This is a genomic window from Aureibaculum flavum (assembly GCF_016406085.1).
In the GTDB taxonomy this organism is placed as follows: Bacteria; Bacteroidota; Bacteroidia; order Flavobacteriales; family Flavobacteriaceae; genus Aureibaculum; species Aureibaculum flavum.
Window position 1 is genome coordinate 346,030 of record NZ_JAEHFJ010000001.1, and the last position, 115,343, is coordinate 461,372.

Annotated in this window: 106 protein-coding genes and 1 riboswitch (2 of these 107 only partly in view); of the genes, 56 read left to right on the top strand and 50 right to left on the bottom strand. The window is 31.5% G+C overall.

Annotated elements, in window-relative coordinates; all coding sequences use genetic code 11:
• A protein-coding gene (locus tag JBL43_RS01430) for a glycosyltransferase family 10 domain-containing protein (protein WP_198839705.1) crosses the window boundary here: on the top strand, positions 1-815 show its 3' portion. 187 nt of this gene lie to the left of the window's left edge; 815 of the gene's 1,002 nt are visible here — the last part of the coding sequence; the start codon falls outside the window, past its left edge; it ends in the stop codon at positions 813-815.
• Between the two features lie 74 nt (positions 816-889).
• Here the strand turns inward: JBL43_RS01430 and rpsA are convergent, their stop codons facing one another.
• Positions 890-3,163 (bottom strand): 30S ribosomal protein S1, encoded by a 2,274-nt coding sequence (rpsA, locus tag JBL43_RS01435; RefSeq protein ID WP_198839706.1) that lies wholly within the window; start codon positions 3,161-3,163, stop codon positions 890-892.
• A 316-nt stretch (positions 3,164-3,479) separates the two neighbouring features.
• Between rpsA and JBL43_RS01440 the strand changes: the two genes are divergently transcribed.
• From JBL43_RS01440 to JBL43_RS01460, 5 genes are all read left to right on the top strand, one after another.
• Positions 3,480-4,337 carry a universal stress protein gene (locus JBL43_RS01440; RefSeq protein WP_198839707.1) on the top strand — a complete coding sequence of 286 codons (858 nt, stop codon included), beginning with the start codon at positions 3,480-3,482 and terminating at the stop codon, positions 4,335-4,337.
• 77 nt (positions 4,338-4,414) lie between these two features.
• The gene (locus tag JBL43_RS01445; RefSeq protein WP_198839708.1) at positions 4,415-5,260 is read left to right on the top strand and encodes a universal stress protein; all 846 of its coding nucleotides are present in this window, start codon (positions 4,415-4,417) and stop codon (positions 5,258-5,260) included.
• A 10-nt stretch (positions 5,261-5,270) separates the two neighbouring features.
• A complete protein-coding gene (locus JBL43_RS01450; RefSeq protein ID WP_198839709.1) occupies positions 5,271-6,101 on the top strand; it encodes a universal stress protein in 831 nt (276 codons plus the stop codon).
• 68 nt (positions 6,102-6,169) lie between these two features.
• Positions 6,170-7,012, top strand: a complete 843-nt coding sequence (locus JBL43_RS01455; RefSeq protein WP_198839710.1) for a universal stress protein — start codon at positions 6,170-6,172, stop codon at positions 7,010-7,012.
• A gap of 125 nt (positions 7,013-7,137) precedes the next feature.
• Positions 7,138-7,767: a hypothetical protein gene (locus JBL43_RS01460; RefSeq protein ID WP_198839711.1), complete on the top strand. Its 630-nt coding sequence runs from the start codon at positions 7,138-7,140 to the stop codon at positions 7,765-7,767.
• Between the two features lie 93 nt (positions 7,768-7,860).
• Here the strand turns inward: JBL43_RS01460 and JBL43_RS01465 are convergent, their stop codons facing one another.
• The 6 genes from JBL43_RS01465 to JBL43_RS01490 form a co-directional block, all read right to left on the bottom strand.
• Positions 7,861-8,847: an MlaD family protein gene (locus JBL43_RS01465; RefSeq protein ID WP_198839712.1), complete on the bottom strand. Its 987-nt coding sequence runs from the start codon at positions 8,845-8,847 to the stop codon at positions 7,861-7,863.
• 7 nt (positions 8,848-8,854) lie between these two features.
• Positions 8,855-9,595, bottom strand: a complete 741-nt coding sequence (locus JBL43_RS01470) for an ABC transporter ATP-binding protein (protein ID WP_198839713.1) — start codon at positions 9,593-9,595, stop codon at positions 8,855-8,857.
• A gap of 2 nt (positions 9,596-9,597) precedes the next feature.
• Positions 9,598-10,383, bottom strand: coding sequence for an MlaE family ABC transporter permease (locus JBL43_RS01475; RefSeq protein WP_198839714.1), 786 nt, complete (start codon positions 10,381-10,383; stop codon positions 9,598-9,600).
• A gap of 111 nt (positions 10,384-10,494) precedes the next feature.
• Complete coding sequence (locus JBL43_RS01480; RefSeq protein ID WP_198839715.1) at positions 10,495-11,196, bottom strand: hypothetical protein; 702 nt, start codon at positions 11,194-11,196, stop codon at positions 10,495-10,497.
• 69 nt (positions 11,197-11,265) lie between these two features.
• Positions 11,266-11,721, bottom strand: a complete 456-nt coding sequence (locus JBL43_RS01485; protein ID WP_198839716.1) for a pyridoxamine 5'-phosphate oxidase family protein — start codon at positions 11,719-11,721, stop codon at positions 11,266-11,268.
• A 74-nt stretch (positions 11,722-11,795) separates the two neighbouring features.
• The gene (locus tag JBL43_RS01490; protein WP_198839717.1) at positions 11,796-12,710 is read right to left on the bottom strand and encodes a mechanosensitive ion channel family protein; all 915 of its coding nucleotides are present in this window, start codon (positions 12,708-12,710) and stop codon (positions 11,796-11,798) included.
• 173 nt (positions 12,711-12,883) lie between these two features.
• Here JBL43_RS01490 and JBL43_RS20200 point away from each other — a divergent pair, with 173 nt between their 5' ends.
• Genes JBL43_RS20200 through JBL43_RS01510 form a run of 4 tightly spaced genes read left to right on the top strand, consistent with a single transcriptional unit; the run spans position 12,884 to position 17,145 of the window.
• A complete protein-coding gene (locus tag JBL43_RS20200; protein ID WP_198839718.1) occupies positions 12,884-14,764 on the top strand; it encodes a sensor histidine kinase in 1,881 nt (626 codons plus the stop codon).
• On the top strand, positions 14,761-15,816 hold the full coding sequence (locus tag JBL43_RS01500) for a response regulator (protein WP_198839719.1): 1,056 nt from the start codon (positions 14,761-14,763) through the stop codon (positions 15,814-15,816). The genes JBL43_RS20200 and JBL43_RS01500 overlap by 4 nt, the downstream gene beginning before the upstream one ends.
• A 27-nt stretch (positions 15,817-15,843) precedes the next feature.
• Positions 15,844-16,740 (top strand): universal stress protein, encoded by an 897-nt coding sequence (locus JBL43_RS01505; RefSeq protein WP_233098656.1) that lies wholly within the window; start codon positions 15,844-15,846, stop codon positions 16,738-16,740.
• Positions 16,741-16,755: 15 nt separating this feature from the next.
• On the top strand, positions 16,756-17,145 hold the full coding sequence (locus JBL43_RS01510) for a hypothetical protein (protein ID WP_198839720.1): 390 nt from the start codon (positions 16,756-16,758) through the stop codon (positions 17,143-17,145).
• 84 nt (positions 17,146-17,229) lie between these two features.
• On the opposite strand, the gene JBL43_RS01515 is transcribed toward JBL43_RS01510, so the two are convergent.
• On the bottom strand, positions 17,230-17,844 hold the full coding sequence (locus tag JBL43_RS01515) for a WG repeat-containing protein (protein WP_198839721.1): 615 nt from the start codon (positions 17,842-17,844) through the stop codon (positions 17,230-17,232).
• 358 nt (positions 17,845-18,202) lie between these two features.
• Between JBL43_RS01515 and JBL43_RS01520 the strand changes: the two genes are divergently transcribed.
• A complete protein-coding gene (locus JBL43_RS01520) occupies positions 18,203-18,640 on the top strand; it encodes a hypothetical protein (RefSeq protein ID WP_198839722.1) in 438 nt (145 codons plus the stop codon).
• 148 nt (positions 18,641-18,788) lie between these two features.
• On the opposite strand, the gene JBL43_RS01525 is transcribed toward JBL43_RS01520, so the two are convergent.
• Positions 18,789-19,613: a universal stress protein gene (locus JBL43_RS01525; RefSeq protein WP_198839723.1), complete on the bottom strand. Its 825-nt coding sequence runs from the start codon at positions 19,611-19,613 to the stop codon at positions 18,789-18,791.
• A gap of 117 nt (positions 19,614-19,730) precedes the next feature.
• Here JBL43_RS01525 and hemN point away from each other — a divergent pair, with 117 nt between their 5' ends.
• Entirely contained in the window at positions 19,731-21,098 is a 1,368-nt protein-coding gene (hemN, locus tag JBL43_RS01530) for an oxygen-independent coproporphyrinogen III oxidase (protein WP_198839724.1), read from the top strand.
• Positions 21,099-21,199: 101 nt separating this feature from the next.
• Here hemN and JBL43_RS01535 read toward each other — a convergent pair whose 3' ends face one another.
• Positions 21,200-21,628: an RrF2 family transcriptional regulator gene (locus tag JBL43_RS01535; RefSeq protein ID WP_198839725.1), complete on the bottom strand. Its 429-nt coding sequence runs from the start codon at positions 21,626-21,628 to the stop codon at positions 21,200-21,202.
• Between the two features lie 121 nt (positions 21,629-21,749).
• On the opposite strand from JBL43_RS01535, the gene JBL43_RS01540 reads away from it, so the two are divergent.
• From JBL43_RS01540 to JBL43_RS01585, 10 genes are all read left to right on the top strand, one after another.
• Positions 21,750-22,337 carry a fasciclin domain-containing protein gene (locus JBL43_RS01540; protein ID WP_198839726.1) on the top strand — a complete coding sequence of 196 codons (588 nt, stop codon included), beginning with the start codon at positions 21,750-21,752 and terminating at the stop codon, positions 22,335-22,337.
• A 41-nt stretch (positions 22,338-22,378) separates the two neighbouring features.
• Complete coding sequence (locus JBL43_RS01545; protein ID WP_198839727.1) at positions 22,379-22,846, top strand: c-type cytochrome; 468 nt, start codon at positions 22,379-22,381, stop codon at positions 22,844-22,846.
• Between the two features lie 27 nt (positions 22,847-22,873).
• The gene (gene nosZ, locus JBL43_RS01550) at positions 22,874-24,841 is read left to right on the top strand and encodes a Sec-dependent nitrous-oxide reductase (RefSeq protein ID WP_198839728.1); all 1,968 of its coding nucleotides are present in this window, start codon (positions 22,874-22,876) and stop codon (positions 24,839-24,841) included.
• Between the two features lie 140 nt (positions 24,842-24,981).
• On the top strand, positions 24,982-25,593 hold the full coding sequence (locus JBL43_RS01555; protein WP_198839729.1) for a hypothetical protein: 612 nt from the start codon (positions 24,982-24,984) through the stop codon (positions 25,591-25,593).
• A 79-nt stretch (positions 25,594-25,672) separates the two neighbouring features.
• The gene (locus JBL43_RS01560) at positions 25,673-26,119 is read left to right on the top strand and encodes a nitrous oxide reductase accessory protein NosL (protein WP_198839730.1); all 447 of its coding nucleotides are present in this window, start codon (positions 25,673-25,675) and stop codon (positions 26,117-26,119) included.
• A gap of 68 nt (positions 26,120-26,187) precedes the next feature.
• Entirely contained in the window at positions 26,188-26,475 is a 288-nt protein-coding gene (locus tag JBL43_RS01565; RefSeq protein WP_138950258.1) for a cupin domain-containing protein, read from the top strand.
• Between the two features lie 4 nt (positions 26,476-26,479).
• On the top strand, positions 26,480-27,715 hold the full coding sequence (locus JBL43_RS01570) for a nitrous oxide reductase family maturation protein NosD (RefSeq protein WP_198839731.1): 1,236 nt from the start codon (positions 26,480-26,482) through the stop codon (positions 27,713-27,715).
• A complete protein-coding gene (locus JBL43_RS01575) occupies positions 27,712-28,440 on the top strand; it encodes an ABC transporter ATP-binding protein (protein WP_198839732.1) in 729 nt (242 codons plus the stop codon). The genes JBL43_RS01570 and JBL43_RS01575 overlap by 4 nt, the downstream gene beginning before the upstream one ends.
• 144 nt (positions 28,441-28,584) lie before the next feature.
• Positions 28,585-29,367: an ABC transporter permease gene (locus JBL43_RS01580; RefSeq protein WP_138950261.1), complete on the top strand. Its 783-nt coding sequence runs from the start codon at positions 28,585-28,587 to the stop codon at positions 29,365-29,367.
• 139 nt (positions 29,368-29,506) lie between these two features.
• Complete coding sequence (locus JBL43_RS01585; protein WP_198839733.1) at positions 29,507-31,315, top strand: hypothetical protein; 1,809 nt, start codon at positions 29,507-29,509, stop codon at positions 31,313-31,315.
• Positions 31,316-31,367: 52 nt separating this feature from the next.
• On the opposite strand, the gene nadB is transcribed toward JBL43_RS01585, so the two are convergent.
• Both nadB and nadA read right to left on the bottom strand, forming a co-directional pair.
• Positions 31,368-32,957, bottom strand: a complete 1,590-nt coding sequence (gene nadB, locus JBL43_RS01590; protein ID WP_233098657.1) for an L-aspartate oxidase — start codon at positions 32,955-32,957, stop codon at positions 31,368-31,370.
• 6 nt (positions 32,958-32,963) lie between these two features.
• A complete protein-coding gene (nadA, locus tag JBL43_RS01595) occupies positions 32,964-33,959 on the bottom strand; it encodes a quinolinate synthase NadA (protein ID WP_198839734.1) in 996 nt (331 codons plus the stop codon).
• A 225-nt stretch (positions 33,960-34,184) separates the two neighbouring features.
• Here nadA and JBL43_RS01600 point away from each other — a divergent pair, with 225 nt between their 5' ends.
• The 14 genes from JBL43_RS01600 to JBL43_RS01665 all read left to right on the top strand — a co-directional run bounded on the left by JBL43_RS01600 (position 34,185) and on the right by JBL43_RS01665 (position 49,927).
• A complete protein-coding gene (locus JBL43_RS01600) occupies positions 34,185-35,642 on the top strand; it encodes a pyridoxal phosphate-dependent decarboxylase family protein (RefSeq protein ID WP_198839735.1) in 1,458 nt (485 codons plus the stop codon).
• The gene (locus JBL43_RS01605; protein ID WP_198839736.1) at positions 35,629-36,291 is read left to right on the top strand and encodes a hypothetical protein; all 663 of its coding nucleotides are present in this window, start codon (positions 35,629-35,631) and stop codon (positions 36,289-36,291) included. Before JBL43_RS01600 ends, JBL43_RS01605 begins: the two co-directional genes overlap by 14 nt.
• A 184-nt stretch (positions 36,292-36,475) precedes the next feature.
• Positions 36,476-36,685: a type II toxin-antitoxin system Y4mF family antitoxin gene (locus JBL43_RS01610; RefSeq protein WP_117883152.1), complete on the top strand. Its 210-nt coding sequence runs from the start codon at positions 36,476-36,478 to the stop codon at positions 36,683-36,685.
• Entirely contained in the window at positions 36,682-37,020 is a 339-nt protein-coding gene (locus JBL43_RS01615; protein WP_198839737.1) for a HipA N-terminal domain-containing protein, read from the top strand. The genes JBL43_RS01610 and JBL43_RS01615 overlap by 4 nt, the downstream gene beginning before the upstream one ends.
• Positions 37,021-37,132: 112 nt before the next feature.
• Positions 37,133-37,957 carry a HipA domain-containing protein gene (locus JBL43_RS01620; RefSeq protein ID WP_262896256.1) on the top strand — a complete coding sequence of 275 codons (825 nt, stop codon included), beginning with the start codon at positions 37,133-37,135 and terminating at the stop codon, positions 37,955-37,957.
• 181 nt (positions 37,958-38,138) lie between these two features.
• Positions 38,139-39,200, top strand: coding sequence for an ankyrin repeat domain-containing protein (locus JBL43_RS01625; protein ID WP_198839739.1), 1,062 nt, complete (start codon positions 38,139-38,141; stop codon positions 39,198-39,200).
• Between the two features lie 154 nt (positions 39,201-39,354).
• A complete protein-coding gene (locus JBL43_RS01630) occupies positions 39,355-40,032 on the top strand; it encodes a hypothetical protein (RefSeq protein ID WP_198839740.1) in 678 nt (225 codons plus the stop codon).
• A 303-nt stretch (positions 40,033-40,335) separates the two neighbouring features.
• Positions 40,336-40,758 carry a hypothetical protein gene (locus JBL43_RS01635; RefSeq protein WP_198839741.1) on the top strand — a complete coding sequence of 141 codons (423 nt, stop codon included), beginning with the start codon at positions 40,336-40,338 and terminating at the stop codon, positions 40,756-40,758.
• Positions 40,759-41,226: 468 nt separating this feature from the next.
• Complete coding sequence (locus tag JBL43_RS01640; protein ID WP_198839742.1) at positions 41,227-41,733, top strand: hypothetical protein; 507 nt, start codon at positions 41,227-41,229, stop codon at positions 41,731-41,733.
• Positions 41,726-42,157, top strand: a complete 432-nt coding sequence (locus JBL43_RS01645) for a helix-turn-helix domain-containing protein (RefSeq protein WP_198839743.1) — start codon at positions 41,726-41,728, stop codon at positions 42,155-42,157. The genes JBL43_RS01640 and JBL43_RS01645 overlap by 8 nt, the downstream gene beginning before the upstream one ends.
• Before the next feature lie 2 nt (positions 42,158-42,159).
• Positions 42,160-42,588, top strand: a complete 429-nt coding sequence (locus tag JBL43_RS01650) for a hypothetical protein (protein ID WP_198839744.1) — start codon at positions 42,160-42,162, stop codon at positions 42,586-42,588.
• 691 nt (positions 42,589-43,279) lie between these two features.
• Positions 43,280-44,524: a glycosyltransferase gene (locus tag JBL43_RS01655; protein WP_198839745.1), complete on the top strand. Its 1,245-nt coding sequence runs from the start codon at positions 43,280-43,282 to the stop codon at positions 44,522-44,524.
• 9 nt (positions 44,525-44,533) lie between these two features.
• The gene (locus tag JBL43_RS01660; protein WP_198839746.1) at positions 44,534-48,727 is read left to right on the top strand and encodes a phosphodiester glycosidase family protein; all 4,194 of its coding nucleotides are present in this window, start codon (positions 44,534-44,536) and stop codon (positions 48,725-48,727) included.
• Between the two features lie 234 nt (positions 48,728-48,961).
• Complete coding sequence (locus JBL43_RS01665) at positions 48,962-49,927, top strand: tRNA dihydrouridine synthase (protein ID WP_198839747.1); 966 nt, start codon at positions 48,962-48,964, stop codon at positions 49,925-49,927.
• Here the strand turns inward: JBL43_RS01665 and JBL43_RS01670 are convergent.
• The 10 genes from JBL43_RS01670 to JBL43_RS01715 all read right to left on the bottom strand — a co-directional run bounded on the left by JBL43_RS01670 (position 49,911) and on the right by JBL43_RS01715 (position 62,460).
• A complete protein-coding gene (locus tag JBL43_RS01670) occupies positions 49,911-51,281 on the bottom strand; it encodes an aldehyde dehydrogenase (RefSeq protein WP_198839748.1) in 1,371 nt (456 codons plus the stop codon). The genes JBL43_RS01665 and JBL43_RS01670 overlap by 17 nt on opposite strands.
• Positions 51,282-51,364: 83 nt before the next feature.
• Entirely contained in the window at positions 51,365-53,938 is a 2,574-nt protein-coding gene (locus JBL43_RS01675) for a glycoside hydrolase family 3 C-terminal domain-containing protein (protein WP_198839749.1), read from the bottom strand.
• A 77-nt stretch (positions 53,939-54,015) separates the two neighbouring features.
• The gene (locus JBL43_RS01680; protein WP_198840078.1) at positions 54,016-54,720 is read right to left on the bottom strand and encodes a sulfite exporter TauE/SafE family protein; all 705 of its coding nucleotides are present in this window, start codon (positions 54,718-54,720) and stop codon (positions 54,016-54,018) included.
• 57 nt (positions 54,721-54,777) lie between these two features.
• The gene (locus tag JBL43_RS01685; protein WP_198839750.1) at positions 54,778-55,230 is read right to left on the bottom strand and encodes a FixH family protein; all 453 of its coding nucleotides are present in this window, start codon (positions 55,228-55,230) and stop codon (positions 54,778-54,780) included.
• 11 nt (positions 55,231-55,241) lie between these two features.
• On the bottom strand, positions 55,242-56,666 hold the full coding sequence (gene ccoG, locus JBL43_RS01690; protein WP_198839751.1) for a cytochrome c oxidase accessory protein CcoG: 1,425 nt from the start codon (positions 56,664-56,666) through the stop codon (positions 55,242-55,244).
• Positions 56,667-56,802: 136 nt separating this feature from the next.
• Positions 56,803-57,447: a cbb3-type cytochrome c oxidase N-terminal domain-containing protein gene (locus JBL43_RS01695; RefSeq protein WP_198839752.1), complete on the bottom strand. Its 645-nt coding sequence runs from the start codon at positions 57,445-57,447 to the stop codon at positions 56,803-56,805.
• The gene (locus tag JBL43_RS01700; protein WP_198839753.1) at positions 57,434-57,631 is read right to left on the bottom strand and encodes a CcoQ/FixQ family Cbb3-type cytochrome c oxidase assembly chaperone; all 198 of its coding nucleotides are present in this window, start codon (positions 57,629-57,631) and stop codon (positions 57,434-57,436) included. Before JBL43_RS01700 ends, JBL43_RS01695 begins: the two co-directional genes overlap by 14 nt.
• 5 nt (positions 57,632-57,636) lie before the next feature.
• On the bottom strand, positions 57,637-59,787 hold the full coding sequence (ccoN, locus tag JBL43_RS01705; RefSeq protein ID WP_198839754.1) for a cytochrome-c oxidase, cbb3-type subunit I: 2,151 nt from the start codon (positions 59,785-59,787) through the stop codon (positions 57,637-57,639).
• A 7-nt stretch (positions 59,788-59,794) separates the two neighbouring features.
• Positions 59,795-59,995: a cbb3-type cytochrome oxidase assembly protein CcoS gene (gene ccoS, locus JBL43_RS01710; protein WP_198839755.1), complete on the bottom strand. Its 201-nt coding sequence runs from the start codon at positions 59,993-59,995 to the stop codon at positions 59,795-59,797.
• A gap of 98 nt (positions 59,996-60,093) precedes the next feature.
• Positions 60,094-62,460, bottom strand: coding sequence for a heavy metal translocating P-type ATPase (locus tag JBL43_RS01715; RefSeq protein WP_198839756.1), 2,367 nt, complete (start codon positions 62,458-62,460; stop codon positions 60,094-60,096).
• Between the two features lie 178 nt (positions 62,461-62,638).
• Here JBL43_RS01715 and JBL43_RS01720 point away from each other — a divergent pair, with 178 nt between their 5' ends.
• Entirely contained in the window at positions 62,639-63,250 is a 612-nt protein-coding gene (locus tag JBL43_RS01720) for a Crp/Fnr family transcriptional regulator (protein ID WP_317193431.1), read from the top strand.
• A gap of 78 nt (positions 63,251-63,328) precedes the next feature.
• Here the strand turns inward: JBL43_RS01720 and JBL43_RS01725 are convergent, their stop codons facing one another.
• On the bottom strand, positions 63,329-64,009 hold the full coding sequence (locus JBL43_RS01725) for a TrmH family RNA methyltransferase (RefSeq protein ID WP_198839758.1): 681 nt from the start codon (positions 64,007-64,009) through the stop codon (positions 63,329-63,331).
• A 138-nt stretch (positions 64,010-64,147) separates the two neighbouring features.
• Here JBL43_RS01725 and JBL43_RS01730 point away from each other — a divergent pair, with 138 nt between their 5' ends.
• Entirely contained in the window at positions 64,148-64,828 is a 681-nt protein-coding gene (locus tag JBL43_RS01730; protein WP_198839759.1) for an SIR2 family NAD-dependent protein deacylase, read from the top strand.
• A complete protein-coding gene (locus JBL43_RS01735) occupies positions 64,829-65,398 on the top strand; it encodes an adenylosuccinate lyase (protein ID WP_198839760.1) in 570 nt (189 codons plus the stop codon).
• Between the two features lie 321 nt (positions 65,399-65,719).
• Here JBL43_RS01735 and JBL43_RS01740 read toward each other — a convergent pair whose 3' ends face one another.
• From JBL43_RS01740 to rpsF, 6 genes are all read right to left on the bottom strand, one after another.
• Positions 65,720-66,184, bottom strand: coding sequence for a heme-binding domain-containing protein (locus JBL43_RS01740; RefSeq protein WP_198839761.1), 465 nt, complete (start codon positions 66,182-66,184; stop codon positions 65,720-65,722).
• Positions 66,185-66,201: 17 nt separating this feature from the next.
• Positions 66,202-66,672 carry a DUF6495 family protein gene (locus JBL43_RS01745; protein WP_198839762.1) on the bottom strand — a complete coding sequence of 157 codons (471 nt, stop codon included), beginning with the start codon at positions 66,670-66,672 and terminating at the stop codon, positions 66,202-66,204.
• A 76-nt stretch (positions 66,673-66,748) separates the two neighbouring features.
• A complete protein-coding gene (locus JBL43_RS01750) occupies positions 66,749-69,898 on the bottom strand; it encodes a TonB-dependent receptor (protein WP_438839430.1) in 3,150 nt (1,049 codons plus the stop codon).
• A gap of 114 nt (positions 69,899-70,012) precedes the next feature.
• Positions 70,013-70,465 (bottom strand): 50S ribosomal protein L9, encoded by a 453-nt coding sequence (gene rplI, locus JBL43_RS01755; protein WP_138950297.1) that lies wholly within the window; start codon positions 70,463-70,465, stop codon positions 70,013-70,015.
• 19 nt (positions 70,466-70,484) lie between these two features.
• Entirely contained in the window at positions 70,485-70,784 is a 300-nt protein-coding gene (rpsR, locus tag JBL43_RS01760) for a 30S ribosomal protein S18 (protein WP_117883210.1), read from the bottom strand.
• Positions 70,785-70,787: 3 nt separating this feature from the next.
• The gene (gene rpsF, locus JBL43_RS01765; RefSeq protein ID WP_117883212.1) at positions 70,788-71,129 is read right to left on the bottom strand and encodes a 30S ribosomal protein S6; all 342 of its coding nucleotides are present in this window, start codon (positions 71,127-71,129) and stop codon (positions 70,788-70,790) included.
• A 191-nt stretch (positions 71,130-71,320) separates the two neighbouring features.
• Between rpsF and JBL43_RS01770 the strand changes: the two genes are divergently transcribed.
• The 5 genes from JBL43_RS01770 (at position 71,321) to JBL43_RS01790 (ending at position 77,768) form a co-directional block, all read left to right on the top strand.
• Complete coding sequence (locus JBL43_RS01770) at positions 71,321-72,214, top strand: sterol desaturase family protein (protein WP_233098660.1); 894 nt, start codon at positions 71,321-71,323, stop codon at positions 72,212-72,214.
• Positions 72,215-72,286: 72 nt separating this feature from the next.
• A complete protein-coding gene (locus JBL43_RS01775) occupies positions 72,287-74,362 on the top strand; it encodes a TonB-dependent receptor (protein ID WP_198839764.1) in 2,076 nt (691 codons plus the stop codon).
• A 247-nt stretch (positions 74,363-74,609) separates the two neighbouring features.
• On the top strand, positions 74,610-75,284 hold the full coding sequence (locus JBL43_RS01780; RefSeq protein ID WP_198839765.1) for a hypothetical protein: 675 nt from the start codon (positions 74,610-74,612) through the stop codon (positions 75,282-75,284).
• Positions 75,285-75,412: 128 nt separating this feature from the next.
• Entirely contained in the window at positions 75,413-76,678 is a 1,266-nt protein-coding gene (locus tag JBL43_RS01785) for a serine hydrolase domain-containing protein (RefSeq protein ID WP_198839766.1), read from the top strand.
• Positions 76,679-76,937: 259 nt separating this feature from the next.
• Complete coding sequence (locus tag JBL43_RS01790; RefSeq protein WP_198839767.1) at positions 76,938-77,768, top strand: cupin domain-containing protein; 831 nt, start codon at positions 76,938-76,940, stop codon at positions 77,766-77,768.
• Between the two features lie 120 nt (positions 77,769-77,888).
• Here the strand turns inward: JBL43_RS01790 and JBL43_RS01795 are convergent, their stop codons facing one another.
• The 3 genes from JBL43_RS01795 to JBL43_RS01805 form a co-directional block, all read right to left on the bottom strand.
• Entirely contained in the window at positions 77,889-78,959 is a 1,071-nt protein-coding gene (locus tag JBL43_RS01795; RefSeq protein WP_198839768.1) for a DUF5074 domain-containing protein, read from the bottom strand.
• Between the two features lie 118 nt (positions 78,960-79,077).
• Positions 79,078-79,294, bottom strand: a riboswitch (cobalamin riboswitch).
• A 240-nt stretch (positions 79,295-79,534) separates the two neighbouring features.
• Positions 79,535-83,014: a PPi-type phosphoenolpyruvate carboxykinase family protein gene (locus tag JBL43_RS01800; RefSeq protein WP_233098661.1), complete on the bottom strand. Its 3,480-nt coding sequence runs from the start codon at positions 83,012-83,014 to the stop codon at positions 79,535-79,537.
• Between the two features lie 261 nt (positions 83,015-83,275).
• Positions 83,276-83,950, bottom strand: a complete 675-nt coding sequence (locus tag JBL43_RS01805) for a TetR/AcrR family transcriptional regulator (RefSeq protein ID WP_198839769.1) — start codon at positions 83,948-83,950, stop codon at positions 83,276-83,278.
• Positions 83,951-84,111: 161 nt separating this feature from the next.
• Between JBL43_RS01805 and JBL43_RS01810 the strand changes: the two genes are divergently transcribed.
• From JBL43_RS01810 to JBL43_RS01820, 3 genes are read left to right on the top strand one after another with little or no spacing between them, the layout of a single operon-like run.
• Positions 84,112-85,704, top strand: coding sequence for a SulP family inorganic anion transporter (locus tag JBL43_RS01810; protein ID WP_198839770.1), 1,593 nt, complete (start codon positions 84,112-84,114; stop codon positions 85,702-85,704).
• Positions 85,705-85,735: 31 nt separating this feature from the next.
• The gene (locus JBL43_RS01815) at positions 85,736-86,365 is read left to right on the top strand and encodes a carbonic anhydrase family protein (protein WP_198839771.1); all 630 of its coding nucleotides are present in this window, start codon (positions 85,736-85,738) and stop codon (positions 86,363-86,365) included.
• 26 nt (positions 86,366-86,391) lie between these two features.
• A complete protein-coding gene (locus JBL43_RS01820; protein ID WP_198839772.1) occupies positions 86,392-87,063 on the top strand; it encodes a DUF2490 domain-containing protein in 672 nt (223 codons plus the stop codon).
• A 15-nt stretch (positions 87,064-87,078) separates the two neighbouring features.
• On the opposite strand, the gene priA is transcribed toward JBL43_RS01820, so the two are convergent.
• Positions 87,079-89,526, bottom strand: a complete 2,448-nt coding sequence (gene priA, locus JBL43_RS01825; protein WP_198839773.1) for a replication restart helicase PriA — start codon at positions 89,524-89,526, stop codon at positions 87,079-87,081.
• A 309-nt stretch (positions 89,527-89,835) separates the two neighbouring features.
• On the opposite strand from priA, the gene JBL43_RS01830 reads away from it, so the two are divergent.
• Positions 89,836-90,723 (top strand): dienelactone hydrolase family protein, encoded by an 888-nt coding sequence (locus JBL43_RS01830; protein WP_198839774.1) that lies wholly within the window; start codon positions 89,836-89,838, stop codon positions 90,721-90,723.
• Positions 90,724-90,956: 233 nt separating this feature from the next.
• Entirely contained in the window at positions 90,957-92,156 is a 1,200-nt protein-coding gene (locus JBL43_RS01835) for a hypothetical protein (RefSeq protein WP_198839775.1), read from the top strand.
• 71 nt (positions 92,157-92,227) lie between these two features.
• Here JBL43_RS01835 and JBL43_RS01840 read toward each other — a convergent pair whose 3' ends face one another.
• The 6 genes from JBL43_RS01840 to JBL43_RS01865 all read right to left on the bottom strand — a co-directional run bounded on the left by JBL43_RS01840 (position 92,228) and on the right by JBL43_RS01865 (position 97,369).
• Positions 92,228-92,644, bottom strand: a complete 417-nt coding sequence (locus tag JBL43_RS01840) for a VOC family protein (protein WP_198839776.1) — start codon at positions 92,642-92,644, stop codon at positions 92,228-92,230.
• A 74-nt stretch (positions 92,645-92,718) separates the two neighbouring features.
• Positions 92,719-93,093 carry a hypothetical protein gene (locus tag JBL43_RS01845; protein WP_198839777.1) on the bottom strand — a complete coding sequence of 125 codons (375 nt, stop codon included), beginning with the start codon at positions 93,091-93,093 and terminating at the stop codon, positions 92,719-92,721.
• 40 nt (positions 93,094-93,133) lie between these two features.
• A complete protein-coding gene (locus JBL43_RS01850) occupies positions 93,134-94,105 on the bottom strand; it encodes a deoxyhypusine synthase family protein (protein ID WP_198840081.1) in 972 nt (323 codons plus the stop codon).
• On the bottom strand, positions 94,098-95,036 hold the full coding sequence (gene speB / locus JBL43_RS01855; RefSeq protein ID WP_198839778.1) for an agmatinase: 939 nt from the start codon (positions 95,034-95,036) through the stop codon (positions 94,098-94,100). The genes JBL43_RS01850 and speB overlap by 8 nt, the downstream gene beginning before the upstream one ends.
• The gene (locus tag JBL43_RS01860; RefSeq protein WP_198839779.1) at positions 95,029-96,426 is read right to left on the bottom strand and encodes a type III PLP-dependent enzyme domain-containing protein; all 1,398 of its coding nucleotides are present in this window, start codon (positions 96,424-96,426) and stop codon (positions 95,029-95,031) included. The genes speB and JBL43_RS01860 overlap by 8 nt, the downstream gene beginning before the upstream one ends.
• A gap of 295 nt (positions 96,427-96,721) precedes the next feature.
• Positions 96,722-97,369, bottom strand: coding sequence for a rhomboid family intramembrane serine protease (locus JBL43_RS01865; protein ID WP_138950312.1), 648 nt, complete (start codon positions 97,367-97,369; stop codon positions 96,722-96,724).
• Between the two features lie 171 nt (positions 97,370-97,540).
• On the opposite strand from JBL43_RS01865, the gene JBL43_RS01870 reads away from it, so the two are divergent.
• Entirely contained in the window at positions 97,541-98,434 is an 894-nt protein-coding gene (locus JBL43_RS01870; RefSeq protein WP_198839780.1) for a lysophospholipid acyltransferase family protein, read from the top strand.
• 148 nt (positions 98,435-98,582) lie between these two features.
• Here the strand turns inward: JBL43_RS01870 and JBL43_RS01875 are convergent, their stop codons facing one another.
• The 6 genes from JBL43_RS01875 to ychF all read right to left on the bottom strand — a co-directional run bounded on the left by JBL43_RS01875 (position 98,583) and on the right by ychF (position 106,241).
• The gene (locus tag JBL43_RS01875; RefSeq protein WP_198839781.1) at positions 98,583-100,061 is read right to left on the bottom strand and encodes an aminotransferase class V-fold PLP-dependent enzyme; all 1,479 of its coding nucleotides are present in this window, start codon (positions 100,059-100,061) and stop codon (positions 98,583-98,585) included.
• A gap of 142 nt (positions 100,062-100,203) precedes the next feature.
• The gene (gene glmM / locus JBL43_RS01880) at positions 100,204-101,595 is read right to left on the bottom strand and encodes a phosphoglucosamine mutase (RefSeq protein ID WP_198839782.1); all 1,392 of its coding nucleotides are present in this window, start codon (positions 101,593-101,595) and stop codon (positions 100,204-100,206) included.
• 147 nt (positions 101,596-101,742) lie between these two features.
• Positions 101,743-102,642, bottom strand: a complete 900-nt coding sequence (locus JBL43_RS01885; protein WP_198839783.1) for a DMT family transporter — start codon at positions 102,640-102,642, stop codon at positions 101,743-101,745.
• On the bottom strand, positions 102,642-103,727 hold the full coding sequence (locus JBL43_RS01890) for an LptF/LptG family permease (RefSeq protein WP_198839784.1): 1,086 nt from the start codon (positions 103,725-103,727) through the stop codon (positions 102,642-102,644). Before JBL43_RS01890 ends, JBL43_RS01885 begins: the two co-directional genes overlap by 1 nt.
• Before the next feature lie 156 nt (positions 103,728-103,883).
• Positions 103,884-105,014, bottom strand: a complete 1,131-nt coding sequence (gene tgt / locus JBL43_RS01895; RefSeq protein WP_198839785.1) for a tRNA guanosine(34) transglycosylase Tgt — start codon at positions 105,012-105,014, stop codon at positions 103,884-103,886.
• Positions 105,015-105,146: 132 nt separating this feature from the next.
• Complete coding sequence (gene ychF, locus JBL43_RS01900) at positions 105,147-106,241, bottom strand: redox-regulated ATPase YchF (protein WP_198839786.1); 1,095 nt, start codon at positions 106,239-106,241, stop codon at positions 105,147-105,149.
• Between the two features lie 181 nt (positions 106,242-106,422).
• On the opposite strand from ychF, the gene JBL43_RS01905 reads away from it, so the two are divergent.
• Positions 106,423-106,953, top strand: a complete 531-nt coding sequence (locus JBL43_RS01905; protein WP_198839787.1) for a rhodanese-like domain-containing protein — start codon at positions 106,423-106,425, stop codon at positions 106,951-106,953.
• A gap of 77 nt (positions 106,954-107,030) precedes the next feature.
• Here JBL43_RS01905 and JBL43_RS01910 read toward each other — a convergent pair whose 3' ends face one another.
• Positions 107,031-107,381: a 4Fe-4S dicluster domain-containing protein gene (locus JBL43_RS01910; protein WP_198839788.1), complete on the bottom strand. Its 351-nt coding sequence runs from the start codon at positions 107,379-107,381 to the stop codon at positions 107,031-107,033.
• Positions 107,382-107,604: 223 nt separating this feature from the next.
• Between JBL43_RS01910 and JBL43_RS01915 the strand changes: the two genes are divergently transcribed.
• The gene (locus tag JBL43_RS01915) at positions 107,605-108,663 is read left to right on the top strand and encodes an acyl-CoA reductase (RefSeq protein ID WP_198839789.1); all 1,059 of its coding nucleotides are present in this window, start codon (positions 107,605-107,607) and stop codon (positions 108,661-108,663) included.
• 99 nt (positions 108,664-108,762) lie between these two features.
• Here the strand turns inward: JBL43_RS01915 and folE are convergent, their stop codons facing one another.
• From folE to JBL43_RS01935, 4 genes are all read right to left on the bottom strand, one after another.
• Positions 108,763-109,458, bottom strand: a complete 696-nt coding sequence (folE, locus tag JBL43_RS01920) for a GTP cyclohydrolase I FolE (protein ID WP_198839790.1) — start codon at positions 109,456-109,458, stop codon at positions 108,763-108,765.
• Positions 109,459-109,631: 173 nt separating this feature from the next.
• Positions 109,632-111,005, bottom strand: a complete 1,374-nt coding sequence (gene hisS, locus JBL43_RS01925; protein ID WP_198839791.1) for a histidine--tRNA ligase — start codon at positions 111,003-111,005, stop codon at positions 109,632-109,634.
• A 173-nt stretch (positions 111,006-111,178) separates the two neighbouring features.
• On the bottom strand, positions 111,179-111,649 hold the full coding sequence (locus JBL43_RS01930; protein ID WP_198839792.1) for a hypothetical protein: 471 nt from the start codon (positions 111,647-111,649) through the stop codon (positions 111,179-111,181).
• A complete protein-coding gene (locus JBL43_RS01935) occupies positions 111,642-112,214 on the bottom strand; it encodes a DUF4126 domain-containing protein (RefSeq protein ID WP_198839793.1) in 573 nt (190 codons plus the stop codon). The genes JBL43_RS01930 and JBL43_RS01935 overlap by 8 nt, the downstream gene beginning before the upstream one ends.
• A 155-nt stretch (positions 112,215-112,369) precedes the next feature.
• Between JBL43_RS01935 and JBL43_RS01940 the strand changes: the two genes are divergently transcribed.
• The 4 genes from JBL43_RS01940 to secA all read left to right on the top strand — a co-directional run.
• The gene (locus JBL43_RS01940; RefSeq protein WP_198839794.1) at positions 112,370-112,522 is read left to right on the top strand and encodes a hypothetical protein; all 153 of its coding nucleotides are present in this window, start codon (positions 112,370-112,372) and stop codon (positions 112,520-112,522) included.
• A 195-nt stretch (positions 112,523-112,717) separates the two neighbouring features.
• Positions 112,718-113,290 carry a cob(I)yrinic acid a,c-diamide adenosyltransferase gene (locus tag JBL43_RS01945; RefSeq protein ID WP_198839795.1) on the top strand — a complete coding sequence of 191 codons (573 nt, stop codon included), beginning with the start codon at positions 112,718-112,720 and terminating at the stop codon, positions 113,288-113,290.
• Positions 113,291-113,486: 196 nt separating this feature from the next.
• Positions 113,487-113,708: a DUF2795 domain-containing protein gene (locus JBL43_RS01950; RefSeq protein ID WP_117883287.1), complete on the top strand. Its 222-nt coding sequence runs from the start codon at positions 113,487-113,489 to the stop codon at positions 113,706-113,708.
• 339 nt (positions 113,709-114,047) lie between these two features.
• Positions 114,048-115,343: the beginning of a preprotein translocase subunit SecA gene (gene secA, locus JBL43_RS01955; protein WP_198839796.1), read on the top strand. It continues 2,043 nt past the right edge of the window; only the first 1,296 of its 3,339 coding nucleotides appear in the window; it begins with the start codon at positions 114,048-114,050; its stop codon lies beyond the right edge, outside the window.

Sequence of the window (115,343 nt, forward strand, 5' to 3'; positions counted from 1 at the left end):
TCTATCCAAAAGGGTATATAAAACAATTTGGCACCATATGCTCCTGTCAAGAACAAACTAAACATAAGAATTTAATTTTAGGTCCTGCGATACTTCCTTGGTTTGTTGGTTTTAAAAAATTAAAAGATAATACACTTTCATATTCATTGACCTATAACAACTTATTAAAGAATAAGTCGGTAAAGAAGACAAAACTTATTTCTGTAATAACAAGTAATAAGGCGTTTACAAAAGGTCATCTGCAAAGAATTGAGTTTGTTGAGAAGTTAAAAGCATATTATGGAGATCAGATTGATGTATTTGGACATGGATTTAACGATTTTGATGATAAATGGGATGTTTTAGCTCCTTATAAATATCATATCGCTATAGAAAATTCATCAGAAAATTATTATTGGACTGAGAAAATCTCCGATTGTTTTTTAGCGGAAACATTCCCCATCTATTATGGTTGTAAAAATCTTTCTGACTATTTTGACAAAGAAGCTTATCAAGCCATTGATATTCATGATTTTGAGGCTTCAATTGCCATTATTGATAAAATAATTAAGGAAGATACTTTTGAGCAAAAACAAGCCTACCTTAAAGACGCTAAAATTAAAGCAGTAACAAAGTATAACATGTTCGATTATGTAGCATCTTTATGCGATCAGATGAATGCTGAACTTCCAAAAGAAATGGTAACCATAAACAAATGTAATTCATCAGAAGATTATCATAATTTATACAACTACTTGATTAAGCATTCGCTCTTTAAATTGAAACAAAAAATTAAAGAAGTATTTAAAGGCAAGTCTGTATTATATAAAAAGTAACAAATCATTTTACTACATAAAAAAGCCGTCTCAATTGATTGAGACGGCTTTTAAAATTTATTAAGATCTAATGATTACTTTTTATCAGCATCCATTTTATCTTTTAAAGCTGCTAAAGCAGAAATATCTCCTAATGTAGATTTCTCTATATTATCGTCCATTTTCTTTTTAGTTGCTCTAACTGTTTTCTCTTCTTGCTCTCTAAAGTTAGCGGTATGAGAAACTACTAGTCTTCTATATTCTTTATTGAATTCTAAAACTTTAAAGTCAACTTTATCTCCTTTAACGATTTTAGATCCATCTTCTTTTTCCATGTGGCGTTGTGGCACAAATGCTTCAACATCATCATCTCCAAAAGAAACTAAAGCTCCTTTATCAGTTACAGAAGTTACTTCACCAGCATGAACAGAATCAATTGAGAACTTATCTTCATAAGCATCCCAAGGATTTTCAGTAGTTTGTTTATGACCTAAATTTAATTTACGTCCTTCTACATCTAATTCTAATACTTCAACTTCTAATTTATCACCAACTTTTACAAAATCAGATGGGTGTTTTACTTTAGTTGTCCAAGATAAATCAGAAATATAAACTAAACCGTCAATACCTTCTTCTAATTCAACAAACACACCAAAATTAGTGTAATTTCTTACCGTACCAGTATGTTTGGAACCTACAGGATATTTAGTAGTTACATCTGTCCAAGGATCAGGATGTAATTGTTTCATACCAAGAGACATTTTACGCTCTTCTCTATCTAGCGTTAAGATTACTGCTTCAACCTCATCACCTACTTTTACGAAATCTTGTGCAGAACGTAAATGTGTAGACCATGACATTTCAGAAACGTGAATTAATCCTTCAACACCTTGACTTACTTCGATAAACGCACCGTAATCAGCAATAATAGCAACTTTACCTTTTACTTTATCACCAACTTTAAGTTCATTATCTAACGCTTCCCAAGGATGTTTCTGTAATTGTTTTAATCCTAATTGAATTCTAGATTTATTATCATCAAAATCAAGGATTACTACATTTATTTTCTCATCTAATTCAAGTACTTCACTTGGGTGATTAATTCTACTCCAAGATAAATCTGTAATATGAACTAAACCATCAACACCACCTAAATCAACAAATACACCATAAGAAGTAATATTTTTAACAATACCTTCTAGTACTTGTCCTTTTTCTAATTGGCCAATGATTTCTTTTTTCTGTTCAGCTAAATCAGCTTCAATTAATGCTTTGTGAGACACTACAACGTTTTTAAATTCGTGATTTACTTTAACCACTTTAAATTCCATTGTTTTATCAACATATTGATCGTAATCTCTAATTGGCTTAACATCAATTTGAGAACCTGGTAAGAATGCTTCGATTCCAAAAACATCTACAATCATACCACCTTTAGTTCTACATTTGATATAACCATTAACCACTTCTTGAGTTTCATGTGCTGTATTAACACGTTCCCAAGCCTTGATTACTCTTGCTTTTTTGTGTGACAATACTAATTGACCAGTACTATCTTCACGCTTATCTACCAATACCTCAACAGTATCACCTACTGCTAAATTTGGATTATATCTAAATTCGTTTAAAGAAATTACACCTTCTGATTTAGAATTGATATCAATAATTGCTTCTCTATCAGTCAATCTAATAACTTCTCCATCGATAACTTGACGCTCCTCAACAAAACCTACCGTTCCTTTAAGTGCTTTATCAAATTCTTCTAATTTTGATTCATCAACTGCTTCAATACCTTCTTCGTATTTATGCCAGTTAAAGTTATCTAAAAATTCTTGAGTGTTTGTTGGTTCCGGAGCAGGAGCTTCTGCTTTAACTTCTTCAGTTTTAGCAACAACTTCTTTTTCTTCTTTCTTTGGAGCCTCTTCCTTTACTTCTTCAACAACAGCTGCTTTCTCCTCTTGTTTAGGAGCCTCTGCTGCTACTTCTTCTTTCTTTTCTTCTTTCGGAGCTTCAACTTCTTCTTTTGCATCTTCAGCATATACCGCTTGTGCTCCAAATTCTTCAACTAAAATAGTATAGAAAATAGCTCTGTACTTATTTCTGTTTGAAGATCCTATTGTTTCAATAGCCTTTTGGATAGCTTCATCTAATTTTGGAGTATCTTCTAATCCTAATTTTTTGATTAAAAAATTCTTCTTTACAGTATCTAATTCTTTTGTATCAGAACTTGATACTTTTTCAGCATCAACTTTGTAGATTGAAGGACCTAATCCTTTGGTTACACTTGCTAATAAATTAGTATCTAATTTTAAACCTAATTTGTTAACTTCTTCTGTGTATTGATCTATTTTTTCTTGTAGTTTAGACATATGGTCTAATAAATTTTGTATTTTATTGAAATTCAGATTTTTAACGACAACCTCAATAAAAGAGTTTATATTAATTTTTGTTTTCTAATTCCTTTCTAAATCTGTACTCGTAAAAAGGAGTGCAAAAGTATTGATTTTTTCTCAATCTAACAATAAGAATATCAAATAAATGCAAAGAAAAAACAGAGAATATTTTGTTTAGAGATTACCTATTGCAATTACCCTAAATATTGATGTTATTTTTATCATGATAAATATCATTTTTTTTACAGGTTTTAACTTCTAAATTTACCTTACAATTTTTAAAGTAGATACCATGAAAAATATACTTTACGCTACTGACTATTCAAAGTATTCTGTTACCGCGTTACAATATGCATATCAGTTAAGTACAAAAATGAATATCCAATTAAAGGTAATTCATGTATTTCACTATCCATCCACATTATTAAATATTGTTGGAGATACTGAACCTGACTTTGGTGTAAACTATTTTGAAAAACATGCCTCCAAATTAGAACAATTTTGTATCGATAATTTAGGTTATGATTTAACAAATATAACTGTTGAAGCTGTTGAAAATAAATCCGTTTTAAACGGAATTATCGAAAAAGCTCAAGAATTAGATTCAACATTTGTAGTTGTTGGTACCAAAGGTAATGGCACTATTAAGGATTTTATAATGGGTAATACCACTAAAAACTTAATAGAAAAAAGTTTATTTCCAATACTATCTATTCCTTATCAAAAAAGAATCTCAAAAATAAAAACGATAGTATATGCTACTGCCTTTGAAGAAGATGACATACATGCTATTTGTAAATTAACTGAAATTGCAGAACCTTTAAAATCAGAAATAAAAGTGGTCCATGCATCTTTAAAAGATGAATATCCTGGTGAGGTTCAAATGGCTTGGTTTAAAGAAATGATTGCCAATAAAATAAAATATGACAAAATTAGCTTTGAAGTAATTTCTTCAGATGACGTTTTTAATTCATTGCGATTATACGCTGAAAAAAACGATGCAGATTTAATTGCTATGCTAGACCGCAAGAAAGGTGGATTTTTAAAAAAATTATTAAATAAAGATACGGTATTGCTAATGAATGATTATGGCAAATATCCACTGATTAGTTTTAATGTTAGTAATTGTTTGAAACTAAACTTTTCCTAATATCGGAATACCAAGACTGATACAGGTCATTTTATTTAGGTTACAATTTTTGTTTTTTTATATAAAAATTAATCATCATGAAAAATATACTTTTACCTACAGACTTTTCTGAAAATTCTAAAAACGCTATTAATTACGCATTAGAGTTATTTAATAATGAACGGTGTAAATTTTATATTTTAAACACCTATACGCCTATAATCTATAACTATGATTATCAAATGAGTAGTGGTGCTTATATGGGCAATGTAGTTGATGTTATCAGGAATAACTCATTAGAAGCACTAAATGATCTTGAAAAATATGTAATTGAAAAATATAACAATCCCAATCACGAATTCGAATTAATCTCTTCATTTAGCACACTTACCGACGAAATTGATTTGCTAGTAGCTCAAAAGAATTTGGATTTAATAATTATGGGTACCAAAGGAGCTTCTGGTGTTGAAGAAGTACTTTTTGGTACAAACACCATTCATACCATAAAAAAAGTCAAATGCCCCGTGTTGGCTATACCTGATGGTTTTTTCTTTGAAAAACCAAAAGATATTCTTTTTCCTACGGACTATAAAATTGATTACTCGGCTAAACATTTAGATATTTTAGAAACAATTAGCAGTATATACAACTCTAAAGTGCATATACTGCATGTTTCTTCAAATAGAGATTTAAATGATGAAGAAAATACCCATAAAAATAAATTAGACAAATTGTTAAGTACTCTAAATAAAGAATTTTATTCTGTAAAAGATCAAGAAATTCCACAAGCAATAAATGAGTTTCAAAAAACCACCTATGTTCATATGTTAATGATGATTAAAAATAAACATACATTCTTAGAAAATTTATTCTTTAAAAAAGTTATCAATCAAATTGGATTTCATTTAACCGTTCCATTCTTGGTTGTTCCTTCTAATTTTTAAATTAAGTAAAATGAAAAATATATTAATACCGATCGACTTTTCTAAAAATTCTAAAAGTGCCGTTGAATATGCATTAAAGCTATATGAAAATGAGGTTTGTACTTTTTATTTTTTACATTCTACTAATTTCATTAACTCTACTTCAAGAACATATATAACACCGCATTATGTTGAAGAATCACATAAAAAAGGGTTGAAAAAAATGCAAGAATTAGAATTAAAAACGAAACGGGAAAATGCACATGCAAAACATGATTATAAGCATATTATAAGCAATGACAAATTACATACCGCCATTGATAAAGCCATTAAACAGAATGATATTGAGCTTATAATTATGGGCACTAAAGGATGTACTGCAGCTGTTGAATTCTTTGCGGGCAGTAATACCGTCGAAGTCATTAATAAGGTTAAAAATTGTCCTATTTTAGTTATTCCAGAAGAATATAGTTTTATTGCTCCAAAACAAATTGGTTTTCCAACAGATTATAACCGTAAATATACGGATAGAGAACTAGAGACACTTAAAAACATGACCACGTTATATAATTCTGAAATAAGAATTGTACATATCAATGTCGAAAAAAGTTTAACGCTTTCTCAAAAAAAGAATATAGAAAGATTAGAGAACTATTTAGCCGACCAGAAATACAATTTTCATTACATTGATGACAATTCAAAAAAATCAGAAAACATAATTATGTTTATCAAAGATTATAAGATTGACATGCTTGCCATGGTAAATTATGAACATGGTCCAATTGAGAATGTACTAAAGGAACCTGTGATAAAAAAATTAGCTTTTCATCCTAAAATTCCACTTTTAGTAATACCTGAATAATATATTCAAAAACAACGTATTATTCGTTAAAATACTGATTACAATTTGTTCAATTAAAATTAGTACTAATGAAAAATATTTTAATTCCTACCGACTTTTCTGATAATGCTTGGGATGCATTACTCTATGCCATAAGATTGTACGATACTGTTCCTGCTCATTTTTATATTTTACATACCTACCAAGCTGGTACTTCTAGAACTAGTAACCGAATGTCTAAGTATAGAGATACGCATCTTCATAGGGTATTAAAAGATGAATCAGAAAAAGGACTGAAAAAAATTCAACGTTATTTAGATGAAAATTTATTAAATGACGATCACAAATACCAAACAATATCTCAGGCTGGTGATTTAGTTTTTCAGATTAAACAAGTTGTTGCAAATTATAATATAGATATTATCGTAATGGGCACTACTGGTGCTACTGGTGCTAAGGAGATTTTTATGGGAAGTAATGCTGTTAGCGTAATTAACCATATAGAACTTTGCCCCGTATTAACAGTACCAAAAGATTATGAATTTACAGAATTAAAAAACATCATGTTTGCCACCGATTTAAAGAAAAAATTTAGTTCCATTGAACTCGATTGTTTACTTGAATTACAAACAATTCATGATAGTAAAATTAATTTGCTATATGTTAAGGAATATTATGGTTTAAATGAAAACCAACTTTATAATTTAATAGAAATAAAAGCATTATTCAAAGATAATCCGGCGACATTTTTAGAAACAGAATTAAAAGATAAGGTTGCAAAAACAATCATTAATTATTGTGAGAAAAATGAAGTTGATTTGGTCTGCTTAGTTAACTCTGAAAAGAAATTTCTAAAAAAATTAATGGAGGAAAATGTTATAAAAAAGATGAGTTTTCATAGTGCCATACCTTTATTAATTATCCCTATTTAGTATTAATTGATATAAGTAAAACTTAAAACCTTTCACGCCATTTTTTTTCTGATTATCAACTGATTAATATCATTTCATTCTTTAATTTATAGAAGTACATTTAAAGAACTAAATGTAGCACTATTATGAAAAATATAATCAGTATACTACTTGGGTTTATGCTTGTAAGCTGTTCTTCAGCTGAATTGGTTAACAATTGGAAAAATCCAGATATCGACTCTTTCGCTCCTGCCAAAATATTAATAATAGGAATGACTTCTAATGACGAGGCTAGACAAAAATTTGAAGAAAAACTAAAACAGAAATATCAATCTAGAGGTGTTGAAGCGGTGACAAGTTACGAGCTATTTGAGGAATCTCTTATGAGCTATAGAAGATCTGAAGATGACTTAGTTATGCTAGAAGATAGCCTAATAAAAGATGGATTTGACAGTGTTTTGTTAACTAAAGTTGCTGGTGTAGAAGACCGTACGGCATTTTTCAATAAATTTGATAAAGATACAAACTATGGGTTTAAATATGATTATTACAATAATCAAGAAATATATTTTAATAGAAATTATTACGATGAATATAAAGTATATCATGTAGAAACCTCATTGTATTGTATTTGTAAAACAGAAGAAAGAACGCTCATTTGGAAAGGTTATATTGATATTATTGACCCTAATTCCATAAATGAAACGGTAAAAGATTATATTAATTTAGTATTGTTTGTATTAGAAGAACAAAACTTAATACAAAAAAATGAATAACTAGATTTAAGACGATTAGTCTCTGTAGTTCACCTATGATATTTTAAATTGTAATTCTACTACCAACCTAATAATTTATCGCTGTAGTATTTTCTAATTGTCTTTATTATTCACTTTCAGTTTCTTCTTTTCCAATTTTTTGAAATAACCTCTGAATAAAAAATTATGCTTTAACGCTTCTAAATTTTCATTTAAAAGGGTACTTCCGTCCTTTAAGTTCATCATAGTGCTGTCTATATTCTTAACAAAAACGGTATCATTAATCATATAATTGAGTGCACCATCACCTGATTTTATTCCTAAAACCACATTATTTATATTATTAAGCACTGAATCTATTTTACTACTAGAGTAATCAAGGTTTTGAATGATAGATTTCATTTTTTTTGCTGAAATAGAATCACTCAATAAGACAGCCGCCACACTCTCATTATAATTTACTGAATTCATAATTTTATTTAGTTTATCTATAGTCTCTGAAGCACTTATACTGGCGGATTTTAAAGTTAAAAAAGTCTCTTTAATATTTAACGCTAAGTTTTCATCATTGATTAGCATTCCAAGCGTTCCTTTACCTTGATTTACTTCAGTGGTTATTTTTAGTAAATCTGATGTCAGTAGTGCTGCATTTTCATTGGTTGTATTTAAAGTCGACATCATATCGCTGGTTGAAATTTTACTAAATGATTTAATCGTATCTCCAGACATTAATGCTTCGGAACTTTCTTTTACGGGAACAATGTTAATAATCATACTCCCCACCAAACCGTCAGAACTAATCGCCGCTAATGCATTCTTTTTTAAATGTTGTAAAATTTTATCTTCAACAATCATGTCTACACAAATTGTAGTGTCATTAATCATTTCTATACTTTTTACGGTTCCGACATTAATACCCGAATATCTAACATTATTACCTAATTGTAAACCGTTCACATTATTAAACACGGCACTTATCCTAAAGGTTTTACCAAAAATATTTTGTTTATTCCCAATAAAATAAAGAGCAATAATTAATAATAGTGTACTCACAATTATAAATAAACCCAATTTAAATTTCTGTGTTTTCGTTTGTTGCATAGCTTCATTATTTAAAAAATGCTTTAATATTTTTATCAGTTGATAATGCCAATTCTGCAAAACTACCTTCAGCATAATTTACACCATCAATTAGCAGAATCATTCTGTTCGCAATTACTCGAGCACAATCAACGTCGTGCGTTATTATTAACGATGAAGCTCCATATTTTTCTTGAATATCTCTCATCAACTGAATAATTTCTTTTGACGTTATCGGATCTAATCCCGTAGTAGGTTCATCATAAATTATGATTTTAGGTTTTAAAATAATAGCTCTTGCTAAAGCAACCCTACGTTTCATACCTCCTGAAAGTTCATCTGGCATTAAATCTATTACTTGTGGTAAACCCACACTCTCTAATGCCTCTATAACTAATGCCTCTTTTTGTTTATATTTTTCTTTGTTTTTACGCAACGGAAACTCTAAGTTTTCTCGTACGGTCATAGAATCATAAAGTGCACTACCCTGAAAAAGGAACCCTATTTGCGTTCTTAATTCGTTTAATTGACTCAGTGTAAGTTTAGAAAGATCTTGACCCATAATTTCAATAAGACCACTATCATGATCTAATAAGCCCATTAAACATTTAATCATTACGGACTTACCAGAACCTGATTTTCCCATAATCACTAAACTTTCACCTTTGTATAATTCTAAAGAAAATCCATTAAGCACATGGTTATCTCCGAAACTTTTTTTCAAGTCTACTATTTTTAAAACGGGTTCTCTGTTGTTTGTTTTTTCCATATTTAAACTTCAAAAAATATATCAACAATAAAAACAGCTATAAAATCTATTACAAAAAGAAGCATAGAGGTATAAACTACAGCAGCATTAGAAGCTTCGCCAACACCAACAGTACCTTTTTTACAATAATAACCTTTAAATGTACCTACCAAACCAATGGCAAAACCGAAGAAAAATGATTTTACCGTGGCCGGAATTATATCAGAATATTCTAATGCATCAATGACTTTGTTAAAATAGAGTAAAAATGAAACTTCGCCCTTTAGATTCTCTATAATTGCCGAGCCTATTAATGCAACAGCATCACCAAAAATAATAAGTAAAGGAAGCATTAATGTAGCGGCCAAAATACGCGTTACTACTAAATACTTAAAGGGATTTGTTCCTGAAACCTCCATAGCATCTATTTGTTCTGTCACTCTCATAGAGCCTAGTTCAGCACCAATACCAGAGCCAATTCTTCCTGCACAAATCAATGCAATAATAACAGGTCCAATTTCTCTCACAATAGAAATACTGACCATGGAGGGCATCCAAGATTCAGCTCCAAATTCCATTAAAGTGGGTCGCGATTGCAGTGTAAAAACCAAACCTAATATAAATCCAGTTACCCCCACCAATAACAACGAACGGTTACCCATATTATAACATTGGCGTAACAATTCTTTAAATTCAAAAGGTCTCGTGAAAACTTCTTTAAAAAAGCGACCTGCAAAATATGCCAGTTCACCTATTTCTTCAAAAAAGGATTTAAATTTAGTCGCTAATTGTGTTGATTTGGATTTCATATCAATACAAATTTACCACTGATATTTATGTAATAAAATGATTTAGATCATTTATAATCATTGAAGTTATTAGTCCTTTTTAAATAAAATATTCAACAAGACAGAGCTTATTTAAAGGATCAGGCTAAACTTTTCTTTTACTTTATTCACCACTTCCATAACCATCATTTCTTCTATAATCAAAATTTCAGAAATCTCACTCACACTTTGATTTGCAAAAACATACAACTCAATAATGGCTTTGCTTCTTGGTGGCATCTTAAAAAATAGGCTTCCTAATAATTTTCGTTTTTTAGCAGATTGTAAAGTCAAATCTTCTAAATTCAGTTTACTGGTAATTAGTTTTTCTATGGATTGATCTAAGATAATATGTTTAGGCTTAAAATCGTTTTGATGGTAAGAAATATCATCTAATTCCTCATACAATATAAAGTCACCATCGCCATCTACAGTATACCTTTCATCCATGGTTTGCAATTCCTCTTTTATGATATCACCAATATTGATATTATTTTCAAATTGGTGACCTAATATGGTTATTTCATCAATTTTTTCAACACTTTTTTCAAAAAGCATTCTTCTTAAATCCTTTTTCGCAATTTTATTATTGAAATTTTCAAATACGTTCAGGTACACCTCATCCAAAATATCATTAGGATTAAAAAAATTCTTATCTATTACCCCTAAATCCTCCGCAATATTTAGCTTTCTTGCTATAAAATCTTTAAGACTAGGTATAAAGCTTGAAACTTTTACATAAAAATGTTTAAAATTATTCTCTAATCTTAATTGTTGTAATTCTTTAGTAATCATGATTCGGAAATTTAGATAGTTAGAATTATATATATTAAAGCATGTACGTAAAATATATCAGAATTGACTTTAATTCTTTCTTTTCCTTCCTGTCATTTCATTAATTTTAATATGAAAGACAATGGGCTCGCCATCATCATAAATTTTGCTTGAAAATTCACTAATAAAATGAAGGTCTTTCAGTTCTTTTTTTCTAATTATATCCTTAATACATATAGAAAAATCATGTAGATAATATTTAGCATCGACACCTGATAATTCTTCATATACACCATGTACAAGCACAGATCTCCAATTACTAGGCGATTGAATTTCTGCAACTTCCAATGAAACAAAATTGTTTTTTCGCATCGCCATTGTTTTTTGACCACCTTCTGTATACCCTATTATACAATTATTCTCTTTACAATAATAGTAGGTTATAGGTACAACAAATGGCCTATTCTGAAATATATACCCTAGGTAACCAATATAATTGGAACTGAGTATTTGAATTAACTCTTTATCTTTAACTACCTGTATCATCCTTTCATATTTTTATTAAAAATAATAAGAAATTAGCTGTTTTAAAATGACCAATATCAGTTGAACAAAATGTATTAGTTCGTTTTATTTATAGCTACTTCTAGTTTAGGTATTTTTATCAATTCTAATGTGGTAGATGCTAACATTACCTTTCCATTAGTCAAATAAATTTCTTTTCTAATTTCATCATTCAATACATCTTTTGTGCCACGGCGTTTCTTATAATCAACAATATATCTAAGATTGAATTGAATCCAATTATCATTTAAGGTTATCGCTAAAGTTGGATCTACCTCTGCATTTTCTATATAATATTTATTTACAATATCATTCCATTTAGCCTTTGAGTTTAAGGTATAATCTGATAATACTTTACGAGCTATTTTAATAACAATACGTTTTGCTAATTCAATGTCTGATCCATATTTAATAGGTAAGTTAAACTCATCCCAGATAAAGGGAAAATCTTGAGAATAATTATAAATGGGGCCTTTAAACACAAAGGCGTTACTTAGTTTTACAATTCTACCACTGTAATTATCACTACTTACCCATTGGCCAATTTCCATCATGGTGGTATAAATACTATCCACATCAATAACATCTCCTTTAATACCATTGATTTCAATTCTATCTCCAGGTTTGTATACTTTAACTAAAAAAATATAAACGGATCCTGCCAAGCTCAAAATCAATTCTTGTAATGTAAAAGCAATCCCTGCCGTAAAAACACCAATAGCAATAGTGAAATTTTTTATGGAACCAGAAAAATAAAAAAGAGATACAAGAATTAATAGTATATAGCCCAATATTTCAATACCTTTTTGAGATTTATAACGTGCATTTGTGTTCGTAATTCTTTTCCTTAAAATTCTCCTCGTTAATTTTATTACAATAATAATGAGAAACACCCATAACAAGTATTTTACGATACTCACTATAGAAGGATTTTCAGTAATCCAATTTTTAATAATCTCAACTATATTCATTGCTTTTAAGAATTAATTATTTATTTCTAATAAAGTTAATAAATAGTCTAGCCTTTAAAAATGATACATATCATCTAAAAAACAACGACCATAGTTTAATCGTTTATAATTATTATGCTGATGGAATTTTTGTAACTTTACTATACGTATCATCTTATAAAAAATCTTGTAAAATGTTTCAACAAAATCAAGATATATTTAGCATTCTATCTGAAGCAATTTCTGAATGTATTATCATTATTGATAATGATCAAAAAATTGTTTCTACAAATTCGTCTACCAATAAAGTTTTTGGTTATACCTCTGCCGAATTAATAGGAAAATCTTTAGAAAAACTTATTCCAAAAAAATATCATAAAATTCAAAAGGTTCTCTTCAAAAAGTTTGTTAAAAAAGGTGAGAAAAGACAAATTTCAGATAGTATAGAACTTTATGGATTACGAAAAAATGGTGCAATTTTCCCTACAGAAATTGGTTTAAATCCTTTTACCGTTTATGGTAAAACCTATAACATGGTTTTATTGATTGATATTACCGAAAGAAAAGAAAATGAAAAAAATTTACTCATAAAAAGTGAAGCTCTGCAGTCTGCAGCCAATGGTATTGTTATAACTGACGCCTTACAATTTGACAACCCCATCATTTATTGCAATTCCGCCTTTATTAGACTCACGGGGTATTCAGAATCAGAAATCATAAATAAAAATTGCAGGTTCTTACAAACTGATGATAGAGATCAAGAAAGCATAGAGCAAATTCGATTGGCTATAAAAGAAGGAAAAAGTTGCAAGACAATACTACGTAATTATAAAAAAGACGGTACTTTATTTTGGAATGACTTGTCTGTAACGCCTATAAAAAATAATGAGGGTGTTGTTACTCATTTTATCGGTATTCAAAATGATATTACAAAGCGAATGTACGCTGAGCAAGAACTTAAGCACTGGGCTTCCATTTTTGATGAATCATTAAATGAAATATTTATATTCGATAAAGTATCATTAAAATTTTTAAATGCCAATAGAGGAGCTCAAAAAAATATAGGTTATACGCTAGAAGAACTTAAAGAATTGACGCCTTTTGATATAAAACCTGAAATTATCGAAAGTGATTTTAGAGCATTGATCGCTCCTCTAATTCATAAGGACAAAGAAAAAATTGAATTTGAAGCCATCCATCAAAGAAAAGATGGTACCACGTACCCTGTTGAAGTCCACTTACAACTATCTTCATCTGAAGATCATGAATTACTCGTCGCTATAATCTTAGATATTACTGAACGAAAAAATTATACAGAAAAGTTAGAAAACACTGTCGAAAAACGGACCCAACAATTGAAAATTGCCTTGACTAAAGAAAAAGAGCTAAACGAGCTTAAAACAAAGTTTCTGTCTTTAGTATCACATGAATTTAAAACACCTTTAAGTGGTATATTAACATCAACTATTTTACTAGAAAAATACAAGCTCACTGAACAACAAGAAAAAAGAGATAAACACTTAAATATAATTACAAGTAAAGTTCATTACCTCAACAATATTTTAAATGATTTTTTATCCATTGAACGTTTAGAATTAGGAAAAGTAACCTATAAATTCACTGATTTTAATTTAAGTAAAGTTGTAAACGAAGTGGTTTACAATGCAAATATGTTATTAAAAGGTGGACAAAAAATTAATATCTCTCCAAATAGTGATGAATTTAACTTACATCAAGATGAGCGAATTTTAGAATTAATTTTGTCAAATTTAATTTATAATTCCATAAAATATTCACCTGAAAATACAGATATTAATCTTGAAGTTTCAGAATGTGAAAAGAATTTAATTTTAAGGGTTATTGATTACGGTATAGGAATACCAATAAATGATCAAAAACATATATTTAATCGTTACTTTAGAGCTGAAAATGTATTGAATAATCATGGTACAGGAATCGGCCTAAATATAATTAAAGCACATTTGGAAAATTTAGGTGGAACAATAAACTTCAAAAGTGAAGAAAATAACGGGTCTACATTTACAGTTGAACTTCCTAAAATAATTGAAAAATGAAAAAAATTTTATTAATAGAAGATGACGTTGTTGTCAGAGAAAACACAGCAGAGCTATTAGAGTTATCTAATTATGAGGTTTTTACAGCTCCAGATGGTAAAAGTGGTATTACAAAAGCTATCACAGAATTACCAGATGTAATTATATGTGATATCATGATGCCAGAAGTAAATGGCTATGAAGTATTAAATGTACTTTCTAAGACAATTGCTACACAGCATATTCCTTTTATTTTTTTATCCGCTAAAACTGAATATAGCGATATCCGAAAAGGAATGGATATGGGAGCTGACGATTATTTAACCAAACCTTTTAATGAAGCCGAGCTTATTAGTGCTATTGAAAGTAGAATTGCCAAAGTAGCACTTCTAAATGAGAATTCAGAATTAAAAAGCCTTATACAATCATACCAAAGTGATGATAATCTTAAAACAATTGATCAGTTAAAAAACTATTTTTCTGATAATGCAGAAGAAGTTTCTTATAACCTTGATCAAACTATATATAGAGAAGGAGATCATTCAAATTACATTTATTTAATATATAAAGGGGTTGTAAAAACATCAAAAACTGATGAACAAGGCAAGGAATTAATTACCGCTTTACACAAAGGAGATGATTTTTTTGGACTAACGTCTTTATCTCATAATAGACCTTATAATGAATCTGCAATAGCACTCGAAAAAACGCAAGTTTTTAGATTAGTGAAAAATGATTTTAAAGATCTTTTATTAAAAAATCATGCCTTAACATTAGAATTGCTGGACTATTCTACAAAAAATGTAACCGAAATTAAAGATCAATTATTACAAATGGCATATAGTTCGGTTAGAAAAAAAACCGCAAATACTATTTTACAGTTTGCTGAAAAAATTAAAAAACATCCAAAAGATGGTATTCGCATCTCAAGAAGTGACTTGGCTAGTGTAGCTGGTATTGCCACCGAGACTTTTATAAGAACCTTAACCCGTTTAAAAAAGGATGGTATCATTGATATTGAAGGAAGAAATATAAAGGTAATTGATATTGAGTTGTTAAGACAAGTTTATTGAAAATTGATTTTAAATTGATATATATCATTGTATAAAATCTATAACACGTCTAATTTAGATGGAAATTATAGAACGAATATAATGATGACTAATATTTTAATCCCCACAGACTTTTCAGAAAATTCATGGAATGCAATCGCATATTCCATAAAGTATTTTGAAAAATCAACATGTAATTTTTATTTACTACATGTTACTCCGATAATTAATTATGCAAGTGGTGAAACTCCACCACTCCCCTTTAGTGGCTCTGTAGAAAAAGAACTATTACAGCAATCGAAATCTGATTTGCAAGACCTATTAAATAGGATTAAGAAAATAGATCTAAATACTAAGCATACTTTTATAACCATACCTAGTTACGATTATTTTATTGATTCCATAAGAGGGCAAATTGAAGAAAAAAAGATTGACCTTGTGATTATGGCTACTAAAGGTGCCTCTGGTATTAAAAAAATAGTAATTGGAAGTAATACTGGCGATTTAATTACAAAGGTAAAAATACCTGTAATGGTTATTCCTGAAAAAGCAACATTTAAAGTCCCTAAAGAAATAGCTTTTCCGACTGACTATAACATATTTTATCATACCAAAATTATAAGTGATATGTTAGAATTTTCTAAAAATCATGATACTATTATTAGAGTAGTACATGTTGCTAAAAAAAATGAGGAATTAACACAATTCCAATTAGAAAATAAAGAATATTTAGAGGAAGTTTTAAGTACTATTACCCATAGTTTTCATAGAATAAGTAATAAAAAAATTGAAGCAGGTATTGAATGTTTTGTAGAAAGTAGAGATATTGATATGATATTTATGGTTGCAAAAAATTTAACTCTTTTTCAACAAGTTATGTTCAAGCCAACTGTTGAAGAAATAAGTTATCGTACCAAGATTCCCTTTATCGTATTACATGAATAAAAAACATAAATAATTATGGAAAATATATCTATTTTTTTAGCAAAATTTTGGGGATGGTATTTAATTATTTTCTTTTTAATATTAAGTCTAAACCCTAAAAGAATCAAACAAATCTTTGAAGATTTGAAAGATCAAAAATTTCTTATTATTACGGCTTTCATAGCGATTATAATAGGCTTACTAAATATTTTATTTCACAATATATGGGAAGATAGTTGGACGATTGTAATTACACTTATTGGATATATATCACTTCTTATTGGTTTGTCATTATTTGTTTTTCCTGACCGGACCATCAATTGGATAAATATTATAAATGTTAAATTTTTACAGTTATTATATATGCTATTGTTTTTAATAGGTGTTTTCCTTTTAAATATGGCGTACGGTATTGTACCATTTTAGAAATTAGTTTACGCCAATAGTTTATGAAGTCGATACTTAAAAAAAAACAGGTGCGTTAATACGCACCTGTTTTTTAATTTAACACTACCAGGAATATAGATTCCATTTTTCATTTTTAGTTTTTAAAGCAATCAATCTTGGAGCAATAATCTTGGAGTGAAAACTTGGTGGTAAACTAGTAGAATTCATAGCGTCATTATAGCCCCTTCCATTATCTAAATACTTAATTATCTTACCTGAACCATCAATAACATACTCTTCTAAATTATAGGAAACAACATTTTTACTTAAGATTTTGTTTTTACCCATAGTCGTAGTGTCTATTTTTATAATAATAGCAATGCCCTCTTTAAAATTGGTAACATTTAAAAATTGAGGTTCTATTATCGTATTCCCCTCTTTGTCCATGTAGCCATAATAAAAGGTATTGTCAATCCGCTTTTTAATGATGCATTTACCTTCTTTAAATATGGGATACTTTATTGATGGTTCTTCACTATTAATTTCAGTGGCTACGACACCATCTCTAAAATCGATTACTTTTTCTCCTTTTTTATTTATAAAGGCCCATTGGTCATTTTTTTGCACAGCTGCCAAATCCTCATTAAAAGGTGAAACAAAATCAATATCCTTTAAATTCTGAGAAAACAAAATCTGATTGACAGAAAAGCACAGCAGTAAAACTATTAATTTTTTCATGATTGTATCTATTTAGAATTCAATCAAAATTACTACCCCTAGTATTTTTACGAAATGATCAAGATCATTTTTTATGAAATCCAATTAAATTAGTTTTAATAAAACAAAAATTTACCTCTTGACATTTAATAAGGTAACTGATATATATCATTTCAAATTAGAATCAATATAAATACCTTAGTGTACATGATTCGAGAACTTATCATTATGTTAATAATTAAATTTGATTTATTGCTAGAGGAAGAAGCTAAAGCATCATCAAAAAAAAATTGATAGAAGTATGATACTAATCCTTTAATAGAGGCAAACAAATACTTCTGTTTCATTCTAATTTTTATAACGCTATAAATAACTTAAAATGGAAACTAAAATTAAAAAAGATTGGTTGGGCAGAGTTAAAAGCATGGAAGAATTGCATGATGACTCAAAACTTTGGATGTCTGAAGTAAGTTTTATTAATGATGAGTTACATTTTTTTAATGATTTGTTAAGTACCTATTATATAGACATTATAGATGCTGGTTTATCTGAAGAAATTAAAAATATAATAAAGAAAATAACTCAAGAAAAAGAATCATATAGTTCATTTATTAAGTTGATTCAATATCATGAAAAATTATTATCTAAATTAATATATACTGGTAGTGTAACCAGCAATCCAAATTATTTAAAAATGCATCAAGATTTAGAATTTAAAGTTGATGCCTACATTAAAAATTCTAAATTATTAAAAAAACAAATATTCAGCATTGTAGAAGCTCAAATGAGAAAGAAAGAGCAAAAAAAATTACTATGAAAAGGACTTATTTCTATGAAAAGGACTTAAAAGATAGTATCGGTTGTAACCTTTTAGATTAAAAACCTTTACTATCTTTTATTGCTAACACGAACTTTATAAATCTTTTTCTTGTAGAATTCTCCTTGAAAAAAACATTTGAAAAAACTTACAAAAACAATAAAGGTATTTTACTAGCATACGTTATTTCTGTCTTACTAGCCTTTGAAAAAATTCTTTTAAAAAAAGATTCGACATGTATAATTTTAGCAACTAAACGCACTTCTTTTGATGCTATAAAATGCTCAACGGCATTTTCAATAGACCTATTTTCATCCGTATAAAAGTGTAATGTGTTGTCTTTAAAAAATGAATTTAAGGCCTCTTTTTGAAGGTTATATTTATCTCTTTCATTCTGATTAACGATTGTTAATACATTCAGATGTGAATTAAATTTCGATAGAATACCACGTAATGGTTTTACAATATTCTTTTCTAAACTTATTTCCGTTTCATTGATAAATAAAACTTGCGATGGTTTACAGAACTTGTAATTTTTAGGAATAACCAAAATAGGTAAATCAACTTTTTCAATAACCTGAATTGTATTCGAACCGAAAACAGCTTCTTTTATACTTGAGGCTCCATTTGTTCCCATAACAATCATATCCACATGTTCAATTTCTACTAGTTGTTTTATGGCACTGACAAAACTATCATAATCACAAACTCCTTCAAAAGTATAGGCTTCATTAGCGTATTCTTTCTTTAAATCATTTACTAAAATCTCTAATGTTTTTTTAGGATTTTTTATGACGGAATCGTAAATAGATTTTTTGGGAGATGCTATTAAATCACTTGTAATATATTTGGAAACTTTCTGCACATTGAGCACATAAAACGTAATGGTGTCTCCACTAAAAAACTGCATTGCATAGGCTATAGCATTGCCAGCATTCTTTGAAAAATCAGTTAATAAAAGTATCCGTTTCATAATTATATTTTTTCTCTTATAAAAATACAAATTACAACGTATTGTAAATATGACATTTATCATTGTATCTACTTCATAACAACATTAATTTTGACAACAAGAAAATAAGTTAATCCTATGCCAAATTCAACATTAATTCAAAAGTATAATGTACCTGGTCCAAGATATACTAGTTACCCTACAGTTCCTTATTGGAATGAAGATAGCATAGATGAAAATAGCTGGAAGCAATCCATTAAAAAGTCTTTTGATGAAAGTAATTCTTCAAAGGGAATTAGTTTATATCTACACCTTCCTTTTTGCGAAAGTCTATGTACTTTTTGTGCTTGCCATAAATACATTACAAAGCGACATGAATTAGAAACACCGTATATTGAAACGTTGTTAGCAGAGTGGCAACTGTACTTGCAACAATTTGATAAAAAACCGGTGTTAAAAGAGTTACATTTAGGTGGCGGAACTCCTACCTTTTTTGAGGTGGAAAATTTAGAACTGTTAATAAAAACAATTCTAAAAACAGTGGATTTACATAGAGATTTTGAATTTAGTTTTGAAGGTCATCCCAACAATACGACCAAAGAACATTTACAAACCTTATATAATTTAGGTTTTACTCGAGTGAGTTATGGTGTACAAGATTATTCAGAAAAAATTCAAAAAGCGATCAATAGAAAGCAGTCTTTTGAAGATGTAAAAAATGTAACGCAATGGGCTAGAGATATTGGCTATACTTCTATTAGTCACGACCTTATTTTCGGATTACCATTTCAGACCATTAACGACATTATAGATACCATAAAAAAAACGAAAGAATTAAAACCTGAACGTATTTCGTTTTACAGTTATGCTCATGTACCATGGATTAAAGGTGTTGGCCAAAGAGGTTTTAAAGATTCAGATATACCCAATGGTGATGAAAAACGAAAACTATATGAAATGGGTAAACATATGTTATTGAACCTAGGATATATTGAAACGGGCATGGATCATTTTGCTTTACCAACAGATTCCCTCTCTAGAGCTTTTAAAGATGCTAATATGCACAGGAATTTTATGGGATACACTACGAATCCAACACAATTAATGATAGGATTGGGTATGTCTGCCATTAGCGATTCTTGGTATAGTTTTTCACAAAATGAGAAAACGTTAAAAGCGTATCAAGATCAAATTCAAAAAGGAGTACTCCCTCTTTTAAAAGGTCATTTATTATCTGAAGAAGATTTAATAATCAGAAAACACATACTAAACATTATGTGTCATTTTAAAACTTCTTGGAAAAATGACAACATGAAGTTTGACGAGCTCTCTGAAACATTAGGTCGTTTAAAGGAATTAGAAAAAGATGGCTTAGTTGTTATTTTAGATGATGAACTCATTATTCCTGAAAATGCAAGGGCATTTGTAAGAAATATATGTATGGCATTTGATTTACGAATGGTTCGTAACAAACCAAATACCAAATTATTTTCATTGACAGTATGATATTAAGATGCGAAAATTTAGACCAAGAATAAGGTAAAAATGATAGCTTAAAAATTAATTTTAAGGATTATAAACTAAAGTTAAGCCTATTGGAAAGAAGATTAAAAAACATGTGTGTGTCCGTCTTTTATTTCCTTGGTAAAATTGGCAATAGTTTTATTTGTTAGCTCCTCTACTAATTTATTCCGTAAGGGTGCTACTAAATGATGAATTGGACAAGGGTTTTCACTATCACAAACAGGTAAACCTAAAGAACATCCTTGAAATTTTTCTAACCCATCTATGGCAGCTACTATAGAGATCATTGTATTTTGTTTATCAGCATTCGTAAGGTAAAAACCTCCGTTCCTACCCTTTCTTGAAGAAATTATATTTCTTTTGGTAAGTTCTTGCAAGGTTTTAGCTAAAAAAGGAGCCGGTATATCAATTATTTCAGCAATTGATTTTGGATTGAATTTTTTTTCATCATCAGAGTTTAACGATAAAAACAGCACTGCTCTAATGGCATAAGTGCTTGATTTTGAAAGCATATTTTATAATTTTATTAAGATAACAAAGTAAAAAGATAATAATATCTTTTTATATGACAAATGTCATATTTTCATTTAAGCACTACTTATATATTTGTACAAAATTAACAAACCTTATATTATGAAACTAAAAATTCTAATTCCAATTTTAATTATCACCATGATGATTTCTTGTAAAAATGAAAAACAAGAAAGCACAGAAACAACGCCAGTTGCTACTGAACAAGCTTCACCAGAAGCATCAGAAAATCAAGGTCAAGCTTCTGTTACAGATAAAGTGTCTGATGCAAACGCATTACAAGTAGCGCAATCATTACCTGATTTTTCAACATTAGTAACGGCTATTGAAGCTGCTGGTTTAGAAAACTCAGTTGTAAATGCGGGTCCTTTAACCATTTTTGCTCCTACCAACGAAGCATTTGGTAAATTACCAGAAGGTACTGTTGAAACATTAGTAAAGCCTGAAAACAAAGAAAAATTAGCCTTTATTTTAAAAAACCACGTTGCTCCAGCAAATTATCCAGACACACAATTAGAAAAAGATGCTAAGAAGGGTCGTAAGTTATATATGGCTTCTGGAGAATATTTAGAAATCGTTAAAAAGGAAGATGGAATTTATGTAGGTGGAACTAAGATATTAAAAACCGTAAAAGTTAGCAACGGTTGGATCCACGTAATAGGAGATGTGATCGTACCTAAAGATAAATAAGTGTTTCAATTCAATAAATAATAAAACTAAAAACTAAAATAATGAAAAAAGTAATTTTAAGCGTATTTGTACTCTCACTTGCTGTATTGGTAAGTTGTGGTGACAAAACAAAAAAGGATAGTACTGAGGCTCCAAAAGAAGAAGAAGTAGTAAAAGAAGAGGTTGTAGAAGTTGATCCAATGCAAAATAAAGGAATTGGACCTATTACAAGTGTAACCTTAGCTGCTGAAGTAGATCAAGAATTAGCAAAAAAAGGTGCCGAAGTTTATAAACAAATGTGTTCTGCATGTCATAAAGCGGAAAAAAGGTTTGTGGGTCCTGCTCCAAAAGGAATATTAGAAAGAAGAAGTCCAGAATGGGTTATGAACATGATTTTAAATCCAGAGGTTATGGTAAAGGAAGATCCTATTGCCAAAGCATTATTAGCTGAATATTTGTCTCCAATGTCAAATCAGAATTTAACGGAAGACCAAGCAAGAGCTGTCTTAGAATATTTTAGAACTTTATAAATAAATCAAACTTTAAATTAACTTTATATGAAATCAATACTTAAAATAATGACGCTGTTATTTTCGGCTTCTGTTTTACTCAGCAGTTGTGGTAATAATAATGGTAAATCTTCGGGTAACAATAGTGCTTTAAATAGCAGTAACGCCGAAAAAGTGTATGTTGCACCAGGTGAATATGACGAATTTTATGCGTTTATGTCTGGAGGTTATAGTGGTAATCTAACAGTTTATGGTTTACCATCTGGTAGAATGTTTAAGGAAATTCCAGTTTTCTCACAGTTTCCAACCACAGGTTATGGTTACTCTGAAGAAACTAAACCAATGCTAAATACATCATTTGGCATGGTACCTTGGGACGATTCTCACCACCCTGATATTTCTCAAACCAATGGAGTATTAGATGGACGTTGGGTATTTATAAATGGTAACAATACACCACGTATTGCTAGAATTAGTTTGAAGACTTTTGAAACTGAAGAAATTATTGAAGTACCTAATAGTGCAGGTAACCATAGTTCTTCATTTATAACTGAAAACACAGAATATGTAGTTGCAGGTACACGTTTTTCTGTTCCTGTTCCTCAAGCTGATTTACCAATTAATGAATATAAAGGTAAATTTAAAGGAGCTTTATCTTTTATTAGTGTAGATAAAGAAACGGGTAGAATGGGTATTAAATTTCAAATATTAATGCCAGGTTTTAACTATGATCTTTCTCACCCTGGTAGAGATAAATCTCATGGTTGGTTCTTCTTTACTACTTACAATACCGAAGAAGCAAATTCATTATTAGAAGTAAATGCTTCTCAAAATGACAAAGATTTTATAGCTGCTATCAATTGGAAAAAAATTGAAGAATATGTAAATAATGGTGGTGGTACTAAAATGCCAGCAAATTATGCACACAACGTTTATGATGAGCATACCCATACGGCTACTTCTACTATGGAAAAAGAAGTATTGACTGTAAATCCAGCAGATGTACCTGGTGCTATTTATTTCTTACCTACTCCAAAATCACCTCATGGTTGTGATGTAACTCCAACTGGTGAGTATATTATTGGTAATGGTAAATTATCTGCAGACTTAACAGTACATTCATTTTCAAAAATGTTAGATGCTATTGAAAATAAAAAATTCGACGGCGATGCTTATGGAATCCCAATTTTAAAATATGAAGATATTTTAGCTGGTGTTGTAAAATCTGGTGGTTTAGGCCCCTTACATACGGAATTTGATGATAAAGGGAATGCGTATACAACGTTCTTTATTTCTTCTGAAGTAGTAAAATGGAAAATAGGGACTTGGGAAGTAATTGATAGAAAACCTACCTATTATTCAGTAGGTCACTTAATGATTCCTGGTGGAAATTCTAGAAAACCTTTCGGTAAATATGTGGTTGCCATGAATAAAATTACTAAGGACCGTTATTTACCAACTGGACCTGAGTTAGAGCATTCAGCACAACTATATGATATTTCAGGTGAAAAAATGGAATTAATTTACGATTTCCCAACACATGGTGAACCTCACTATGCTGCAGGTATTCCAGCTGATTTAATCAAAGGAAATTCACAAAAAATATACAGATTAGATGAGAACAAACATCCATATGCCATAACTTCTCCAGATCAAGCCAAAGTGACTAGAAATGGAAACGAAGTACATATATCTATGGCAATGATTAGATCTCATTTTACACCAGACAATATTGAAGGTGTTAAAGTTGGTGATAAAGTATATTTCCATATCACAAACCACGAACAAGATTTTGATGTACCTCATGGATTTGCTATGATCGGTGCAAACAATTCTGAATTGCTAATTATGCCAGGACAAACAAAAACCCTTACATGGGAACCTAAACAAGTAGGTGTTTGGCCTTTCTATTGTACAGATTTCTGTAGTGCATTACATCAAGAAATGCAGGGATATGTTAGAGTATCTCCAGCAAATTCAGATATAGAGCTATCATGGTCTTTAGACGGTGAATAAACAATTATTTTAGTTTGAAAAGGCTGTATTGAAAATTTCAATCCTTTAGTTTCGTACAGCCTTTTTGTTTTTATCCTCACCCAGAATTCCTAAAAAGGAATTCTGACCTCTCCAAAGGAGAGGAAAATAATTACAAAAAGATGAAAAAAGCAGGTATTATAATGATTATCGGCTCTTTATTACTAATGGGCCTATTCAAATTTCCTTTATGGAATATTATGTTAGGAGCACCTCAATATCCTGAACCGTTAGGGATGGATATTTATATTGATGGTATCAAGGGGGTTTCCGAATTTGATTTACAAAATATAGATGGTCTTAACCATTATATTGGTATGAAAGTAATACCTAAACCGGAAGAAATGTGGGAATTCTCCGCATTTCCTAAAGTTATTGGAGGTATGGTGGCATTAGGAGTTCTTATAGGAATTTTAGGTTTTATAGGTAAAGTTTCTTATAAATGGTTTATCGGTTGGTTTATATTGATGTCCATTTTAGGGGTATTAGGTATGTATGATTTTAACCAATGGTTAACTGCTTATGGTGGAGATTTAGATCCACATGCTATTATAAAAGTAATAAACCCTGATGGAACACCTATGACCTACAAACCACCGTTATTAGGATATCAAAAAATGTTAAATTTTGATGTTACCTCATTACCACACACAGGTGCTTACATGATGTTTGTAGGAATGACGCTTACAATAGTTGCATTTTTTGTAGGAAAAAAAGAGCATAAAAAGGCATAAAACAATGTCTGTTCGAGTGTCACGCTTTTGCGTGATGTATCAAGAGCGGTATAATTGAAATAGTTAAATCTAGACAAAAATGAAAAAATTATATTTATTACTTTCATTATCTCTGATATTGGTTTCATGTACTATTGAACCCTCAAAAATTGAATATGGTAAAGATGCCTGTAATTTTTGTAAAATGACAATTGTAGATAAAACACACGCTGCTCAAATTGTTACTAAAAAAGGGAAGTCTTATAAATATGATGCTATTGAATGCATGTTAAATGACATGAAGGATAAAGATAAAAGTAAAATGGAATTATTTTTGGTTACAGACTATCTAAATCCGACAACATTAATAGATGCCAATTCCGCAACATTTTTAATAAGTCCTGCAATAAAAAGTCCTATGGGAGCTAACTTATCTGCTTTTAAAAATAAAGAAGATGTAGCAAAGCTTATCAAATCTGATGTAGATAAAAGCTATAACTGGCAAGAGCTACAAGCACGTTATCAGTCAGGTTCTCAAGGTAAATAAATACTAACTCAAATTAGCTAAAGCTGTCTTAAAAATTAAATTTAGGGCAGCTTTTTTAAATCTAAAAAATGAATAAAAATAGTATTACAGACATCCCTATTAAAGGTTTAAACGTTACTAAAATCTTTACAACAGATAGTACTGAAACGTTGTTAATAAGCTTAGAAAAAGGTGAAACTTTTCCAACACATACATCACCCAAAACTACACTTCTTGTTGTTTTAGAGGGAAAAATCGATTTCCATATTGAAAATAAAATTGTTACTTTAGCTAAACATCAGTGTTATAGTTTTGAAAAAAACATTGAGCATTACGTTACGGCTCATAAAAATTCTAGATTTTTGATAATTAGATAGTAAAATGCTAAAGACAACACTACCCCTATTATTATTCCTTTTTATAATTTCAAATAGTTATGCTCAATCTATAGAGGTATGTGCTACTTGTGATGTTAACTCACTTACAGATGCTATCGCTAAATCTAAACCACATGATAAAATAACGATAAAAAAGGGTACTTACTTAGAAAGTAATATCATAATTGACAAGCCTTTACAAATAATTGGTGAGGATAATCCCATAATTGATGGAGAAAAAAAAGGATATGTACTTATTGTAAAATCTGACAGTGTTTCTGTTACGGGATTGGTAATTAAAAACCCAGGAAAAAGTTATACTAAAGATTATGCAGCCGTTTATATTTCTCAGAGTAACCATTTCACTTTTGAAAACAATACTTTAGAGAGTGTCTTTTTTGGTTTTCTAATTGAAAAATCTCATCATGGAAAAATCGTTAAAAATCATGTTTCGAGTCAAGCGATAGATCAATCGGCTTCTGGGAATGGCATTCATTTATGGAATTGCTCAAATATGCTTATTGATGAAAATGAAGCTCATAACCTAAGAGATGGTATTTATTTAGAATTTACCAAAGAAACTAAGGTTACAAATAACCAAAGCTATGATAATATGCGTTATGGTTTACATTTTATGTTTTCAAACAATAACGAATATCATAACAATACTTTTACAAATAATGGTGCCGGCGTTGCTGTTATGTTTTCCAAATTTATTAAAATGACTGGCAACACCTTTACCAAAAATTGGGGAACCGCATCTTACGGATTACTTTTAAAAGAAATATATGATGCTGAAATTATAAACAATACGTTTCAAGAAAATACCATTGGTATTAACGTTGAAGGATCAACCAGAATAAATTATCTCAAAAATAATTTTATAAGCAACGGTTGGTCTGTAAAAATTGCTGGAGCTTGTTATGCCAATATATTTAAGGAAAATAATTTTTTAAACAATTCTTTTGACATTTCATATAACAGCAATATGAACGATAATAAATTTGACAGTAATTATTGGAGTTCATATACAGGATACGATTTAGATAAAAATGGTATTGGAGACATCCCCTATCGTCCTGTGAAGCTATTCTCTTACATCGTAAATAAAACCCCAGAAACAATTATATTATTACGAAGTTTATTTGTTGATATTATCAATTTTTCAGAAAAAGTGTCACCAGTGTTCACACCTGATGAATTGGTAGACAGTTCACCACTAATGACTCCTATTAAATGATAGAAATAAAAAATTTATATAAAAAATTCGGAAAGGTTGAAGTCTTAAAAGGGCTAGACTTGACTATAAACCCAAATACTTCTGAAGGTGGCATTTTTGCTGTTTTAGGTCCTAACGGCTCGGGTAAAACGACATTAATTAAAAGTATTTTGGGTATGGTTATTCCCAATAAAGGGGATATAGAAATTCAAGGGAAAAGTGTCTTAAAAAAACATCAATATAGAAATAACATCAATTATTTACCACAGATTGCCAATTTTCCAAGCAATTTAAGTGTAAACGAATTGATTAAAATGGTTAAAAACCTAAGACCAAAACCTGCAGCTGATCAAGAATTTATTGATTTGCTTCGTTTAGAACCTTTTCTAGATAAAAAACTAGGCAACTTATCAGGTGGTACGAAGCAAAAAGTAAACATCCTTTTGACTTTTATGTTTGATAGTGAACTTATTATCTTAGATGAGCCCACAACAGGCTTAGACCCCATTTCTTTGCTCAATCTTAAAAAAATAATAGTAGCTGAAAAGGAAAAAGGTAAATTGATATTAATTACTTCTCACATTATGAGTTTTGTGGAAGAAATGGCTGATGAAATTGTGTTTCTATTAGATGGTAAAATCTATTTTAAAGGAACATTAGCTGCCATAAAAGAGCAGACCAAACAAAACGATTTAGAACATGCTATTGCAGCAATTTTAACTCATAACAATTCAACATTAAAATGATACCTATAAAAGTTTTCCTTTTCGCTTATTCTTCATTTAAAAATAGAACCATAGCTACCGCTATGCTTAAATTTTTAATGTTGACTAAACAAAAAATAACTCCATTTACTAATGCACCATTTCAAAATTCAATTGATATAAAAAATGTTTAAAATATTAAAATATAGTTTTTACGATTTAATGCGTAGCAGTTGGAGTTACGTATACTTTTTATTCTATTTAGGCTTAGGTTCTGTATTACTATTTTTAAATAATGACGTGTCAAAAGCGGTTATTACTTTAATGAATATTATTGTGGTACTTACACCATTAATAGGAACCATTTTTGGGGTTATGTATTATTATAACTCCCGCGAGTTTACGGAGTTATTATTAGCTCAACCCTTAAAAAGATCAACCATTTTTATTGGTCAATATTTAGGCGTAGCCATTTCGCTCTCTTTAAGTTTAGTGATTGGTTTAGGTATCCCATTTTTAGCATATGGACTGCTACAGTCATCAGAAATTTTTAATTTTTTATCTCTTATAGTCGTTGGAGCATTTTTGACTTTTATCTTTGTGGCCTTGGCATTTAATATTGCTCTTTCTAACGAAAATAAAATAAAAGGTTTTGGTTATGCTATTTTAATGTGGCTGTTTTTAGCTGTAATTTATGATGGGCTATTTTTGATTTCTCTAGTGATGCTTCAAGAATATCCATTAGATAAATTCTCTTTAGTAGCAACCATGTTTAACCCTATAGATTTATCGAGAATTTTAATACTTTTAAAATTAGACATCTCCGCCCTACTCGGCTATACAGGTGCTGTTTTTCAAAAATTCTTCGGTACAAATTTCGGTATGGTCATTTCTTTTAGTGTACTTTCTCTTTGGGTTGTATTTCCGATATTAAGAATACTATTTAAATCAAAAAGAAAAGATTTTTAATTATGTAATAACCCTTAACTTCATAATTGAATGTTAAATCATTCTTAATTCATAATTACATGATAATCATCATGTTTTTGCTTATTTGTTAATCCTATTTTTGACTTTGCTAGGTTTATACAAATTTTAATCATAAAACATGACAAAAGCACACACTTTTCATATACCAGTAATGGGTATTGGGTATACCATTGATACACCTTATAAAGTTGCTCATTTAGGCATCGATTCTGTAATTTCTTTGGTGGATGATATTCTACTTGAAAAGCTCAGGAAAATGTACAGTGAAAAACTAGAAATTCCATACACTGCAATTACTGATAAAATTAATGATTTCAGAGCCAAACGAGTTACGTCTTATTTAAATATGATGAATAATTTGGTCGACAAAAAATTTGAAGAATTAAAGAATTCAGCCGCTGATGTAAAAGATTATTTTAATCGGTTACCAGATAGCTCATCCATAAAAAAAGAGTTTAAAAAAATCACAGCGAATCATTTTAACTTGGATGATATAAGAACATGGATTGACACTACGATTACCAAAGGTAGTATAGACGTTAATATCATGACCAAGGTTGACAAAGACAATTATATTGGTGACGAAAAATTACCTATTGAATTTAATGATGCTCATGCTGCCTTAAGAGGTTTTGCCGAAAGCGATTTAAATGCCTCTGTAATTCTTTCTGCTGGTATGAACCCTAGACTTTATGCTTATCTTGAAAATTTTGACGCATTCTTCCCAAATGAAAAAGGTGAAGTTGACAAAAAGGTTGTTTTAAAAGTTAGCGATTATCGTTCTGCATTAATCCAGGGTAAATTTTTAGCAAAAAAAGGAATTTGGGTTTCAGAATATCGCGTTGAGTCCGGTTTAAATTGTGGTGGACATGCATTTGCAACTGATGGTAATTTATTAGGCCCAATATTGGCAGAATTTAGAGACCATAAACAAGAAATTACGCAAACAGTTCATGAACTCTTAATAAAGGCGTTAGCGGATAAAAACAAAACCGTCCCAAAAGAACCGTTAGCTTTAAAAATAACAGCACAAGGTGGTGTTGGCACCTCTGAAGAGCATGACTTTTTATTAGATCATTACAAAGTTGATTCTGTAGGATGGGGTACGCCATTTTTACTAGTTCCAGAAGCGACAACAGTCGATGTTGATACCTTAGAAAAATTAGAAGACGCAAAAGAAAAAGATTTATACTTAAGTAATATCTCTCCTTTAGGGGTTCCTTTTAATAACCTGAGAGGAAATACAAAAGATGAACAAAAGTTTAAAAATATCGCAAAAAATAGACCTGGAAGTGCATGCCCAAAAAAATACGTTGCCTTAAACTATGAGTTTGATGAAAAAGGCTTGTGTACAGCATCAAGACAATATCAGCATTTAAAACTAAAGAGCTTAGAAGAGCAGAATTTATCAGAAAATGAACATGAAAAAGAATATACTAAAATTATAGAAAAATCTTGTGTTTGTGTTGGGTTAGGAACCTCTTCTTTGTTAAGCCATGGTGTAGAAACAAAAAAAGAAGGCACTGGTGTTTCTATTTGTCCTGGTCCCAATTTGGCGTATTTCTCTGATAAAATGAGTCTAAAAAACATAACTGACCATATTTATGGAAGAGCAAATATGATTTCTAGATCTGATAGACCTAATATGTTTATTAAAGAACTGAATATATATATTGAATATCTTAAAAATAAATTGGAAGAAACGGCAACTTCTATGGATGCCAAACAAGAAAAGTATTTTAAAAAATTTAGTAATAACCTAAATGAAGGAATTACCTATTATCACAATTTATTTAACTCAGTTACCGCAAACTTTAGAGATGCAAAAGTTTCTATTTTCAATGAACTTGAAACGAGTAAACGTAACTTGAAACAAATTGTAACTGATATAGACCAAATAAAAGAAAGTATGCTGGAAAAAGCATAATTATAATAAAATTATCAATCCCCTTTTGTATACTTTACAGTAGGGGATTTTTTTAGTTATCAATCAAATCTAAATTATAAAAACCTCCACAATTGGATTTTCTATTCTTTGAAAATTGGGTAATTAAGTAAGCCGTTGTTATTAGGTTTCTTAATTCGCAAAGGTCTATAGATAACTCGGAATGATCATACAATCTTTTATTGTCTTCGTACAAGCCTTTTAGCCTTCGTTCTGCTCTTAACAATCTTTCATCAGATCGTACGATACCTACATAATTACTCATTATTGTTTTAACTTCTGCCCTATCGTGCGTAATTAATATGTTTTCCATATTCTTAACAACACCACTATCATTCCAAACGGGAATATTATCTGGCATGTTCACCTTTACATACTTTTTAGATACATTTAAAAAAGCTCGGTGTGAATATACAAGAGCTTCTAATAATGAGTTTGATGCTAGTCTGTTTGCACCATGTAAACCTGTTCTCGAAACCTCTCCACAGGCGTATAAATTTTTGATTGATGTTTTTGCTTTCTTATTTACATTTACGCCTCCACATATATAATGAGAAGCAGGTACTACAGGTATAAAATCGTTACGAATATCAATACCTAAAGAGGCACATTTCTCTGTAATATTTGGAAAATGGGCTTGAAATTTTTCAAAATCTAAATGCGTACAATCTAAATATACATGGGCCGCACCACTCCTTTTCAATTCATTGTCAATAGCTCTAGCCACAATATCTCTAGAAGCTAATTCTTCACGATCGTCATAGCGATGCATAAATTTTTGCTTCTTAAAATCTCTTAATTTGGCACCAAAACCTCTCACAGCTTCAGAAATTAAAAATGCTGGATATTCACCTGGGTTATACAAGGCGGTTGGATGAAACTGAATGAACTCAACTTCAGATATTTCAGCTTTTGCCCTATAGGCTAATCCTAATCCGTCTCCTGTTGCTACTTCCGGATTTGTAGTCGTAGTATAAACCTGCCCACTTCCTCCTGTTGCTAACAAGGTAAATTTAGACACAAATGTTTTTACAACATTGGCTTTAGCATCCAAAACATAAGCTCCAAAACATGATAATTTAGAATTTCTTTTCGTTTTTTTCTTTTGAGCTTGATGCTCTGTAATTAAATCAATGGCATAGTGATAGGTCAAGTAATTGATATTATCAGCTTCTTTTACTTGTTTAATCAAAGCCCGTTCTATTTCGCCACCCGTAATATCTTTATAATGTAAAACTCTATTTTGTGAATGACCACCTTCTTTACCTAAATCAAAAGTTCCTTTCTTATTAGTATCAAATCTCGTACCCCAATCAATCAATTCTTGTATTCTGGTCGGAGCATCTTTTATAACCATACGCACCACCTTTTCGTCACACAAGCCATCTCCTGCAACCAACGTATCTTCAATATGTTGCTCAAAAGTATCTACTGATTGATTATAAACAGAAGCTATTCCGCCTTGAGCATATTTGGTGTTAGATTCATCTATCTCATTTTTTGTAATAATAGTAACGGTGGCATCTTTATATTTTTCAGCTATTTTTAAAGCAAAACTTAATCCTGAAATACCAGAACCCAATACCAAAAAATCCGTTTTATACAATTCTGTATTACTTTTCATTTGAAATTACTTAGATAATTCTAACATTCTATTAATTGAAACTATGGCTTTTTTACTTAGGTCTTTGTCAACTTCAATAGCTGGTAATTCATACTGCATACATAAATATAATTTCTTCATGCTATTCATTTTCATATACATACATTCGCTACAGGCACAGGTATTATCTTCTTTAGCCGGAGCTGGTATAATCTCTTTATCAGGATTATCTAACATCATTTGATATAAAATACCCGCCTCTGTGGCTACAATAAATGTTTTTTTATCGCTATTCTTTACATGGTTTAACAAACCTGATGTAGAACCAATATAAGAGGCTGTTTTTAAAATATGAGCTTGAGATTCTGGATGAGCAATAATTTCAGCCGTTGGATGCTTTTGATAGAGTGTAATTAATTTTTCAACAGAAAATGCTTCATGAACCATACAAGCACCATCCCAAAGTAACATTTCTCTACCAGTTTCCTTATTTAAATAAGCACCTAAATTTCTATCTGGTGCAAAAATAATGGGTTGGTCCAAAGGAATAGAATCAACTATCTTTTTCGCATTAGAAGAGGTACAAACAATATCACTTAAGGCCTTAATTTCTGCCGAACAGTTTATATAAGTAACCACAATATGATTTGGATGCTCTTTTTTGAATGCTGCAAATTCTTTTGGCGGACAACTATCTGCCAATGAGCAACCCGCTTTTAAATCGGGTAATACCACTTTTTTGGTTGGATTTAAAATTTTAGCGGTTTCCGCCATAAAATGTACCCCAGCAAAAACAATCATATCTGCATCAGTTTCAGCGGCCTTTTGAGCTAAATACAAGCTATCACCAACAAAATCTGCTATGGCCTGAATTTCATCAATTTGATAATAATGAGCTAGGATTACGGCATTCTTTTCTTTTTTTAATCTTTTTATTTCATCTACATAATCAATATTTGGTGTATTTATTTCTAAAAACCCCTTATTCTCTAAGTTTCTCTTTGCGTGTTCTAAAATCTCCATAGTTCAATTTTATCGTAATTTTTTTGATGCTCCACAAAGATAGTTTTTGTTTATAAGGTTGACAATTTATTTACTTTAGAAAAAAAACTTACATAATTTATAGCAATCTCATTTCATAAATTAGTTAGGGATATTAATGTCTATTTCACCACTATGTTCTTCCCTTTTTTGTAAATTTACACCTCACAAATTTGATTATTTTATATACTAATTGAAGTAGATTTTATGCTCGAAAAAACACATGCCCCTCTTACATTAACCAAAGAGGAAATGCAACAATATGGTTATAAAGTTGTAGATTTAATTGTTTCACATTTTGGAGACTTAAGCTCAGCAAAAATAGTTAGTCTTGCTGATAGAAAACAGATGGATGAACTCCTTCAACAACCTATCCCCAATAAACCCAGCTCACCAGAGAAAGTACTACAAGATGTTGTCGATAATGTTTTAACCAATGTAGACTTTTTAACACATCCTAAGTTTTACTCGTTTGTTCCTAGTCCAAGTAATTTTATTAGTGCCATGGCAGACGCTATTGCTTCCGGGTTTAACATTTTTTCTGGTGGGTGGTCAAATTCTCCAGCAGCAGCAGAATTAGAAATTGTTGTGATCAACTGGTTTTTAGAAATGTTTCATTTTCCTGTTGTAGAAGGCGGCGGTATTTTAACCAGTGGTGGCTCAATGGCAAATTTAACAGCCTTAACTACTGCAAGGCGTATAAAATGTAAAAACGATTATTCAAAAGCCACCATATATCTATCTGATCAGGCCCATTCTTCGAACATTAAAGCAATTAGGGTATTAGGTTTTAAGGAACAACAAGTACGGATAATTCCTACAGACATGGAATTCAAAATGTCTTTAAATAAACTTAAAAACGCCATTGCTAAAGATAAAATAGAAGGTAATAAGCCCTTTTGTATCATAGCTTCAGCGGGCACAACAAATACAGGTACGGTTGATCCCTTAGAAGAAATAGCCGATATCTGTGCCAAAGAAAATTTATGGATGCATGTGGATGGTGCGTATGGTGGAGCTGCAATTTTAGCTGACAAAGGAAAAACCTATTTAAGGGGCATTGAAAGAGCAGATTCTCTTACGGTAGATCCTCATAAATGGTTTTTTCAACCTTATGAAATTGGATGTCTTTTGGTGAAAAATCACAAATGGTTAAGTAAAACGTTTAGCGAGAAACCCGTTTATTTACGAGATATTGAAGGCAATGAATCTGAAATAAATTTTTATGATCATGGTATTCAATTAACACGTGGTTTTAGAGCGTTAAAACTCTATATGTCTATAAAAACGTTTGGGTTAGACCAATTTAAAGAAGCCATACAGTCAGGTATTTCACTTACCGAAAATGTAGAAGATTTCTTACGAAAAAGTTCAAAATGGGAAGTAGTTTCACCTGCAACATTAGCTATTATTAACTTTAGGTGTAATCCGATTGAACAAAACTTAACTGAAAAAGAATTAGATGCGTTAAATCAGTATATCTCCAAAGAAATATTAAATTCTCACAGTGCTGTTTTGGTGACTACTATTTTACAAGACCAAGTGGTATTGAGAATGTGTCTTATTAACCCGAGAACTACACTTGACGATATAAAAGACACGCTTAATTCTTGCGAAAAATTTGCGACAACATTTATAAAAAATATGACCCATGAATCTATATAAATATTTATTCTTTTTAACATTAATTGCAATAGTTGGCTGTACAAAAAAGTCTATAAAAATTCCTGTACTAAATGTTGCGGGTATACAAGATACTATTTATGACAATTCTCAAATTTGGATTTTTGCAGAAGAAAAAGATGGTGATACCATTGCCACATTAAATAGAAAAAATAGTATTGCTACGACGAGTTGGATCTATAATATTGACAAAAGCTTACCCATGTCTTTGGTGGTGCCTTATTTACAGAAGCTTACAGAAAAAAGAGAAAAGCCTGCTTTACATGAAAAAGATGAAGACGATTTTAATTACTTCTCTTATGTAGATTCCGATGCGAACCTCTTATCAATGGTTAAGTTTGATGTTATTTATTATAATACTAGTAAAACGATGGATACCAATAAATTTGTAAAAGATAATTTAAATAAACATGTTGTAATAGATTATAATCAAAATGGTTTGGCTATAAATGACAGCGTAATTTCAATAAACAATTTGAACAACTATTTTATTAACCTATCACCAGAAAAGGAAATAAATGTCCACTTAACTTTTGATAAAGATATAAAATATAATGACTATTTACTTTTAAAAGCTCGCTTGCAAAACAGCAACAACATTAAGCTTGACACCATTGAATTTGTAAATTAAATTCTAATTATATTTACGGATAGTTCATTTACGTTTGTATAATTGTTGTATGTCATTTAAAAAATCTTGATTAGAATATTATATTTATATGCTAAAACATATAAATTAATGTTTTAGCATCAAATTATATCTAATTGCATATAATTTATATATATTTGTTTAATATTATATTTAAAAGCATATAATGAAGCAATTAGCAGAGTTTGTCAAAGAACGGAGAAAAGAAGTTAATCTGACTCAGAAAGAATTCGCTGAACGAGCAGGAGTAGCACTAACTGTAGTACGTAAAATCGAACAGGGTAAAACGAATCTAAATATGGATAAGGTAAATCTAGTTCTTAATATGTTTGGACATGAATTAGCTCCTGTTAATAGTAAAAAACGGGCTGAATGAGAAAGGGAAAGGTATTTTATAAAAACCATTTGGCTGGCATTATTACGGAGACGAATGAGGGCGAATATGAATTTCAATATAACAATCAATACGCCAAAGATCATCCAAATGACTTCATTACGTTCACTATGCCAGTTAGAGAGAAGCCATATAAAGAGAAGCGACTCTTTCCTTTTTTTGAAGGATTGATACCTGAAGGGTGGTTGTTAGATATAGCTTCCAAAAACTGGAAAATCAATAAAAATGATCGTATGGGATTACTTCTGACCTGCTGTCAGAATTGTATCGGTGCAGTAAGTGTGGAACCTATAACAGAAGAAGAAAATGGAGCATAAATGCTTATATTGTTATGAACCTGTTGAAAATGAACTGGACTTTCACGAAAAGTGTTCAATTGAATTCTTTGGAACACCAACATCTCCTAAAATTGAATATTCGCTTGACCAAATGGACGAACTTGCGAAAAATGTCGTAGAGCGAAGTATTGCTATCCCAGGAGTTCAGCCGAAACTATCTATGTCTATGGTCAAAGAAACCAAGGAGAATTCGGATACACGACTGACTGTAGTTGGTGCATTAGGTGGACAATTTATATTTAAACCACCTACTGACAGATTTCCAGAAATGCCTGAAAACGAACATGTAACAATGCGAATAGGTGAAGCTTTAGGAATTCGAGTAGTACCATCATCATTGATTCGAATTTTATCTGGAGAACTTTCCTATATAACTAAACGAGTTGACCGAACAGAAACTGGAGAAAAAATCCACATGCTCGATATGTTTCAGATCACTGAAGCATTTGATAAGTATAAAGGTTCAATGGAGAAAATTGGAAAAGCATTAGACCACTATTCTAGTAACACATTGCTTGATAAAACCTTTTTCTTTGACTTAGCTCTTTTCTCCTTTTTAACGGGAAATAGCGATATGCACTTAAAGAACTTCTCGATGATCGAAAGCCCTTCTGGTTGGATTTTGTCTCCTGCCTATGATCTTTTGAATGTTGCAATTGTGTTTCCAGAAGATACAGAAGAACTTGCACTGACAATAGTTGGGAAGAAAAAGAAGTTAAAACGTGAACACTTTGAACAGTTAGCAGAAGGATTAGGATTAACTCCTAAACAAATTAAAGGAGCTTTTAATCGAATGATAAAGAATAAATCAAAAGCATTCAATTGGATTGATCGATCGTTTCTATCAAATGAAATGAAAACTGCCTATAAAGAGTTGCTAAAAAGTAGATACAAACAATTAGAACATAAAGAATAAGACGAAACCACTACTACCACTATCATCCATTGTGTCAGTAGCTAAGCTTCGGGCTTTTACCAAAAATTGCTATCTTTAAACCATGGCTTAATTCTCTTGGAATAGTCCATGCAAGATCCGATAATTCCACAACAAACCAAATTCATAGACGTTACAGACAATCATAACAAATCAATAATTGATGATAAAGATAAAGGATATAGGAACATTTGAAAGTGTTCCACAAATTGTTGAAAATATAATTAACAGCAATTTAGAGGCCTTAAACGAGCACTCAAACCAAGGCTGGGATATTGAAAAGTTAATTATTATAGATGAATATATAGAAGAAACACCACTTGATTTAGCCTTAATTATGAACGCCTTTGAATCAGTCAAATGGCTTGTAAAAAAAGGTATTGACCTCAATAGAAAAGAGAATCCAAGTTTTTTGAGAGCAGTGCGATATTGTAATGAAGATATTATTAAATATGTCGTTGCACATGGAGCAAAAGTTAACCTTGTTAATAATGTTAAATCAGATGCATTTGAACAAGCCCTTTATGGGAAGCAATTTAAGCACCTTCCACTAATACATGAATTAGGCTATTCCGTTAGTGCATATGGAGGAAAGGCTTTTCGCAAAGTTGTGAGCGACCAAAACTACAAGGCCATTGATTTTTTTATAACAAATGGAGTTGATATTAATTATAATGAACCTGATATGGTTTATTCCTTTAAACCAACCCCTTTGTGCGTAGCAGCCAGGTATGTAGATTTAAAAATGTGTAAATACTTGATTAATCAAGGTGCTGATGTAACCATCGCTGAAAAAGACGGCATGCGACCTTATAGTATTGCCATAGAAAAAGGAGACGCTGAAATGGCAATATATTTCAAATCATTAGAGCCAGCTGAATATCACAACTTACAGAATAAGTTAGAGGAGTTAAAGCCTTACAAATTACCCAAAGATTTAATTGATTATCTGAGTGGCGATAATTTACATTTAGAATTACCGGATAGCGATTTTGAGTTCTTTGATTTCTTTTCACTTACTGATACCGTTCCTTTTAAATTTGGAAGAAAAAAACTGTTAAGAATCTCTAAAACATCAGGAGATTATGATCATCTCATGCTTGTTTGGAATCCTAAAACTAAAAAAATTGCTTTCTATGATCTAGAACATGAAGAATTGACTGATTTATGTAATTTTAAAGAGTTTTTTAAAAACCCTGATTTCCATTTAGAAAAAATATTCTAATAAAAGACAGCCTATAACTATGTATAATTTAAAATAACCCGATCTCTTGAGCTTCATAATTCAAGAAAAAAACTATAGTAAGTATAATGAATATAAACGCTCCCGAAGTATCGGGATGTTTATACAATTGTTGTAAGCAATTTGAAAAAAACCTATGAAAACACAAAAAGCATTAGATAAATTAATAAAATCTGACAAAGACCATAAAGTAATTTCTGCATTTGCAGGAGTAATCTATGAAAACTCTCTGAATATGCAGATTAATGTTATCGGAGCAATGCACACTTCTAAATGGTTAAAAAATAGAATAAAACCTTTTTGGACAGAATATAATCACGGAACTAGTGAATGGATAGAAAAGTGTCTTAATAGGGCAATAGATTTTGATTCAGATGATTATGCTGTTTCTGCACTTTTGAATTGTAAAATTCAGTCAGTTATTTTGAGTTTAAAAAAAATGGAAATGATTTTTATATCTTCTCGCTATTATGAAGATTTTAAAAATGGAAAAGTAAATGTTTTAACATTTGCTAAAAGTATTGATAAACATTCAAGTAAAGTTTTACCAAACGTTGTCGAATTTGGCTGGATAGATGGAACTGAAGAAATCATAGATGTTTCTATAATGAGAGCGATGGTTTTTGATACGAAATACGAATTAAAAGACAATCAAATTTATGGAAAAAACTACTCAACATATTTTCGAAGAGCAACTTTACCTTATGGAAATTGGAATCTAGAAAATTCAGAAGGATTTGAATTAAAAGAAGAATGGAGTATTTTTAATAAACTTGAAACTGAAATAAAGAACGAACTAATTACGATTGAATAAAAAAACGGCTTACAACAAAGTACGACGGTAAAAAACAACCAAAAACACCATTTTTTCACACCACACTTTCACCGCATTAGCTACCCAAGGCTTCTATTTGCTTTATTGTCTTTTTATTGCTACATTTGAAAGGCTGTCGCTAAATAAAACCTTACTACAACCCTATTGAAGTCCTGTTCACTTTAGCTTCGCAATTCAAGAAAAAAACTATAATAAACATAAAGGATATAAACACCCCGAAGTATCGGGATGTTTATACCATTGTTGTGGTTAATTAATAAGTAAATAGTTTAAAATAATGAAATGAATAGAAAAATAATATTCTTAAAAATATTTGCACTAGTAATAACAAGCTTTACGTCATGTGATATAATGGAGGGTAATACCAAACCTAAAGAAAAACAATGGGTTTATATCGAATTAAGTACAATCTCAAAAACAGATACTACTGACTACTTTTTATATGGTCAAATTAACAAATCAATAATTAATAAGATTAATGATAATGAAGGTGCCAAAGGTTTATTTGTATTATCTAATGCAAGATTTACTAATGATGATGAGTTGTTGGAATTATATGAAGATAGACAATTATCAGGTGAATTAGTTTTCAAAATACAAGACATTGAAGAAATCAAATTTTACAATGATGATCCAGTAAAATTATTTGACATAAATGAATTACACGAATCTGCAAAAAAGTTGAGAAATAAAAATTATAACTAACCACAACACCAGTAATCGTTGCACAAGCATCAAAAATGACATATTGAACAAATAATCGGCTTGATTGTAGCTGTTTTAAGAGACGCTATATATTTTTTTAAGGAGATTACCACCTTGTTTTGCAATTAAGAAGAACTGTGCTAAAAACAACCTACCACACCATTTTTTCACACTACACCTTAACCATAAGTATGACCCAAATCTTCTATTTGCTTTATTGTCTTTTTATTGCTACATTTGAAAGGCTGTCGCTAAATAAAACCCTACTCCAACCGTATTGAAGTGCTGTTCACTTTAGCTTCGTAATTCAAGAAAAAAACTATAATTAGGCGTTTATACAATTGTTGTGTGTCATTTGAATAAAAGATATATAACATGGATATAAGGATTACATTCTTGAAACTTACAAAACAAAATTTTTCAATTAATTTCACTTATAAGTAAAATATTTATATATTTGCAAACCATATGTTTTCAAAATGTCAATTAATAAAAATACCAAAGTTAAGCGGTTCAAAAGGCTCCATTTATACTATTTTAATTGATGAAGAAGAAAATACATCATTTAAAAATTTTGTTTTAAATAATCAAGATTTATTTAAAAGTGAAATAAAAGACATAGTTTCACGTTTGAAAACTATGGGTTCTAAAACAGGAATGAGTGAATATTTTTTTAAACTAAAAGAAGGTAATCCAGGCGATGGCGTATGTGCCCTTTATGATGAAGAAAACAGCAATCTAAGATTATATTGTATTCGCTATGGCTCACAATTAATTATTATTGGTGGTGGTGGTCACAAACCAAAATCAATTAGAACTTTTCAAGAAGATGCTAACTTAGAACGAGAAAACTACATACTTAGAGAATTATCAAAACTTATAACTGAAAAAATGCGTGATAGAGAAATCCATTTTAGTGAAGATGGTATGAATTTTGAAGGAGATTTAACAATTGAAAACCTATACTATGAATAAATCAGCAAAAGAAAATTTTGATTTTTTAGATGATATTTTAGAGGAAATATCACCTGTAGAAATGAAAAAAACGGAACAACGTATGCTTAATGCAGAAAGTATCCGTAAAGCTATGGATGCTAAAGGTTGGAATAATAACAGGCTTTTAGAAGCTTTAAATATGAAAAGTCCAAGCATAATAACAAAATGGCTTAGTGGAACTCATAATTTCACTCAAGACACCTTGGTTGAAATAGGTGTAGTGTTAGATGTAAATTTCTTCGCAATAAAAGAACAAAACATTACAATTAATTTTAGTTTTCCAGTAATGGAAAATAAAACGAGTGGTTTTGATAGCTATAGTAGTTTGGATTATATACTTAATTCTCATAAAATAAATGTTCCAGGCTCTAATCAAAATAAATGTAAAGAATATCAAGCTTAATAATGGAAACAGAAAAACAATTTAATTTTCAAATTAAAGGTATTGAAATAGTTGAAAACAGTATTGTTGCACCTAAAAACCGCATAGATAATAATACTGTATTTGGTTTCGATTTACAATTAAATCAAAGTTTTAATTTAGACAGAGAGTTAGTCATTGTTACATGTGTAATTAACGTATCAGATAATGACACAAAAGATAAATTAGGTCATATTAAGGCAAGTTGTCTATACTCCGTGGAAAAATTAGAAAAATATATAGATAAAGAAAAAAGCACAACAACTTTACCTGATGACGTTACGGTTATGTTAAACTCTATTTCAATATCAACAGTTAGAGGTGTAATGTATGGTATGTTTAGAGGAACTTTTTTAAATGGAGCTATACTTCCTGTTGTTAATCCTTCAAAGCCAGCTGACAAAAAGAAATAATAATAATAATAATAATAATAATAATAATATATAATGCCCTTTTTATTTCAAAGCTCCTAATTGTAGCACCTAATCTTATATCAAAACCCTAGTTTTTTTCATTAAAATTAAAAAAAAATACTGAATCAATTTTGTTTTGAATTTTATGATGTGTTTTAAATCGACATAAAACGCCACACAACAAAGGTAATCGTTGCACAAGCATCAAAAATGACATATTGAACAAATAATCGGCTTGATTGTAGCTATTTTAAGAGACCCTATAATTTTTTTCAACTAGATTACCACCTTGTTTTGCACTTAAGAAGAACTGAGCTAAAAAACAAACAATTCCTTCATTAAATTTGTGCACTATTACTCTAGGCTCAAAATACTATTATTTGGTATTTTGAGCTTTAATTTTTCACATTATCACCTCTTATTTTGATAAAATAGAGTCTTTTTTAGTCTCCTATTTCTTTACATTTTACTAAAAATTATACGGTAAAAAGAGTACAAAAAGACCAAATACTATAATCTAGTAATTTTTAGAGTTATCAATATCTCAAAATAACCAACCTAAATTCTTGAAGCCATAATTAAATATTACAAATATTTTTAAACTGGTAATTCACCAAACATAACCCTTCTAAACACCTCATCTTTTATAATAAAATGTATCTTTAGGTTTACGAACTTATATATATTTTACATGCGAATAGGTATTATTATTGGTAGAATTGGTGGTGTAGATGGTGTAGCTCTTGAAACAGAAAAGTGGATAGATGTATTAAAAAAATTAGGACATGAAGTATTTATTATGTCAGGTGAATTTGAGTCTTGGAATATGGACTATGAACATGATTATCTTTTCCCTGCCTTATCATTTTTTTCAGTTGAAGCGGAATGGGGCCAGCGAAAAGCTTTTTATGAACCCGACAAAGACCCTGCTCCACTCATAGAGCATGTTGAAGACGCTTCTAATATGATTTACGAAGCCATGCTTCAATGGGTTAAAGATAAAAAGATAGAAGCCATACTCTCAGAAAATGCTTCCGCACTACCCTGTCATTTATCTATGGGCGTTGCCATTAAAAAACTGATTTTAAAAACCGGCTTACCTATTGTAACTCACGATCATGATTTTCATTGGGAACGCGGTGAGCGTTACGTTTCCGCTCATCCTGAAATTAATCAATATGTAGATGATAACTTTCCGTTACTACTGCCTAATGTTAAACACGCTGTCATTAATACTTTTGGTGTAGAAACCTTTAAAAACAGATTTAATATTGACGCCACATTGGTGCCCAACGTAATGGATTTTAATCGTGTGTATGGTCTCCCTACTGAAGAAAATCAGTTCTTCCTTAAAGATTTGGGCATTACACAAGATGAAATTGCCTTATTACAAGTAACTCGTATTGTAAGGCGTAAAGGTATTGAAACCGCCATTTCATTAATTGATAAGCTAGACGACAAAAAGCTTAAATTGGTAATTACGGGTAACAATAACGATGATGAAAATAAAGAATATTACAATGAATTAATCGATCAGATTCATGAATTAAATTTAGCTAGTCAAGTCATATTTGCGGCACACAAAGTGTTAGACCATAAAGATTTATCTGATGTATATGCTCATGGTAGAGCCTGTACTTATTTTAGTACGTATGAAGGCTTCGGAAACGCCTTTGTAGAATGCGTACTTGCTAAAAAACCCATATTTGTAAACAACTATAAACCTGTATACATGCAAGATATTGGCAATAAAGGCTTCGAAACTGTGATGACAGAAGATGGTATACTCACCAACAAAAATGTGCAACAAATGTCTGACATCATTTACAACCCCAAACGCTGTTTAGAAATTGGAGAATACAATTTTAACCTCGGTAAAAAATACTTTTCTTTTGATGTCTTAGAAGAAAAATTAAACAACCTATTTACATTTTAAAAACTATAAATGATTAAAACTAACACAAAGAAAATCACTACAATATTAAAAAAACTTAAAAACGAAAAAATAAATACTTGGTTTGATCTTGGTTTATTTATTGATAAATTTAAAGAACAAAATTCAACATCAGCCTTTAAAGGTGACCTTCCTGCATTTGATGCTAATATTGAAAAAGGAGGCATTGCTTTTTTAACCTTTTACTTCACCATAGACGGCATAACTGTAGAAACAGAAAAGTATGCTAAAACCTTTAAAAAAATCTATCCCAACATTCCTATTCATTTTATTGCTGGAGATATAAAGCAAGAGGCAGATGAATTAATACCGAAAGATGCCTCAAGAAAAGTGATTCCAGAAATGGAAGCTTTTGATGCTTGGCCTTTATATGACGATTTCTTTAGAATAAAAATGGAACGTGGTAGTGAAGAATATAATAACCTTATTGGTAAGTTTTGGAATGAAGTGCTAGTATTGGTAGAAAAACTGGGAAGTTATATTGAAGAGAACGATATTTCAATGTTGTATTTAATCAATGTATGTTCTAACCCTGGTAATGTTTCATTGGCATTGGCTACCGTGTTAATTTCAGAATATTTAGGCATACCTGTTATTAATAACAATCACGATTTTTATTGGGAAGGCGGTAATAGAGCTATTGATATTAAAAAGAAAGGCTTAAAAAAAGGCCCGAGAGATTTCTTTTTCCACAATGCACATGTGGGTGAGTTTTTCTCTATTATTGAAATGATCTATCCATGGGAAAGTCGCTCTTGGATGAACGTAAATATTAATAAAATACAGCAAAATCATCTCATTGATATCAATGGTCATAATCCCGCAAATGTTGCTTTATTAGGTACGGCGGTAGATACGAAAATGCATCAAATGAGTAAGCGTGATATTATCAAAGCGTTTATGCAAGTCTCCTCTATTTTTGCCAATAAAAAAGAGACCATTACCGTACATACGGCCGCTAATCATACCGATAGCCAACGCTCTTTAAAACCTATATTATTAGGTCATAAAACGATTCGGAAATTCGATTTCGTAAATAATAATATCATTTTTTTACAACCTACACGGATTATAAGTAGAAAATCTATTGAGCTTAATTTCAAGCTGATTAAACGCTTATTTTCTTATGATTCGTGGGCTGATAAATTTATTACAAATCCGCAATTAAAATTATCCTTAATAGTATCTGGTCCCATTCCTCATGGGCAACAGCATTATTATCAAGACTTGAAAACCGATTTTAAAAACTTTCTAAAAGAGCTTCCTAAAGAATTTAAATCTAGAGTACTTCTCGGTTTTTTATTTAGTGAATTTGATAAAAATGATTTTAAGAAAAAATATAAAAAACCATTAGACATTGAGCAACTTTACGATGTAGCCTCATTAATTTTATTACCCAGTCAAACTGAAGGTAGAGGCTTACCTATTATTGAAGCAGCCGCATGTGGTACGCCTATATTTTGTAGACAATACGAACCAAGAGAAGTGTATGACGAAGTTATTGGTCGTCATTTAGATAAATCGCTACGTTTAAATGTACTTGAATTTAAAGGGTCTAAGGTTCCTAAAAAACTAGCAGAAAGTATTTGTGATCACGTTTTTTATCCTCAAAATAGAATGGTTGATGTAACACATAATAGAAGTGTTATAAATAAACGTTACAGTTTAGAAGCCTTACAAAAAAACATGCAATATATTCTTGGTAGAATGCATTTACAGTTAGGTGCAATATCAAATAATGTTAATGGTCAAGTCGTTGATTTATTGAAAGATTACAAAGAGATGGTCAGTTTTGAAAACGACGACTTACATGCTCTACTCAATAAAGAAGCGAGGCATTATTTACCTGGTTATGGTAGGTTGTCTTTTATGACGTATTTAAAATCATTAATTGATCCAAGTTTTTTTAGAGTTGAAGAACAACTTATAAAAGGAATGGTGATGAGTTATGCTCGAATGATGGAAAATGATATTCCTGACCTTGTTAACACCGACTTAAAACTGATTCATAAGTATTATAATGCCATTGATGATATTTTTAAATATGTTGATGGAGAATTTGCGATTAGACATGATCATGCCTTAGCATACAGACATAGAAACAAAAAAAAGTATGCCTATCAAGATTTTACTTATCAAGAAGTTACGGGTTTAGTAAACATGATTTATAGTGATATTTTTAAACCAGAAAACTTACCCGATTTAACATTAGCTCCGCAATTTTTTGCCGATTGGGAGTTGGCTTTATTTCAATTGACCAACAGTAAATATTTAGGTATTGACGATCGAAAAATTTTAACCCAAAAATTAAAAAATAATGTCCCAAAAGGATATTTCCCAGGACGTTTTATTAAACATGAATTAGAATATTTTGTATTACAACCTATTCGTGCACAACTCAAGCTTAAAATAGAAGAAGAACTTACCGCTGAAGTCCTTAAAGAAAAAGGACAACACTTAGAAAAGGTGTATATTTTTATACATGAACCAAGAATTACAAAATGGTTTTCTAATGCCAATATTAAAGAGTATTTAGAAAGCGAGAAAGAGCCCGAGCTTGGTTTATTATTTAAGTCAGGCGTTGTACAAATCATAGAAACAAAACAATGGTCTGAAGGTGTTCATTTTCCACAAATGGGTGCAAAAGCAATTAAAATATTGCGTAACATTAAAGAAGCTAACGGTTTTATAATTACCAATGGTGAGTATGCCGCAATGATGACTGACATTATTGAAATTGATCATTTTCATATTGGTAAAGTAATGCATCAAATGACTGCTAAAATTATGGGTATTCCTAAAGATAGCGGATTCATACAGTTTGTTCCTGCTGCAGTACGTACTACTTTAGCATTTCCTACCCCTATTCAAACCGCGAAAGATTTTGATATCGTTTTAAAAAGTGATTTGTTTCAAACACTTAAAAATAAACTTGGTGAAAAGGAATTGTATGCTATAATCTCTAAAGATGCTATTGAAAATGGTACCCCAATAAAGAAGTTATTAGAACACATAGAGACCAGTTTAAAAGAGACTACAACTGTTGAAAAAGTAAAATCTTCATTTGCTGGAGGTGTGTATGAAGATGGTTTACCTTGGAGTGGCGTATTGGCGGAAATTGATACCAAAAAATACCAATGGAAATTCGCAGCACATATTGCCAACAAAGAGCCTAAAAATGTACCTTCTCTCGTTAAGGAGTATCAAAAGAAAAGTAAAAACCCAAATAAGATTGAATTGGCTTGGAATGGTGGCTATATTTTAAATCCTGAATTAGTAGGTAAGTTAGGCTTGCCAGAAACGTACATTGGCTCACCATTAGGCCTTTTAATAATGAACAATAAGGTGTTTTGTCCACCGCTTTTTAATAAACCTGCTTTTATCATCTATAAAAATGGCGATGTAGATATTCGGAAAGTAAATAGTAAGGCTGGTTTTATTGTAAAAGGAAAACAAGAAAAGTTATTGTTTGCTGCTAGCCAGTATAACAAACACAGTGACACAGCACCTTGCTTTTATGATTTATCGTATACAGATGAGACCATAGAAGGTAACGGCAATGTTATTGTGAGAATTGCTGGCCATACCGTTAAACAAATTATTGAAACGAAACCTAAAGAAGTAGTCCCGATAATTCCAGTAGGTATTACACTCTCCATTCCTTTACAATTGTTTTCAAAAGACATTTTTAAAGAAGGAAAGCCCTTAGATATTCAGTTATTAGAACCTGAAACCAATCCTTATAATTGGGATCAGATTTCTTATGCTATTGAAGCCGGACCGATGCTAATTGATGGAGGAAAGCAAATTTTAAATATGGAAGATGAAGGTTGGAAAACATCAAACTCTATTAAAACACAAGCAGCTCGATTAGACTTTACAGATATGCGTGGGCCTAAAATAGCCGTGGGTATTACCAAAGAAGGTAAACTAATGGTGCTTATGGTAAATGGACGTATTAGAGAGTCTGTAGGAGCAACACATTTTGATATGGTAGACATTCTTTTAAAATATGGAATGGATAAAGCCATGGGCTTTGATCCAGGAGGAAGTAGCACCTTGGTTGTTGATGGAGAAATTATGAATATTTCACCCTACAATAAGAATTACGAGGAAGACATTATCTCATTACCACCAGAACCTCGGTTTGTTGCCAACGCCATTATGGGATGGATTGAAGACTAAATGTTGCACATAGTAATAAAATCTGAAAGCATATTAATTAAGACTCGCTTCATCAAAAAGCGGGTTTAAATTTTGGTAAACAGTCATAAAGCTAAGTATACTTCAAACAGCATTGCTGTTGTTTGTAGTGCATTAGAGCTTAAAATTACGCTTGCGGATTGCTTACAACAACAAAATTTAAACTCTAGGAAACCATCAACCAATTAGCTTATATTTGCCCAACTAAATACGCAGATGGCTTCTACTCTACTTTCATCACCTTTACAAGGTTTTACAGACTTCAGGTTTCGTAATGCTTTTAACCATTACTTTGGGGGTATTGATACTTTTTATGCTCCTTATATTCGGCTGAATGGAAAGCTAAAAATTAAGCAATCGTATCAGAACGATTTAGCACCAGAAAACAACACGACGTTAGAAGTGATTCCGCAAGTAATGACTAATGACCCTGATGAGTTTTTATATGTGATTAAATACGTGCAAAGTTTAGGCTACAAAGAACTAAATTGGAATTTAGGTTGCCCATATCCTATGGTTACTAAATCGGGAATGGGTTCTGGATTAATTTGTAATCCTGACAGAATTAATGAAGTTTTACACAAAGCACATAATGAGTCAGATATAGTCGTTTCTATGAAGATGAGAATGGGTTACGAAAACGCTGAAGAAATTCTCGATGCCTTTCCTATTTTAGATCAATATCCGCTTAAAAATATTGCCATACATGCAAGAATTGGAAAGCAACTTTACAAAGGCCCTGTTGATTTAGATGCTTTTGAAAAATGCATCAGCAGCACCAAACATAAATTATACTATAACGGAGATATAACGAGTGTTGCTTCATTTAAAGCCATTCAACAACGCTTTCCATCTATAGATCATTTTATGATGGGACGTGGCTTAATTGCTGATCCATTTTTACCGAGTATGATAAAAAATAACACCACGGAATATCCAACAGATCGATGGTCTATTTTTTCAGAATTTCATGATACTATTTATCAGCAATATGATGAATACCTGTCTGGACCTACACCTATAAAAATGAAAATGCTTGGTTTTTGGGAGTTCTTTTCACAAGCTACATCAAACCCAAAGAAAACCTACAAAGCCATAAAAAAGGCAACCAACCCTGTTAAATATAGGACAGCCGTTAACCAAATTTTAAATGCAGAAATGAAGATTAAAAAAGATGCTTAATTTTCTTTACAATCTTCATGGATAAATTATAGGGCGGATAACGCAATGGAGCATCAAACCAATTCGCTTTTTTAATAATTGCTTTTTGATGTGAAAAAACATCAAATGATTCTTTACCGTGGTATGCTCCGATTCCACTTTGCCCCACACCTCCAAAAGGCAATCGTTTGTTTGTAATTTGAATTACAGTATCATTGATGGCACCACCTCCAAAACTAAACGTAGTAATTATTCTTTTTTGAAATTTTTTGTTCGTTGAAAAAACATAAGTAGCCAATGGTTTTTCATAATTACTAATATACTGTTCTATATCTTCAAAGGTTTGATAAGAAATGATGGGGAGTATAGGTCCGAAAATTTCACCCGCCATTAATTTACTGTCTAATTTGGACTCATTTACTAAGGTTGGTGCTAAAAAATTATCTGCAACATTATGCTTTCCTCCAAAAAGTTTTTCTTCACCGTCAAGCATTTCTTTAAGTCGTGTAAAATGCTTTTGGTTGACTATACGTGCAAAATCTGGAGAGGCTTCTACATTTTCTCCATAACACTTGGTAATACTCTGTTCTAATGCTTTAATCAATTTATCTTTTACATTTTCATGCACTAAAATATAATCGGTTGCAATACACGTTTGACCTGCATTTAAAAACTTACCCCACACAATACGTTTTGCCGCCAATGCTATAGATGCCGTTTCATCTACAATACAGGGATTTTTACCTCCTAATTCTAAGGTAACTGGAGTTAGATGTTTTGCGGCACTTTCATAAACAATTTGACCAACATTACTACTTCCTGTAAAAAAGATAGCATCCCATTTTTCGGCTAGTAATTGTTGAGATACTTCCACGCCACCTTCCACAACAGTAACATGCCTGGAATCAAAAACAGCGTTGATAATTTCTGAAACAATTGCTGCAGTATTAGGTGTAACCTCTGAGGGTTTTACCACGGCAGTATTACCCGCTGCTATAGCACCGATTAAAGGAGCAATAGCCAATTGAAAAGGATAGTTCCATGGAGCAATAATGAGTACTGATCCATAAGGTTCTTTGTAAATAAAATCAGCAGATGGCCAATTCATCCAGCTAGAATCGACTCTTTCGGGACTAGCCCATTCATCAATATTTTTAAGTACATGTTTTAGTTCAGCCAACACAAATTGCGTTTCTGCCGCCAAGGTTTCAAACCTTGGTTTCTTAAAATCAGCATATAACGCATCGCAAATGTCATCTTCACGATTTACGATTTCTTGTCGTAACCGCTTTAGAGCTTTCTTTCTAAATAAAACCTCCTTTGATTGTTGCGTTTTAAAAAAACTTCGCTGCTGTTGTATTATATCTTTGATCATTATAGCTTATCTTCTAATACATCAAAAATAAGACATAAAAAGGTCGAAACCTATGCCTTGTATTCAAATATGAAATCTAGACATTAATTTACCTCTAATTCCACCTTATTTGTGGTTGCTGAGCTATCGCCAACAAACACTTCAAAAACACCAGCCTCTATAAAAGACTCACCGTTCATATTAAAAATAGATAAATCTTTAGAATTAATTTCAAATTCGACAGTTTGTGATGCTCCTTTTTTCAAAAATATTTTTTGAAAACCTTTTAAAGATTTTAAGGGCGTAGCTACACTCGCTTCTTTGTCGTTTATATACAATTGAACTACCGTTTCACCGTCTAAATTACCTGAATTTGTAACCGTTACACTGACGTTGTTAACGCCGTCTTTAGTCATGGTCATTTTTTCCAATTTCGGTGTTGAATAGGTGAAATTTGTATAGCTTAATCCGTAACCAAAAGGATATAAAGCCTCTCCGTTAAAATAACGGTAGGTACGCCCTTTCATATGATAGTCTTCAAATGGTGGTAAATCATCTACTGATTTGTAAAATGTTACCGGCAATTTACCTGAGGGATTAAAATCTCCAAAAAGTATATCAGCCGTTGCTTCACCTCCACCTTGTCCGGGATACCATACATTTAAAATAGCAGGCAAATTTTCCTGTTCCCAATTAATTGCCATGGCACTACCTGCAGTCAATACAAAAACAACAGGTTTACCTGTTGCATTCAACTCCTTTAGCAACTCATGCTGTACTTTTGGCAATTTTAGATTTGTTCTATCTCCTTTATAAAATCCTTCAATATCTACGGGCATTTCTTCTCCTTCCACACGTGCTGAAATACCGCCTACAAAAATAACGGCATCACTTTCATTCACTTTTTGCATCATCTTTTCTTTACCTTGTCTGTGCTCAACATCCCATAATAATTGTAACGATGCCAACCATGGGTTTGTACATTTATACTCTAAAACAAGATTGTATTTCGTATTCTTTTTAACAAAAAATGATTGCGGTGTTGCTTCTGTTTCATTCTCATTAGTACTTTCAAGTAACTCCTTTCCATCTATCATTAGCTTATAAGTACCACCACTTTTCAATACATTTAAAGAAACCTCTCCTGTAAAATCAGGTTTTATAATTCCAGAATAACGAATTGAAAAATTTCCAGGTTCTAGTACGTCAACAGGTGCCGCTCCACCCCAGTCAAAATCAATACGATCTTCCGTTTGTACAACAGCAGGGGCATCTTCTAATTTTGAGTTGGTGTAGTATTCTACCTTTATTTTTCCGTGATAACTTTCTTTACCAATAACATCAAAAACAGTCTTATCATCTGCTAGATTTACCCCTTTAAAATAATGCACCTTTGTTTTTTTAGATACTTTATCCTTCACCGCTTCTAAAATTGTTTTTGAATACGTTGGGGTACCAAAATAATTTCCTAACACAAAATGACGATCATTAGCATTGGGTCCGATGACAGTGATGATTTTACTCTTTTTTGAGAGTGGTAATGTATTATTTTCATTTTTTAGCAACACCATTGATTCTCGTGCTGTTTTCAACGCCAGTTGCTGATGTGCTTCTGACTCCAATGCAGCATCAGAAATATCTAAAAATGGTGTTTGTCCAGCAGGATTTAACATTCCTAATTTAATTTTAGCAATGATTAACCTTCTTAAAGCGATATCAATTTCTTTTTCTGTAATCAAGCCTTTTTCTAAGGCTTTTTCTAAATAAGCATACGTATTACCACAATTTAAATCGCAACCCGCTTTTACCGCTAATGCCGAAGCTTCTTCCGCTGTTTCCACTATTTTATGATATTCATAAATATCTTGAACCGCTCCACAATCAGATACTACATACCCTTTAAAGCCCCATTTATCTCTTAAAATATCATTTAACAATAATTTACTGGCCGTAGCTGAAGAACCCAAATACCGATTATACGCTGACATCACTGAAAACGCCTTACCTTCAACAACGGTGGCTTCGAAAGCAGGTAAATAAGTCTCCCATAAATCCTTTTTATCGGTATACGCATCAAAACTATGTCTGTTATGTTCAGGACCGCTATGTACTGCAAAATGTTTGGGTGTAGCAATAACTTTAAAATAATCAGGATTATCACCTTGTAATCCTGTTACAAAAGCAACACCCATCCGTGAAGTCAAATAAGGATCTTCTCCATACGTTTCTTGACCACGCCCCCATCTTGGATCTCTAAAAATATTGATATTTGGAGTCCACATGGTCAATCCTTGATACCGATTGTGTTGTCCCAATTTAATACTATGATTGTATTTAGCTCTTGCTTCCGTACTTATAACACTTGCCACTTCATTAATTAAGGGTGCATTAAAAGTAGCCGCCATACCTATAGCTTGCGGAAAAGAAGTAGCATTACCTGCCCGAGCTACACCATGTAAACATTCGTTCCACCAGTTATAATTTGGAATTCCCAATTTCTCAATTGCTGGAGCGACATCTTGCATTTGTGCAATTTTTTCTGATAACGTCAATCGCTGTAATAAGTCGTCTGCTCTAACTTGGGCATCTAATGTAGGATCTTGAAAAGGGTAATTAGCTTGCTGACCTGTAACCACTATTGGAATAAAAGCTAATAAAAAAAGTACTATGTTTTTCATTTTAAATGATTTAAAGAAATGATAAAGTAAACTATGAGGAACATTTTGCAACAATGGTTGCGATTGTGTAGCGATTTTTACTCGCAAGCTTCGGTATTATTTGATATCTGTAATTTAACATCTGATGGAGAAACATATGGAATACCTAATCCTAAGCCTCTCAGTATGAATAACAAGCCTATTAGTACAACAAAAACAGGAATTGCTTTTTGAATTTTGGCTCTTATGGTACCCTTTAAAAAATTTCCGGCCAATACGGCTGCACTCATCATGGGCACGGTACCCAATCCAAACAGAAACATATATAAAGCTCCTTCTAAGGCACCTGAAGTAGCTATTGAACCTACCAATGCCATATAAACTAATCCACAAGGTAAAAAACCGTTAAAAAAGCCAATATACAAGAACGTACTGTTGGTTCGTTTTTTTAGATAGTATCCTAGCTTAGATCTCACATATGAAATCCCTTTATAAATTGGTTTTGAGAAGTTGTACTTATTAAAGATATGTATTGGAACCAATACCATAAGAATCATTAAAACACCAATAAGAATAGACAAGCGTTGCTGAAAACCAGCCAAATACAAACCTTTACCTACCAAACCGAAAATTACCCCTATTAAAGAATAAGTTAATAAGCGGCCGAAATGATACAGCATGGTTTGAAACACCATTTTCGGTTTGCTTTTCCGATCAACAGGCAATGCAAAAGCAATGGGTCCACACATGCCAATGCAGTGAAAACTTCCTAGTAAGCCCAGTATGAATGCCGTGTAAAAAATAGACGTTAGTTTTAGCTATTTATAATTCGTTTTTTGAAAATTTAGATTATCAGACTATTAATAAAATAGGTTCTTTTTAAACATGTATTCCTGATCATTATATTTCCAATCTACTTTAACATTCCACCTACCGTTTATAAGTTTATCATCAACGACTAGCATGGTGTTTTTATCTAAAACAATTTCTTTTTTAAAATCTATTCTATCATCTGAAGGTCTTTGAAAATAAACGATGCCCGTAATTTTACTTTGTTCCATATCACTTGGAAAAGTAACTTGCATACCTTCATCTCCTCGTTCTACGACTAAATTCTCTTTAAGTTTACTCGCATTGTTCATTTTATCAATCTCATGTTGATAGTACAATTCATCCTTATAATAATCTTCTGATACTAAATGATGTTCTAACGTATCATCCGTCAAGGTTCTATATACATATTGTAAAATAAAAGTCATAAATACAGCCATTGCAATGACCATTGCCCATCCCCAGTTAATTTTTATCTTCATAATTATACAATTTAATTCAACTCATTAATCTTCATTGGTCCCGTGAAATTAGTGGAAGTCGTTTCAATTAATTTACCATCAGCATAAATACCTATTTTCAATCTTTCTTTAGACGATTCTAGATCTTTTTTATCTATTTCAATAAACAAGGTACCATCTGTTAAATCGCCTTTGGCTACTTTACTATTACCACCTACAATTCTAACCTCGCCTGCATGAGAAATCAATTTAATTTCAACATTATCTAAATCCTTAACTGTTTTGTTTATCAATTTAAAATTATAAATATTACTGACTGTGGTTTCAGTAGTTGTAAAGGTTTGACCTGGTAACCTTAAAATAATTGCTTCAATATCTGACCTTAAAAATAGTAAGGTAACTAATACAGCTACTAAAATAGTTAAAACCGCTGTATAGGCTTTAATTCTAATGTTAAACTTAAATTTTTCACCATTGGTAATATTATCTTCAGAAGCATAACGAATTAAACCTGGATCATAACCTACTTTATCCATAACCTCATCACAGGCATCAATACAAACGGTACAATTAACACATTCTAATTGTGTTCCATTTCTGATATCTATACCCGTTGGACAAACAACTACGCATTGATTACAATCTATACAATCGCCATTACCAAGTTCATCTCTATCCTCATTTTTTCTAAACTTTTTTCTACCTTCTTCTCCCTCACCTCTTTTATGATCATAAGCCACAACAATAGATTTTCTATCGAGTAAAACCCCTTGTAATCTACCATAAGGACAAACTATAATACATACTTGCTCTCTAAACCAAGCAAATACAAAAAAGAAAACTAAGGTAAATACTAATAATTTAATTAATGTACCAATGTGATCTAATGGATTACCGGTGATGTATTTTAACAAAACATCACTACCAATAAAATAAGCTAAAAACACATTGGCTATTAAAAAGGAAATGATGAAGAATAGAATCCATTTCGTAACCTTTTTTCTAATCTTTTCAGCGGTCCAAGGTTGTTTATTTAATCTAATTTGTTTCCCTCTATCACCTTCTATCCAATATTCAATTTTACGAAAAACCATTTCCATAAAAATAGTTTGTGGGCAAATCCACCCACAAAAAATTCTACCAAAAATAACCGTAAATAAAATGATAAAAACAATGCCTACCAACATGGACAAAACCAATAAATAAAAATCTTGAGGCCAGAAGGGCTGACCGAAGATATTGTATTTACCTTCCATAATATTAAATAACAAAAACTGGTTGCCATTTATTTTAATAAACGGTGCAATAACCAGTAATGCTAATAAAAACCAACTCAGATAAGTTCTGTAATTGGTGAATTTTCCGGATGGTTTTTTGGGATATATATGATTTCGTTTACCATCTTCTGTTATGGTACCTATGGAATCTCTAAATTTTTCTTGCTGTTCTTCCGCCATTTGATTTTTAAATAAAAAAAAATACTTTTAATTACACTAACAAAGTTACTACCAATAAATGAACAAGAATGAAACATTTATTACACAACCAGTATAGGCAAATAAAAGTATTTTTAACTAATTTGAGTTAGTAATATTATTTATCACCCTCTTTCCAAATCTCACCCTCTGGTGCTTTTGGTTTTTCAGGTGTTGTTCCTTTTAATGTCAAAATAAAACTGGCTAATTGTTGTCTCTCTTCTAAGCTAATCGTAGATTCCCAAGCAATCATACCTTTACCTGGTCTTCCTCCTTTGGCCAGAGTATTCATAATGTTTTTGAATCCACCCCCTAAAATCCAATATTCATCCGTAAGGTTTGGTCCAATACTACCACCAGCATCCGCTAAGTGACATGCTGTACACGTTTTTGTGGCAAACAATTCTTTACCCTTTTGTATATTAGCAGCATCAGTCAACGCTACTAAATTAGCGGCATCATATAATTCAGGATGATCTTGTTTATATTGTTCAACAGCCGCGTCTCCTTCCGCTACTGCGTTAGCAAACTCCACTTTTTGGTCATATTTATCAGTAAAAAAGACCATGATATAATAAAATATACCAACGGCAATAGTAATATAAAAACCTGCCAACCACCATGGTGGCAATACATTATCAAGCTCTCTAATACCATCATAATCATGATCGGTCATGATATCTTCTTCACTCTCTATAGCTTCAGCTCGTGTTAGCTTTTGATAAAGATTACTCCAAAATGATTTTTCCTTATTGTTGCTCATGGTTGTTGTTGTTTTCGTCCTCTTCTAAAGGTAAATTACTACTACTTTCAATACTCTCTTTTGGTATTCTCATAACATGAACTAGCATGGTTACAAATACCGCGAAAAATAAGATTAATGATATCATTGGGTAGATTTCTATATCTACCATTGAATCAAAATTGTGTTTTATATATCTTAACATATGTATTAATTTTCAGCGGTTTCACCCTTTTTAATATCTGTACCTAAACGTTGTAAATAGGCAATGACGGCCATAATTTCTTTGTCTTGCATATTACTTTCACCATAATTCCTAACATATTCAGGATCTTGTCTCAGACTCTTTTCAATTTCTTCCGCTTGATTTCTTAATAAGAACAACCCTTTATCAACTTCAGATTGAGAATAAGGAACCCCTAATTTAACCATAGCTTCCATTTTACCTTGTGTATGAGATGTATCCAAATCATCAGTATACATCCAAGAATAACGTGGCATAATTGAACCAGGTGAAGTTGATCTAGGATCTAACATATGGTTGAAATGCCAGTTGTTGTTATACTTACCTCCAATTCTATGCACATCAGGACCTGTTCTTTTAGATCCCCAAAGGAATGGGAAGTCATATACAAATTCTCCTGCTTTTGAATATTCACCATAACGTTCCACTTCAGAACGGAATGGTCTAATCATTTGCGAGTGACAGTTATTACAACCTTCTCTAATATAAATATCTCTTCCTTCTAATTCTAATGGTGTATATGGTTTTACACTTGTAATTTTCGGAATATTCTCGTCTATAGTTAACAATGGAATTATTTCAACGGCTCCTCCAATAGCAATAGCCAACGTAGTTAACACTGTAAATAATATGGTTCTTCTTTCTAACCATGAGTGCCATCCTTCTCCTGCAGTTCTTCTCGTAGTTATTTTTTTCAATGGTGCAGCTTCTACCAATTCATCTTCTACTTTAGAACCTGCTTTAGCCGTTTTATAAACGTTATATGCTAATAAAATGAATCCAGTTAAATACAATGTACCACCAAAAGCACGCATGGCATACATTGGTAAAACTTGTGTTACCGTTTCTAAAAAGTTACCATAAACTAACGTACCATCTGGATTAAATTGTTTCCACATAGAGGCTTGTGTAAATCCGGCAACATATAAAGGAATAGCATAAAATAAGATCCCCAATGTACCAATCCAGAAATGTGCATTGGCCAGTTTTTTAGAGTACAACTCTGTTTTCCATAATTTAGTGGCCAACCAGTATATAATACCTGCCGCCATAAAACCGTTCCATGCTAATGTACCAATATGCACGTGAGCTACAATCCAATCTGTATAATGCCCAATTGCATTAAGCGTTTTAAAAGACAACATAGGTCCTTCAAAAGTTGCCATACCATAACCTGTAATAGCAACAACAAAGAATTTTAAAACAGGATTTTCTCTTACTTTATCCCAAGCACCACGCAAGGTTAACAAACCGTTTATCATACCACCCCATGAAGGGAAGATTAACATAATAGAAAATACAGTACCTAAATTTTGTGCCCATTCTGGTAATGCAGTATATAATAAATGGTGTGGTCCTGCCCAAATATAAATAAAGATAAGTGACCAAAAATGCACTATAGAAAGTCGATAAGAATATACAGGTCTATTGGCCGCTTTTGGTACAAAATAATACATCAAACCTAAAATAGGTGTGGTTAAGAAAAATGCCACAGCATTATGACCATACCACCATTGTACTAATGCATCTTGTACACCTGCATATACAGAATAACTCTTAAATGCACTTACTGGCAATTCTAAATTATTAAAGATATGTAGTACAGCAATAGTTACGAATGTGGCCAAATAAAACCAGATGGCTACATATATATGACGTTGACGTCTTTTTAAAATAGTACCAATCATATTGATACCCATGATTACCCATATTACAGCTATTGCGATATCAATTGGCCATTCTAATTCAGCATATTCTTTAGAAGATGTTAAACCTAATGGTAACGTAATAGCAGCAGCAACAATAATTAATTGCCAACCCCAAAAGTGAATTTTACTTAAAGTGTCATTAAACATTCTAGCTTTAAGTAACCTTTGCAAAGAATAATACATCCCCATAAAAAAGCTATTACCCACAAAAGCGAAGATAACAGCATTGGTATGTAACGGTCTTAGACGACCAAAACTTAACCAAGAAATGCCTTCCATGTAATTAGGAAAGTTAAATAAGAGAGCAACCATTAGGCCAACTGTCATACCTACAATCCCCCATACTACAGTAGCAATAAGGAACATCCTTACAATTTTGTTATCGTAATAAAATTGTTCTTTTTCCATTCTTTAATTATTGATTTTGATTAATTGATTTTGACGTTGATTTTTGCTCTTTGGGGACTTCACTTACAAACTCATCTTCAAAAAGCATTCTAACTGAAGGTGTATACATATCATCATACTGACCAGACTTAACCGATTTAATAAAAAGTATAAAGAAGACTACAGCAATTAGAATACTTACCGCAATCATTACAAAGATGATATCCATTAAAGGCTTATTGTTAAATTTTTCACAAAAATAAGATATTACACTGTTTCCAAAACATGACTTTTATCATGTTTTGTATTAATTGTAAATTTAAAAAATTATTTTTTATGTGCAATTAAATTTGTGCCTAATGTAACAAATATTACAATAGTAATAGAACTTAATGGCATTAAAATAGCCGCAACAATTGGCGATAAGTTACCTGTAACTGCAAAAAGCATCCCTATAAAATTATAGAGAATTGAAACTATAAAGCTCATTTTTATGATATTAAGAGTTTGTTTTGACAATTTCAGAAATTTAGGTAAAAATTCAAAATGAGTAGCGTCAACAATGCCATCAGAAGCCGGTGAAAATACATTAATATTTTCAGACACCACTAAACCGACGTTACTTTGTACCAATGCACCTGCATCATTTAAGCCATCACCAATCATTAATACATTTTTACCTTGATCTTGTAAATCTTTAATATATTTTAATTTGTCGGCAGGTTTCTTATTAAAAATTAAGGTTGCATTGTCAGGAAGCATCAGTTGTAACTGCTCTTTTTCACCATCATTATCACCCGATAAAATTCCAAGTTCAAAATCATCTTTTAATTGATTAAAAAGTACATCCAATCCCTTTCTATAAGAATTTTCAAAAATAAAATTCCCTTTTACTTTTCCACCAATACTGATATAAGATCGTGTTTGTAAGCTGTTTTCTGGTGCTATATCTACAAACTGAGCGGAACCAATTTTAATGGTCAAATCATTAACTTTTCCTTCTATTCCCTTTCCTATAACTTGTTTAAAATCAGAAACCTCTTCTATCCCCTCTTCTTGTATGTCTTCATATAACATTCTACTTAGCGGATGGTTAGATGACCTTAAGACACTTTTAATAGCAACATTTTCATGAGTTGAAAGTGGTTCACCTTGATAGGAAATTTTTGCTTTACTATTGGTGATTGTTCCCGTTTTATCAAATATAACAGTATCTATTTTAGATAAATTTTCAATGACATCTACATTCTTTAGGTACAATTTTTGCCTACCAAATATGCGTAACATATTACCTAATGCAAAGGGTGCTGATAAAGCCAACGCACATGGACAAGCTACAATAAGCACTGCTGTAACTACATTTGCAACCATTTTCACATCAACAAAATACCAATATAATCCCGCTAAGAAAGCAATTACCAACACAATTATAGTAAACCGTTTACTAATAGAGTCCGTTAACGTTTTTATACCGCTTGTTTTAGTCGTATTAAACACATCATTACTCCATAACTGCGTTAGATAACTTTGAGATACGGTTTGTAAAATTTCCATTTCTATGGCTCCAGAAAGTTGTTTCCCCCCAGCAAAGAGCTTATCACCCGAATTTTTGTTTACGGGTAAGGACTCGCCTGTTACAAAACTATAATCTATCTCTGCATTACCAGCAATTAAAATACCATCCGCAGGTATTAGCTCCTTGTCTCTTATCAATAACCTATCCCCTTTTTTAACATCATAAATAGCTACGTTAATTTCCTTTTTATCTTTATCTATTTTTGTGACTGCCACTGGAAAATACGATTTATAATCGCGTTCAAATGAAAGAAAACTATAAGTTTGTTGCTGAAATATTTTACCCAATAATAAAAAGAAAACAAATCCCGCTAAGCTGTCAAAATAGCCTTGACCAATATTGAAGAATATTTCATAGGCACTTCTTAAAAACAATACCACTATACCTAATACAATAGGTACATCAATATTTAAAATTTTATGTTTTAACCCTTTGTAGGCGGAAACAAAATACTCGCTCGCAGAATAAAACACTACGGGAATCACCATAACAAAAATCAACAACCTAAATAGTGGTTTATAACGATCTAACCAATATTCATCAGATTGAAAATATTCAGGAAAAGACAATAACATGATATTACCAAAAGCAAAACCTGCAACACCTAATTTATAGATTAATGTTCTATCTATTTTACGTTTACTAACTGTAGCGTCTTCAAGACTAATAAGCGGTTCGTACCCTATTGAGCTTAATAACTCTACTACTTTTTTTAAGGTAATTGTAGTGCTGTTAAAAGTTACTCTAACTTCCTTTTTCGGAAAATTAACCTGTGAAGAATTTATGGATGGATTGAGCTTATTTAAGTTCTCTAAAATCCAAATACAGGAGCTACAATGAATATGTGGAATATAAAAAGTGATGACACTCGATGCATCATCTTTAAAATCGTAAAGTTTTTCTACAATTTTATCATCATCTAAATAATTGTATTTACCATTTATTTCCTCTGGTATTTTACCAGGATTGTTTTCTAAATCGTAATAACAGGTTAAATCATTTTCATTAAAAATCTGATAAACTGTTTTACAACCGTTACAGCAAAAACACTTTGAATCGTAAACCACTGGTTTAGAGCCACAATCATTTCCACAGTGAAAACATTTTTCTTTTATCATTACTTAACTAATCAACTCACAAAGATCATATGCAAACTTAATCAAGTCTATGATAAATGTCATATAATTTCGATATATTTGTCTAATAATTCATTCCTTTCTTATGAGTAAATGTCAACAATGTATTATTCGTGAATTTAACACACTGAGGTCTTTGACTGCAGACGAGTTAAAAACGATGTCTAAAGAAAAAGATGTGTTAAACTTTAAAAAGGGTGACGTTATTTTTAAAGAGGGTAATGCTATAAATGGTGTTTATTGCGTAAAACATGGCATTTGTAAATTATCTAAACTAAATGCTAATGGAAAAGAGCAAATAGTTAGATTTATGAAAGGTGGTGACATGTTGGGGTATCGTTCCATTTTAAGTGATGAGCCTGTAACACTTACAGTTACTGCTTTAAAAGACATGGAGGCTTGCTATATACCTAAAAAAGAAATTTTAGATGCTATTAAGGAAAATCCTAAATTTTCGCTTGATATGATGAAAACGGTTTGTGGCGACTTACGTGATGCAAACGCATCATTATCTAATATGGCTCAAAAAAGTGTTAAAGAAAGATTAGCAGACACCATGATTTTCTTAAAAGAAACTTTTGGAGAAGATAAAGATGGTTATTTAGACATTGTTCTAACCAGAGAAGAAATAGCTAGTGTTGTAGGGACTGCAACCGAATCAGCAATACGGTTGTTATCTGAATTTAAAAAGAAAGGTTTTATTGAATTAACAGGTAAAAGATTAAAAGTTATAGATGAAGTTGGGTTATTAAAATTATCACAAGGCTTCTAGATCATAATAATCTTCAATAATATCTGTACACTTTTTTAATAAAATAGTTTTTTAAATTGATACTATTTCGAACTGCGATTACATACGAGTACTTTCCTCCTCTTTCCATCGTTCGATAACCTCCTCAACATGATTTATCGTTTTTTTCGTCCAATCTAATCGTTTTTCATTTTTTTCAACCTCTGACAATTGCCAATTTAGTTGAGATACTCTTAAGCGTTGGGTTACTGATTGTAATATTATAGCCGCTGCAACAGATATATTTAAACTCTCTGTAAATCCATTCATTGGAATTTTTAAATATCCATCGGCTTCATCTAACATATAATCTGAAACACCCCCTTTTTCTACTCCAAAAACAAAGGCAGATTTTTTAGAAATATCAAAATCTTGTAATAAACAAGAATCATTATGTGGCGTTGTCGCAATTATTTGATAACCATTTTTCCGGAGTGTTTTTAAACAATTTTCCGTGTTATTTGCATGTTGATTATATTCATGAAAATCGATCCATTTCTGAGCTCCTTTTGCAACTTGATTGGATACATAGCTGTTGTACTTATTTTCTATAATATGTAAATCTTGAATCCCAAAGACATCACACGTACGCACTACTGCACTTGTATTATGTTTTTGATAAATATCTTCTAAAACCACGGTAAAATGCCGCGTTCTTTCTGCTAATACTTTCTCAAAAAGCTCCTTTCTATGCTCCGTAATTAAGCCTTGTAAATAGTGTAACAATTCTTTATCAAACATTATTTTTGTTCCTTATAAATAAGCCTTAAATTTAAGGCTATATTTAACATTAGTTACGTAAAAATTTAGAAATAAAAACCTGAGGTATGCATAAAAAAAAGTACTAACCTCAGTATTATATTATCAATTATTTTAAGCATGAAAAAACTAGTTGTATTAACAGGAGCCGGAATGAGTGCCGAGAGTGGTATCAATACATTCAGAGATGCCGATGGATTATGGGAAGGACATGATGTAATGCAAGTAGCCTCTCCAGAAGGTTTTAGAGAAAACCCAGCATTGGTACTCAATTTTTACAATGAACGTCGCCGTCAATTACTAAGTGTAAAACCAAATACCGCTCATATAGCGTTAGCCGATCTCGAAAAAAAATATGACGTTACTATAATCACTCAAAATGTAGATGATTTACATGAACGTGCAGGCAGTACTGATATCATACATTTACATGGAGAGTTGTTAAAAGCAAGAAGTATAGATAATGACACTAAATTTTATAATTGTAACGAAGATATTCATTTAGGCGATTTATCCCCTAATGGAAAACAACTAAGACCTCATATTGTTTGGTTTGGAGAAGCAGTTCCTTTGCTTGAAAAAGCAGCGGAAATTGCGGCAACGGCTGCTATTTTAGTAATTATTGGTACGTCAATGCAAGTATATCCAGCGGCAAGTTTAATTAATTACGTAAAACCAGGAATTCCAATTTATTTTATTGATCCAAAGCCTTCCATACATAAATCTGATTTTAATAATTTAGAGATTATTGCAGAAAAAGCCACCGCAGGTGTCTCACAGCTTATTGAAAGCTATTTATAAATGAAGGAAGCTACTTTTATATCACTATTAGCTGATGATTCCGAGCGTTTAAAATTTCGAAGCGAGCTTGTAGAAGCTACTTTAAAAAACCCACAATGGGTAGAAATTTTATTAACCAATATGGAAGCTTTCGATGATGTAAATTCTAATTTTTCAGCTCGTATTTTAGAATTGGCTTGCAAAGATAAGTTGGGACTTATATTTCCGTATTTAGATACCTATTGTGATTTATTACCAAGAGTAAGACAAGGACCAGTCATTAGAGCTTGTGCTAAAATTTGTGAATTACTTACGCTTCGTTATTTTAAAAACCATCTATTACCACTAAAAGAAAGGCATTTTGAAAAAATTATAGAGGCGGGATTTGATTGGATGATTTCCGATCAGAAAACAGCGGTAAAAGCCTATACAATGCAAACGCTGTACTTACTTGGTTTAAAATACGATTGGATTCACCCCGAATTGGTTTTAAATATAGAAAAAGACATTCCCACAGGTACCACGGGTTATGTAAACCGAGGTCGGAAAATTATAAAAGCTATTGAAACTAAAACGAAGTTCAAGATTTGAATTAAGTGAGTTGATTTTAAGTTCTGCTAAGATTCTAGTTAAAACACCAATGCTACGTCCGTTCGAGTGCTTTTTTCTGAAGTGCAGCGAAAGAAAAATGTGTATCGAGAACTTTTGAATCCAGATACAATATCACATACCTAGAAAAAATTAAAAAAACGAATTTTATATTCTCTAGTTAAAAATACCAATTAAACGTCCGTTCGAGTGCTTTTATCTGAAGTGCAGTGAAAGAAAAAAGTGTATCGAGAACTTTTAAACCGAACTATAATCTCTATTACAAAAACCGATTAGCTTTTAACCTAAAAGGCTAAAGTTAAATTATTCAACTTTAGTATAATTAATTTTCAACTTAACCTCTTTGAAATAAGCAATAAGTTCTTTTTGTTGTTCCTCACTAAGTTTAGCCTCTGGATGCATAGGTAGATAGCTCTCTAAGGGCATTTCTTTTTCCTCAATCATCTCTATGTTTTCTTCCAGCTTATGATCTTTCTTTTTATCAGAATACGTATCCCAAATTGAAAAATTAAAATGCTTTTTACCATCATTTACATGATTGGCAACCCACCACGATACTGGAGCTACCTCAGCATACCAAGGATAAGCTGTATTGTTTGAATGACAGTCATAACAAGAGGCCTTAATAGTAGCTGCTAAATTGGCGTCGGTGCCATTCACAACCAAAAAGTCGGTGTCAGGCGTTTCAATAGAAATGTTTTTTTCCGGTCGGTAAAATTGAATGGCTACAATAACTAATAACAATCCAATAACTATTTTTTTAACCATGATATATGAATTTTCATCTAAGATATTAATTTAAACAATCCCTCGTATAATTTTCCGTCAGCAATTACACTTCCCTTTTGAATTAAATCAAAAATTTCACTATTTCTATCACTTTCATACTTTTTTACCCCTTTATAAAAAGTAATAGATCCGTCTTTAGTATTGTCAATAAACCATTGGTAATCTTTGTCATTGAAAAAACTAAAATCTGTTTTATTAATTTGAACTACAATTCTAGAAATAACTTTTTCTTCAACTTTAAATAGGTTAATACTTTTTTCTGAAAAGTGTTCTAAATACTTCGTTCTATTCAACACATCATCCCAAACCACATCACTAAAGAGGTTTAATTCCTGTTCCGCTACTTCTGGCTTGTCCTTTTTTATTGCATTCCACTCGTTAATATCAACTTGCTGACTTGCCAAAAATTGAGCAAACTCCACGTGTAATGCTTCAAATTGTTCTTTTGTTAACTGTCTGTATTTCATAATTTAATTTCGTTTTACAAAAGTAAAAAACCACTCAAAATTAGGAGTGGTTTTTTACATTCTTTTTTAATTATTATTAGAAAATATATCTTAACCCTAATTGTACTTGCCATCTAGATAATAAACTCGCATCATAACCAAATGTTTCTGTTAATGTATCATCAAATGTAAACACAGGGTCATTATTAGTATCAAATGCTACTGATAATGGTGTTAAATCATTAGGTTGTTGAATTACACCCCAATCAGAATTAATTAAGTTACCTATGTTTAATACATCTACAGAAAACTGTATTGCATTGTCTTTAGACACTTTTAATTCTTGAATGAACTTCACATCCCATTTACCTCTCCAAGGTGCTAAAGCTCCGTATCTATCCATATAATCTCCACGGTTATCATTCAAGTAATCATCTTGTTCAATATAAGCTTCTAATGCTGCTGCTTGTCCAGGTCCTGAAAAATTCATTTGTTGAACTTCTGAACTTGTAGGAATATATAATAAATCATTGTTTTGACCTGAAGGATCTCCATTAATATTACCTGCATACGTATAGTTAAATCTTCCTCCTTGAGCATACTCAAAGAATGTAGAAAAAGTTGTTGGAGCTTTTTCTCCAAAGAAAGTAAACCTTTTAGAAGCTACACCAATAAACCTGTGCGTATCACCATATTTAGAATAAGATAAAACATCATCATTAGCATTACCTAAATTAGGGTTAAAATCAAATGCATCTCCAGTAATTTCTGCTTCAATTGAATTTACATCTTTAGCATTCAAGTAATTGTACGCAAAACTCGTATATAACCCATTATTAAATGTTTTTTGAGCTTTAATCGTGGCATTTATAATTCTACCTTTATCAGAGTTTGTAAAAACATATGCATTATTTCCTTTATCACTTGCTGTATATACCGGTCTATTATCTCCTGGAGCATTCAAAGTTCCTGAAGGGTTTCTTATTCCCCAATTTTGAACATGGGCTGCATTTAAATCTTTAGTATACGATAAATCACCCGTTAATACCAATCCATTTTCAAATCTATGATCTGCACCAATATTCGTACGCCAAACTTGAGGCCATTGATAATCAGGATCAATTAACTGGAAAAAACCATCATCTGCACCACTTACCTGGTTACCTAACCATACAAAAGGAAAACGACCTGTAAATAAACCTGTACCACCTCTTACTTGAGTTACTCCTTCGTTCTTAACATCCCAATTAAAACCAACTCTTGGAGAAATTAACCAATCACTATTTGGCAATTGTGTTGAACTCAAATTAACGTCTTTATTGGTATTAGGGTTATAATAGGTAACTGAATTATCTCTACTCGCACCATTGTCTGTATCAATATATTTTTGAATTAAGCTTGAAGTATCAAAATATAAAGGCTTGTCAAAACGAACACCATAGGTCAGTTTAAACGCTTCATTTATGTTCCAATCATCTTGAACATAAAATGACAATTGACCAACATTTAATTCCGCCAATTTCCAACCACCATCATTACCATCTCCATTGGCATTAAAACTATCATACGCATTTTGTGTAGCACCTAAATATTGTTCTACTACGCCACCCGGCTGAGCACTATCTAAAAATGTTTGCATGTCTGGGTATGGATTAAATATTCCATAATATGGAAAAATACCAAAGTTAAATGACTCATAATTTACTAAATTAAATGAGTTTTGAAAGGCAAATTTCTCATAAGAGAATCCCACTGTAAACGTATGATTCCCTTGAACTATATTCAAGTTGTTTGTCAACTGAAATACTTTTTGATCTAATTTATTGTTGATAGAAAAAGGCTCATGACCTGCAATTATATAATTAGAACTAGATCCATCTTGAATGGTAATAATTGGTGCTGGTGCAGACATAGGGTTTCTAAAATCGTCAAAATGTGTATACCCAACTTGAACCTTATTGGTTACATTATCTGCCAACGTTGAATTCAATTCTAATTGTATTGATTGTATTTTATTATTGATTTCGTACCCTGAGTTTTCAAACTGCAACGTATTAAAATTTGGCCCTCTTGAACCAATTGCTGTAGGATGAGCTGGTTTTTCTTTAGATGCATTTAAGAAATTATAGATTACTGCAAATCTATTATTGTCATTAATATTCCAATCTAATTTAAAAATACCTTTTGTTGATTCTGATCCATAAGTAAACCCTTGATACCTACCCGTGTCATAACCTAAATTACCTAAAGCATTTTGAACAGCTATTAAATCTGATTCTAATACTCTAGACTCATTTACAGCTCCAGAGTTGGTGTTTGGCACCCAACCATTAGAACCTAAATCAGTTCGGTCATCTTTTTCAAAATTGGCAAAGAAAAATAACTTATTCTTTACAATGGGTCCTCCAATACTTAAACCGTATTGAACCTGTTTTAAATCTGAATTTGCTACATCTTCACCATTAATTTTTGATCCTGTTAAATTTTCATCTCTATAAAATGAATATACAGTACCATGAAACTCATTTGTTCCACTTTTGGTTACTGCATTTACAGAAGCTCCAGTAAAACCTGATAATGTAACATCATAAGGTGCTAATGATACAGAAATCTGATCAATAGCATCTAAAGAGATGGGCTGAGCATCTGTTTGACCTCCAGGAGTTGGAGCATCTAAACCGAAGGGATTATTAAAAATAGCTCCATCTAATGAAAAGTTATTGAATTGATCATTTCTCCCTCCAAAAGAATTACCTGATGAAGAAGGTTCTAATCTCGTAAAATCTGCGGCTGATCTAGAAATTGTTGGCAAAGTGGTTAATTCTCTTTTACCTACACTCGTTTCTGCACCCGTTCTACTCGCTCCAAAGACATTACCTCTACTTGACCCCTTAAGAACTACTTCGTTTAATTGTTGAGCATCAGGTGCCATTTTAACGTCTAGAGAAAATGTTTTTCCTAACGTTAAATATACGTCTGTAATTTCTTGAGTTTTAAAGCCAACATAGCTTATGGTTATGGTATACGGTCCTCCAATTCTTAAATTGAGAAGGTTATACCTTCCATCAAGGTTTGAAATTCCTCCTTTTTTTGTACCTGTTGGAGTATGTACCGCCACGATACTGGCTCCAGGTAAAGGTTCACTTTGGTCATCTACTACTACCCCTCTTATATCAGAGGTTGTAACTTGTGCAAATGATAAGGATACAACACTACATAATAGTATTGTAAAAAAGTAATTTTTCATCATAATTTAAATTTATTTGAGTTAAGTTAATCAAAAATATAGAAAAAATTTATCATAAAAAAAAAGCCTGTTCGAAAGAACAGACTTTTAATATCAACATGTGTTGATAACATTTTATTTACCTTCAGCAATTACATCAAACGGGAAATCAATGATTACCGCTCTATGCAAACGAATTTTGGCATTATAGGTACCTAATCTTTTTACTAAACCACCTAAAACAGTGATGAATTTTCTGTCGATTTCTACACCAGCTTTATTAATTGCATCAGCAACATCAGCATTACTTACAGAACCGAAAAGCTTATCGCCAGTACCTACTTTTGCAGGTATCTTAATTTCTAATTCTTGTAACTTTTTAGCTGTAGCTTCTGCTTCTTTAATAACACTAGCTTCTTTATAAGCTCTTTGCTTTAATGTTTCAGCCAATACTTTCTTTGCAGAAGGTGTAGCTAACATAGCATATCCTTGTGGGATTAAAAAATTGCGACCATAACCATTCTTCACAGAAACCACATCGTCTGTAAATCCTAAATTAGCTACGTCTTGTTTTAATATAAGTTCCATACTAGTTCTTAAATTTAGATTATTTTAACATATCAGCTACATAAGGCAATAGTGCCAAATGACGTGCTCTTTTTATTGCTTGAGATACTTTTCGTTGAAATTTTAACGAAGTACCAGTTAAACGACGAGGTAAAATTTTACCTTGCTCATTTACTAAATACAATAAAAAATCTGCATCTTTATAATCTATATATTTAATACCGTTTTTCTTAAATCTACAGTATTTTACCTTCTGTTTTGTATCAATATCTAACGGAGTTAGATATCTGATCTCGGCTTTATTTCCGCCTTTTGCTTGTTGTTCTATTGTTGATGACATAACTTAGTTTTTAGCAGCTTTATTACGTTCTTTTCTTTTTACAGCCCATTCAGCAGCATGTTTATCTAACTTTACAGTTAAATAACGCATAATGCTATCATCTCTTCTAAACTCTAATTCAAAAGGATTAATAACTTCACCGGCAACTTTAAACTCAAATAAATGATAAAAGCCAGTTTTTTTCTTTTGGATTGGATAAGCTAATTTTTTTAAGCCCCAATCTTCTTTGTGGATCATTTCGGCACCTTTAGAAACCAAGTAGTCGTTAAACTTCTTTACTGTTTCCTTTACCTGAACATCAGATAAAACGGGATTCAAAATGAAAACAGTTTCGTAATGATTCATAATTAATTGTTTTTGTTTATTTTTAAGCGTGCAAATATACGGGTTTTGATTTAAAGTTAGAGGTTTAACAGTAAAAGATTTAAAATTAGATTCATATTACAACGAACCTCATCATATAATAGTGGCAATCTTACAAAACTGTAATAACAACATAAAACATTTATACTTACATTTGAACACGCTCAATTACTATGGAAATACCTGAAATTCCAAATTTAATCCACTATGCCATTCCTTTTTTTGCAATTACATTGCTTATAGAGGTTATCGTTGATGCACGTGAAAAATCAAATAGTTACGAAACCAAAGATGCCATTACTTCCATTGCGATGGGATTGGGCAATGTTTTTCTAGGGCTATTTAGCAAAATACTGGTTTTTGCAGCCTTTATTTTTATTTATAATAATTTTCGATTGTTTACGATACCTTTTACATGGTGGGCTTGGGTATTAATTTTATTTGCTGAAGATTTTTCTTATTATTGGATGCATAGAATAAGTCATACCAATCGATTTTTTTGGGCAAGTCATATCATACACCATTCATCGCAACGCTATAACTTAAGTACTGCCTTAAGACAATCTTGGACAGGTGGTTTTATGACCTTTGTCTTTTGGTTATGGTTGCCGTTGTTAGGATTTCATCCGGTTATGATTTTGGCTCAAATGTCTATCAGTCTCATTTATCAGTATTGGATTCATACAGAACGGATCAAAAAAATGCCCCACTGGTTTGAAGCCATTTTTAATACACCCTCGCACCACAGAGTACACCATGCCACAAATCCCCAATATTTAGATCGAAACCATGCGGGTATCTTTATTATTTGGGATCGACTTTTTAAAACGCACGAACCCGAAGCTGAAAAACCAATTTACGGATTGGTAAAAAACATTAGTACGTTTAATCCGCTGTATGTAGCTTTTCATGAGTGGATTAATTTATTTAAAGATGTAGTTCACTCAAAAACCTCCTTAAAAAACCGATTCAATTATTTAATTAAACCTCCAGGATGGCGGCATGATGGAAAAGGAATTGTTTCTAATGATTTACGAAAGGAATGGGAAAAAAACAAGCAAAAGTAAGTGGTATCTAAAACAGAATCCTAGTTTAGATTTTTATCTTTTTATGAGTACTTTTGAATCCTATATTTATCCATGAAGTACTTTCTAATAATCATCCTTTTATTTAACAGCTTCGCTTTTTCACAAAAGAAAAATGATACGGACAGCATTACCAAATTAAATGAAGTATTGCTCTATCAAAAGGTCAATAATAGACACATTAATGGTATTGTACCTTTATCCATTATAGATATTCAATCTTTTAAAAATTCAAGTCCTTCTGAACTAAGTGCTCACTTAAATAACATATCAGGAGTTTATGTACTTTCAGGTGCTCTTAACACAAATAGAATTACAATACGTGGTGTAGGCTCTAGAACTCCTTATGGTACTGACAAAGTGAGATTGTATTATAACGATATACCGGTAACAAATGGTTCTGGATTTTCTACTATTGAAGCTTATGATCTTGAGAACTTAAACGCCATAGAAATTATAAAAGGCCCCAAGGGAACTGCCTTTGGTGCCAACTTAGGTGGAGCAATAGTATTGAGGCCTAATGAAACCTTAGATAAAGTTACCGCTTTTCAAAATAATTTTACAGTTGGCTCTTATGGATTGATTAAAAACAATTTAAGCTTCAATCACAAAACAGATAAACTTTCATTAGACCTGCGTTACGGACATTTAAATGTAGATGGGTTTAGAGAAAACAACCAGTACAAACGTAATGGTATTCTTTTAAATACAGCATATGCAATCAATGCTAAAAGTAAGCTTAGCTTATTAGTAAATCATATTGACTACACTGCACATATAGCCAGTTCAATTGATCTAGATACCTTTAATGATGACCCTTCACAAGCTGCCTTTACATGGAAATTGGCTAAAGGATATGAGGCCAATACATACACACTCACGGGATTTTCAATGGTTCATAAATTTACTCAAAAGTTATCAAATACGACAAGTGTTTTTTATACTCATCTAGATCATTATGAGCCTAGACCGTTTAATATTTTAGATGAAACCACCAATGGTTACGGATTAAGAACTCAATTTAAAGGGAATTTTTATTTTAATAAAAGGGTAACCAATTACACCTTTGGTGCAGAAGTTTATAAAGATGATTATAATTGGTCAACTTTTGAAAATTTGTATGAAGAAAATAACGATGCAGGTAGTTTACAAGGAACGGCACTTAGCTTTAATAAAGAAAAAAGAAATCAATTTAATGCATTTGGAACCTTAACATATTCGTTTACGGATGGTTTTTCAGCTCAATTAGGGGTGGCTATAAATAAAACCTCATATAATTATAAAGATTTGTTCAATCGTGATTCAGAAAATAAAAGTGGTAAGCGAAGTTTTGACGCTATAGTTTTACCCAATCTTCAGCTCAATTATAATTTTGTTAAAAATCAATTGCTTTATGTAAACATAAGTAAGGGCTACTCCAACCCTAGCCTAGAAGAAACATTAACGCCTGAAGGTGTTATCAACCCCAACATCGCTCAAGAAACAGGAATTAATTATGAATTAGGCAGCCAGTTACAATTTTTAAATAATAAACTCAAACTGAATACAACAATATACCAAATGAACATTAAAAATATGCTAGTTGCTCAGCGTATTGATGATGATCAATATATTGGTAAAAATGCTGGTAGCACTAAGCATCAAGGTTTTGAATTAGACATAAACTATAATTACCTTATGTCTCCAAAATTGAAATTAATGCCTACAATAAGCTACTCATACAGCAATCATAAATTTGTGGAATTTATTGATAATGACGTAAATTATAGTGGTAATCCTTTAACAGGCGTACCCAAACATAGAATAAACACAAATGTGCAATTTCAATGGTTAAGCGGACTTTCTTTAAACACTGCTCATACGTATGTAAGCTCCATTCCTTTAACAGATGCGAATACAATTTCCAGTGCTTCGTATAATTTATTAAATATCACAATAGGTTATCGTAAACAATTTTCAAATAGTCTATCGTTTGAAACTAGAATTGGAGTACAAAATGTAACCAATACAAACTATGCACAGTCTGTATTAATAAATGCTAGTAGTTTTGGAGGACGAGCACCACGTTATTATTACCCTGGGGCACCTATAAATTATTACGGAAGTTTACAATTGCGTTACTGCCTGTGATAGGAGCGAATGAGCTTTTTTATAAAAAATGTATGCAGACTTCTTTTCTTATTAAAATCAAAACTATAACTTTAATTTGATTAAATTCCTCAGTTGGAAGCTTGGAAGCACTGGCGTCATTTTTGATAACTTATAAAAATGAATGGCAAAGAGAGAATTCTAAGAACAACTGGGCAAAAAATTTTATTTTTTTAATAATTTTTACGAACTTAGTTAATAAAGGTGCAAATTTTTAAAATCAAACAAAGTGAAAAACGTACTGATACTACTTTTATTTATTGTTTTTTCTTGTAGCAATGATTTTAACGCTTCATCAGAAAAAACTGAAACAATAGTTAAAGGAAACGTATCAGATATTGAACGAAATTTTCCAATTAAAAATTTTAAAATTGTTTTATTAAGGGTTTGGGATGATTGGAGTGTTGTTCAATATGCTCCTGGTTCAGAAGTTATTGATTCCGTAAGAACAGATTCATATGGAAATTATTCAATTAAATTTGATTTCATTAAAGGAGAAAGGTATGCTTTTGAAAAACAATATTATGGAAATCCATATTATACAGAAAGCATGGGCAACACCGATATTATTGAAGGAGATATAAATATACGTAATATTAATGCTTGGTATCCAACCGTATTGAAATTGAATTTAAACATTCATAATAATAATTATCCAGCAATGCGTATCAGTAGTCATATTCTTGAAAATAACAATTCGTATTTCCCAACAGTAGATATTTTTGAATCAGAAATAGATACAATAGCTTATATAGGAAGCAAACCTAATTCAAACGTACAATTAAATTTTCATTATTCAACAGGCTATTCGAATGAAGATTATCACTATTTATTAAAAGAAGTTACAACAGACCTTCAGGATACCATAAGCTTATCTTATAAAATAGATTGTTCAACTTTCTGACAAACTTTCTTAAAATGTTTTTAGTATCATAGCCATTAGATTCTGAAATGACTGAATTAAGAAAATGTATTAAAACCAACCTTAAAGAAAAATATTTTAACTTCGCTCCTTTCTTTAAAATTACATCCATGCAAAAAAAGCTCTTCCTCCTATTTTCTCTACTTTTTTTCACCCATCACATTGTTACTGGGCAGAACTCTGCAAAACAAAATACACTCATTGCAAAAATCAATACTATTTTAGAAAACGATTCCGACGCTTCGGGAGAACAATCTAACATTCCTGGTGCTGTAATTTTAATAAAACAAGGTGATAAAGTAATTTACAAAAATGCCGTTGGGTATGCTTCTCTAAATGGGTTTGATAATAAACGATTAGAAAATCCCGAAAAAACATCAGTAAATCATCTCTATGATATTGCTTCACTAACCAAAGTAATTGGAACAACAACATCCATAATGCTGTTAGTTGATCAGGGGCTTTTAAATGTTGACAATCCTGTTTGTGATTATATTAAAGGTTTTGATACACCTGATAAAAATAAAATTACCATCCGACATTTACTAACGCATTCTGCTGGTTTAATCGAATGGTTTCCATTCTATTATTATTCTAACAAAAGAAAAGACACCTATAAAATTATTGATAAACTCCCCTTAAAATATGCCATTGGTAGTGGTAGACATTATAGCGATTTAGGCTTTATACTCTTAGGTGAGATTATTGAAAAGGTATCTAATTTACCTTTAGACCAGTTTATGGAGCAACATATTTTTGAACCCTTAGACATGAAGCACACCTTGTTTAATCCGCTACAAACTAAAACAAAATATAAAATAGCTTCAACCTCACACGGAAACCCTTATGAAACAAGAATGGTAACTGACGCCTCTCTTGGTATGAAACCAGACAGCTTGAACCCCAATCATTGGAACGGATGGCGACAATACACGCTAAAAGGTGAAGTTAATGACGGAAATGCATGGTATGCCAATGAAGGGGTCTCTGGTCACGCAGGAATATTCTCTACAGTTGACGATTTACAAAAAGTAATTGATGTTTTAAAAAACAAAGGGAAATTAAACAATGGACAATTTATTTCTGAAAAGACTATATACCAATTTTTAACTCAAGATGAATTTAAAAATGGATTGGGTTGGGTAATGAACAATAACAGTGCCTATATAAAAGATACCCCAAAAGGTAGTTTTGGCCATACCGGATTTACCGGAACCAGCATTGCGGTAATCCCGAAATATGACATCTCTGTTATCTTGTTAATTAATCGTCAAAATATGGGACTTTTAGCATCAAAATCTTATTATAATTTAAACCCTATCAGAGAAAAAATAGTTACTGCAGTGCTGGATTATTGTAAAAATGAGAAAGACTAAAAACTAGGAAAGACTCATATATTTATATGCGATAAATGCATTTTATATTTTTCTACTAAAATTAATAATCTATCATTTCCTATCACCGTTAAAAAGACAACCATTTAGCGTCAATTTCTGAAATGAGTAATTGTGAAATAGGTTACTGAAAGATTATAAAGATTAAAAAGCTGTTTAACTAGTTGTAATTTACTAAATTAGTACTTTGAATTCTCAGACTAAATAAACACAAAACATAAGACCACATTAAACACTAATTATGAAATCAAAATTAACTTATTTTATTTTTGCTACGATACTATTATCCTTTACAATAGTGAGTGCACAAGAAATTCCTATTGAACATCTCAATATGAATTTACAACAAAATCAACAAGAATATTCTAAAGGAATTCTGACAAATGAAATTCCAGGAATACAAGTAGAACATATTGCCTTAACAGGAAAATTGGTTAATGAAGAACAACTTAAAGAAGGATTTAAATATATTTATCTTTTTGTAAAAGGAAACGGGACTGTAGTTGCAAATGAAGAAAATTATGATATTGTACCTGAAACAATATTCCTGCCGAATTCTATTCAAAAAATTTCAATTAATGTAGCTAAAAATGATACACTACATTTTCTAAAAATCTCAAGTGAGTTAACGGAACAAGATAAGCTAGATTTAAAAGAATTTCCAGTTGAAAATACTCAGAATGTGTATTACACTAAATTTGAAGATACAGAACCCTATACAGAACCTATCAAAAGCCCTAATACCATAAGTCGTACTATATTACCTAACAAGTATATACCACGTATTGCAATGGGTACTGTTCAAGCTCCAGGTCCCGACCACGTTGGTGCACATGAACACGGAATGTTAGAACAATTATTTTTAGGTTTAACTGATAACAACGTTGTTGTGCATGCAGATGAAGCTCAGGTTGATTTTCCTGAATATTCAGTGTTGCACATACCTTTAGGTTCTAGTCATTCTGTAGATGTAACTGACGGAGATGAAATGTACTATGTTTGGATGGACTTTTTTAGAGATAAAGCAGGTGAAGAATGGTTAAAAACGCATAATACAGGTAAGAAAGAATAAAGTAGAATTAGGTTCTTCAATTAATAGATGCTTAATTTGGAATAAAGCAATAAATAAAAACCTCTTTCATTAAAATGAAAGAGGTTTTTTATATGTATTAAATTATTGTTTTTATCTAAATTATTGAGCGATATATGCTTTGTCTGAGAAAAAGATATCAATAGGTGAATTACCCACTTCTTTTATTGTTTTAAATAAAGTTTTATCGTCATTATAAATAGATAACACACTTTTTTCTGTATCAAAATAGTCTTCAAGACCCAATACATATACTTTGTTAGTCAGTGGATGTTCTTTAACCAAAGTAGTTAACATAACACCATCAAACAAAGGCGTACAAAACTCTTCAAGTGTTTTTGTACTCGTATTAAAACGATAGATTTTCCCCGAATTAGCTTCAGACCAATACGCGTTATAACTATTTTTACTCATTATTAAGATGCTATTTTTATATAAGTTAACGCTTTCATCTTCAATAGTTACTGTTTCAGCTATTGAATAATCAGCATTCAATTTAACAAATGCGGCTTTTTCAGTTCGTTTTTCAGTGGCAATCCAAATAACATCATCTGCATCTCTTACAATCCCTGAAATAGTTTCACTAAATTCTTGAAGAACTGAGATTTCTTTAGAAACGATATCCATTGCTTTTAGCACATTACCATCAGCAATTAAAACATTGTTATTATCTAATAATAAAGCGGCGTTACTTGGCAACATGGCTTCAGAAATATCATCAATGGCTTCACTTATACCTGTATTCATATCTACGTGAGCTAAAAGGTATTTTTTACGCCTTCCACTCCCTGAAGATCCTACAACCAATCCTTTATCTTCTGAATACATTAAAATATTACTTGGGTTATCCATTTCAGAAGTCGCTACAACTCGTTCTTCCTGTAAAGTTTCTTCATTAAGTTGCGTTATAAAATTGGGTCCGCTTTGATTAACGAGATAGAGCTTATCATTAAAATTATGCATAGATAATGCTTCTCCATTTAATGATGTATACACATCAGGTGTATAAACAAATGCAGTATCCAAGTGTTCAAGAGAAGTTTTACCCGTTTCAAATGTTAATATGTACGTATTATCATAAGTTGGAATAACCAATGGGTCATTAGAATCTTCGGTACACGAAAACATGGTTAAAGCAAATAGAATTGCTGTGAAAATTGATAGTTTTTTCATTATATATATTTAAAAAGTTACTAAGTCAGACAGCCTTATCGTTAATTATAACTAATAACAGTATGATTAATAAAAGGTGCTTCAAAATGTATTTTTACTCTTTATCCGAAAGTAGAAAATACTGAATGTAGTTTTGGCAGGTCTCCTGGCTCGCGTCTTGTTAAAACCTTCCCGTGTAAACAGTGGTGTAAGAATATAACAAGCATCTCTATATTAAGACGAAGCTTACAGTTGCGGGTACAGCTCAGGATTTTTTTTAAAATAAATCACCTGATTCCCTATTAATTTCGTTTTTATTATTACTAAAAATAAAAACCAAAACTGAACAACAAAGATACTTCGATTTGTGTTTTTAGACTACTATATTTTGAAGAAATTTCATAAAAAAAAAGATATTATTTAGGTCCATTTTTAGGGAACTGTGAATGTGTTAGTTAGTAGGATAATTGCGAAGAAAAAAAGAATTTACGCTTACTTGTCTTTAATAAAACTTAATATATTAAAATGTTTTCAGTTAACTATATTAAGTAGTTAACCAAAAACATTTATTTAATATCAGTATAATCAGTGAAAACCTATTTTCTGTATAATGGATCTGCTCCAATAGTACCCACTAAGCTTTTAAGATAGTCAGCAGAGCTCACCTCTTTAAGTGAATTTTCAACTTTATGTAATTGCGTATTTAAATCCAATTCAGCAACCAATAACGCGTTGTTACTTTTTGCTATAAAACTTTCTAAATAATCTTTTTGTTTTGTATAAAATTGGATATCCTTTTGTTGTTTGATTCTTAACCTTTCTTGATACCAATCGCTATTGATGATATAATCTCTTTCAAAATAACCTCTCAACTCAGGGTCACTCATTTCCTTACCTTCATAATGCCCATATGCCATCATATGTAATACTATTTTTAATGGCGGTATGGCAGATGCTATGCTTCCATCTTCAAAATAGCGAATGGCTACTTTTTGTTGGGCCTCAACAATATTTGCAATACCATCTACATAATCTTCCAACCCTTGCAATTCAGGTTTTAACATCTTTTCATTAAACACAGCATTGGGTTCATCAAACAATCGATTTAAACATCGTAACGAAAACATACTCGTAATTCGGTATCCTAACCTGCTTGCCAATACTTTTTTACCATTATGCTCAAAATCTTCTAACTTTTCTAATGATCCATTTGCTATTAAGGCTTTTGGATCTCTATCTTCAGGTACCAATCTTGCCCAAATTTCAGGTATTAATAAGCTAATATCATGATCTACTTTATTATCACCACCTACATAACCTGCAGCGGTACTAAAGGCATTAGACTCCGTTAAAATATGAGATAATAAAGCATTGTTTAAGTCCGTAGTTGGTGTTAACATATTAAAGGGCCCTTTGGTTAAGGCTCCTTCAGAACCTGCACCTGTAGTGGAAGGAGATTTACCTGTTAAACTACAAATAAAATCCATGAATAACTCAGGCGTTTCCTGATAATGAATAGGGTTATAAACTGCCAATGGCCGTATACCTGCTTTTTTATCTACAGGGTTATTTCTTCTTCCTGGTAATACCGCATTCACGACATTTATTACAGGATCTTCAGATTTTATTTTTCGGCATAAACGAACCCCTATTTCACCTAAATAACTTGCTTCCGTTTCATTGAAAAATATATTAGGCTCTAAATAACGTGGATTTTTAGTAGGTTCCCCATTTACAATCCTCGTGTGTGATGGTAGGGCAAAATATTCCTCCTCATTTGCACTTGTTACAACACTTATAATTAGATCTTTTACCGGCTGCGTATATTTATCAAAATTGATAGTATCTTCATAAATTTCTACTGCATCTTTTTTGGTTAACAATTCGTAATTAGTTAAAAACACACCATCCGCAACCAAATCACGTTCAGCACCTTCGTCATATCCCCGTATAATTGCTTCATCAGGTCTTTGAAATAAATGCGATTCACAATTGGCAACTACTTTTAAACTTTTATTTGGATAAAGTGGATTTAAATCTTTGAACTGATTACGTGGTAATGTAATAGAAGCTGAAATATCATCTTCCATTTGAATTTTCGTTGAAGCAGAAAAATCTGACCTCAGCTTATTCAACATCCAAATTCCTTCTTGGTTAAATCCAATGCGTACGTAACTACCTACTACCTTATTATTGAAATACCATAACCCAGTTCCTTTTTGTCCGTTAATAATTTGAACTGACATACAATCTTTCCAATTCAACCGCTCATGATCTTGTCGGTAAAGCCTTTTTACAAATAAGACCAAAGACCTGATATGAACAGGAATAGTAGTAACAAATTCATTATAGGCATCACTATTATTTTTTGAAGGTGACAACAACTTCACAGCAGAACCTAAGGTTCTTCCTTTATCTAAAAATGATCTAGAAGGTGGCAAGGTAGGATCGTAATCTTTCCAACGTTTTGAATAATTAAATTCAATAATTTCATCAGCCTTTTTAAAGTCCTCGTCAATATCAATAATATTAAACGAATTATAAGTAATGGCGTTTAGCATAGATTTAGAAATCTCTGATTTTCCACCACCAGAAACGGTACAAGGCTTGTGACAAAATACACCTTCAGGTGAGGTGTTAACGATTCGCCACAAAGAAATCGCTTGATGTTTTTCTAATCTAAATTTATTACCTGTTGGATGTATATATGTTTTTACCGGTGATAAAATCAGTTTTTGTTGAGCATTATTATAGGTCCACGTTATACTATTGGTATTGGTATTGATATAGGCATCTTCAGGGATATATACCAGATTTGGATATTTCTTATCGATTGCATAATTAGAAGGTTGCACATCGATTCTGTCTCCTAATAAAGCTTTAACATCTTTAAAGCTAAAGCTGTTACCGAATTTGGAGTTGAACTTATTACCATCAACTATATCACCCATAACGCCTCTAGGGAATGCTATGGCACCACCTGAATGTTCTTCTTCAACCAAACCAAATAAGTTTGCTGAATAGCTGATTTGAGTTTTAATTTCTTTTTTAGAATATCCAAAATAATTGTCTGCAATAAGCGTAACTACAACACCCCTATCATCTCTACAAGTTATTTTAAAAGCCCCTCCGTCATTGTACAATTCATTTTCATTTTTCCAGCACATTCCGTCATTTCTTTGACGTTCTGTGGCATCATCATAATGAGGCAATCCAACATCTTTTTTCTTAAGGAGTTTTAATTGAGGTGCTAGAATAACACAACCTGTATGTCCTGTCCAATGTTCTGTATCTAATGCAGCATCATTATGAGCTAAATTAGGGTCTCCTGCATTTCCAAAAATAGTTTCTACAAAATCTAAATTACTAACCAAACTTCCTGGAGCAAAAAAACGTACCTCTAAACTCTTTTTTGAAATAACACCTTTAACTTCTGGACAAACCACAGGTCTCATTAAAATCGAAACCATTAATTTGGCCTTTTCGTCTTGATTTGCAGTAAATGGTAATACTTTTAATTTGTCTGAAGGCTTAAATGCGGCATTCAAAAAATGCTTAAATACAATTTTTGGTACTTCTTGCTTATCTAATGGAACTGGTAATGGCCCTTCTACAATATGAAAAGTACCTTTAGTCGTTCGTTTATCATTTATTGGGTTGTTTAAAATACCTTGTTTAATTCTATACGAAGTAATATCTTCACTTTTAAATGAATCTCCATTTGGTGGTAAACTCACTTCCCTAGCATGCCCTTTTTGATTTAAAATTAATGTATTATTAGGTAAATGTATAGCATCTCCTTCTAATTCTTCCGCCAAATAATCATTTAAAAAGTTTTGAATTCGAGTATCTGCCGGAGCCAAATGATCTGAAAGTAATCTCGATTTTTCACGAAAATTCTGAATTAAACCATTGGTTAATTTTTGAAATTTCGGATTGCATAACTTATCTACAGAATTCTCATCATCATGATAAATAGGTTGCCCAAGAGCGGATAATTGCAGATTTATATATTGTATGGTATCTTTCCTACTCTGTTTAATTTGATCTTTAATCAGTTTACTTTTTTCGATCATCTTGTTTAAGGTTTTAGTTGTCTATTTAGCTAAGCATTTCGTGCCATAAAGATAGTATTAAAAATTGGTTAACCAATTTTTAAGCATAAAAACCTGCACTTAAATGAGCTTTATTTAATCCTTATGAATATTTAACAAGCGTATTTAATCGTGAAATATGAGATATCATAAAAAAGATGTAAAATGGAATCTTTTAGTGGTAAAAAAAGTAAAAAGCAGCTACCGATTTGAATTTTGACTGCCTAAATTTTCAAAGTGTAACTAGGATAAAAGCTTATCAACAAAAAAATTCAACATATTTTCAACTTCTCCAAAATCATCTTCCACTATAGAAATATCGGTTAATTTTGGAAGATGCTTAGCAAAGTAAATGTGATTATTAGACATTTCAAATAAATTGGTAGCCAAGGCAAAAGGATATTTAAAATGCGGATTAATTTCTGAAATAACTTTCGATACATTATTGGCTAGACTTTTATAACTACCAAAAAGCCCTTTTGAATTTTCACTATCTACGTCTTTGGTATGGTATGCCTTTGCTCCTTCAGAAATAACAATATCATGTAATTTACTTTCATTAACATAATTTACGCCTGGATTATCTTTTGGTGCGGAAACAAATGAATGAATAATTATTCTAAGTTTAAATTTTGGATTTGAAACATTGAGCGTATTAATTTTTATTAAATAACTCACCCATTCCCAATACCAATTCACCAAAAAAAGCAATAACATATGCTTGTTTTCAAAATACCTATAGATTGAAGCTTCAGTTGAGTTAATTTTTTGTGCCAACTTTTTAAATGTAAATGACTCAAAGCCAAACTCATCAATTAATAAAATACTATTCATGATAATATTTCTACCCAATTTTGAATCTTGTGGCTCTTTTAAATACAAACCACCATTCAAAGATATTTTGATTTCAACACCCATATTATATTTTTGATCTTTTAGCCCAATCTAAACACATCATTAATTGAACTTAACACAAAGATAAAAAAGTTTTACAATAATTAATGATAGTATTACTATCATTTTAAAAAGTATTATTATATTTGCCCCGTTTTTAATCTAAAAAAAAAGTAAAAATTAAAATGAAACAGGATTTTTTTTCAAATTTAAAAAGTGATTTACCAGCGAGTATTGTTGTATTTTTTGTAGCACTTCCGTTATGTTTAGGTATTGCATTAGCTAGTGGAGCTCCACTATTCTCAGGTCTTATTGCTGGAATAGTTGGGGGTATTGTAGTAGGCTCATTAAGTGGGTCAAAAATTGGTGTAAGCGGTCCAGCAGCCGGATTAGCTGCAATTGTACTAACCGCAATTAGTAATTTAGGAGGTTATGAAAACTTTCTTGTTGCCGTGGTTTTAGGCGGAATTATTCAAATACTTTTTGGTTTTTTAAAAGCTGGTATTATTGGGTATTACTTTCCTTCATCAGTTATAAAAGGTATGTTAACTGGAATAGGAATAATTATTATTCTGAAGCAAATTCCACACTTTTTTGGTTATGATACAAGTCCTGTAGAAGATTTTGCTTTTTTTCAAATCGATGGTGAAAATACATTTTCAGGGATCTTTAAAGCTTTTAAGAATATTAGTTTAGGTTCTACAATCATCGGAATTATAGCATTGAGCATATTATTATTGTGGAGCAATGTTTTATCTAATAAAGGTAAATTTTTCCAATTGGTTCAAGGACCTTTAGTGGCCGTTGTCGCTGGAATTGTATATTTTTTCATAACGCAATCTGATTCTAAATTTGGAATCCATATTTCTCATTTGGTAAGTGTACCTGTGCCAGAAAATATAGATTCATTTCTAAATCAGTTTAGTTTTCCAAATTTTGGAGCAATTACCAATCCTGATATTTGGGTTGTAGCATTTACAATTGCCTTAGTGGCAAGTTTAGAAACCCTATTGTGTGTTGAAGCTACCGACAAACTAGATCCTCATAAAAATGTAACTCCAACGAATAGAGAGTTATTGGCTCAAGGAACCGGTAATATTATTTCAGGTATGATCGGTGGACTACCTATTACTCAAGTAATTGTTAGAAGTTCAGCTAATATTCAATCAGGGGGTAGAAGCAAGATATCCGCTATTATTCACGGTTTCTTCTTATTGATTTCGGTCATTTTAATACCAACTTTATTAAATAAAATTCCATTATCCGTTTTAGCTGCTATTCTTCTAATAGTAGGTTATAAACTAGCAAAACCAGCATTATTCAAAAAAATGTATGATTTAGGTTGGAAACAATTTATACCATTTACTGTAACCGTTATTGGCATTGTATTTATTGATTTATTATGGGGTATAGGTTTAGGATTGGCGGTAGGGGTTGTTGTTATTCTTATTAAAAGTTTTCAAAATTCACATTTCTTGCATAAAGAGGACATAAGTAATGGTGTTCAAAAAATGAAAATGACATTAGCAGAAGAAGTAACTTTTTTTAACAAAGGAGCTATTTTGAAAGAATTAGATGCACTTCCTGAAAACTCGTACTTAGAACTAGATGTTAGAAAAACCAGATATTTAGATAATGATATTGTCGAAATTTTAGAAGATTTCGCCGTTAAAGCAAAAGAAAGAAATATTGACATTAAAATAATATCAGAAAGAGGAGTTGTAGAAAACCCTCCAAGTTATATTGATTTTTTTAAACTAAGACCTATATCGGCCTAAGCAAAATATAATAACATTAAAATTAAATAGCATGAAAGCACATTCAAAAGAAACACAAGCAACGATGACCCCGGAAAAGTCATTAAACTATTTAAAGGAAGGGAACTTAAGATTCCAAAATAATTTAAAAGCAAATAGAAACCTCTTAGAACAAGTTAACGATACAAGCGATGGGCAGTTCCCATTTGCAACCATTTTAAGTTGTATAGACTCTAGAGTATCTGCAGAATTAGTTTTTGATCAAGGGCTTGGTGATATTTTTAGTGTACGCATTGCAGGTAATTTTGTAAATGAAGACATTTTGGGAAGTATGGAATTTGCATGTAAATTGGCAGGAACTAAATTAATTATAGTTTTAGGACATACGGCATGTGGAGCAGTTAAAGGAGCTTGTGATGATGCCAAACTAGGAAATCTTACAGCAATGTTAGCGAAAATTAAACCTGCCGTAAAAGCAGTAACCGCACCAAAAGACTCTAGTTTAAGAAACTCTTCGAATTTAGAATTCGTTGATAATGTTTCTGCTAAAAATGTACAATTAACAATCGATAGAATTACTAAAGAAAGTACTGTTTTAGCAGAAATGCAAAACTCTGGTGAAATCATGATTATGGGTGCAATGTATGATATAAATACAGGTGCCGTGACATTTTATCAATAACTCATTCTAATAAAAATTAAAAAAACATGAAAAAACAGTGTTTTAAAATAAGTTTGGTAGCATTATTTATTACATTAATGCTACCACATACTATTCAAAGTCAAGAAAGTGATTTTGGAAATTGGTTAATTTATATAGGTAATAAAAAATTGAATAATAAGTGGAATCTGCACAACGAAGTTCAATACCGAAATTACAATGCCATCGGAGATCTAGAGCAATTATTATTGCGTACAGGTTTAGGCTTTACTTTTAATGAAAATAAAAATAATATTCTTCTAGGATATGGATATATATTATCAGAAAATTATGTGGGTGACACTGATGATAAGGTATCCATTAATGAACATCGAATATTTCAACAATTGACCTCAAAACAGAAAATTGGCAAAGTAGGTTTAAGCCATCGATATCGTTTTGAACAACGCTTTGTTGAATCTGATTTTAAAATGCGTTTTCGATATTTTCTAGGGCTTAACATACCTTTAAGTCAAAAAGAAAAAAACAACTATTACCTTTCTGCATATAATGAGATATTTTTAAACACTAAATCGTCTGTATTCGATAGAAATAGACTTTATGGTGGATTTGGATATCACCTTAATAAAAATATTAGGTTAGAAATGGGCTATATGAATCAGTTTTTTGAGAGTGCCAATAGAGACCAATTCAATATTTTATGTTTCTTTACTTTCTAAAGTATATAAAATAATCTAATAATTATCTACATCTACATTAAACCGTATTGGTCTATAATTAGGTATAGACTGAAAGCTATTCTTAATTTTTTGTATTACCGCTTTTGATAAGTTTATCGATTTATCTTGGGGTAACTTAATTAGAATAGTTTTAATATGTTGATTTCTAATTCTTGAAATGGCAGGACTCGTAGGCCCTAAAATATTAGTCCCAAACGTATTATATAAAGACGTATACAACCAATCGGCTCCTGAAGTTACTTTGATATAATCTCTATGCTTTAATGTAATTTTAACCATCCGTAATATGGGTGGATACTTGTATTGATGACGTTCGTACAATTGTTCTTTGTACATCGTAGCATAATCATTGGTTGTAACTTGTTGTAATATTTGATGATACGGGTTAAACGTTTGTATGGCTACTTTACCTCTTTTTTTGGCTCGCCCTGCCCTACCCGATACTTGTAATAACATTTGAAAACTCTTTTCATGTGCTCTGAAATCTGGAAAATTGAGCATATTATCAGCATTTAATACACCAACTAGCGAAACATTATCAAAATCTAAGCCTTTTGAAAGCATTTGTGTCCCCACTAAAATATCAATTTCACGAGATTGAAATGCTTCAATAATTTTATGATAACCATATTTACCACGTGTGGTATCCAAATCCATTCTCCCAATTTTATGATTAGGGAATAATTCTTGTAATTCCAATTCAATCTGCTCTGTACCAAAACCTTTAGTATCTAAACTCGGATTTCCACAAGCTGAACATATTTTAGGTAACGGCTTGTGATATCCACAATAATGACATTTTAATTCGCCACGCAATTTATGGTAGGTTAAACTGACATCGCAATTAGGGCATTGGGGAGAAACACCGCATGATTTACACTCTACTATTGGTGAATATCCACGTCGGTTTTGAAATAATATAATCTGTTCTTTTTCATCTAAAGCTTCATTTATCAGCACCATAAGTCGTTCAGAAAAATGCTTGGTCATTCGTTTTTTACGGTACCCTTCTTTAATATCTACCAATTCAATTTCTGGCAATAAAACATTCCCAAAACGACGGTTGAGTTCTACCAAACCATACTTCTTTTGTTCTGCATTGTAATAACTCTCTAAAGATGGAGTGGCACTTCCTAAAAGTACTTTCGCTTTATGCAAATTGGCCAATACAATGGCTGCATCTCGTGCATGATAACGTGGTGCAGGATCAAATTGTTTGTACGAAGTTTCATGTTCTTCATCTACAATGATTAATCCCAATTCTGAAAATGGCAAGAATATAGAAGATCTAGCACCTAAAATTAACTGTGCTTTATCTGATTTGTTTAAAACATTATTCCACACTTCCACCCTTTCGTTTAACGAATATTTAGAGTGAAATACGGCAATTTTATTTCCGAAATATTTCTGTAAGCGATCAATTAACTGCGTAGTCAATGCAATTTCTGGTACTAAATACAATACTTGTTTACCTTGCTTTAATACTTGGTCAATTAATTTTACATAGATTTCCGTTTTACCACTTGACGTGATACCATGTAATAAAACAACTTCATTTTTCTCAAAACTTGTATTGAGGTCATTATAGCATTCTTCCTGAAATTCAGATAATTCCTTAAAACTATCGGTAGCTTCTTGAAAGTTAACACGATCCGTTTGAATCGTATAAACTTCAAAAACTTCTTTTTCAACCAACGCTTTTATAACCGCAGGTGATACTTTACTTACCTCTTTCAGTTGCTTCTGCTTTATTGGTTTTTTAGTAGCTCCATGTAATGAAAAATATGTCATTACGGCATTGCGTTGTTGATTGGCTCTGCTTAGCTCCTCTAGTAATTCCCCTAATGCTACTTGATCAATATACCGTTCATTTAAGCGGATATACTTTATTAATTTAGGTGTGTATTGCTCTATTATTTCTTCCTGTAAAACAATTGCTTTTTTCTTGAGTAAATTATTTAAAATGGGTAAAACACGCTTTTTATCTAAAATAGCACTAATTTTCTGAATAGGTAACACCTCTTGATGCTCTAACGCCTCTATGATTAAAAATTCATCATCCGTTAAGGAAGATTCAGAAGTAAATTCTTTATTTTTTATAACCTGTGTTTCACTTTCTAATAAAAATGTTGATGGTAATGCAGAACGCAATACTTCACCTAAAGAACACATATAATAATTAGCTATCCATTGCCAATGTTTCAATTGTTTTTTTGTAATAATTGGACGCTCATCTAAAATTTGAAAAATATCCTTGGCCTGATAAGCCGTAGGTTCCTTTTGATGGACTTCTGCCACTATAGCCGTATATATTTTTGATTTTCCGAAAGGTACAGCCACACGCATTCCTGGTTCTAAAAAATCTTTTTCAGCCTCTGTTATACTATACGTAAAGAGTTGCTGTAAAGGTATTGGTAATATGACGTTTACGAAGTTGTTCAAAAATGTTTGTGGTTTTACTGTTTGTTATTATGTTTTGTAAATTAATTTTGGGTATTCATATTTGTGAATGTCACCTTGAGCGGAGTTGAGCAGTTAACCTTTTAATATCAAAACCTACCAACCACAAAAAGCAAAGTTAAAATTTTAATTCTTAGAAAATTGTTCTCGATACAATTTTCTTCTGGTAGCATTTAGAGTAAAACTATCGATCCCAACAAATAATTGTGTTTAAACATGGAAGTATAAAGATTATGTGTTTCTTTATTTTTTGTATATTTAAAGACATTAAATCGCTTTAAATCACTAATTATGAAGAATATAAAAAAAGAAGATATTAATCAAGAAGTTTTTGATTTGTACGATAGTTATGTACATAGTAAGATTGACCGACGAAATTTCATGAATAAGCTTTCAGTTTATGCTGTAGGTGGATTAACCCTTCCTTCTTTATTAGCCTTTTTAATGCCTAAATATATAGAAGCCCAGAAAGTTAATTTTAATGACCCTCGTCTTAAGTCCGAATATGTTGAATATGAATCATCCAAAGGTGGTGGAAAAATGCGTGGTTTATTAACAAGACCTATTGATAGCACTGCAAAATTACCTGGAATAATAGTAGTACACGAAAACAGAGGTCTTAATCCACATATTGAAGATGTAGCTCGCAGAGCGGCTCTTGAAGGCTTTATAGCTTTTGCACCAGATGCATTATTCCCATTAGGAGGATATCCAGGAACCGATGATGAAGGTAGAGCGTTACAACGAAAGAGAGACCGAAATGAAATGTTAGAAGATTTTATCTCTGCCTATGACTTACTAAAAGCTCATAAAGAATGTACCGGCAATGTTGGTGTAGTGGGTTTTTGTTTTGGTGGTTCCATTTCTAACATGATGGCAGTACATATTCCCGATTTAAAAGCAGCTGTTCCCTTTTATGGAGGTCAACCAGAAACTAAAGATGTACCAAAAATTAAGGCTCCGTTACTTCTTCAATTTGCTGAATTAGACAAAAGGGTAAATGCAGGATGGCCAGCTTATGAAGCGGCACTAAAAGAGCATAAAAAAACATATACCGCTCATATGTATAAAGGTGTAAATCATGGATTCCACAATGACACTACTCCTAGGTATGATGAAACTGCCGCTAAACTTGCATGGAAACGTACGATTGCTTTTTTTAAGGAGAAGTTAGTTTAAGTTCCTCCATTTTAAACCTAAAATTTATCTTCTCTATTTTATCAATTTCATTTTAATTTTAACATTTAAAAATAAAACAATTTGATAATTTAATTCTAAAAATAAATATTGCTTAAGTATATACGGCACAGAACCCTTATAAGACAAGGGTTCTGGACTTTGGCACGATGCTTGTAATTATCTTCACGGTAGTGTTAACCAAAACCTATTTAATAACCTTTAACACTTTAATTATGAAAAAAATTACATTATTACTCGTAACAGTCTTCGCACTGAGCCTTAGTCCGCAAATTTATGCTGCTGATGCAAACACTAATTTAGAAACTCAAAACAGTGGAGTTTATGAAAATAATAAATCCTTCACATTCGTTGAAGAAGGAATTACATTTTCAATATTCCAAAATGGAGAGTTTGATTTTTATATTAACCCAAGACGTGGTATGCATGTTGGTGTTGATCTAGATAATGTAAGTATCAGTTACAATTCAGGTTATAATTATGAGCCTTATGTACAATATGATGATTATGGTGCTATAATTCAAATAGAAAACACACCCATTTATTATGACTCTTATGGGCGTATAATTGAAGCAGGTGGTGTAAAGATAAATTACCGTTCTAGTAGAGTAAACCGAATAGGTAGTTTAAACATCTACTATAACAACTATGGTCATTATTCATATCATAGAGGATATGTAAATGTATTTAACAGACGCCATGTGTTTCACCCCTATCATAACTTTTTTGTACTACCATTTTTTAACAGATCAATACTAAGTTATAAGCCGTATAGAAATAGATATAGACCAACACGTTACAACTATTATTATGGTAAAAACAATCACAAAAGAAACTATAATAGAAGTTATAATAGTAATAGAGGATATAAAAAAATTAATTCTAGAGTAAGAACACGTAATTCTAGTGTTGCAAGATCAAAAGGAGTTAATAGTAAAAGAAATAACACTGTAACAAGAAGACAAACGGCTCAACGTAATACGGCGACTAGAAACATTAAAAATAGCACCCGTTCTAATAGAACAACAAATAAAACACCTAAAAGAACAGTTGCACAAAATAGAAGTACTACACCTCGCAATAATAGAACTGTTAATACTCAAACGAGAAGTACGGTTCAAAACAGAAGTGACAGAAAGCCTGCACAACGTACAGTGAAAACACAGTCTCGTAAAGCAAATGAAAGAAGTATTTCACAAAGAAATTCTTCAACAAAAAACAGAAGTTCAGTACAAAGAACAGAAAGAAAACCTGTACAACGTACTACAAGAACTCAAACAAGAAAGACCTCTAGTTCTTCTAGAACGGCATCACAAAGATCTACTCCAACAAGGACTAAATCTACCGTGCAAAGAAAAACAAGAACAGCATCTACATCTCCAGTAAAGAGATCTTCTTCTAAAAGAAGGATGTAAAACGTAAGAAAAGGGAAAGTTGATGCAGAAAAAAGGCTTACCAATTGGTAAGCCTTTTTTATTGTTTATTTTTAATTGGTTTTAAAAACATCTTTTGTAACAGCAAATGTTTTAAACTCGACCATATAATCATTGGGGTCCTTTACAAAAAACGACGTGTGCTCTCCATTTTTACCTTTTAAGAATGTTATTTCTTCAAAAAGTTCTATGTGTTGCGACGTAATTCTTTTATATAATTTTTCCCAAACTTCATGAGTGACAATAATCCCAAAATGAAATGATGGTAAAATTTTACCTTCAAAACTATAATTCTGAAAGCTAAAATCAAATTTACCCGATTTGGTAAACGTAATTTGATTGCCATATAAATTGATATCTAACCAATTTTGAGCAACTCTACCTAAGTCAGCACCTAATTTATCTATATAGAAATTTCTTGTTGCTTCTATATCTAAACAAGGCAATGATACATGAAATGGTGCATTCATATGATTCGGATTTAAAGTTAAATGGTAACTCGTTGTTCCATGAAAAAACGGGACTAACGAATACTCATTAGAAATTAATCATCGTCTTCATCGTCAGAACCCTTAGCTGAAGGCTCATCATCATCATCATCATCATCATCATCATCTCCATCAAATTCTAAATCTTCATCCCCAATCATATCATCATCAATTATATCATCATCATCATCGTCGTCATCGTCATCATCACTGGTATCAACATGATTTTCCATAGATTCTTCTAATCTGACACTTACTTTAACAAGATAAATAGTATCCTCTGTTTTTACTTCCACAGCCTCAATAGTTTCACCCGCTGCATTTTTAAAAACAACAATATCAGAATCACCATAGCCATCAGGGAATTTCTCCACCAACATATTTAAAATGTCTTCCGTTAGTTTTTTAAAATCGACAATTACTCTTTTCATGAGTTTTTTTATTTTTTATAGTTTTGAGGTTATAATATTATTACATATTTAGCAAATATGCAAATACTAATGGTGCAACAATTGTGGCATCGCTTTCAATAATAAACTTTGGTGTATCTATGTCTAATTTACCCCAAGTAATTTTTTCGTTAGGAACTGCTCCTGAATACGAACCATAACTTGTTGTTGAATCAGATATTTGACAAAAATAACTCCAAAAAGGCGTTTCTGGACGCTCCATATCTTGATATAACATGGGTACAACACAAATCGGAAAATCACCGGCAATTCCACCTCCTATTTGAAAGAAACCAATACCATTTTCAGAATTATCAGTATACCAGTCAGCCAAAAATGTCATATATTCAATACCACTTTTCATGGTACTTGCTTTTAATTCTCCTTTTAACACATAAGAAGCAAAAATATTGCCCATGGTACTATCTTCCCAACCTGGACAAATAATCGGTAGATTTTTCTCAGCCGCCGCATACATCCATGAATCTTTCAAGTCAATTTCGTAATACTCTTCTAAAACACCAGACAATAAAAGTTTATACATGTATTCATGTGGTAAGTATCGCTCACCAGCATCTTCTGCATCTTTCCAAATTTTAAAAATATGCTTTTGTAACCTTCTAAAAGCTTCTTCTTCTGGTATACAAGTATCAGTAACCCTATTCAAGCCTTTTTCAAGTAAATCCCATTCATCTTGAGGCGTTAAATCTCTATAATTAGGTACACGTTTATAATGCGAATGTGCTACCAAGTTCATAATATCTTCTTCCAAGTTTGCACCGGTACAAGAAATTATTTGCACTTTATCTTGACGGATAACTTCAGCAAATATCTTACCTAATTCAGCCGTACTCATTGCACCTGCCAAAGATACTAGCATTTTAGCACCTTTATTTAATTGGTCTTCGTAACCTTTTGCAGCATCGACCAAAGCGGCTGCGTTAAAGTGTAGATAATATTTTTCTACAAAATTTGAAATAGGTCCTTTAATCATCGTCTTCATCTATAAAGTTAGCAATATTATTTTTTAATGCTGTAGCATCATCATTCAATTCATCAAAATCGTCAACATCAAGGTCAGCGAATTTATAACTTAACATTTTATAATACAATTTAGCAGCTAAAAAATCTGAAGATTTATCATCTTCGTTAGGACAAAGCTCAACGATATCAAAACCAACGACATTTTTTTCTTTAAAAACTTGCTTTAAAAAATCTAATGTTTCGTACCATAACAATCCTCCTGGCTCTGGTGTACCCGTACTTGGCATAATTGACGGATCAAAAGCATCTAAATCAAAAGTAATAAAAACATTTTCAGTCATTAAATCTATTACATTTTCTACCCAATATTCATTAGTTACCATTTCATGGGCAAAAAATGTTTTCTCGGTATCCATAACCGTTTTCTCAAGAACATCCATACTACGGATTCCTACTTGAATTAAGTTGGTGTTTTGACTCGCTTCATAAACAGCACAAGCATGATTACATTTAGTACCTTCATACTCGGGTCTTAAATCCGCATGAGCGTCAATATGTAATACTGTTAAGCCATTAAAACATTCATTAAAAGCTCTAATTGTACCAATAGAAATAGAATGCTCACCACCAAAAATGGTTACGAATTTATTCTTATTGATATACTTTTTAACAGTTTGGTGAACTTCTTCTACCATTGCTTCTGGTGAACTATCTTCTGTGACGGCCTCAGCTAAGAAAACACCTTGTTTGTACACTTCTGAATCTGTTTCAATATCGTACAGTTCCATGTTTTCTGATGCTTCTAAGAAAGCGTCAGGACCTTTGTTTGCACCTTTTTGCCATGTGCTTGTTCCATCATAAGGAACAGGAATTAATACCACTTGTGCTTTTTCAAGTTTTGAATATTCCTGTGGAATTCCAGCATACGTTTTGTTACTCATAATAGCCTAAAATTTTTAAAAAATCTGTGTGTGTTTGTTGTTGTGAAAATAATTTAGTTGTGATGTTTCCATCGCTGTCTTTATCAATTAAAATATGTTTAGGTTGCGGAATTAAACAGTGTTGTAACCCTCCAAAACCTCCTATTGATTGTTGGTATGCTCCTGTATTAAAAAAACCAATATATAACGGTTTATCATCTCTATACACGGGCATGTAAATGGCATTTATATGTTGTTCTGAATTGTAATAATCATCACTATCACATGTTAATCCACCCAATAAAACCCTTTCATAATTAGAATTCCATCTGTTAATAGGTAACATTACAAAACGTTTATTTATGGCCCAAGAATCTGGTAACGTTGTGATGAATGACGAATCAATCATATTCCAATTCTCTCTGTCATTTTGTTTTTTCTGATACAATACTTTGTAAATAGCACCTCCACTCTCTCCTACCGTAAAACTGCCAAATTCCGTAAAGATATTAGGTACGTCAACTTCAGCTTCCTGACAGGTTAAATTAATTTGATTTACAATTTCATCAATCATATATTCATAATCAAAATCAAATGCTAGCGAGTTTTTAATTGGAAAGCCTCCACCTATATTTAGACTGTCTAAAGTTGGACAAATCTTTTTTAAGCTAACATAAACTTTCAAACATTTTAACAACTCGTTCCAATAATAGGCATTGTCTCTAATACCAGTATTGATAAAAAAGTGAAGCATTTTTAACGATACTTTCGGATTGTCTTGTATTTGATTTTTGTAAAAAGGTACAATATTTTTATACCCAATACCCAATCTACTTGTATAAAATTCAAATTTAGGTTCTTCTTCAGAAGCAATTCTAATCCCCACTTTAAATTTACCGTCTATTTCTTCACTTAGCAAACTTATTTCCTCATAATTATCAATAATGGGAATACAATTTTCATGTCCACTATTAATTAATCTCGCAATATTTAATACGTATTGTTCACGTTTAAATCCGTTACAAAGGATGTAATCTGTGTCTTTGATTTTACCATTTTCTATTAGTTTTTCAACAATATTAATATCAAAGGCAGAAGACGTCTCTATATGAATGTCGTTTTTTAAAGCTTCGTTTAGAACAAAATTAAAGTGCGAACTTTTTGTACAGTAACAATAGTGGTATTTACCTTTATAATTATGTTTTTCAAAGGCTTTTTCGAACCAATTTTTTGCGGTATTAATATTCTCTGAAATTTTTGGTAAATAGCTGAATTTTAAAGGAGATCCATACTCTTCTACCAATTTCATTAAATCGATATCATGAAAAAGTAATTGGTCTTTATCTACTTTAAATTCTTGTTGTGGGAAATCAAATGTCTGATTTATTAAATCAATATATTTTGTATTCATTCTTAGTTTTAAATTTTTAATATTATTTATTTTTCATGGTAAAAAAAAAAATATTAAAAATTAAACACGAATATACATATAGCCCTTCGCTAAGCGAATAAACTTCAGATTATTAAATCCGAGATAGGAAGAAGAAACCATAATTTTTTCGTCGTACAAACGCTGCACATTACAATCTAACTTCTTCAAAAATAGATTGTAATCGAAAAATGGAAAACTGATCACTTAGTTTTTATAGTACAGCAAATGTAGAAAAAAAATGAAATAATTGACAAAAAATTATTTTATTTTAATATTAATTATTCTCGAGCTTATTTTTGAACACAAACATCAGTATTATAGGGATTGCAAGGACAATTGTAATCATCTTATTTTGCATAAAAACCTCTGGAAATAAAGCCAATGTCAATACAAAGCCTCCTACGGCTCCACCTAAGTGAGCACTATGACCAGTATTACCTAATTGTTTTTTCATACCATACATAGAATACAGTAAATATCCTACACCAAATACATATCCAGGAATATCAAAAAACGGAAAGAAAATAAAAGTCAACCGCATATCAGGATTTAACATAATACCTGCGTAGATTATACCCATAACTGCACCGGAAGCACCCACAGCACTATAATAAGGATCTTTTTTATGAAAACTCAATGCTAAAGTACTACCTGCCAACAAACTCCCTAAATAAATAATTACAAATTTAAAAACGCCCAATTGATCAATTACCGGATCAGCAAAAATATATAGAGCAAACATGTTAAAAAACAAATGGGCTTGATCTACATGCAAGAACCCTGACGTAAACATACGCACCTGCTCGCCATTTAAAATGGGACCAATTTGAAATTTATATCGTTCAAAAAACGATCTATCAGAAAATCCTTTTAAAGAAATTAATACATTTATGACTATTAATGCGACTACAGCGTAATTCATTTGTACTTATAATTTGTTCAAAGATAAATTATATAACGATATTTGTCGCAAATTAAATTTGATAATTTTATTTTTGCTTCACCCGCAATTACTTAAATTATGGTGACCACGCTATGTGCGTGGTAAATAGGAAACATCGATGCAATCATCGACGAATTATTTATATTGATTATGCAATTGTTAAGTTATATTCTTGTCTATCCTTTTATATGGTTGTTGTCTATTTTACCTTTCAGAGTGTTACATTTTATTTCTGATGGATTCTATTACTTACTTTACTATATCATTGGATATCGAAAAAAAGTTGTTTTCGACAATTTACAGTTAGTTTTTCCTGAAAAGTCTGATGAAGAAATTACGCGTATTGCTAAAAAGTCTTACAGACATTTTGTAGATGTTTTTGTTGAAATAATAAAACTGTTTACAATTTCGAAAAAACAATTGGCTAAAAGATATAAAATTGGCAATATTGATGCACTTAAAGACCTTGAAAAACGAAATAAAAGTAGTCTTTTAATGGGTGGGCATTACGCCAATTGGGAATGGATCTTTTTATTGAATACTCAAGTTAGTTTTAATGGCTATGCTGTATATAAAAAGATAAATAATAAATACTTTGATAAAAAAATAATAGAAACAAGAGGTCGATTTAACACGAACTTGGTCAACACCAAAAACATCTTTTCTGTGATGAATCAAAACACCGAAGAGAATAGATTATCTCTTTATGGTTTTTTAGGTGATCAATCGCCGCAAGCTACTAAAGCACATTATTGGTCGCACTTTTTAGGCGTAGACAACTTACCAATACACACGGGTGCTGAGCACTTGGCAAAAAAATATGATCTTCCTGTGGTATTTTTTAAAACCAAGCGTGTAAAACGCGGATATTATGAAGTTAATTTTGAATTGATTACCGATGAACCACAATCATTTAAAGATTATGACATCACTGATATTTACTTAAGAAAGGTTGAAGAGGAAATAAAGGAAGCTCCTGAATACTATTTTTGGACGCATAAAAGGTTTAAACATCGGGGAAAGAATTTACTAAAAAAGAATTAGGACTAAAAGAAGTCTAGAGTCGTCGGTTTCAAATAAATACAAATAAGCATCTAAAAAAATTAAAAAACACCCCTAATAAGCTTCGCTCGGTATCTTCAATGAAAATTTATTTTCATTTCGATAATCCTCAAGGGGACATTTACATCTATTAAACCTCAAACCATTTCGCTACCAATTGCGTTTCATATTGGTCACTACCGATAAATTCAAATTCATTGGAAACGGCATTGTAATTATAATCATTTTTCCATTCCTTAAAATTAAGGCATAAATCCTTGATGCTCTCACAAACGTAATTCACCTCTTCATTTGTAATGGTTGGATGTATTGACATTCTAATCCATCCTGGACGTTCAATTAAACAGCCTTCTTCAATTTTTGCTTTATACTGTTCAGAAGTTGGCAAATCTATATGTAATAAAATATGACCATAAGTACCCGCACAAGAACAACCACCTCTGGTTTGAATTCCAAATTTATCATTTAACAATTTAACACCAAGGTTATAGTGTAAATCGTCTATAAAAAAGGAGAAAATACCCAATCTATCTTCATGTTCTGCTGCCAATATATGTAAGTTATCGATCTCTTTTAATTTTTCAAAAACGTTTTCATTAATCTCATGCTCACGAGCTAATATTTTCTCAGAACTCATTTTCTCTTTTAACTGAATAGATAATGCTATTCTTATGGTTTGCAAAAAACCAGGAGTTCCTCCATCTTCTCTTAATTCGATATCTTCAATATACCTATGATCTCCCCATGGGTTGGTATAAGTAACTGTACCTCCACCTGGGTTGTCAGGCACTGTATTGTGATACAATTCATCACAAAAAATTAACACTCCAGAAGTCCCCGGACCACCTAAAAATTTGTGTGGAGAAAAAAGTACCGCATCTAACTTTTCAGCTTCATCTTCAGGATGCATGTTTATTGGCACATAAGGAGCTGAACAAGCAAAATCGACAAAACAATAACCACCATAACCATGAATAATTTTTGCCATTCTATGATAATCTGTTCTAATTCCAGTAACATTAGAACATGCCGTAATTGAAGCAATTTTTATTTTTCTATCCTTGTATTTTTCTAATAATTTTTCGAAACTTTTAAAACAAACCAACCCTTTTTCTTCACAAGGAATTACCTCAACATCTGCAATGGTTTCCAACCAAGAAGTATGGTTAGAATGATGTTCCATATGTGTTATAAAAACAATAGGTTTTAAATCTTCTGGTACGGATGTAAAATCACGCATACTTTCTGGAACACGCAACCCTAAAATACGTTGAAATTTATTAATAACACCTGTCATACCTGTTCCCGATGTAATTAAACAATCAGAACTCTTCGCATTAACATGTTGTTTAATAATAGCTCTCGCTTTATGATATGCATGCGTCATTGCGGAACCTGTAATTGAAGTTTCCGTATGCGTATTGGCCACAAAAGGACCAAATTCATTCATTATTTTTTCTTCAATAGGTCTATATAATCTGCCACTGGCGGTCCAGTCTGTATAAATAACTTTCTTTTTGCCATACGGAGATTCAAAGTATTGGTCAACTCCTATAATATGCTCTCTGAACTGTTGAAAATAAGACTCTAAAGAAGATTTATTACTCATAGGATTTCGTTTAATTTTAGTGTTTATTATAATCAATTAAAAAACACCCCTAAAGTCCTCTCAAGGGGACAATACTCATGAAAATTATTTTAATACAAAGATGGTTCATCGCATTTTTATGCTTCCATCCTCTTTTGCAAACTTATATTCCAGCAATCTCTGCTATTTCGTCCATAATTCTCTTTGCCAATTGATCTGCATTAGCTTGCGATCCACTTTCTGTATATATTCTAATGATTGGCTCTGTATTAGACTTTCTCAGATGCACCCATTCGTTCGCAAAATCAACTTTTACACCATCTATCGTATTTACATCTTCGTCTTTATATTTATCAGCCATTTGAGCAAGAATAGCATCAACATCTAATTGAGGCGTGAGTTGTATTTTATTTTTACTCATAAAATAACTCGGGTAACTTTCTCTTAATGCTTTACAACTCATTTTTGATTTCGCTAAATGCGATAAGAATAAGGCGACTCCCACCAATGAATCTCTACCATAATGAGATGCAGGGTAAATTATTCCTCCATTACCTTCACCTCCAATAATAGCATTGGTATCTTTCATTAATTCTACTACATTTACTTCACCAACCGCACTAGCTTTATAAGTGCCACCGTGTTTTTCAGTGACATCACGTAAGGCTCTTGATGAGGATAAATTTGATACTGTATTACCTTTTGCTAATCCTAAAACATAATCCGCACAAGCTACCAAGGTATATTCTTCACCAAACATAGACCCATCTTCACAAATCAAAGCCAATCTATCTACATCAGGATCTACAACTATTCCTAAATCGGCATTTTCTTTAACTACTAATTCTGATATATCAACTAAATGTGCAGGTAATGGCTCTGGGTTATGAGGAAACTGTCCGTTAGGTTCACAGTATAACTTTACACATTCCACTCCTAGCCTTTCCAATAAATTAGGAATTACAATTCCTCCTGTAGAATTAACTGCATCAACAACAACTTTAAATTTTGCTTTTTTAATAGCATCAACATCAACAAAATCGAGTTTTAATACCTCATCAATATGCTTATCCATATAACCCGATAACTTCGTATACGTCCCTAAATCATCTACTTCAGCAAACGTATACCCATCAGAATCTGCAATATTTAAAATTTCAGCACCATCTGCAGCATTTAAAAATTCACCTTTCTCATTCAATAATTTTAAAGCATTCCATTGTTTAGGATTGTGAGAAGCTGTTAAGATAATTCCTCCATTTGCTTTTTCAAGCGGAACAGCAACCTCAACAGTAGGAGTAGTTGATAAACCTAAATCTATCACACTAATTCCCATTCCCACCAACGTATTAGCCACTAAGCTACTTACCATTTTACCTGAAATACGAGCATCTCTACCCACTACAACTGTCAAGTTTTTCGAATTGTTATTCCTCTTTATTAACCAACTACCATAGGATGCTGCAAATTTTACAGCGTCAACTGGTGTTAAATTATCATTTACGGTACCTCCAATAGTACCTCTAATTCCTGAAATTGATTTTATTAAACTCACAAGCTTTTTTTTGATTTTGACAAAGATAATGGAAATTGAAACATTCGTGAATAAAAGATATAAAATGTTGATTTGAAGACAGAAGTTAAACGTGAGAATAGAGAATAGAGAATAGAGAATAGAGAATAGAGAATAGAGAAAGTAAATTTAAATTTCAGACAGCTTTGTAGTTTTATTTTTCTTTTTTAATTTAATAACACCATTCAAAATAACAGTAACTAATATAAGCAATGCTCCGTAATAAAAATTAGCAGTCATTATCTCTTTCTCTCTAAAAATAATAATAGCCAGGATAATACCGTAAATAGGTTCCAAATTTATACTTAACATCATTGTAAATGGACTTACACTTTTTAAAACTTGGTTTGATGCAGCAAAGGCATAGGCCGTACAAACAGAAGCTAAAAGCAATAAATAAAGCCAATCTGTGCTTGAAAGAACAAAGAAATGACTATTAACAGTTCCATTAATTAACAAAACGATTCCAATAAAAATAGAAGCAAAAAACAACTCATAAAAAGAAATAACAGTTGCCGAATTGTTCTTAATTAAATTGGAGTTTAAAATCGAAAAACAGGCCGATAAAAAAGAGGACAATAACGCGATTACAATACCTATAAAATATTGACCTTCCGCATTAAAAATTACGACAAGGCCAACAATTGCTAATAGTGAGAAAAGCAATTCATACGGAATCAGTTTTTTCTTAAAGACTACCCATTGAATTAAAGTTACAAACAAGGCTCCCGTTGACATGGCGGCTAATGCTATGGAAATGGTCGCTATTTTAATGGCATAAAAGAAAGTTATCCAATGTATGGCAATCAATACACCTCCAAAAATATATCTTAATAAAACAGAAAAAGGTACTTGAATTTTTACTTTCTTTAACCGAATAAAAGCATATAAAAATAATGTAGCCAAGGTTACTCTAAACCAAACCAAAGGAATGGCATCAATACTTATTAAAGCTCCAAGTATGGCTGTAAATCCCCAAATAAAAATTATAAAGTGAAGATGGAAATAATTTTTAGTAATAGCATTCATTATTTCTTAGCCTTAAAATAGAGATAGACCGCAACAATTCCGAATAAAATATTAGGTATCCACACCATAAATAATGGATTGTACGTTGCTGAAGCTCCCAACACTTCGGTTACCTTCATAAAAAACACATAGAGAAACATCAAACTAACACCAACTGCCAAATTAATACCAATACCTCCTCTTCTTTTTCTAGAGGCCAAGGAAACCGCAATAACCGTTAATATTATAGAAGAGACAGGTAATGTGGTTCTAGAGTATAGCTCTACTTTATATTTATTTAGATTTTTAACACCTCTATTTTCTGATTCTTTTATATGTGCATATAATTCAGGAGATGCCATTTCAATAGCCAAATAGTCAACATACAATAGGTCTTTTGGCATAAAATTAAAAGTAGTATCGAGCTTTCTACCAGATTCTATACTATCATTTTTTTCACCAATCCAACGTTTGGCATAATTAGTAATAGTATATGTACTATCCTTTGCATTCCATTTAATAGTTCTACCAGTTAGTATATATTTTAAATTAAGACCATCAAAGTGTTGGTATGAAAAATTATTTCCGTTGTTCCTAGAAAAAGTAAAACGCTTAAAATAGACAATATCATTTTCTGACAATTGTAAACTGGCTTCGCGTACATATGTTTTGGTTTTTTTCTCTCTACGTATATAAGCCTCATCAAATGCTTCAAGTGTTTTATTAGATTTATTTAATAAAAAATGATTGGCAGTTAAAGATATAAGTCCAATTAAAATAGCACCTAATAAATAAGGTTTTAAAAATCTTTTATAGGGAATACCTGCACTATGAATAGCTACAATTTCTGTATTAGAAGCTAATTTTGAAGTAAATAATATGGTAGAAATAAAAAGTGCCAATGGCATAAATGTATTTCCATAATTGATAATAAAAGGAATATAATAGTTGCTTATTATTTCTCCTACACCTAAGTCAGCATGATCTAAAAATTTACTATACTTTTCTGAAATATCTATAGCAACAGTTATAGGTATCAAAATTAGTAATGTAAAAATAAAAGTGGTAAAGTACTTTTTTAGTATGTATTTATCCAGAATTCTCATCTCAACCTAATAGCTATCTTAAAGTTAAAATTTTTGTCAATCTGAATTTCTTCAGATTTTAATAAAACGAGATGTTCACTATCTACAATTCTGAATTAAATTCAAAATATCCTTCTAAAAGGTGAAAAACAAACTTTCTCTTTTTATTATTTTATATTATAATCTTTTATCCATTTGTTTTACCATCCTGTTTTTCCAAGTGGTAAAATCTCCTGCTAAGATATGTTTTCTAGCTTCACGAACCAACCACATATAAAATCCTAAATTGTGTATGGTTGCAATTTGCTTTGCTAAGTATTCCTTTGCAACAAACAAATGACGCAAATAAGCCTTAGAATATTGAGTATCTACAAACGTAATATTCATTTCGTCTATAGGAGAAAAATCATCTTCCCATTTTTTGTTCTTAATATTAATACTACCGTGTGCCGTAAATAACATACCATTTCTTGCATTTCTTGTGGGCATTACACAATCAAACATATCGACACCTAAAGCTATATTTTCTAAAATATTTATAGGTGTACCAACGCCCATTAAATAACGTGGTTTATCTTCAGGTAACACACTGCAAACAATATCTGTCATTTCATACAATTCTTCAGCTGGCTCACCTACAGAGAGCCCACCAATGGCATTACCTTCTGCTCCCATTGACGCGATAAATTCAGCAGATTGTTTACGTAAATCTTTATACGTACTCCCTTGAACAATTGGAAAAAACGCTTGCTTAAAGTCGTAAATTTCAGGTGTTTTCTCTAAATGATTGATACATCGTTTTAACCAACGATGCGTCATATGCATTGAATTCTTAGCATAATTATATTCACAAGGGTACGGCGTACATTCGTCAAACGCCATGATAATATCAGCACCTATACTTCGTTGAATATCCATAGAGGATTCTGGTGTAAAAAAATGCATTGAACCGTCTATATGCGATTTAAACTTTACGCCTTTTTCATTAATCTTATTATTACCAGAAAGCGAATACACTTGATAGCCTCCACTATCAGTTAATATGGGCCTGTCCCAATTCATGAATTTATGCAATCCACCTGCTTTTTCTAAAATTTTAGTACCCGGGCGTAAATACAAATGATATGTATTTCCTAGAATAATATCTGCATTGATATCTTTCTTAAGCTCTTGTTGATGAACACCTTTTACAGATGCTACAGTACCTACAGGCATAAAAATAGGAGTTTCTATTTCTCCATGATCAGTTGTTATAGTACCTGCTCTTGCTTTGGAAGTAGTATCAGTTATTTTTAAATCAAACTTCATGCTTATTTTTTGATTGGCGTATAATGATTAACGGCTTTAGATTTTTTACAATTCAATTCACATGTATACGTTACAAATGTGATGCCTTAAGTTATTTAGGATAAATACCTTAACTGATTATTTAATGCTAACTTAAACGTTAAACCTAAAATGCATTACATCACCATCTTGAACTACGTATTCTTTACCTTCTATAGATAGCTTGCCTGCTTCTTTCACTTTAGCTTCGCTACCATATTCAACAAAATCGGCATATTTCATAACCTCGGCACGAATAAACCCTTTTTCAAAATCAGTATGTATAACACCTGCTGCTTGAGGTGCCGTATTTCCAACCAAGATTGTCCATGCTCTTACTTCTTTAACTCCTGCTGTAAAATACGTTTGTAAATTCAATAGTTTATAGGCAGCTCTAATTAACTTAGATGCACCTGCTTCATCGAGACCTAAATCATCTAAGAACATTTCTCGCTCTTCATAAGAATCGAGTTCCGTAATATCTGCTTCTGTTGCTACAGCTAAAATAATTACCTCAGCATCTTCATTGGCAATTGCTTTTTTTACAGACTCGACATATGCATTTCCATCTTTAGCAGAAGCTTCATCAACATTACACACATAAAGAATAGGCTTGTCTGTTAATAATTGCAAAGGTTTAATAAAATCTTCACGCTCCTCTGAAGTTAATTCAACAGCACGTACAGAAATAGCTGCTTCCAATGCTTTTTTCACTTTAGTTAAAGCGATTTCTTCTTTTTGAGCTTCTTTATTTCCTGTTTTAGCCGTACGTTTTACTTTTTCAAGCTTTTTATCAACCGTTTCAAGATCTTTCAATTGCAATTCAATATCTATCGTTTCTTTATCACGAATTGGATCAACAGTTGTATCAACATGAATAATATTATCATTATCAAAACAACGTAATACGTGAATAATTGCATCTGTTTCTCTAATATTACCTAAGAACTGATTACCTAATCCTTCTCCTTTACTTGCTCCGCGAACCAATCCTGCAATATCAACTATCTCAACGGTTGCTGGTAAAACACGTTCTGGGTTTACGAGTTCTTCTAATTTTTCTAAACGTTTATCTGGAACGTTTACAACACCAATATTTGGTTCTATAGTACAAAATGGAAAATTGGCACTTTGTGCCTTTGCATTCGATAAACAATTGAAAAGTGTGGATTTACCTACATTTGGAAGCCCTACGATACCTGCCTTCATAACTTATTATTTCTAAAAATTCGAGGTGCAAATATAGGGTTAAGTTTTTATAAAAAACAAAATGCAAATTCTAAATAAAACTTAAAAACATCTTTTACGCATTGAAAAGGTAGTGTTACTCATTTTCAATTGGATACTATAATGATAGTATAGACTTTTGTTCACATTAAAATATGAAAAAATGAAAAATATATTTTTTATCCTTTTAGCTGTTGGCCAATTATCAAATGCACAAAAACAAATTTCTACACCACCGTCAAGAGTTAGTTTTGACGATTTTAAAGCGTTAGTAAATGAAGTTGAAAATCACCGTGCAGAACGTTTAATAGCTCTTGATGATTTTTTAGCGATTAGTACAAAAGAAAATGTAGTAATCTTAGATACTCGTTCAGACAAACGTTATGATCAAAAACATATTAAAGGAGCTATTCACTTAGATTTTACAGACTTTACCCATAAAAATTTGAGGGCTTTAATACCTGACACTGAAACAAAAATATTAATTTATTGCAACAATAATATTGAAAATGACTCCATTCATTTTGCTACAAAAATGGTATTACCTGTTCAAGAAAACAACCTAGCACTAGCTCTCAATATACCCACTTACATTAATCTTTACGGCTATGGCTATAAAAATGTATATGAATTATCAGAACTTGTAGGTGTTAAAGATTCACGAATTGAATTTGAAGGAAAAGCTGTAAAGTAACTCTATTGGATGATGTATTCATTGACAATACCTATGAATTCATACAAAAAAACTACAATAGACAACTAAACAGTGCGTTACTCCGGATGCATAAAACGTTGCTTCTCGAGCAATGTTTCTTCACTTTCTACATGCTCATCATCAGGTATACAACAATCTACTGGGCATACTGCCGCACATTGAGGTTCATCATGAAAACCTTTACACTCCGTACATTTATCTGGTACTATAAAATATATTTCATCACTTACAGGCTCCTGGTCTTCTTCTGCATTTACCTTTTTTCCGTTAGGTAAAACCACATCACCATCAAGCAACGTACCATCTTTATAACGCCAATCTTCGGCTCCTTCGTAAATTGCAGTATTTGGACACTCAGGTTCACAAGCCCCACAATTTATACATTCGTCAGTTATTATAATTGCCATTTGTTTTTTTACTTTAAATTTGCTGCAAAGTTACAAAATTCTTGTTTAAAAAGAAGTGTGGTATTTTAACTTAGTTGTTGCTATTTTTTTTTAGCGAATGAAGCCTAAAATATTTACATAGTAATAGCCTTACTACTTTTTTACATAGTGCCAGGCTAAGAAAAAAAGGCTAGCATTGTAAAAAACATACTTATTTTTATACACTAACGATAAAAAACTGAAAATGATATTAGAAAAAAGGATCAATGCTTTTGTTGAATTAGGAAAATTTTTAAGTCAATTTTCTCAAGATAAAATTGAGAAAAAGGAGCATATAATGCTTAATGACCTCTTTTTTGATGCTGTTAAGCTTCAAATAAATAGAGCTCAAGAATTTAATAGTTGGTTTACAAAAGAAAATGTACTTTATGGAATAGAAAGTTGGACTAAATTACTGAATTTAGAAACTTTAACAAAATGGACTTCTTCGTATAATTTGACTAACGACAATCCTAAAACGATAGCCGTAATTATGGCAGGAAACATTCCTTTGGTTGGTTTTCATGATTTTTTATCTGTATTAATCTCTGGACATTCTATTCGCATTAAACAATCGTCAAATGATAAGCATTTACTGCCGCTATTGGCCAAATATTTAGAATATGTTGAGCCCGAATTTAAAGATAATATAGACTTTACAGAGGGGAAACTAACTGATTTTGATGCAACTATAGCGACAGGCAGTAATAATACCGCTCGGTATTTTGAATATTATTTTGGCAATAAACCACATATTATAAGAAACAATAGAAATAGTGTTGCCGTAATTACCGAAAACGACAGTTTAGACGAATTAAAAGGTATTGGAGAAGATATTTTTAGGTATTTCGGCTTAGGATGTAGAAGTATTTCTAAACTATATGTCCCAAAAGGATATAATTTTGATCCTTTTTTTAATGCTATTTTTGAATATAAGGATATTATCAATTATAAAAAATACGAAAACAATTATGATTATAATAAGGCTGTATACCTAATGAGTGAATTTGACATCTTAGAAAATGGCTTTTTTATGATAAAGGAAGATAATAGCTACTCCTCTCCTATTGCTACAGCATTCTATGAATATTATGACGATTTAGCGTCTTTACAGCTTAAACTTGAAGCGGATAAAGATCAAATACAATGTGTGGTCAGTAATACCCTAGAAAACGCCGTAAAGTTTGGAGAAACACAACAACCTAGTTTAAATGATTATGCTGACGGCGTTGATACCTTGCAATTTTTGAGTGCTTTAGCTTAGGGCTCTAAGGCTTTCTAAAAATACTTGAGTTAGCATAAATAAATATAGTTATATATGCTAACTTAATAAAAACTTTGTTGATTAATTAAAAAATTAAGCTTACTCAAAGCTAGTTTCCAACTTGATATAGTCCAAAAATTCACGTTTGGTAGCAGCCTCTTTAAACTTACCTCCAAATTCAGAGGTTACAGTACTACTGGCTACATCACGAATACCACGCGAATTTACACACAAGTGTTTGGCATCAATAACACAGGCAACATCGTCAGTATTTAATGCTCTTTGTAATTCTTGAACAATCTGCATTGTTAAACGTTCTTGTACTTGTGGTCGTTTTGAATAATAATCTACAATACGGTTCATTTTTGATAAGCCAATTACATTTCCATTAGAAATATATGCGACATGAGCTCTACCCACTATTGGTAATAAGTGATGCTCACAGGTAGAGTATACCGTAATATTTTTTTCTACCAACATTTCGCCATACTTATAATTGTTATCAAAAGTAGACGCCTTTGGCATATTTTTAGGGTTTAAGCCCGAAAAAATTTCTTGAACAAACATTTTAGCAACCCTTCGTGGGGTGCCTTTTATGCTATCGTCAGTTAAATCCATACCTAAGGTATGTAAAATCTGAGCCATATTCTCTTCAATAGCTAGCATCTTATCTGTATCAGATACTTCAAAAGCATCATCGCGTAGAGGTGTTGTTGCTGTAGTTGCAATATGATTATCACCTATTTCGTCTTCCATAATTTCGGAATTAATTTTACCGTTTTTTCCTTCAAACATTTTCTTTAATTTTATTATAATTCTAGGAATGCAAACTATTTTGTGCTTCTAAATAAAAAAACATCCCTAAGGTCCCCTCAAGGGGACAATCCTTATCAATTAAATTTAATTCTTCGATGCCCCTAAAGTGGATCATCTAAATCAATATTATTTATTATAAATATTTCGCAAATTTACGAATTCTGTACTGCTTTTAACAGTGTTTCAAAATTACAAGAACTTTGATCTCCACTTTTCATATTTTTTAAGGTATACTTACTTTCATTTAATTCAGATTCACCAACGAGAACAACAAAATTGATATCACGCTTATTGGCATAATTCATTTGTTTCTTCAGTTTGGCATTGTCTGGATACAATTCTGATTTCACTTCATTTTCACGCAACTTTTTAATCGTTTCTAAACAATAAAGAGCCTCATTTTCTCCGAAATTAATGAACAAGACCTTTGGTTTAGGCAATTCTACTTTTTGAAATAAGCCTAACTCTTCTAATACCAAATAAATCCGATCTAAACCAAATGAAATACCAATTCCACTCATGTTTTTCAATCCAAATATTCCTGTTAAATCATCATATCTTCCACCACCACCAATAGATCCCATCTTCACTTGAGCTGCTGCAACTTCAAAAATGGCTCCTGTATAATAATTCAACCCTCTTGCCAACGTAACATCAAGTTTTAAACTACTGGTATTCAAACCTAGTTTTGCAACATTATTAATAACAAACTCTAGTTCAGAAACACCTTGCAAACCTTGGTCGGAATCTTTTAAAATAACTTTCAATTCATTGAGCATGGAAATATTATCTCCTTGCAATTGCAATAAAGGGTCTACTTTTTTAATGGCTTCCTCCGTTATGCCTTTACCTAGCATTTCTTTAATGACACCATCTTTACCAATCTTATCTAACTTGTCTAGAGCAACTGTAAAATCAATCAATTTATCAGATGCACCAATAACCTCAGCAATACCAGAAAGTATTTTTCGGTTATTTATTTTTATGGTGGTGTTTTTTAATTCGAGCTTAGTAAAAATATCATCATACAATTGTACAAATTCTACTTCTTGCCATAATGAAGTGCTTCCTACTACATCGGCATCACATTGATAAAACTCTCTAAACCGTCCTTTTTGAGGTCTATCTGCACGCCAAACGGGTTGCATTTGATAACGTTTAAAAGGAAATTCAATTTCGTTTTGGTGTTGTACAACATATCTGGCAAAAGGTACCGTAAGGTCGTAACGAAGTGCTTTTTCCGAGATAGAAGCAGTTAAAGCATTACTATTTTTCTCATGTAAAGCGGTCTCATTTGCTTTAGATAAATAATCACCTGAATTCAATATTTTAAAAATCAATCGATCTCCTTCCTCGCCATACTTCCCCATGAGTGTAGAAGAGTTTTCAAAACTCGGTGTTTCAATGGGTTGAAATCCGTAATTCTCAAATGCTTCTTTGATAACATTAAAAATATAGTTTCGTTTCGTAACTTCTGTTGGTGAAAAATCTCTTGTCCCTTTAGGTATGCTTGGTTTTTGTGCCATTAATTTTTTAAATAAGCTGCAAATATCGGAAATAATTACCGTTTTTTAAGATGGAAACTTGAATTGTTTAGGAGTCGTTGTATTGTCGAAATTTTCAACCAAAACAAAGGAAGGGATATTAAACTTTAAACTAAATAAAAAATACAAACTCTCACTGAACACAGATAGCTTCCTTAAAGTCTATCGAATTCCGTTTTTTCTTCAAAACTCAATTTGACTTCCTGTTTAAAGGTTTCTTTTTTGGGGAATTTTAAATACATAATGACGGTCATAAGTATTGAAACGAATAAAAAGATGATATTATTAGAAAGAAAAGTAGCCACAATAGCAATAAATGCAGGAGCTTCTAACCAGGCACCTTTTACTATAGTTGCGGTTTGGTATTGAGCTAATTTAGAAGTTAAAGTACTATTTGGTGAAATTCTTTTAATCATAGATTGGTAAACAGAATCACTAAAAAAGATACTGCCAACAGCCATAATCGGTACCACTATTGTAAAAATATTCTTCATATCTATATCATATACTGGCGTATCAATTAGGATAAAAGCAACAACTGAGAATACTACAATACCCGCAATTATAGCTCCATAAATAATTTGCAATGTTTTAAAAATACCATTTTGTTGTGCACTGCTATCCATCTATCTGTTTTTTTGGTTTAAACCATTTGAATACTTTAAATAATAACCATAATATAATAATGACAAAAACTATTGCTAAAACAGGAGCAACAAAAGCTAAAACAGCCATAATTATTGAGGTACCTGATTCAACCGTTGACACAATTGGGTTTGCAATACCACCAGTGGTTGCTGTTGATGTTAACCGTGCTGTACTTGTTGACGATTTAATAGCAGTAGCTGTTCCTCCACCTGCAATAATTGCCAATGACCATGTTATTATTGGGTCTAAATCGGCTGCTGTTGATAACATTACTGCGGTACCTGCAACGGCTGCCAAAGGCACGGCAACAACATCTAATAAATTATCTAACCAAGGAATAAGGTAGGCACCAATTTCAACGACTGTTGCAATACCTAATGTAATCATAGCGGCAGAACTGCCTATCCATTCCCAATTTTCATTTAAGGGAATAATCTGATAATAGGAAGCTAAACTCAATGCGAAAAGTGGCACAAATATTCTAAAACCCACCGAAGCAGCTAAGCCAATACCTAATAGAATACTAAAAATTGTTTCGGGCATTTACATTTTATTATACTACAAAGATAGTTACAATTATTTTTCCAACATAGTATAGGGGATTTTTCCCCTTTTTAATCTAGGATTTTCCCCCAATTTGATTTCCTCTCTTTTATATTAAGAGAACTTGTATTAATTTTGAGTTCAAACAAAACGCTATGTCTCAATTTCGTCATAATTTCAATAATAATGAAGATTCAGAACCTTATGGTCCACAATTTTGGGACAAAGTTGTAAAAGCCTTATTTATTGCAGGTGTATCTTTAATACTTCTAATGATCGCTTTAAAATGGTTTGGTCTGATTAATTAATTAGACCTACTTTGAAAACCCTTCTCGTTTAAATTTTTTAATCCCCTAATAAGTCAATAACTTTGTAACTTAAATAAGTTAGAAAAATGATTGGCGTTTCAAAACTATTGATATCCTAAAGTTTCTAAGCAAGCCTTATAATGTTTATAAACATTTAGCTTATTTATAATAAGATTATTTTAAAACATTGAATGAATGAAAATATATACAAAAACTGGAGATAAAGGGCAAACTTCACTTTATGGAGGCACCCGCGTACCTAAATATCATTTACGTATTGAAGCTTATGGCACTGTTGATGAATTAAATTCACACATTGGCTTGTTAAAAGATCAAAAAATTACAGAACCTACGGCGAAAACATTACTAAAAGTTCAAAATGAACTATTTACTCTTGGTGCCATGTTAGCCACGCCTCCTGAAAAGGAAACTTTAAAAAATGGTAAGGAACGTTTAAATATTCCAAAAATTACCACGTCTGACATTGAATATTTGGAAAATGAAATAGACACAATGCAGCAATCATTGCCACAAATGACTCATTTTGTATTGCCAGGCGGTCACCAAACTGTGTCATTTTGTCATATAGCTCGATGTATTTGTCGTCGTGCTGAGCGTTTATCAGTGCAGCTCAATGAAAATGACCCTATTGATGATCATATAATCATGTATCTAAATAGACTATCAGACTATCTTTTTGTATTGGCACGGAAGTTGACTTATGATAATCATGTTGAGGAGATACCTTGGCTACCTAGTAAAAATTAGTTTAGAAACCCTATTTGGATTTCTAGTAAAAAAAATAGCAACATCAATCTATATTAATTATTAAAACCAATTAAGTTGATGATAATTTATTGAGATTAAAGAACGTTCTTTTATAATTTGAAAAATAATACATAAAAAACTTGCTTTTGTGCTTAAAAAAATTACTTTTGCAAAATATTAAAATTATATTACAATTATGTATTGGACTTTAGAATTGGCATCTTACTTAAGTGATGCTCCTTGGCCAGCCACCAAAGACGAGTTAGTTGATTACGCTATCAGAACTGGTGCACCGCTTGAAGTTGTTGAAAACTTGCAAGCAATTGAAGACGAAGATGATTCTTACGAGTCTATTCAAGAAATATGGTCGGACTATCCAACGGATGAAGATTTCCTATGGAATGAAGATGAATATTAACAAATCTAAAGTCTCATAATGAGACTTTTTTTTTGGTTTTTATTCACCTTTTTATATAAAAATTAACTATCTATAATACACAGATTCTTATATTTGTGTAAAGTATTGACTATGAATAAAATCGAAATTTTTGGTTTGATAATTATAACCGTAGGTCTATTGTCAATTTACTTTTTTGACAATAATGGCATCAATTTTATTTCTGGTTTATTAATTGGATTAGGTATTGGTCTAAGCTTTTCTAGGCTGATTAAATCTAAAAAAATTAATTAATAGCATAAAAATTACAGTAAAAAACACATCAAAATATTGATTTAGTTCAATATAAAATAGAAACATATGAGTATTTTAAATTCAGTCCTTAAAGTCTTTGTGGGCGATAAAAAGAAAAAAGACTTAAAAGAATTACAACCTATTGTAACTAATGTTAGGGCTTTTGAAGGCCAAATGGAAAAACTTTCTATTGACGAAATAAGGGGTAAGACTTTAGAATTTAAACAAAAAATAAAGGAGGCTAGAAAACCTTTTGATGATAAAATAGCAGAATTAAATATAGAGATTGAAACTGCGAATATAGATCGTAAAGAAGAAATCTATAAAGAAATTGATTTACTAAATGAAGATGCTTATCAAGCTTCTGAAGGTGTTTTATTAGATGTTCAAGCTGAGGCATTTGCTGTAATTAAAGAAACAGCCAAGCGTTTGGTAAACAATACGACGCTAAAAGTAAAAGCAACACCATTTGATAGAGAAATATCTGCCGATAACGATTATGTTGTTTTGGAGGATGATTATGCTGTTTGGAGTAACTCTTGGGATGCTGCTGGGAAACCAATTACTTGGGACATGATTCATTATGATGTACAGCTGATTGGTGGTTCGGTATTACATCAAGGTAAAATTGCTGAAATGATGACGGGTGAAGGTAAAACATTAGTTGCCACTTTAGCCATATACCTTAACGCACTTACTGGAAACGGTGTGCATGTGGTTACAGTAAATGATTATTTAGCAAAACGTGATGCTGCATGGATGGGACCTTTATTTGAATTTCATGGTTTAAGTATTGATTGTATTGATTACCATAAACCGAATTCTGATGCCAGAAGAAAGGCCTATAACGCAGATATAACTTATGGTACAAATAACGAATTTGGCTTTGATTACTTGCGTGATAATATGGCACATGCCCCGAAAGATTTAGTGCAACGCCCACATAACTTTGCCATAATTGATGAGGTAGATTCAGTTTTAATTGATGATGCTCGTACACCTTTAATTATTTCAGGTGCTACACCTCAAGGTGATAGACATGAATTCAATGAGTTAAAACCAAAGGTTAACGATATTGTAAGTAAACAGAGAACTTTTCTAACGGGTGTTTTAGCTGATGCTAAAAAAATGATTGCAGAAGGTAATGAAAAAGAAGGTGCTATTCATTTATTAAGAGTATTCAGAGGTTTACCAAAAAACAAAGCATTAATAAAATATTTAAGTCAAGAAGGTATAAAGCAATTACTGCAAAAGACTGAAAATCATTATATGCAGGATAACAATAAAGAAATGCCAAAAATTGATGAGGCACTTTATTTTGTTATTGATGAAAAAAATAATTCTATAGAGTTAACAGATAAG

Coding starts and splice junctions, on each gene's coding strand:
- JBL43_RS01805 (WP_198839769.1), bottom strand. CDS start 83,950: ATGGGTGTTGAAATCAAAATATCTTTGAATGGTGGTTTGTATTTAAAA.
- JBL43_RS01620 (WP_262896256.1), top strand. CDS start 37,133: ATGGACGAACTTGCGAAAAATGTCGTAGAGCGAAGTATTGCTATCCCA.
- JBL43_RS01935 (WP_198839793.1), bottom strand. CDS start 112,214: ATGCCCGAAACAATTTTTAGTATTCTATTAGGTATTGGCTTAGCTGCT.
- JBL43_RS01910 (WP_198839788.1), bottom strand. CDS start 107,381: ATGGCAATTATAATAACTGACGAATGTATAAATTGTGGGGCTTGTGAA.
- JBL43_RS01735 (WP_198839760.1), top strand. CDS start 64,829: ATGAAGGAAGCTACTTTTATATCACTATTAGCTGATGATTCCGAGCGT.
- JBL43_RS01860 (WP_198839779.1), bottom strand. CDS start 96,426: ATGAATACAAAATATATTGATTTAATAAATCAGACATTTGATTTCCCA.
- nadA (WP_198839734.1), bottom strand. CDS start 33,959: ATGGAGATTTTAGAACACGCAAAGAGAAACTTAGAGAATAAGGGGTTT.
- JBL43_RS01455 (WP_198839710.1), top strand. CDS start 6,170: ATGAAAAATATTTTAATTCCTACCGACTTTTCTGATAATGCTTGGGAT.
- ccoS (WP_198839755.1), bottom strand. CDS start 59,995: ATGGATATCATCTTTGTAATGATTGCGGTAAGTATTCTAATTGCTGTA.
- JBL43_RS01725 (WP_198839758.1), bottom strand. CDS start 64,009: ATGTTTGATAAAGAATTGTTACACTATTTACAAGGCTTAATTACGGAG.
- ychF (WP_198839786.1), bottom strand. CDS start 106,241: ATGAAGGCAGGTATCGTAGGGCTTCCAAATGTAGGTAAATCCACACTT.
- JBL43_RS01515 (WP_198839721.1), bottom strand. CDS start 17,844: ATGAAAAAATTAATAGTTTTACTGCTGTGCTTTTCTGTCAATCAGATT.
- JBL43_RS01830 (WP_198839774.1), top strand. CDS start 89,836: ATGAAGAATATAAAAAAAGAAGATATTAATCAAGAAGTTTTTGATTTG.
- JBL43_RS01580 (WP_138950261.1), top strand. CDS start 28,585: ATGTTTAAAATATTAAAATATAGTTTTTACGATTTAATGCGTAGCAGT.
- hemN (WP_198839724.1), top strand. CDS start 19,731: ATGCCAAATTCAACATTAATTCAAAAGTATAATGTACCTGGTCCAAGA.
- JBL43_RS01445 (WP_198839708.1), top strand. CDS start 4,415: ATGAAAAATATACTTTTACCTACAGACTTTTCTGAAAATTCTAAAAAC.
- nosZ (WP_198839728.1), top strand. CDS start 22,874: ATGAAATCAATACTTAAAATAATGACGCTGTTATTTTCGGCTTCTGTT.
- rpsR (WP_117883210.1), bottom strand. CDS start 70,784: ATGTCATCAACAATAGAACAACAAGCAAAAGGCGGAAATAAAGCCGAG.
- JBL43_RS01685 (WP_198839750.1), bottom strand. CDS start 55,230: ATGAAGATAAAAATTAACTGGGGATGGGCAATGGTCATTGCAATGGCT.
- JBL43_RS01740 (WP_198839761.1), bottom strand. CDS start 66,184: ATGGTTAAAAAAATAGTTATTGGATTGTTATTAGTTATTGTAGCCATT.
- rpsA (WP_198839706.1), bottom strand. CDS start 3,163: ATGTCTAAACTACAAGAAAAAATAGATCAATACACAGAAGAAGTTAAC.
- JBL43_RS01460 (WP_198839711.1), top strand. CDS start 7,138: ATGAAAAATATAATCAGTATACTACTTGGGTTTATGCTTGTAAGCTGT.
- JBL43_RS01450 (WP_198839709.1), top strand. CDS start 5,271: ATGAAAAATATATTAATACCGATCGACTTTTCTAAAAATTCTAAAAGT.
- JBL43_RS01520 (WP_198839722.1), top strand. CDS start 18,203: ATGGAAACTAAAATTAAAAAAGATTGGTTGGGCAGAGTTAAAAGCATG.
- JBL43_RS01700 (WP_198839753.1), bottom strand. CDS start 57,631: ATGTTAAGATATATAAAACACAATTTTGATTCAATGGTAGATATAGAA.
- JBL43_RS01865 (WP_138950312.1), bottom strand. CDS start 97,369: ATGAATTACGCTGTAGTCGCATTAATAGTCATAAATGTATTAATTTCT.
- JBL43_RS01480 (WP_198839715.1), bottom strand. CDS start 11,196: ATGATTACTAAAGAATTACAACAATTAAGATTAGAGAATAATTTTAAA.
- JBL43_RS01525 (WP_198839723.1), bottom strand. CDS start 19,613: ATGAAACGGATACTTTTATTAACTGATTTTTCAAAGAATGCTGGCAAT.
- tgt (WP_198839785.1), bottom strand. CDS start 105,014: ATGAAGTTTGATTTAAAAATAACTGATACTACTTCCAAAGCAAGAGCA.
- JBL43_RS01750 (WP_438839430.1), bottom strand. CDS start 69,898: ATGAAAAATTACTTTTTTACAATACTATTATGTAGTGTTGTATCCTTA.
- JBL43_RS01630 (WP_198839740.1), top strand. CDS start 39,355: ATGAAAACACAAAAAGCATTAGATAAATTAATAAAATCTGACAAAGAC.
- JBL43_RS01485 (WP_198839716.1), bottom strand. CDS start 11,721: ATGATACAGGTAGTTAAAGATAAAGAGTTAATTCAAATACTCAGTTCC.
- JBL43_RS01560 (WP_198839730.1), top strand. CDS start 25,673: ATGAAAAAATTATATTTATTACTTTCATTATCTCTGATATTGGTTTCA.
- JBL43_RS01600 (WP_198839735.1), top strand. CDS start 34,185: ATGCTCGAAAAAACACATGCCCCTCTTACATTAACCAAAGAGGAAATG.
- ccoN (WP_198839754.1), bottom strand. CDS start 59,787: ATGGAAAAAGAACAATTTTATTACGATAACAAAATTGTAAGGATGTTC.
- JBL43_RS01850 (WP_198840081.1), bottom strand. CDS start 94,105: ATGATTAAAGGACCTATTTCAAATTTTGTAGAAAAATATTATCTACAC.
- JBL43_RS01820 (WP_198839772.1), top strand. CDS start 86,392: ATGAAAAAACAGTGTTTTAAAATAAGTTTGGTAGCATTATTTATTACA.
- JBL43_RS01660 (WP_198839746.1), top strand. CDS start 44,534: ATGATTAAAACTAACACAAAGAAAATCACTACAATATTAAAAAAACTT.
- JBL43_RS01940 (WP_198839794.1), top strand. CDS start 112,370: ATGTCTCAATTTCGTCATAATTTCAATAATAATGAAGATTCAGAACCT.
- JBL43_RS01810 (WP_198839770.1), top strand. CDS start 84,112: ATGAAACAGGATTTTTTTTCAAATTTAAAAAGTGATTTACCAGCGAGT.
- JBL43_RS01875 (WP_198839781.1), bottom strand. CDS start 100,061: ATGAGTAATAAATCTTCTTTAGAGTCTTATTTTCAACAGTTCAGAGAG.
- JBL43_RS01490 (WP_198839717.1), bottom strand. CDS start 12,710: ATGAATATAGTTGAGATTATTAAAAATTGGATTACTGAAAATCCTTCT.
- JBL43_RS01615 (WP_198839737.1), top strand. CDS start 36,682: ATGAGAAAGGGAAAGGTATTTTATAAAAACCATTTGGCTGGCATTATT.
- JBL43_RS01785 (WP_198839766.1), top strand. CDS start 75,413: ATGCAAAAAAAGCTCTTCCTCCTATTTTCTCTACTTTTTTTCACCCAT.
- JBL43_RS01565 (WP_138950258.1), top strand. CDS start 26,188: ATGAATAAAAATAGTATTACAGACATCCCTATTAAAGGTTTAAACGTT.
- JBL43_RS01845 (WP_198839777.1), bottom strand. CDS start 93,093: ATGAAAAGAGTAATTGTCGATTTTAAAAAACTAACGGAAGACATTTTA.
- rplI (WP_138950297.1), bottom strand. CDS start 70,465: ATGGAACTTATATTAAAACAAGACGTAGCTAATTTAGGATTTACAGAC.
- JBL43_RS01770 (WP_233098660.1), top strand. CDS start 71,321: ATGGAAATACCTGAAATTCCAAATTTAATCCACTATGCCATTCCTTTT.
- JBL43_RS01475 (WP_198839714.1), bottom strand. CDS start 10,383: ATGAAATCCAAATCAACACAATTAGCGACTAAATTTAAATCCTTTTTT.
- JBL43_RS01890 (WP_198839784.1), bottom strand. CDS start 103,727: ATGAGAATTCTGGATAAATACATACTAAAAAAGTACTTTACCACTTTT.
- nadB (WP_233098657.1), bottom strand. CDS start 32,957: ATGAAAAGTAATACAGAATTGTATAAAACGGATTTTTTGGTATTGGGT.
- JBL43_RS01540 (WP_198839726.1), top strand. CDS start 21,750: ATGAAACTAAAAATTCTAATTCCAATTTTAATTATCACCATGATGATT.
- JBL43_RS01640 (WP_198839742.1), top strand. CDS start 41,227: ATGTTTTCAAAATGTCAATTAATAAAAATACCAAAGTTAAGCGGTTCA.
- JBL43_RS01730 (WP_198839759.1), top strand. CDS start 64,148: ATGAAAAAACTAGTTGTATTAACAGGAGCCGGAATGAGTGCCGAGAGT.
- JBL43_RS01815 (WP_198839771.1), top strand. CDS start 85,736: ATGAAAGCACATTCAAAAGAAACACAAGCAACGATGACCCCGGAAAAG.
- JBL43_RS01500 (WP_198839719.1), top strand. CDS start 14,761: ATGAAAAAAATTTTATTAATAGAAGATGACGTTGTTGTCAGAGAAAAC.
- JBL43_RS01610 (WP_117883152.1), top strand. CDS start 36,476: ATGAAGCAATTAGCAGAGTTTGTCAAAGAACGGAGAAAAGAAGTTAAT.
- JBL43_RS01720 (WP_317193431.1), top strand. CDS start 62,639: ATGTCTAAAGAAAAAGATGTGTTAAACTTTAAAAAGGGTGACGTTATT.
- JBL43_RS01915 (WP_198839789.1), top strand. CDS start 107,605: ATGATATTAGAAAAAAGGATCAATGCTTTTGTTGAATTAGGAAAATTT.
- JBL43_RS01695 (WP_198839752.1), bottom strand. CDS start 57,447: ATGAGCAACAATAAGGAAAAATCATTTTGGAGTAATCTTTATCAAAAG.
- JBL43_RS01645 (WP_198839743.1), top strand. CDS start 41,726: ATGAATAAATCAGCAAAAGAAAATTTTGATTTTTTAGATGATATTTTA.
- JBL43_RS01870 (WP_198839780.1), top strand. CDS start 97,541: ATGCAATTGTTAAGTTATATTCTTGTCTATCCTTTTATATGGTTGTTG.
- JBL43_RS01840 (WP_198839776.1), bottom strand. CDS start 92,644: ATGAATGCACCATTTCATGTATCATTGCCTTGTTTAGATATAGAAGCA.
- JBL43_RS01665 (WP_198839747.1), top strand. CDS start 48,962: ATGGCTTCTACTCTACTTTCATCACCTTTACAAGGTTTTACAGACTTC.
- JBL43_RS01635 (WP_198839741.1), top strand. CDS start 40,336: ATGAATAGAAAAATAATATTCTTAAAAATATTTGCACTAGTAATAACA.
- JBL43_RS01715 (WP_198839756.1), bottom strand. CDS start 62,460: ATGATAAAAGAAAAATGTTTTCACTGTGGAAATGATTGTGGCTCTAAA.
- JBL43_RS20200 (WP_198839718.1), top strand. CDS start 12,884: ATGTTTCAACAAAATCAAGATATATTTAGCATTCTATCTGAAGCAATT.
- JBL43_RS01575 (WP_198839732.1), top strand. CDS start 27,712: ATGATAGAAATAAAAAATTTATATAAAAAATTCGGAAAGGTTGAAGTC.
- JBL43_RS01510 (WP_198839720.1), top strand. CDS start 16,756: ATGGAAAATATATCTATTTTTTTAGCAAAATTTTGGGGATGGTATTTA.
- JBL43_RS01800 (WP_233098661.1), bottom strand. CDS start 83,014: ATGATCGAAAAAAGTAAACTGATTAAAGATCAAATTAAACAGAGTAGG.
- JBL43_RS01930 (WP_198839792.1), bottom strand. CDS start 111,649: ATGGATAGCAGTGCACAACAAAATGGTATTTTTAAAACATTGCAAATT.
- JBL43_RS01775 (WP_198839764.1), top strand. CDS start 72,287: ATGAAGTACTTTCTAATAATCATCCTTTTATTTAACAGCTTCGCTTTT.
- JBL43_RS01585 (WP_198839733.1), top strand. CDS start 29,507: ATGACAAAAGCACACACTTTTCATATACCAGTAATGGGTATTGGGTAT.
- JBL43_RS01440 (WP_198839707.1), top strand. CDS start 3,480: ATGAAAAATATACTTTACGCTACTGACTATTCAAAGTATTCTGTTACC.
- folE (WP_198839790.1), bottom strand. CDS start 109,458: ATGTTTGAAGGAAAAAACGGTAAAATTAATTCCGAAATTATGGAAGAC.
- JBL43_RS01745 (WP_198839762.1), bottom strand. CDS start 66,672: ATGAAATACAGACAGTTAACAAAAGAACAATTTGAAGCATTACACGTG.
- speB (WP_198839778.1), bottom strand. CDS start 95,036: ATGAGTAACAAAACGTATGCTGGAATTCCACAGGAATATTCAAAACTT.
- JBL43_RS01470 (WP_198839713.1), bottom strand. CDS start 9,595: ATGGAAAAAACAAACAACAGAGAACCCGTTTTAAAAATAGTAGACTTG.
- rpsF (WP_117883212.1), bottom strand. CDS start 71,129: ATGAATCATTACGAAACTGTTTTCATTTTGAATCCCGTTTTATCTGAT.
- JBL43_RS01535 (WP_198839725.1), bottom strand. CDS start 21,628: ATGCTTTCAAAATCAAGCACTTATGCCATTAGAGCAGTGCTGTTTTTA.
- JBL43_RS01675 (WP_198839749.1), bottom strand. CDS start 53,938: ATGAAAAACATAGTACTTTTTTTATTAGCTTTTATTCCAATAGTGGTT.
- JBL43_RS01555 (WP_198839729.1), top strand. CDS start 24,982: ATGAAAAAAGCAGGTATTATAATGATTATCGGCTCTTTATTACTAATG.
- JBL43_RS01545 (WP_198839727.1), top strand. CDS start 22,379: ATGAAAAAAGTAATTTTAAGCGTATTTGTACTCTCACTTGCTGTATTG.
- JBL43_RS01570 (WP_198839731.1), top strand. CDS start 26,480: ATGCTAAAGACAACACTACCCCTATTATTATTCCTTTTTATAATTTCA.
- JBL43_RS01625 (WP_198839739.1), top strand. CDS start 38,139: ATGATAAAGATAAAGGATATAGGAACATTTGAAAGTGTTCCACAAATT.
- JBL43_RS01670 (WP_198839748.1), bottom strand. CDS start 51,281: ATGATCAAAGATATAATACAACAGCAGCGAAGTTTTTTTAAAACGCAA.
- JBL43_RS01655 (WP_198839745.1), top strand. CDS start 43,280: ATGCGAATAGGTATTATTATTGGTAGAATTGGTGGTGTAGATGGTGTA.
- JBL43_RS01945 (WP_198839795.1), top strand. CDS start 112,718: ATGAAAATATATACAAAAACTGGAGATAAAGGGCAAACTTCACTTTAT.
- JBL43_RS01885 (WP_198839783.1), bottom strand. CDS start 102,642: ATGAATGCTATTACTAAAAATTATTTCCATCTTCACTTTATAATTTTT.
- JBL43_RS01835 (WP_198839775.1), top strand. CDS start 90,957: ATGAAAAAAATTACATTATTACTCGTAACAGTCTTCGCACTGAGCCTT.
- JBL43_RS01950 (WP_117883287.1), top strand. CDS start 113,487: ATGTATTGGACTTTAGAATTGGCATCTTACTTAAGTGATGCTCCTTGG.
- JBL43_RS01795 (WP_198839768.1), bottom strand. CDS start 78,959: ATGAAAAAACTATCAATTTTCACAGCAATTCTATTTGCTTTAACCATG.
- JBL43_RS01650 (WP_198839744.1), top strand. CDS start 42,160: ATGGAAACAGAAAAACAATTTAATTTTCAAATTAAAGGTATTGAAATA.
- JBL43_RS01905 (WP_198839787.1), top strand. CDS start 106,423: ATGAAAAATATATTTTTTATCCTTTTAGCTGTTGGCCAATTATCAAAT.
- JBL43_RS01605 (WP_198839736.1), top strand. CDS start 35,629: ATGAATCTATATAAATATTTATTCTTTTTAACATTAATTGCAATAGTT.
- JBL43_RS01790 (WP_198839767.1), top strand. CDS start 76,938: ATGAAATCAAAATTAACTTATTTTATTTTTGCTACGATACTATTATCC.
- JBL43_RS01465 (WP_198839712.1), bottom strand. CDS start 8,847: ATGCAACAAACGAAAACACAGAAATTTAAATTGGGTTTATTTATAATT.
- hisS (WP_198839791.1), bottom strand. CDS start 111,005: ATGGCACAAAAACCAAGCATACCTAAAGGGACAAGAGATTTTTCACCA.
- ccoG (WP_198839751.1), bottom strand. CDS start 56,666: ATGGCGGAAGAACAGCAAGAAAAATTTAGAGATTCCATAGGTACCATA.